At 72.1% G+C, this 114044-nt stretch carries 107 protein-coding genes, 3 tRNA genes and 1 pseudogene (2 of these 111 only partly in view); 62 read left to right on the plus strand and 49 right to left on the minus strand.

All coding sequences use genetic code 11. The annotated features are described in order from the left end of the window. On the plus strand, positions 1–1404 hold the 3' portion of the coding sequence (locus CK485_RS02000) for a D-alanyl-D-alanine carboxypeptidase (protein ID WP_342673447.1). The gene continues 519 nt to the left of window position 1, outside the view; 1404 of the gene's 1923 nt are visible here — the last part of the coding sequence; the start codon falls outside the window, past its left edge; it ends in the stop codon at positions 1402–1404. Positions 1405–1482: 78 nt separating this feature from the next. Here CK485_RS02000 and CK485_RS02005 read toward each other — a convergent pair whose 3' ends face one another. From CK485_RS02005 to CK485_RS02015, 3 genes are all read right to left on the minus strand, one after another. Further along, a complete protein-coding gene (locus tag CK485_RS02005) occupies positions 1483–2190 on the minus strand; it encodes a rhomboid-like protein (RefSeq protein WP_241968067.1) in 708 nt (235 codons plus the stop codon). A 94-nt stretch (positions 2191–2284) separates the two neighbouring features. Continuing rightward, a complete protein-coding gene (gene pgi / locus CK485_RS02010) occupies positions 2285–3943 on the minus strand; it encodes a glucose-6-phosphate isomerase (RefSeq protein ID WP_109446155.1) in 1659 nt (552 codons plus the stop codon). A 59-nt stretch (positions 3944–4002) separates the two neighbouring features. Next, positions 4003–6402, minus strand: coding sequence for a heavy metal translocating P-type ATPase (locus CK485_RS02015; protein ID WP_109446157.1), 2400 nt, complete (start codon positions 6400–6402; stop codon positions 4003–4005). Between the two features lie 404 nt (positions 6403–6806). Here CK485_RS02015 and CK485_RS02020 point away from each other — a divergent pair, with 404 nt between their 5' ends. Further along, a complete protein-coding gene (locus tag CK485_RS02020; RefSeq protein ID WP_109446159.1) occupies positions 6807–7250 on the plus strand; it encodes a lamin tail domain-containing protein in 444 nt (147 codons plus the stop codon). Here CK485_RS02020 and CK485_RS02025 read toward each other — a convergent pair. From CK485_RS02025 to CK485_RS02040, 4 genes are all read right to left on the minus strand, one after another. Continuing rightward, positions 7235–7819: a DNA-3-methyladenine glycosylase I gene (locus CK485_RS02025; RefSeq protein WP_109446161.1), complete on the minus strand. Its 585-nt coding sequence runs from the start codon at positions 7817–7819 to the stop codon at positions 7235–7237. The two genes, CK485_RS02020 and CK485_RS02025, sit on opposite strands and share 16 nt — an antisense overlap. After that, positions 7816–9933, minus strand: coding sequence for a DNA helicase RecQ (gene recQ / locus CK485_RS02030; RefSeq protein ID WP_241968068.1), 2118 nt, complete (start codon positions 9931–9933; stop codon positions 7816–7818). The genes CK485_RS02025 and recQ overlap by 4 nt, the downstream gene beginning before the upstream one ends. A gap of 107 nt (positions 9934–10040) precedes the next feature. Beyond that, positions 10041–10505: a nuclear transport factor 2 family protein gene (locus CK485_RS02035; RefSeq protein WP_109446163.1), complete on the minus strand. Its 465-nt coding sequence runs from the start codon at positions 10503–10505 to the stop codon at positions 10041–10043. Between the two features lie 176 nt (positions 10506–10681). After that, complete coding sequence (locus CK485_RS02040) at positions 10682–11665, minus strand: alpha/beta hydrolase (RefSeq protein WP_109446165.1); 984 nt, start codon at positions 11663–11665, stop codon at positions 10682–10684. 246 nt (positions 11666–11911) lie between these two features. Between CK485_RS02040 and CK485_RS02045 the strand changes: the two genes are divergently transcribed. Together CK485_RS02045 and CK485_RS02050 are read left to right on the plus strand one after the other, a co-directional pair. After that, on the plus strand, positions 11912–12484 hold the full coding sequence (locus tag CK485_RS02045; protein WP_109446574.1) for a TetR/AcrR family transcriptional regulator: 573 nt from the start codon (positions 11912–11914) through the stop codon (positions 12482–12484). 357 nt (positions 12485–12841) lie between these two features. Next, positions 12842–13627 (plus strand): ferritin-like domain-containing protein, encoded by a 786-nt coding sequence (locus tag CK485_RS02050; RefSeq protein ID WP_109446167.1) that lies wholly within the window; start codon positions 12842–12844, stop codon positions 13625–13627. Between the two features lie 27 nt (positions 13628–13654). Here CK485_RS02050 and CK485_RS02055 read toward each other — a convergent pair whose 3' ends face one another. After that, a complete protein-coding gene (locus CK485_RS02055; protein WP_109446169.1) occupies positions 13655–13987 on the minus strand; it encodes a putative quinol monooxygenase in 333 nt (110 codons plus the stop codon). 602 nt (positions 13988–14589) lie between these two features. On the opposite strand from CK485_RS02055, the gene CK485_RS02060 reads away from it, so the two are divergent. Further along, on the plus strand, positions 14590–16566 hold the full coding sequence (locus tag CK485_RS02060) for a S53 family peptidase (RefSeq protein WP_158288145.1): 1977 nt from the start codon (positions 14590–14592) through the stop codon (positions 16564–16566). Positions 16567–16707: 141 nt separating this feature from the next. Here the strand turns inward: CK485_RS02060 and CK485_RS29325 are convergent, their stop codons facing one another. Further along, on the minus strand, positions 16708–17175 hold the full coding sequence (locus tag CK485_RS29325; RefSeq protein ID WP_241968069.1) for a hypothetical protein: 468 nt from the start codon (positions 17173–17175) through the stop codon (positions 16708–16710). Positions 17176–17774: 599 nt separating this feature from the next. On the opposite strand from CK485_RS29325, the gene CK485_RS02075 reads away from it, so the two are divergent. The 6 genes from CK485_RS02075 (at position 17775) to CK485_RS02100 (ending at position 22709) form a co-directional block, all read left to right on the plus strand. After that, the gene (locus tag CK485_RS02075; protein ID WP_109446175.1) at positions 17775–18602 is read left to right on the plus strand and encodes a phage antirepressor KilAC domain-containing protein; all 828 of its coding nucleotides are present in this window, start codon (positions 17775–17777) and stop codon (positions 18600–18602) included. A 213-nt stretch (positions 18603–18815) separates the two neighbouring features. Next, positions 18816–19466, plus strand: a complete 651-nt coding sequence (locus CK485_RS02080) for an HAD family hydrolase (RefSeq protein ID WP_109446177.1) — start codon at positions 18816–18818, stop codon at positions 19464–19466. A gap of 45 nt (positions 19467–19511) precedes the next feature. Next, entirely contained in the window at positions 19512–20696 is a 1185-nt protein-coding gene (locus tag CK485_RS02085) for a helix-turn-helix transcriptional regulator (RefSeq protein WP_109446179.1), read from the plus strand. Between the two features lie 276 nt (positions 20697–20972). Continuing rightward, on the plus strand, positions 20973–21386 hold the full coding sequence (locus CK485_RS02090) for a hypothetical protein (RefSeq protein WP_109446181.1): 414 nt from the start codon (positions 20973–20975) through the stop codon (positions 21384–21386). 205 nt (positions 21387–21591) lie between these two features. Further along, the gene (locus CK485_RS02095; RefSeq protein WP_109446183.1) at positions 21592–21789 is read left to right on the plus strand and encodes a hypothetical protein; all 198 of its coding nucleotides are present in this window, start codon (positions 21592–21594) and stop codon (positions 21787–21789) included. 503 nt (positions 21790–22292) lie between these two features. Continuing rightward, on the plus strand, positions 22293–22709 hold the full coding sequence (locus CK485_RS02100) for a hypothetical protein (protein ID WP_109446185.1): 417 nt from the start codon (positions 22293–22295) through the stop codon (positions 22707–22709). Positions 22710–22712: 3 nt separating this feature from the next. Here the strand turns inward: CK485_RS02100 and CK485_RS02105 are convergent, their stop codons facing one another. From CK485_RS02105 to CK485_RS28400, 4 genes are all read right to left on the minus strand, one after another. Continuing rightward, a complete protein-coding gene (locus tag CK485_RS02105; RefSeq protein ID WP_109446187.1) occupies positions 22713–22949 on the minus strand; it encodes a helix-turn-helix transcriptional regulator in 237 nt (78 codons plus the stop codon). Between the two features lie 551 nt (positions 22950–23500). Further along, entirely contained in the window at positions 23501–23734 is a 234-nt protein-coding gene (locus CK485_RS02110) for a hypothetical protein (protein ID WP_109446189.1), read from the minus strand. A gap of 174 nt (positions 23735–23908) precedes the next feature. Further along, positions 23909–24490, minus strand: a complete 582-nt coding sequence (locus CK485_RS02115; RefSeq protein WP_109446191.1) for a PIN domain-containing protein — start codon at positions 24488–24490, stop codon at positions 23909–23911. Then, positions 24487–25140, minus strand: a complete 654-nt coding sequence (locus CK485_RS28400) for a hypothetical protein (protein WP_146214477.1) — start codon at positions 25138–25140, stop codon at positions 24487–24489. Before CK485_RS28400 ends, CK485_RS02115 begins: the two co-directional genes overlap by 4 nt. Before the next feature lie 594 nt (positions 25141–25734). Between CK485_RS28400 and CK485_RS02120 the strand changes: the two are divergent. Further along, a pseudogene (locus CK485_RS02120) lies at positions 25735–26714 on the plus strand (site-specific integrase); the annotation flags it as partial. Positions 26715–26783: 69 nt separating this feature from the next. On the opposite strand, the gene CK485_RS02125 reads toward CK485_RS02120, so the two are convergent. After that, positions 26784–26859 (minus strand) — tRNA-Arg (locus CK485_RS02125). Positions 26860–27332: 473 nt separating this feature from the next. Between CK485_RS02125 and CK485_RS02130 the strand changes: the two genes are divergently transcribed. The 3 genes from CK485_RS02130 to CK485_RS02140 all read left to right on the plus strand — a co-directional run bounded on the left by CK485_RS02130 (position 27333) and on the right by CK485_RS02140 (position 28588). Beyond that, on the plus strand, positions 27333–27806 hold the full coding sequence (locus CK485_RS02130; protein ID WP_109446193.1) for a flavodoxin family protein: 474 nt from the start codon (positions 27333–27335) through the stop codon (positions 27804–27806). Between the two features lie 57 nt (positions 27807–27863). Continuing rightward, the gene (locus CK485_RS02135; protein ID WP_109446195.1) at positions 27864–28043 is read left to right on the plus strand and encodes a hypothetical protein; all 180 of its coding nucleotides are present in this window, start codon (positions 27864–27866) and stop codon (positions 28041–28043) included. A gap of 146 nt (positions 28044–28189) precedes the next feature. Next, complete coding sequence (locus tag CK485_RS02140) at positions 28190–28588, plus strand: MauE/DoxX family redox-associated membrane protein (protein WP_109446197.1); 399 nt, start codon at positions 28190–28192, stop codon at positions 28586–28588. Here CK485_RS02140 and CK485_RS02145 read toward each other — a convergent pair. The 3 genes from CK485_RS02145 to CK485_RS02150 form a co-directional block, all read right to left on the minus strand. After that, positions 28569–29939, minus strand: coding sequence for an NAD(P)/FAD-dependent oxidoreductase (locus CK485_RS02145; RefSeq protein WP_109446199.1), 1371 nt, complete (start codon positions 29937–29939; stop codon positions 28569–28571). The genes CK485_RS02140 and CK485_RS02145 overlap by 20 nt on opposite strands. A gap of 197 nt (positions 29940–30136) precedes the next feature. Further along, positions 30137–30310, minus strand: coding sequence for a hypothetical protein (locus CK485_RS28940; RefSeq protein ID WP_199239201.1), 174 nt, complete (start codon positions 30308–30310; stop codon positions 30137–30139). A 148-nt stretch (positions 30311–30458) separates the two neighbouring features. Beyond that, positions 30459–32237, minus strand: a complete 1779-nt coding sequence (locus tag CK485_RS02150; protein WP_109446201.1) for an acyclic terpene utilization AtuA family protein — start codon at positions 32235–32237, stop codon at positions 30459–30461. 87 nt (positions 32238–32324) lie between these two features. Here CK485_RS02150 and CK485_RS02155 point away from each other — a divergent pair, with 87 nt between their 5' ends. The 5 genes from CK485_RS02155 (at position 32325) to CK485_RS02175 (ending at position 37170) form a co-directional block, all read left to right on the plus strand. Then, entirely contained in the window at positions 32325–32876 is a 552-nt protein-coding gene (locus CK485_RS02155) for a DoxX family protein (protein WP_109446203.1), read from the plus strand. 10 nt (positions 32877–32886) lie between these two features. Next, a complete protein-coding gene (locus tag CK485_RS02160; protein WP_109446576.1) occupies positions 32887–34014 on the plus strand; it encodes an ABC transporter permease in 1128 nt (375 codons plus the stop codon). Positions 34015–34174: 160 nt separating this feature from the next. After that, a complete protein-coding gene (locus tag CK485_RS02165) occupies positions 34175–34783 on the plus strand; it encodes a TetR/AcrR family transcriptional regulator (RefSeq protein ID WP_241968095.1) in 609 nt (202 codons plus the stop codon). 215 nt (positions 34784–34998) lie between these two features. Beyond that, positions 34999–36525, plus strand: a complete 1527-nt coding sequence (locus CK485_RS02170) for an MFS transporter (protein WP_109446207.1) — start codon at positions 34999–35001, stop codon at positions 36523–36525. A gap of 153 nt (positions 36526–36678) precedes the next feature. After that, positions 36679–37170, plus strand: a complete 492-nt coding sequence (locus CK485_RS02175; RefSeq protein WP_109446209.1) for a MarR family transcriptional regulator — start codon at positions 36679–36681, stop codon at positions 37168–37170. 25 nt (positions 37171–37195) lie between these two features. Here the strand turns inward: CK485_RS02175 and CK485_RS02180 are convergent, their stop codons facing one another. After that, positions 37196–37711 (minus strand): GNAT family N-acetyltransferase, encoded by a 516-nt coding sequence (locus CK485_RS02180; RefSeq protein WP_109446211.1) that lies wholly within the window; start codon positions 37709–37711, stop codon positions 37196–37198. A 179-nt stretch (positions 37712–37890) separates the two neighbouring features. Here CK485_RS02180 and CK485_RS02185 point away from each other — a divergent pair, with 179 nt between their 5' ends. After that, complete coding sequence (locus tag CK485_RS02185) at positions 37891–38871, plus strand: sigma-70 family RNA polymerase sigma factor (protein ID WP_109446578.1); 981 nt, start codon at positions 37891–37893, stop codon at positions 38869–38871. 53 nt (positions 38872–38924) lie between these two features. Here CK485_RS02185 and CK485_RS02190 read toward each other — a convergent pair whose 3' ends face one another. From CK485_RS02190 to CK485_RS02210, 5 genes are read right to left on the minus strand one after another with little or no spacing between them, the layout of a single operon-like run. Further along, positions 38925–39590: a hypothetical protein gene (locus CK485_RS02190; RefSeq protein WP_109446213.1), complete on the minus strand. Its 666-nt coding sequence runs from the start codon at positions 39588–39590 to the stop codon at positions 38925–38927. Then, positions 39590–40192 (minus strand): hypothetical protein, encoded by a 603-nt coding sequence (locus tag CK485_RS02195; RefSeq protein ID WP_109446215.1) that lies wholly within the window; start codon positions 40190–40192, stop codon positions 39590–39592. Before CK485_RS02195 ends, CK485_RS02190 begins: the two co-directional genes overlap by 1 nt. Then, entirely contained in the window at positions 40189–41202 is a 1014-nt protein-coding gene (locus CK485_RS02200; RefSeq protein ID WP_109446217.1) for a hypothetical protein, read from the minus strand. The genes CK485_RS02195 and CK485_RS02200 overlap by 4 nt, the downstream gene beginning before the upstream one ends. Before the next feature lie 56 nt (positions 41203–41258). After that, positions 41259–42680, minus strand: coding sequence for a putative T7SS-secreted protein (locus CK485_RS02205; RefSeq protein WP_109446219.1), 1422 nt, complete (start codon positions 42678–42680; stop codon positions 41259–41261). Beyond that, on the minus strand, positions 42677–43000 hold the full coding sequence (locus CK485_RS02210) for a hypothetical protein (RefSeq protein ID WP_146214478.1): 324 nt from the start codon (positions 42998–43000) through the stop codon (positions 42677–42679). Before CK485_RS02210 ends, CK485_RS02205 begins: the two co-directional genes overlap by 4 nt. 301 nt (positions 43001–43301) lie before the next feature. Here CK485_RS02210 and CK485_RS02215 point away from each other — a divergent pair, with 301 nt between their 5' ends. Next, a complete protein-coding gene (locus tag CK485_RS02215) occupies positions 43302–43484 on the plus strand; it encodes a hypothetical protein (RefSeq protein WP_109446223.1) in 183 nt (60 codons plus the stop codon). A gap of 14 nt (positions 43485–43498) precedes the next feature. Here CK485_RS02215 and mscL read toward each other — a convergent pair whose 3' ends face one another. The 5 genes from mscL to CK485_RS02240 all read right to left on the minus strand — a co-directional run bounded on the left by mscL (position 43499) and on the right by CK485_RS02240 (position 48561). Then, a complete protein-coding gene (gene mscL / locus CK485_RS02220) occupies positions 43499–43969 on the minus strand; it encodes a large conductance mechanosensitive channel protein MscL (RefSeq protein ID WP_109446225.1) in 471 nt (156 codons plus the stop codon). Positions 43970–44063: 94 nt separating this feature from the next. After that, entirely contained in the window at positions 44064–44921 is an 858-nt protein-coding gene (locus CK485_RS02225; protein WP_109446227.1) for an S-methyl-5'-thioadenosine phosphorylase, read from the minus strand. Positions 44922–45045: 124 nt separating this feature from the next. Continuing rightward, complete coding sequence (locus tag CK485_RS02230) at positions 45046–45369, minus strand: FmdB family zinc ribbon protein (RefSeq protein WP_109446229.1); 324 nt, start codon at positions 45367–45369, stop codon at positions 45046–45048. Positions 45370–45516: 147 nt separating this feature from the next. Next, entirely contained in the window at positions 45517–46749 is a 1233-nt protein-coding gene (locus CK485_RS02235) for an MFS transporter (RefSeq protein ID WP_241968096.1), read from the minus strand. A gap of 276 nt (positions 46750–47025) precedes the next feature. Beyond that, a complete protein-coding gene (locus tag CK485_RS02240) occupies positions 47026–48561 on the minus strand; it encodes a potassium/proton antiporter (RefSeq protein ID WP_342673448.1) in 1536 nt (511 codons plus the stop codon). Positions 48562–48827: 266 nt separating this feature from the next. Between CK485_RS02240 and CK485_RS02245 the strand changes: the two genes are divergently transcribed. Beyond that, on the plus strand, positions 48828–51617 hold the full coding sequence (locus CK485_RS02245; protein WP_109446233.1) for a penicillin acylase family protein: 2790 nt from the start codon (positions 48828–48830) through the stop codon (positions 51615–51617). Here CK485_RS02245 and CK485_RS02250 read toward each other — a convergent pair. Then, positions 51607–52233 carry a 5-formyltetrahydrofolate cyclo-ligase gene (locus tag CK485_RS02250; protein ID WP_241968071.1) on the minus strand — a complete coding sequence of 209 codons (627 nt, stop codon included), beginning with the start codon at positions 52231–52233 and terminating at the stop codon, positions 51607–51609. The genes CK485_RS02245 and CK485_RS02250 overlap by 11 nt on opposite strands. A 110-nt stretch (positions 52234–52343) precedes the next feature. Here CK485_RS02250 and galU point away from each other — a divergent pair, with 110 nt between their 5' ends. From galU to CK485_RS02285, 7 genes are all read left to right on the plus strand, one after another. Next, positions 52344–53255: a UTP--glucose-1-phosphate uridylyltransferase GalU gene (galU, locus tag CK485_RS02255; RefSeq protein ID WP_109446237.1), complete on the plus strand. Its 912-nt coding sequence runs from the start codon at positions 52344–52346 to the stop codon at positions 53253–53255. Further along, a complete protein-coding gene (gene glp, locus CK485_RS02260; RefSeq protein WP_109446239.1) occupies positions 53252–54556 on the plus strand; it encodes a gephyrin-like molybdotransferase Glp in 1305 nt (434 codons plus the stop codon). Before galU ends, glp begins: the two co-directional genes overlap by 4 nt. 52 nt (positions 54557–54608) lie before the next feature. After that, a complete protein-coding gene (gene moaC / locus CK485_RS02265) occupies positions 54609–55121 on the plus strand; it encodes a cyclic pyranopterin monophosphate synthase MoaC (protein WP_109446241.1) in 513 nt (170 codons plus the stop codon). Beyond that, complete coding sequence (locus tag CK485_RS02270) at positions 55118–55648, plus strand: MogA/MoaB family molybdenum cofactor biosynthesis protein (protein ID WP_109446243.1); 531 nt, start codon at positions 55118–55120, stop codon at positions 55646–55648. The genes moaC and CK485_RS02270 overlap by 4 nt, the downstream gene beginning before the upstream one ends. Beyond that, the gene (locus CK485_RS02275) at positions 55645–56256 is read left to right on the plus strand and encodes a GNAT family protein (RefSeq protein WP_109446245.1); all 612 of its coding nucleotides are present in this window, start codon (positions 55645–55647) and stop codon (positions 56254–56256) included. The genes CK485_RS02270 and CK485_RS02275 overlap by 4 nt, the downstream gene beginning before the upstream one ends. A 145-nt stretch (positions 56257–56401) precedes the next feature. After that, the gene (locus CK485_RS02280; RefSeq protein WP_109446247.1) at positions 56402–57310 is read left to right on the plus strand and encodes a hypothetical protein; all 909 of its coding nucleotides are present in this window, start codon (positions 56402–56404) and stop codon (positions 57308–57310) included. 49 nt (positions 57311–57359) lie between these two features. Then, positions 57360–57433: transfer RNA gene (locus CK485_RS02285), tRNA-Ala, on the plus strand. Positions 57434–57763: 330 nt separating this feature from the next. Here the strand turns inward: CK485_RS02285 and CK485_RS30000 are convergent. The 4 genes from CK485_RS30000 to CK485_RS02305 form a co-directional block, all read right to left on the minus strand. Then, a complete protein-coding gene (locus CK485_RS30000; RefSeq protein ID WP_275124584.1) occupies positions 57764–60331 on the minus strand; it encodes a transglycosylase domain-containing protein in 2568 nt (855 codons plus the stop codon). A gap of 390 nt (positions 60332–60721) precedes the next feature. Further along, positions 60722–60904, minus strand: a complete 183-nt coding sequence (locus CK485_RS02295) for a DUF397 domain-containing protein (RefSeq protein WP_241968072.1) — start codon at positions 60902–60904, stop codon at positions 60722–60724. 20 nt (positions 60905–60924) lie between these two features. Further along, positions 60925–61134: a DUF397 domain-containing protein gene (locus CK485_RS02300; protein ID WP_109446251.1), complete on the minus strand. Its 210-nt coding sequence runs from the start codon at positions 61132–61134 to the stop codon at positions 60925–60927. After that, positions 61131–61985, minus strand: coding sequence for a helix-turn-helix transcriptional regulator (locus CK485_RS02305; RefSeq protein ID WP_109446253.1), 855 nt, complete (start codon positions 61983–61985; stop codon positions 61131–61133). Before CK485_RS02305 ends, CK485_RS02300 begins: the two co-directional genes overlap by 4 nt. 159 nt (positions 61986–62144) lie before the next feature. Here CK485_RS02305 and CK485_RS02310 point away from each other — a divergent pair, with 159 nt between their 5' ends. Beyond that, entirely contained in the window at positions 62145–62612 is a 468-nt protein-coding gene (locus CK485_RS02310) for an ATP-binding protein (protein ID WP_109446255.1), read from the plus strand. A 157-nt stretch (positions 62613–62769) separates the two neighbouring features. Here CK485_RS02310 and CK485_RS02315 read toward each other — a convergent pair whose 3' ends face one another. Continuing rightward, positions 62770–63816, minus strand: coding sequence for an NAD-dependent epimerase/dehydratase family protein (locus CK485_RS02315; protein WP_109446257.1), 1047 nt, complete (start codon positions 63814–63816; stop codon positions 62770–62772). Between the two features lie 111 nt (positions 63817–63927). Next, positions 63928–64926: a ScbA/BarX family gamma-butyrolactone biosynthesis protein gene (locus CK485_RS02320; RefSeq protein WP_109446259.1), complete on the minus strand. Its 999-nt coding sequence runs from the start codon at positions 64924–64926 to the stop codon at positions 63928–63930. A 140-nt stretch (positions 64927–65066) separates the two neighbouring features. On the opposite strand from CK485_RS02320, the gene CK485_RS02325 reads away from it, so the two are divergent. Then, complete coding sequence (locus CK485_RS02325; protein WP_199239202.1) at positions 65067–65933, plus strand: ScbR family autoregulator-binding transcription factor; 867 nt, start codon at positions 65067–65069, stop codon at positions 65931–65933. 147 nt (positions 65934–66080) lie between these two features. On the opposite strand, the gene CK485_RS02330 is transcribed toward CK485_RS02325, so the two are convergent. Then, positions 66081–66995 carry a TetR/AcrR family transcriptional regulator gene (locus CK485_RS02330; RefSeq protein ID WP_109446261.1) on the minus strand — a complete coding sequence of 305 codons (915 nt, stop codon included), beginning with the start codon at positions 66993–66995 and terminating at the stop codon, positions 66081–66083. A gap of 367 nt (positions 66996–67362) precedes the next feature. Here CK485_RS02330 and CK485_RS02335 point away from each other — a divergent pair, with 367 nt between their 5' ends. Then, complete coding sequence (locus CK485_RS02335; protein WP_109446263.1) at positions 67363–67941, plus strand: TetR/AcrR family transcriptional regulator; 579 nt, start codon at positions 67363–67365, stop codon at positions 67939–67941. Between the two features lie 97 nt (positions 67942–68038). Here CK485_RS02335 and trxA read toward each other — a convergent pair whose 3' ends face one another. Next, positions 68039–68446 carry a thioredoxin gene (trxA, locus tag CK485_RS02340; RefSeq protein ID WP_109446265.1) on the minus strand — a complete coding sequence of 136 codons (408 nt, stop codon included), beginning with the start codon at positions 68444–68446 and terminating at the stop codon, positions 68039–68041. Positions 68447–68609: 163 nt separating this feature from the next. Between trxA and CK485_RS02345 the strand changes: the two genes are divergently transcribed. From CK485_RS02345 to CK485_RS02355, 3 genes are all read left to right on the plus strand, one after another. Then, positions 68610–69455, plus strand: a complete 846-nt coding sequence (locus tag CK485_RS02345; RefSeq protein ID WP_109446267.1) for an isocitrate lyase/phosphoenolpyruvate mutase family protein — start codon at positions 68610–68612, stop codon at positions 69453–69455. A 157-nt stretch (positions 69456–69612) separates the two neighbouring features. Beyond that, positions 69613–70809 carry a MarP family serine protease gene (locus CK485_RS02350; protein WP_109446269.1) on the plus strand — a complete coding sequence of 399 codons (1197 nt, stop codon included), beginning with the start codon at positions 69613–69615 and terminating at the stop codon, positions 70807–70809. 262 nt (positions 70810–71071) lie between these two features. After that, on the plus strand, positions 71072–72277 hold the full coding sequence (locus CK485_RS02355; RefSeq protein ID WP_241968073.1) for a glycosyltransferase family 87 protein: 1206 nt from the start codon (positions 71072–71074) through the stop codon (positions 72275–72277). A 44-nt stretch (positions 72278–72321) separates the two neighbouring features. On the opposite strand, the gene CK485_RS02360 is transcribed toward CK485_RS02355, so the two are convergent. Next, on the minus strand, positions 72322–72843 hold the full coding sequence (locus CK485_RS02360) for a GNAT family N-acetyltransferase (RefSeq protein ID WP_109446271.1): 522 nt from the start codon (positions 72841–72843) through the stop codon (positions 72322–72324). Further along, the gene (locus tag CK485_RS02365) at positions 72840–73610 is read right to left on the minus strand and encodes a MerR family transcriptional regulator (protein ID WP_109446273.1); all 771 of its coding nucleotides are present in this window, start codon (positions 73608–73610) and stop codon (positions 72840–72842) included. Before CK485_RS02365 ends, CK485_RS02360 begins: the two co-directional genes overlap by 4 nt. A gap of 218 nt (positions 73611–73828) precedes the next feature. Here CK485_RS02365 and CK485_RS02370 point away from each other — a divergent pair, with 218 nt between their 5' ends. From CK485_RS02370 to CK485_RS02390, 5 genes are all read left to right on the plus strand, one after another. Further along, complete coding sequence (locus CK485_RS02370; protein ID WP_109446275.1) at positions 73829–75346, plus strand: NAD(P)/FAD-dependent oxidoreductase; 1518 nt, start codon at positions 73829–73831, stop codon at positions 75344–75346. A 59-nt stretch (positions 75347–75405) separates the two neighbouring features. Next, positions 75406–76386 (plus strand): alpha/beta hydrolase, encoded by a 981-nt coding sequence (locus CK485_RS02375; RefSeq protein WP_199239211.1) that lies wholly within the window; start codon positions 75406–75408, stop codon positions 76384–76386. After that, entirely contained in the window at positions 76383–77282 is a 900-nt protein-coding gene (locus CK485_RS02380) for an SDR family oxidoreductase (protein WP_109446279.1), read from the plus strand. The genes CK485_RS02375 and CK485_RS02380 overlap by 4 nt, the downstream gene beginning before the upstream one ends. An 86-nt stretch (positions 77283–77368) precedes the next feature. Beyond that, positions 77369–77698 (plus strand): hypothetical protein, encoded by a 330-nt coding sequence (locus CK485_RS02385; RefSeq protein WP_109446281.1) that lies wholly within the window; start codon positions 77369–77371, stop codon positions 77696–77698. A gap of 543 nt (positions 77699–78241) precedes the next feature. Next, positions 78242–80308 (plus strand): AfsR/SARP family transcriptional regulator, encoded by a 2067-nt coding sequence (locus CK485_RS02390; RefSeq protein ID WP_158288146.1) that lies wholly within the window; start codon positions 78242–78244, stop codon positions 80306–80308. 32 nt (positions 80309–80340) lie between these two features. Here CK485_RS02390 and CK485_RS02395 read toward each other — a convergent pair whose 3' ends face one another. Further along, entirely contained in the window at positions 80341–83838 is a 3498-nt protein-coding gene (locus CK485_RS02395) for a S41 family peptidase (protein ID WP_109446588.1), read from the minus strand. Positions 83839–83968: 130 nt separating this feature from the next. Between CK485_RS02395 and CK485_RS02400 the strand changes: the two genes are divergently transcribed. Both CK485_RS02400 and CK485_RS02405 read left to right on the plus strand, forming a co-directional pair. Next, a complete protein-coding gene (locus CK485_RS02400) occupies positions 83969–85162 on the plus strand; it encodes a serine hydrolase domain-containing protein (protein WP_241968074.1) in 1194 nt (397 codons plus the stop codon). Between the two features lie 5 nt (positions 85163–85167). Continuing rightward, a complete protein-coding gene (locus tag CK485_RS02405) occupies positions 85168–85947 on the plus strand; it encodes an SDR family NAD(P)-dependent oxidoreductase (RefSeq protein WP_109446285.1) in 780 nt (259 codons plus the stop codon). 24 nt (positions 85948–85971) lie between these two features. Here the strand turns inward: CK485_RS02405 and CK485_RS02410 are convergent, their stop codons facing one another. The 3 genes from CK485_RS02410 to CK485_RS02420 are packed head-to-tail and all read right to left on the minus strand — an operon-like array spanning position 85972 to position 87494. Beyond that, positions 85972–86196, minus strand: coding sequence for a hypothetical protein (locus CK485_RS02410; RefSeq protein WP_109446287.1), 225 nt, complete (start codon positions 86194–86196; stop codon positions 85972–85974). A gap of 21 nt (positions 86197–86217) precedes the next feature. Continuing rightward, positions 86218–87072 (minus strand): NAD(P)H-binding protein, encoded by an 855-nt coding sequence (locus CK485_RS02415; RefSeq protein ID WP_109446289.1) that lies wholly within the window; start codon positions 87070–87072, stop codon positions 86218–86220. After that, positions 87072–87494, minus strand: coding sequence for a nuclear transport factor 2 family protein (locus CK485_RS02420; protein ID WP_109446291.1), 423 nt, complete (start codon positions 87492–87494; stop codon positions 87072–87074). The genes CK485_RS02415 and CK485_RS02420 overlap by 1 nt, the downstream gene beginning before the upstream one ends. Before the next feature lie 92 nt (positions 87495–87586). Between CK485_RS02420 and CK485_RS02425 the strand changes: the two genes are divergently transcribed. Continuing rightward, positions 87587–88213 (plus strand): TetR/AcrR family transcriptional regulator, encoded by a 627-nt coding sequence (locus CK485_RS02425; RefSeq protein WP_109446293.1) that lies wholly within the window; start codon positions 87587–87589, stop codon positions 88211–88213. A gap of 60 nt (positions 88214–88273) precedes the next feature. Here the strand turns inward: CK485_RS02425 and CK485_RS28645 are convergent, their stop codons facing one another. Both CK485_RS28645 and CK485_RS02430 read right to left on the minus strand, forming a co-directional pair. Beyond that, a complete protein-coding gene (locus CK485_RS28645; protein ID WP_158288147.1) occupies positions 88274–88411 on the minus strand; it encodes a hypothetical protein in 138 nt (45 codons plus the stop codon). 130 nt (positions 88412–88541) lie between these two features. Then, positions 88542–90206: a penicillin-binding transpeptidase domain-containing protein gene (locus tag CK485_RS02430; protein ID WP_109446295.1), complete on the minus strand. Its 1665-nt coding sequence runs from the start codon at positions 90204–90206 to the stop codon at positions 88542–88544. A 265-nt stretch (positions 90207–90471) separates the two neighbouring features. Between CK485_RS02430 and CK485_RS02435 the strand changes: the two genes are divergently transcribed. Then, positions 90472–91119 (plus strand): dihydrofolate reductase family protein, encoded by a 648-nt coding sequence (locus CK485_RS02435; RefSeq protein ID WP_109446297.1) that lies wholly within the window; start codon positions 90472–90474, stop codon positions 91117–91119. Positions 91120–91131: 12 nt separating this feature from the next. Here CK485_RS02435 and CK485_RS02440 read toward each other — a convergent pair whose 3' ends face one another. Next, a complete protein-coding gene (locus tag CK485_RS02440; RefSeq protein ID WP_109446299.1) occupies positions 91132–92913 on the minus strand; it encodes a phospholipid carrier-dependent glycosyltransferase in 1782 nt (593 codons plus the stop codon). A 70-nt stretch (positions 92914–92983) separates the two neighbouring features. Here CK485_RS02440 and rsmI point away from each other — a divergent pair, with 70 nt between their 5' ends. From rsmI to CK485_RS02500, 12 genes are all read left to right on the plus strand, one after another. Next, positions 92984–93826: a 16S rRNA (cytidine(1402)-2'-O)-methyltransferase gene (gene rsmI / locus CK485_RS02445; RefSeq protein ID WP_109446301.1), complete on the plus strand. Its 843-nt coding sequence runs from the start codon at positions 92984–92986 to the stop codon at positions 93824–93826. 304 nt (positions 93827–94130) lie between these two features. Then, positions 94131–94625, plus strand: coding sequence for a hypothetical protein (locus CK485_RS02450; RefSeq protein WP_109446302.1), 495 nt, complete (start codon positions 94131–94133; stop codon positions 94623–94625). 53 nt (positions 94626–94678) lie between these two features. After that, entirely contained in the window at positions 94679–95569 is an 891-nt protein-coding gene (locus tag CK485_RS02455; RefSeq protein ID WP_109446304.1) for a TatD family hydrolase, read from the plus strand. Between the two features lie 31 nt (positions 95570–95600). Next, on the plus strand, positions 95601–96491 hold the full coding sequence (gene rsmA, locus CK485_RS02460; RefSeq protein ID WP_109446306.1) for a 16S rRNA (adenine(1518)-N(6)/adenine(1519)-N(6))-dimethyltransferase RsmA: 891 nt from the start codon (positions 95601–95603) through the stop codon (positions 96489–96491). A 58-nt stretch (positions 96492–96549) separates the two neighbouring features. Beyond that, the gene (locus tag CK485_RS02465) at positions 96550–97476 is read left to right on the plus strand and encodes a 4-(cytidine 5'-diphospho)-2-C-methyl-D-erythritol kinase (protein ID WP_109446308.1); all 927 of its coding nucleotides are present in this window, start codon (positions 96550–96552) and stop codon (positions 97474–97476) included. A gap of 147 nt (positions 97477–97623) precedes the next feature. Beyond that, positions 97624–99426, plus strand: coding sequence for an ABC-F family ATP-binding cassette domain-containing protein (locus tag CK485_RS02470; protein ID WP_109446310.1), 1803 nt, complete (start codon positions 97624–97626; stop codon positions 99424–99426). Positions 99427–99626: 200 nt separating this feature from the next. Next, entirely contained in the window at positions 99627–101573 is a 1947-nt protein-coding gene (locus CK485_RS30005) for a PQQ-binding-like beta-propeller repeat protein (protein WP_275124585.1), read from the plus strand. A 348-nt stretch (positions 101574–101921) separates the two neighbouring features. After that, entirely contained in the window at positions 101922–102620 is a 699-nt protein-coding gene (locus tag CK485_RS02480; protein WP_109446312.1) for a LuxR C-terminal-related transcriptional regulator, read from the plus strand. Positions 102621–103307: 687 nt separating this feature from the next. Beyond that, positions 103308–104432, plus strand: coding sequence for a galactose-1-phosphate uridylyltransferase (gene galT / locus CK485_RS02485; protein ID WP_109446314.1), 1125 nt, complete (start codon positions 103308–103310; stop codon positions 104430–104432). A gap of 68 nt (positions 104433–104500) precedes the next feature. Beyond that, the gene (galE, locus tag CK485_RS02490; protein ID WP_109446316.1) at positions 104501–105541 is read left to right on the plus strand and encodes a UDP-glucose 4-epimerase GalE; all 1041 of its coding nucleotides are present in this window, start codon (positions 104501–104503) and stop codon (positions 105539–105541) included. After that, positions 105538–106692: a galactokinase gene (gene galK / locus CK485_RS02495; RefSeq protein ID WP_109446318.1), complete on the plus strand. Its 1155-nt coding sequence runs from the start codon at positions 105538–105540 to the stop codon at positions 106690–106692. The genes galE and galK overlap by 4 nt, the downstream gene beginning before the upstream one ends. Positions 106693–107306: 614 nt before the next feature. After that, positions 107307–108185 carry a response regulator transcription factor gene (locus CK485_RS02500; RefSeq protein WP_109446320.1) on the plus strand — a complete coding sequence of 293 codons (879 nt, stop codon included), beginning with the start codon at positions 107307–107309 and terminating at the stop codon, positions 108183–108185. Between the two features lie 94 nt (positions 108186–108279). Here CK485_RS02500 and CK485_RS02505 read toward each other — a convergent pair whose 3' ends face one another. Then, positions 108280–108777, minus strand: coding sequence for a MarR family transcriptional regulator (locus tag CK485_RS02505; protein ID WP_109446322.1), 498 nt, complete (start codon positions 108775–108777; stop codon positions 108280–108282). 151 nt (positions 108778–108928) lie between these two features. On the opposite strand from CK485_RS02505, the gene CK485_RS02510 reads away from it, so the two are divergent. Together CK485_RS02510 and CK485_RS02515 are read left to right on the plus strand one after the other, a co-directional pair. After that, the gene (locus CK485_RS02510) at positions 108929–109738 is read left to right on the plus strand and encodes a trans-aconitate 2-methyltransferase (protein WP_109446324.1); all 810 of its coding nucleotides are present in this window, start codon (positions 108929–108931) and stop codon (positions 109736–109738) included. 225 nt (positions 109739–109963) lie between these two features. Next, the gene (locus tag CK485_RS02515; protein ID WP_109446326.1) at positions 109964–110329 is read left to right on the plus strand and encodes a VOC family protein; all 366 of its coding nucleotides are present in this window, start codon (positions 109964–109966) and stop codon (positions 110327–110329) included. A 114-nt stretch (positions 110330–110443) separates the two neighbouring features. Here CK485_RS02515 and CK485_RS02520 read toward each other — a convergent pair whose 3' ends face one another. Further along, on the minus strand, positions 110444–111106 hold the full coding sequence (locus CK485_RS02520; protein ID WP_109446594.1) for a TetR/AcrR family transcriptional regulator: 663 nt from the start codon (positions 111104–111106) through the stop codon (positions 110444–110446). 143 nt (positions 111107–111249) lie between these two features. Beyond that, on the minus strand, positions 111250–112239 hold the full coding sequence (locus CK485_RS02525) for a fatty acid desaturase (RefSeq protein ID WP_109446328.1): 990 nt from the start codon (positions 112237–112239) through the stop codon (positions 111250–111252). Between the two features lie 121 nt (positions 112240–112360). On the opposite strand from CK485_RS02525, the gene CK485_RS02530 reads away from it, so the two are divergent. The 3 genes from CK485_RS02530 to glmU form a co-directional block, all read left to right on the plus strand. After that, positions 112361–113194 carry a hypothetical protein gene (locus tag CK485_RS02530; RefSeq protein WP_241968075.1) on the plus strand — a complete coding sequence of 278 codons (834 nt, stop codon included), beginning with the start codon at positions 112361–112363 and terminating at the stop codon, positions 113192–113194. 7 nt (positions 113195–113201) lie between these two features. Next, positions 113202–113274: transfer RNA gene (locus CK485_RS02535), tRNA-Gln, on the plus strand. 137 nt (positions 113275–113411) lie between these two features. Beyond that, positions 113412–114044 carry the start of a bifunctional UDP-N-acetylglucosamine diphosphorylase/glucosamine-1-phosphate N-acetyltransferase GlmU gene (glmU, locus tag CK485_RS02540; protein ID WP_109446332.1) on the plus strand. It continues 810 nt past the right edge of the window, so 633 of the gene's 1443 nt are visible here — the first part of the coding sequence; its start codon is at positions 113412–113414; its stop codon lies off the right edge, out of view.

Below are 114044 nucleotides of genomic sequence, written 5' to 3' on the forward strand. Positions count from 1 at the left end.
CGAGCCCCCGAACCCGCGTCCAAGGCGAAGCCCGCCGAGCCCCCCGCCCCGGCCGCACCCTCCGCCCCCGCCGAGCCGCCCCGCGTCGAGCGGACCAAGCAGCAGCCGCTGCCCCCGGACCCGGCGGAGCCGCTGAAGCTGCTGGCCGAGCTGACGAACACGCCGCCGCCCCCGCCGACCCTGGCCCGCACACTCGTGCGCCGGGTGAAGATCTGGACGCCGCTTGTCGTGCTGCTCGCGATCGTCTTCTGCGTGGTGCAGGCGGTGCGTCCGCTGCCCACGCCGACGCTGTCGCTGACGGCCGCCCCGTCGTACACCTTCAGCGGCGGCACGCTGACCCCGCCGTGGCCGGGTCAGGGGCAGGCGGCCGTCGAGGTCCAGGGCCTGGGCGCGGTCGGCACGTACGGCGACCAGACGCCCGCGCCGACCGCGAGCATGGCCAAGACCATGACCGCGTACCTCGTGCTGCGCGACCACCCGCTGGCCAAGGGCGCCAACGGGCCGACGATCCCCATCGACGCGGAGGCCGCGCAGCAGGCCAAGAACGTCGACGAGTCGACGGTGCCGGTGCAGAAGGGCCAGACCTACACCGAGCGCCAGATGCTCGAAATGCTGATGATCCCCTCGGGCAACAACATCGCGCGCCTGCTGGGACGTTGGGACGCGGGCACCGACGACGCGTTCGTCAAGAAGATGAACTCGGCCGCGCAGCAGCTCGGGATGACCCGCACCACGTACACGGACCCCAGCGGTCTGGAGGCGACCACCAAGAGCACGGCGACCGACCAGCTGAAGGTGGCGGCCGCGGCCATGGGCATCCAGGCCTTCCGTGACGTGGTCTCCATCCCGAACATCCAGATCCCCAACGTCGGCCGGATCTTCAACAACAACAACCTGCTGGTGAACCCGGGCGTCGTCGGCATCAAGACCGGCTCGTCCACCCCGGCGGGCGGCAACCTGATGTGGGCCGCGGAGAAGAACGTCAACGGCAGGACCCAGCTGATCCTGGGCGTCGTGATGGGCCAGCAGAGCGGCACCACGGTCGACGCCAGCCTCCAGAAGGCGCTTCAGGCCAGCGACAAGCTGATCACGACCATGCAGTCGACGCTGGAGTCGGCCACCGTCGTGAAGAAGGGCGAGGTCGTCGGCTACGTCGACAACGGCCTGGGCGGCAAGGACCCGGTGGTGGCGGCCGCCGACCTCCAGGCGATCGGCTGGCCGGGCATGAAGGCGCGGCTGTCGCTGTCGGTGGACGGCAAGAAGGTGCCGCACCAGGCCGCCGCGGGCACCGACGTGGGCACCCTCAGCTTCGGCAGCGGGACCGCGAAGACGCAGGTGCCGGTGGCGTTGCAGTCGGCGATGTCCGCGCCGGGCTTCGGCGACAAGCTGACGCGTCTCGGCTGACCGAAGGCCGAGCGAAGGCCGAGCGAAGGCCGATCGAGGACAGGGCGGAAGCCCCGTTCAGGCACCGGGAGCGGCGGTTCACCCCGAGGGGGGTGCGCCGCCGCTTCCGTCGTTTCCGCCGGCGCTCCCGTCGTTCCAGTGCGCCGTGGCCCCCGGCGTACCGTGCCGGGCCGCCCACCATCGCCCCGCCGGCCAGCAGGCCATGCCCAGCAGCACCGCCGTGAAGTGGCCGACGTCGGTGAAGGTGCGGCCTTGGACGAGCGCCGCGCCGTAGAACGCGAGCACGCACAAGCCGTAGGCCCAGCGCGTCCACCGCCACGGCATCCGGAAGGTCAGCACGCCCTGCACGCCCGCCAGCGCGTACGAGACGCCGATGTCGCGCACGAACACGTCATGGTGAGGCGCGTGGCCGAAGTGGATGGCCAGCAGCAGCACGCCCTCGCTGAGGTACGTGGCGCCCACGTGCGCGACCGCGCAGACGGCGAGCCAGCGTCCGGTGCCCAGCCAGCGTTCCGCGGGCACGTGGAAGAGGTTGTAGAGCACGAAGTAGAACAGCCAGCTGCCGCCGTCGAGGTACATCGCGCTGCCGATCAGGACGCGGACCGGGTCCTTCCACAGGTTGTGGATGTTGGTGGACCGCCGCTCCAGGAAGCGGTTCTCGAAGCCGGGCGACAGGTGGCGCACCACGTGGGTGGTGATCAGCAGGATCGCCAGCCACACGAAGGTGCCCGGAGCGCGCCGGACGTAATGCCCCACCGCTCGCGGCGCCGCGCGCAGGATGCCCATGCCGCGATTATGGGCGAGCGCCCGCGAGTCGACGGCGAACGGCCCGGCGGTGCGTCAACGCACCGCCGGGCCGTCCGGCGTCACCGCGGAGCGCTCAGCGGCCGCGCAGCTCGCGGTAGCGCTTGACCAGCGCCTGGGTGGAGGCGTCCAGGCCCGGGACCTCGGCGCCCTCGGTCAGCGCGGGCTCGACCCGCTTGGCCAGGACCTTGCCCAGCTCGACGCCCCACTGGTCGAAGGAGTCGATGTTCCAGATGGCGCCCTGGGTGAAGACCTTGTGCTCGTAGAGGGCGACCAGCTGGCCGAGGACCGAGGGGGTCAGCTCCTTGGCCAGGATGGTGGTGGTCGGGTGGTTGCCGCGGAAGGTCTTGTGCGCGACCAGCTCCTCCGGGACGCCCTCGGCCCGCACCTCCTGCGGGGTCTTGCCGAACGCCAGCGCCTGCGTCTGGGCGAAGAAGTTGGCCATCAGCAGGTCGTGCTGACCGGCGAACTCGCCCAGTTCCGCGATCGGGTTGGCGAAGCCGATGAAGTCGGCGGGGATCAGCTTCGTGCCCTGGTGGATCAACTGGTAGTACGCGTGCTGCCCGTTGGTGCCCGGCGTGCCCCACACCACGGGCCCGGTCTGCCAGCGCACGTGCTCGCCCCCGCGGTCCACCGACTTGCCGTTGGACTCCATGTCGAGCTGCTGGAGGTAGGCGGTGAAGCGGGACAGGTAGTGGCTGTAGGGGAGCACCGCGTGCGACTGCGCGTCGTGGAAGTTGCCGTACCACACGCCCAGCAGGCCCAGCAGCAGCGGCGCGTTCTCGGCGGCGGGGGCGGTGCGGAAGTGCTCGTCGACCAGGTGGAAACCGGCCAGCATCTCGCGGAAGTGGTCCGGGCCGATGGCGATCATCAGCGACAGGCCGATCGCCGAGTCGTACGAGTAGCGCCCGCCGACCCAGTCCCAGAACTCGAACATGTTGTCGGTGTCGATGCCGAAGTCGGCGACCTTCTCCGCGTTGGTGGACAGCGCCACGAAGTGCTTGGCGACCGCGGCCGTGTCGCCCCCGAGGCCGTCGAGCAGCCACCTGCGGGCGGACGTGGCGTTGGTGATGGTCTCGATGGTGGTGAAGGTCTTCGACGCGATGATGAACAGCGTCTCGGCCGGGTCGAGGTCGCGTACCGCCTCGTGCAGGTCGGCGCCGTCCACGTTGGAGACGAAACGGAACGTCAACTCCCGTGCGGTGTAGGGCCGCAGCACCTCGTAGGCCATCGCGGGGCCCAGGTCGGAGCCGCCGATGCCGATGTTGACCACGGTGCGGATGCGCTTGCCGGTGTGGCCGGTCCAGGCGCCGGAGCGGACGCGGTCGGCGAAGACGGACATCTTGTTGAGGACCGAGTGCACCCTGGGCACCACGTTCTCGCCGTCGACCTCGACCACCGTGTCGAGCGGCGCGCGCAGCGCGGTGTGCAGGACGGCGCGGTCCTCGGTGACGTTGATCTTCTCGCCGCGGAACATCGCCTCGCGCAGTTCCGCCACCCGGCGTACCTCGGCCAGCTCGCGCAGCAGGGCCAGCGTCTCGTCGGTGACCAGGTGCTTGGAGTAGTCGATGTGCAGATCGCCGACGGTCAGGGTGTAGCGCTCGGCGCGCCCGGGGTCGTCGGCGAACAGCTCGCGCAGCCCCACCTCCCCCCACTGCTCGCGGTGCTTGGCCAGCGCCTCCCACTGCGGCAGCCGGTCGAGCCGTACGGAGTGGTCTGCGGCGGACTCGGGCATCGTTCGCTCCTCATGACGGGTTACGTCGTGGTACGTGTCCGGTACGGGACCGTCCTCGTTCACCCTACGTCGGAGCGGAACCCGCGCAGCCGCAGGCTGTTGCCGACCACGAAGACCGAGGAGAACGCCATCGCCGCTCCCGCGATCATCGGGTTGAGCAGCCCGGCGGCGGCCAGCGGCAGCGCGGCGACGTTGTAGCCGAAGGCCCACCACAGATTGCCCTTGATGGTGCGCAGCGTGCGCCGGGCCAGCCGGATGGCGTCGGCGGCCACCCGCAGGTCGCCGCGGACCAGGGTGAGGTCGCCCGCCTCGATGGCGGCATCGGTGCCGGTGCCCATCGCCAGGCCCAGGTCGGCGCGGGCCAGGGCGGCCGCGTCGTTGACGCCGTCGCCGACCATCGCGACCGAGCGGCCCTCGGCCTGGAGGCGAGCGACGACGGCGGCCTTCTGCTCGGGCAGCACCTCCGCGATCACCTCGTCGATGCCGACCTCGGCGGCGACCGCGTGGGCGACGCCGGCGTTGTCACCGGTGAGCAGGACCGGGGTCAGGCCCAGGGCGCGCAGCGCGCGGACGGCTTCGGCGCTGGTCGGGCGCACCGCGTCGGCGACGGCGAGGACCGCGCGGGCCCGGCCGTCCCAGCCGACGACCACGGCGGTGGCGCCGCGGGTCTCGGCGTCGGCCTTGGCGGCGCGGAGGCCTTCGGGCAGCGAGCCCGCGTCTTGGGCCGCGGGTCGGGGGGCTGAGGTCTTCGGGGCTGCTGCCCCCTCGGCCGGGCCCTTCGGCGCGGCGGCTTCCTCGGCCTTCAGCGCGGCCCGCGACGCGTCCCGCTCGCCGGTGAACAGCCGCTCGCGGCCCGCCAGGACCGCGTGCCCGTCGACCTCGCCGCGTACGCCGAGACCCGGCACGGAGGCGAACCCCGTCACCGGGGGCAGCGTGCCGGTGCGCTCGGCCGCGGCGGCGGCGATCGCGCGGGCGATCGGGTGCTCCGAGGCGTGCTCCAGTGCCCCGGCGAGGCGCAGCACGGTCTCGGCCGACTCGCCCTCGGCGAGGTGCACGCCGGTCAGCGTCATCGTGCCGGTGGTCACGGTGCCGGTCTTGTCCAGGACGATCGTGTCCACGCCACGGGTGGTCTCCAGCACCTCGGGCCCCTTGATCAGGATGCCCAGCTGGGCACCGCGACCGGTGCCGACCATCAGCGCGGTCGGCGTGGCCAGGCCCAGCGCGCACGGGCAGGCGATGATCAGCACCGCGACGGCCGCGGTGAACGCCTGGGCCGCGCCGCCTCCGCCGAACACCAGCCACCCGGCGAGCGTCGCCAGCGACAACGCGATGACGACCGGCACGAAGACCGCCGAGACCCGGTCCGCGAGCCGCTGCGCCGCCGCCTTGCCGTTCTGCGCCTCCTCCACCAGGCGGGCCATCCGGGCGAGTTGGGTGTCGGCGCCGATCCGGGTGGCCTCGACGACCAGCCTGCCGCCCGCGTTGACGGTCGCCCCGGCCACCGCGTCGCCGGGACCCACCTCGACCGGCACGGACTCGCCGGTGAGCATCGAGGCGTCCACCGCCGAGGTGCCCTCGCGCACCACGCCGTCCGTCGCGATCTTCTCCCCGGGCCGCACCACGAACCGGTCGCCGACCGCCAACTCCGCCAAGGGGACCCGGACTTCGGCGCCGTCGCGCAGCACGGCCACGTCCTTGGCGCCCAGGTGCAGCAGGGCCCGCAGCGCGGCACCGGCCCGGCGCTTGGCCCGCGCCTCGAAGTACCGCCCGGCCAGGATGAACGCGGTCACGCCCGCGGCGGCCTCCAGGTAGATGTCGCGGCCCGGATCGCCGCGGGAGACCGACAGCTCGAAGGCGTGCTTCATCCCGGGCATGCCCGCGTCGCCGAAGAACAGGGCCCACACCGACCAGCCGAACGCGGCCAGCGTGCCGACCGAGACCAGTGTGTCCATGGTGGCCGCGCCGTGCCGCAGGTTGGTCCAGGCGGCGCGGTGGAACGGCCAGGCGGCGTAGGCCACGACCGGCCCGGCCAGCGCGAGCGAGAGCCACTGCCAGTTGCGGAACTGCAGGGCCGGGACCATGGCCATCGCGATCACCGGCACGGCCAGCACGACGGCGGTCACCAGCCGCTGGCGCAACGCGGTCAGCTCGGGGTCGGCGGCCCCCGCCGCGGCGTCCGCGTCGCCCTCGCCGTCCGGCGCGGTCCGGCTGCCGGGGGCGGGGCGCGGCGGCGCGGGCAGGGTGGCGGTGTAGCCGGTGGCCTCGACGGTGGCGATCAGGTCGGCGACGGCGACCTCGGCGGAGTGCTCGACGCGGGCGCGCTCGGTGGCGTAGTTGACGCTGGCGCTGACGCCGTCCATCCGGTTGAGCTTCTTCTCGATCCGGGCCGCGCAGGACGCGCACGTCATCCCGCCGATCTCCAGCTCGGTCGCGCCCTGCGCGGTGGTCGCCGTACTCATCCCCGCTCACTCCCGTCCACGCCGCCGTCCATCGTCCGTGCCAGCTGTAACCCTATACCCCTAGGGGGTATTCCCGGAGACGCCCTCACGCTGATCGGCGTCTCTGAGCGCCCACGGCCATGGGGTCCCGGGCACGGGAAGAACCGGTGTGAACCGGTGTGGCCCCCGCACCGGGTCGGGGAATCGCCGTCGCGTCGCGTCGCGGAACAGGCCGACGGGCGCGCGGAGTGGATCCACAGGCGCGCAGGGCGGTCATGGCCGGTCCGGCGGCCGACCGCCGCCGATGTCCCGAAAACGCTCCCCGCCACGGATACGTCTCCCTACGATGTGGATCCCTTTCGGCCACTCGGCCGGAAGCCCGGTCCTCCCTGTCGACGAACAGGGCCTCCCAGAAAGGCCCGCGCATGCGCGTACGCAGAATGTCCTCGATCGCGGCGGTGGGCGCCGCTGCGGTCATATGCGCGGCGGCACCCTCCACGGCGGCCACCCCGACCGTGCACTTCTCCCGGATCCAGTACGACGCCCCCGGCAAGGACACGTCCGCCAACGTCAACGGCGAGTACGTGAAGATCACGAACTCCAAGTCGTACACAGAGAACCTCAAGGGCTGGACGGTCCGCGACAAGGCCGGACACGTCTACACCTTCGGCTCCTACTCCCTGCCTGCCGGGCACAGCCTCTGGCTCTACTCCGGGAAGGGTCGCGACAGCGGGGCCAACCTCTACTGGGGCTCCGGCTGGCACATCTGGAACAACACCGGCGACACCGCCTATCTGCGCAACGGGCGCGGCACCTCCATCGACACCTGCTCCTGGCCCAAGGACGGCGCCGGCTACACCAACTGCTGACCCCGGTCGCCCGCCGGGCAGGCGGTCGTGTGGCCGTTGACGACGCCGACCGCCTGCAGGTACGCGTAGACGATCGTGGTGCCGACGAAGGTGAAGCCGCGCTTCTTGAGGTCCTTCGCGATCCGGTCCGACAACGGCGTGCTGGCGGGCGGCGCCTGCCCGGGCTCCGGGCGGTCGGCGACCGGCACGCCGTCCACCCAGCCCCACAGGTACGCGTCGAACGAGCCGTATTCGTCCTGCACGGCGAGGAAGGCCCGCGCGTTCTTCACCACGGACGCCACCTTGAGCCGGTTGCGCACGATGCCCGGGTCGGCGAGCAGGGCCTCCAGCTTCTCCGGCCCGTACTCGACGATCCGGCGCGGGTCGAAACCGTCCAGCGCGGCACGGTAGTTCTCCCGCTTGTTGAGCACCGTGTTCCACGACAGCCCGGCCTGCGCCCCTTCGAGCAGCAGCAGTTCGAAGAGGTAGCCCTCGTCGTGGGAGGGCACGCCCCACTCGGTGTCGTGGTACGCGGTCATCAGCTCGGAGCCGCCGGAGGCCCAGGGGCAGCGGTCGTCGTCGGCGGTCATGAGGTCTCCTCGGCGATCGGCTCGGCGGGGCCGGTCGGTGAAGCGGGGCCGGTCGCCGAGGCGGTGGCGGGCGGGCCGGCCGGGGCGGCCAGTTCGGACAGCGCGTCCAGGATGGGCTGCCCGTACTTGGCGAGCTTGTTCTCACCGACGCCGCTGATGCCGCCCAACTCGTCCAGCGTCGTCGGCCCGGTCACCGCGATCTCCCGCAGCGTCGCGTCGTGGAAGATCACGTAGGCCGGGACGCCCTGCTCCTTGGCGGTCGCCGCCCGCCAGACGCGCAGGTGCTCGAAGACGCCGACCGCCTCCTGCGGAAGGTCGACCGGGGCCCGCCTGGCCTTCGTGCCGCCGCCGGAGGACCTCGTCGCGCGCGCCGCCTTCTCCGGCTCGCGGCGCAGCGGCACCTCGCGGCGGCCGCCCAGCACCTCGGCGCTGGCGTCGGTCAGCACCAGCGTGCCGTAGTCGCCTTCCACCGCCAGCAGGCCCTGCGCGAGCAACTGCCGTATGACGCCGCGCCATTCGGCCTCGCGCAGTTCCGTGCCGATGCCGAAGACGCTGAGCGCGTCGTGGTCGAACTGGATGACCTTGGCGGTCTTCCTGCCCAGCAGGATGTCGATGATCTGGCCCGCGCCGAACTTCTGGTTGCGCTCCCGCTTGAGCCGCACCACCGTCGACAGCAGCTTCTGCGCCGCGATCGTGCCGTCCCAGGACTGCGGCGGGGTCAGGCAGGTGTCGCAGTTGCCGCACGAGGCGGCCTCGGCCTTCTGCCCGAAGTACGCGAGCAGCCGCGCCCGGCGGCACTCCACCGTCTCGCACAGCGCCAGCATCGCGTCCAGGTGGGCGGCGAGCCTGCGGCGGTGGGCGTCGTCCCCCTCCGAGGTGTCGATCATCTTGCGCTGCTGCACGACGTCCTGGAGCCCGTAGGCCAGCCAGGCCGTGGACGGCAGTCCGTCACGCCCGGCGCGGCCGGTCTCCTGGTAGTAGCCCTCGATGGACTTCGGCAGGTCGAGGTGGGCGACGAAGCGCACGTCCGGCTTGTCGATGCCCATGCCGAACGCGATGGTGGCGACCATGACCAGGCCGTCCTCGCGCAGGAACCGCGCCTGGTGCCGGGCGCGGGTCGACGCGTCCAGGCCCGCGTGGTACGGCAGCGCCTCGATGCCGTTCTCCACCAGGAACGCGGCGGTCTTCTCCACCGAGGCGCGCGAGAGGCAGTAGACGATGCCCGCGTCGCCCGGGTGCTCGGCGCGCAGCAGGTCCAGCAACTGCTTCTTCGGCTCGTTCTTGGGCACGATGCGGTACTGGATGTTGGGCCGGTCGAAGCTGGCCACGAAGTGCCGCGCGTCGCCGAGCTTGAGCCGCTGCGCGATCTCGGCGTGCGTGGCCTCGGTGGCCGTCGCGGTGAGCGCGATCCGGGGCACCGTCGGCCAGCGTTCGTGCAGCTGCGACAGCGCGAGGTAGTCGGGCCGGAAGTCGTGGCCCCACTGGGCGACGCAGTGCGCCTCGTCGATCGCGAACAGCGAGATCCGGCCGCGCTCCAGCAGCCGCAGCGTGGCGTCGACCCGCAGCCGCTCCGGCGCGAGGTAGAGCAGGTCCAGCTCCCCGGCGAGGAACTCGGCCTCCACCAACCGCCGTTCGTCCATGTCCTGCGTCGAGTTGAGGAACCCGGCGCGCACGCCCAGCGCGCGCAGGGCGTCCACCTGGTCCTGCATCAGCGCGATCAGCGGCGAGATGACGACGCCCACGCCGTCGCGCACCAGGGCCGGGATCTGGTAGCACAACGACTTGCCGCCGCCGGTCGGCATCAGCACGAGGGCGTCGCCGCCGCCGACCACGTGGTCGATGATCGCCTGCTGCTCACCCCGGAACGAGTCGTAACCGAAGACGCGGCGCAGCACGTCGGAGGCGTCGCCGTAGGCGGGCCGCGAGGCGGCCGGCGCCTCGTCGTCCGCCCCCGGCCACACGCGCGGCTCGTCCTCGTACGGCCCCTCCTCGTGCGGCGGCTCGTACGCGTCGGCACCGTCGAAGGGATCGAACGGCTCGTACGGCTCGCCCGGCTCGGAGGGCTCGTACGTCGGGTACGTCTCGTACTTCTCGTACGGTTCCGGGGAGGTCATGCCGCCACTCTAGGAGACCCGCGAGGGGCGCGGGACGGGCGCCGGACATCTGGGGACAGGACCGGGTCTGTGGACAACTCGGTCACCCTCCGGAGTGAGGGCGCGCGTCAGCTCAACGGAAGCGTCACGCCGCGCTCGGAGTTCGGCCGGGGCCCGCGGATCCGGCGGTCGGACTCCGCGATGCGGACGTCGTCGATGCTCGCCTCGCGGCGCGACATCAGGCCGCTCGCGGCGAACTCCCACAGCTCGTTGCCGTGGCTGCGCCACCACTGGCCGTCGCGGTCGCGGCACTCGTACTGGAAGCGGACGGCGATCCGGTCGCCGTCGAACGCCCACAGCTCCTTGCGCAGCGCGTAGTCCAGCTCCCGCTCCCACTTGGCGGTCAGCAGCTCGACGATGGCCGCGCGGCCGGTGACGAAGGTGTCGCGATTGCGCCAGACCGAGTCGGGCGTGTAGGCGAGCGCGACCTTCTCCGGATCGCGGGTGTTCCAGGCGTCCTCGGCCGCCTGGACCTTGAGCAGCGCGGTCTCGCGCGTGAACGGCGGAACGGGAGGACGGGCGGGGGAGGTCATGACGGGCAGCCTCTTCTCTTTCTCAGTGGGAACGCTTCCGGTGGAAACGCGGGGTGGGCGGGGCGCAGGGCGGAGTGGGGCGGACGGAGCGCGGGCGCCGCGGCCGCGCGCCCACCCCGCGACCTCGCACACCGCAGAACCCCGCCGCGACCCCTCAAGGCCCGGAGGGACCGCGCTCACGCCGCCAGCGCGGTCCGCAGTGTGGCGACGGCCTGGGCGATCGCGGCGCCCGCCGCGTGCGTCTCGCGCAGCGCGTCCAGCATCACGAAGTCGTGGATGACGCCCCCGTACCGCACCGACGTCACGGCGACACCCGCCTCGCGCAGCTTGCCCGCGTAGGCCTCGCCCTCGTCGCGCAGGACGTCCGCCTCGGCGGTGATCACCAGCGCCGGCGGCAGCCCGGCCAGCTGCTCGGTGGTGGCCCGCAGCGGCGAGGCGGTGATCTCGGCGCGCTGCGCGGGGTCGGTCGTGTACTGGTCCCAGAACCACTGCATCCCCTCGCGCCGCAGGAAGTACCCGGTGGCGAACTGCCGGTACGAGCCGGTGTCGAACGACGCGTCGGTGACCGGGTAGAACAGCACCTGCTGCCGGAACGCCGCGTCACCGCGGTCCTTGGCCAGCAGGGTGAGCGCGGTCGCCATGTTGCCGCCGACCGAGTCGCCGGCGACCGCGAGCCGGGTGCCGTCGAGACCCTTCGTGCCGCCTTCGGTGGTGATCCAGCGGGCGACCGCGTAGTTCTGCTCCAGCGCGACCGGGTAGCGCGCCTCGGGGGAGAGCGCGTACTCGGGGAAGACCACGGCCGCGCCGGTGCCGACGGCCAGTTCGCGCACCAGCCGGTCGTGGGTGCGGGCGTTGCCGAAGACCCAGCCCGCGCCGTGCACGTACAGCACGACGGGCAGCGGGCCCGAGGTGCCGAGCGGCTTGACGATCCTGACGTCGACCGAACCGGTGGGCCCGCCCTCGACGGTCGTCCACTCCTCGTCCACCTCGGGCTTGACGGTCAGGCCCGACTGCACGTCGTCGACGGCGGCGCGGCCCTCGGCGGGCGGGAGGTCGAAGAGGAACGGCGGCTTGGCGGTGGCCTCGGCGAAGGCCCGGGCGGCGGGCTCCAGCACCGGGACGGGCAGGGCGTGGGCGGCTGCGGAGGTCTGGTCGGACATGGCGGTCCCCTGTCGTCGGACGCGTGGCTCCACGCTGCGGCACTACGTGTCTCCACGCTGCGGCACGTGGCCCTGCCGCGCTGCGGCGGCGTCGGCCACGCTGCGGAGAACGGTCGTTCTCCGTCGTGTTTGCTAACGTAGAGAACGTTGGTTCTCCCGTCAAGCGGGACCCGCCGCCCGGGCCGCAGGGGCCGGGAGCGATCGGGTGGCGCCGACCGGGGCAGGAAGGGGCGATGAGTGGCCACGATGGATCAGCGGGCCGCGCGGACCGCGCTGCTGGACGCGGCGGAGGAGCTGTTCTACGGGCGCGGCGTGCAGGCGGTCGGCATGGACGACATACGAAGCGCCTCCGGTGTCTCGCTCAAGCGGCTCTACCAGCTCTTCCCGGCCAAGGAGCAGCTGGTCGAGGCGTATCTGGAACGCCGCGACGAACGTTGGCGGATCGCGCTCGCCGCGTACGTCGCCGAGCGCGACGATCCGTACGAGCGCGTGCTCGCCGTCTTCGACTGGCTCGGCACGTGGTTCGCCGACCCCGGCTTCCGGGGGTGCGCGTGGATCAACTGCTACGGGGAGCTGGGCGCGGTGTCGCCCGGTGTCGCCGAGCAGGCCCGGCGCCACAAGGAGGGCTTCCGGAGCGATCTGCGGCGCCTGGTGGAGGCGACCGGGCTGCCGGTGGACCCGCTCGCGGAGGAACTGCACCTGCTGGCGGAGGGCGCCATCGTCACCGCGGGCCTGCTGGACGACGCGGACGCGGGGGAGCGGGCCCGCAGCGCGGCGGCCCGGCTGCTGGCGGCACGGGGGGCGCCGGTGCGGGCGTGAGCCTTTCGGGCTGCCCCGGGATGGGGGTGGCTGCGGGGGTTGGACGGCTTTGGCCTGCTCCGGGGCGGGGTGGCTGCGGGGGTTGGACGCACTTGGCCTGCTCCGGGGCGGGGCGGCTGCGGCGGCTGGACGGCCTTTGGCCTGCTCCGGAAAGGAGCGGTGGCGGAGGGGGACGGGCCTTCGGGCTGCTCCGGGGCGGGGGCGACCGCCGGCGGGGGGCGTTCACCCGGCTGGGTGCGGCTCGTTGGCGGGGGTGGGGCCAGGCGCCTTGACTGGCTGATGGCAACGTCCGCGTCCGGCCCGCCCGCGTGCGGCCGCCGGGTCCCGGGCGGGACGGTTCGGAGAGGTGGTCACGCAATGCTGTCGCCGGGAAGCCTGTTTCGGGAGATCCACGACAACGACGAGTCGTTCGCGCTCTTCTGCAGCATCGCCGCCAAGGGCGAGTCCCAGGGCGGCTGGGAGAACGGCAGGATCTCCGCGCTGGTCGGCGACGCCGAACTCGCCCCCAAGGTCGCCCGGCACGGCGCCGACGAGGACAAGCACGGCCGCATCTTCAACGCGCTGCTGCGCAAGCGGGGACTGCGCCCGGTCGAGGTGCCCGACGACACCGACTACACGATGCGGCTGGAACGCCAGGGCATCGGCCTCGCCCACGCCCGGCTGCGCCGCGACGAGCCGCTGACCGAACGCGACGTCCTGCACTACCTCGCCCACAGCAGGGTCACCGAGCAGCGCGCGTCGGAGCAGATGCGGCTGCTGCGGCGGGTCTTCGGCGACCACCCCGAGGTGGGCCGCGCGGTCAAGATGATCTCCAACGACGAGGACAACCATCTCGCCTTCTGCCACGAGGAGTTGCTGCGGCTCGCCGCACGCGGTCACGGCCGGGAGATCCAGGCCACCCTGCGGCGCACCGCCCGCGCGGAGATCGTGGTCTACCGCGACGTCAGCCTCGCCGTCATGGCGCACATGGGCCGCATCCTCGGCTGGGGCGAGCCGAAGGCCAGGGTGCTCGCCGCCGGCATCCGCGCCACGTACGCGTACGAACTCGCGGGCGGTCGGCGGCGGATGACGACGCTGCGCATGCCCGCGCGCCGCAACGCCCTCGGCGGCCCGACCCCGGCGGTCGACCCGGAATTCGCCTGACGTGACGTAAGTCCGCCGCGTTGCGCGTCACCCGCGCCCCTCGACCGCCATCTCGCCCAGCTCCGACCAGTCGCCCTGGTCCAGCGTGGTGTTGACGATGCGCGGAGTCTCCGCGAGATGGGCGGGCAGCGTGCGCGTCGCCTCCTGGAAGTGCGCCGAGCGTACGTGCTCGCCGCCCGCCCGCTCGTCGCGGAACGCCTCCACCAGCACGTACTCCGTGGGCTCCTCGATGCTGCGCGACCACTCGAACCACAGGCAGCCCGGTTCGGCACGGGTGGCCCGGGTGAAGTCGCGGGTGATCTCGGGCCAGCGGTCGGCGTCCTGCGGCAGTACGCGGAACTTGGCGGTGATGAAGATCATGACGCTCCCAGGTCGTGGCGGGTCGGTCGTCGGCGGGCCGGTGGTGGGCGGCTCCGCGTGGGGTGGTCGCGCCCCCGGGGCCTCCGGGGCCTCCGGGGTCCGCCGCGCCCGTCCGGCCATGCTAGGTCGGCACGCCCCGCACCGCCCGCGACCGGGTCCGCGCCGCGCGTGTCCGCAGTGGGGCCGCGGCGAGTCAGCGGTACGCGACCGCCCGCCGCGTCACGTCGCGCCGTCGCCGCCACCCGGGGCCCTCCCCGTCTCGCGGCGCGGCGTCGCCACCAACCGGCCCCCGTCCAGGTCTGTGATTCGCGTCACGTTCACCCGTTCGATCCCCCAGGAACGCGCGTAGCACCCTGAGGCGGGGTGGCACCCGGCTGGGCACGGAGGTTCCCACTATTCACAGGGACCCCGGGTGACGTGCACACTACAGCGCGATGCCCGCGTGGGACGGTCCGCCGTCCGCCGCGGACGAACCTCTGTGCGCACGGCCGATCAGTTCCTCCGTACATCCCGCGTATCCCGTATACGCATCGCCAGTTGGAGTCGTCATTTCCGGCAGACATCACACCCTCGCCAAGCGGGCCCGCATAGCCACGGTCGCGGTGACCTCGCTGACCCTGGCCACCGGTTCCCTTTTGCTCGCGGTCCCCTCGCAGGCCGCCACCCCCGCCCCCGGAGCCAAGACCGTCACCGGCAGCCACCCCGCGTGGGCCACGCCCGCCGCGGACGCGGGCGCCGCGTCCGCCGCCACGCAGTACACCGGCACCGTCTACCTCGCCGGGCAGGACCCCGCGGGGCTCGCCGCGTACGCGAAGGCGGTCTCCCAGCCGGGCAGCGCCAGTTACGGCAAGTTCCTCACCCCGGCGCAGTACCAGGCGCGGTACGGCGCGACCAAGGCGCAGGTCGCCGCGGTGCGCAAGTGGCTGACCGGCGCGGGCCTGACCATCACGCAGGCCACCGACCACGCCCTCACCGTCAAGGGCGCCAACTCCGCGCTGAAGAAGGCGTTCGGCGCGGGCATCGACCAGTACCGGGTCAAGGGCTCGCTGCTGCACGCCCCCACCCGTGACGTGACCGTGCCGGCCGCCGTCTCCTCCGCGGTCCTCGGCGTCGTCGGCCTCGCCTCGCCGGCCGCCGCGCACGCCACCCCGGACTCCGTCCCGGTCACCCCGGCCACCGCGGGCACCACGGCCAAGCCGGCCGACGGCCTGCCCACCACGGCGACCTGCTCCGACTACTGGGGCCAGAAGACCGCGACCGGCGCGCCCAACGGCTACGTCAACAAGGCCGTCCCGTTCGACCAGTGCTCGTTCGTGCCGTCGCAGCTGCGCAAGGCGTACGGCATCAGCGGCACGGGCCTGACCGGCAAGGGCGTCAAGGTCGCGATCGTGGACGCCTACGCTTCGCCGACGATGCTGGCGGACGCGAACAAGTTCGCCACCAACCACGGCGACAAGGCGTTCCGCTCCGGCCAGTACACCGAGGTCGTCACGCCGAGCCAGTGGAACTCGCAGTCCGCTTGCGGTGACTGGAGCAGCGAGGAGTCGCTGGACGTCGACATGGTGCACGGGCTCGCCCCGGACGCCGACGTGGTCTACGTGGGCGCCAACTCCTGCAACGACCCCGATCTGCTGGGCGCGTTGAGCACCATCGTGGACAAGCACCTCGCCGACGTCGTCACCGACTCGTGGGGCGAGATCATGCACACCACGGACGCCGGTGACATGACGCAGGCGCAGATCCAGGCGTACGAGCAGGTCTTCGAGCAGGGCGCGGTCGAGGGCATCGGCTTCAACTTCTCGGCGGGCGACTGCGGCGACGACTCGCCGACCGCCGCAGCGACCGGCGTCAACTGCCAGGCCGACACCTCGCGCGCGCAGGACCAGTACCCGTCCAGCGACCCGTGGGTCACCTCGGTCGGCGGCACCGCGCTGGGGCTGGCGAGCAAGAGCGGCTCGTACGGCTTCGAGACCGACATGGGCACGCTGCGCTCCGCGCTGTCCTCGGACGGCAAGAGCTGGAGCCCGCTGCCGGGCAACTTCTACTTCGGCGGCGGTGGCGGCACCAGCGAGGACTTCACGCAGCCGTGGTACCAGGTCGGCACCGTGCCGAACTCGCTGTCGCACACCCTGATGACGGGCGCGAAGAGCAAGACCGCGCAGCGCGTCACGCCGGACGTGGCGATGAACGGTGACCTGTACACCTCGGTCCTGGTCGGCCAGACGGTCAATGGCGTCTACAGCGAGGGCGGTTACGGCGGCACGAGCGTCGCCTCGCCGGAGTTCGCCGCGGTCCAGGCCGACGCGATCCAGGCCCAGCACCACGCGATCGGCTTCGCCGACCCGGAGATCTACCTGCGCGACCACCTCGGCCTCTTCCGCGACGTGATCGACCAGCAGGCGGCCCACCACCGCACCCCGCTGAGCAACGTCGCCGACTTCGGCGTCGTCAACGGCACCCTGGCCGTCCGCCTGGTCGCCTTCGGCCAGGACACCACCCTCAACGCCGTCCGAGGCTACGACGACGCCACGGGCGTCGGCTCGCCGACGGGGGCGTACCTGAGGTCGTTCGGCTGGTAGCCGCCCTGACGGCCGCCCTTGGGCACCGCCATCCGTAGTACCGCAGGGGCCCGCCCACGCGCTGGCGTGGGCGGGCCCCGGTGCGTTGCGGCCCCGTTGGAACCAGGGCGGGCAGCCGTGCGGGTCGCCCGCGGGAGGCGGCTACGAATCCGAACGCAGGCCCAGGGCGTTGTGCTGCACGATCCCGGCGGGAACCTCCGCGTTCCCCGTGTTGCGGCGAGTCAACTCCACCAGTTTCGTGCGGAGTTCTCGGGCTGGTTCACCGAGCACGATCGCGCTGAGCACCAGTTCCAGCATCAGGCAGTCGTACGCGTCGTCCTCACCGCGGTAGCGCGCCGGATCGCGTTCCGCCCTCTTCTGCCAGCCGCTGCCTGCTGTCGTGGGGGTGCAGCTTCTTCTGCGGGCGATGCCGATGACCGGTTGGGGGGCGGTCCTGATCGCGGCGGGGGTGCTCGCGATCGGCTGTGCATCTCTGCGCCAAGGGAAGGACTGGCCCGGTTTCGCTGACCTGGTGGTCGTGTGGACCCCATGGTCTCTGTCGTATCTGACGTCGTGGTGGCTGGCCAGCAACCCGAGGGGTCGGATCAGCGCGCTGGTCTTCGCGGCCATGGCTGGTGTGCCAGCGGTTGCAGTGGGCTGGTCGGAGGTACCTCAGCCGCACGACGGAGGCGCGCATGAGCGTTGACTGGGCTGAGCGGGCTGGGGGTGTCGGTCGCGACGGCAGCCGGTGCGATCTACACCGCGCGTGCGGGGCGCCGGACACGGGGCCAGGAGCGTCGCGACGATTTCGCGGCGATCACGGACCGGTTGGACCTGGAGGTCCGGCGGCTGGAACGCCGGGTCGATGAGCAGGAGATCGAGGCGAGGCACAGCAGGCGCAGATCAAGACCCAGGAAGGAACGATTCGCTACCTGGTGGGGTGGGTGCGGGCGCTGGTCGCTGCGGCCCGCGAGGCAGGCCACGAGCCGCCAGCTGCACCACACCCGGTGCCGGACGAAGTAGGCCGTACCTGAACGACATCGGCGTGTGAGCCATCGCCCCGCCTGGCCTTCGGGCCGGGCGGGGCGTGTTCGTCGTCCTAACTCTCTGTCAGTGGCGACCGGTACGCTTGAAAGGCAATCGGATCGGCCTCGATCCGACGAAGACAAGTGCGCCCTCACGCGGGCTAGGGACCCGCGGAGGGCGAAGACCCAGGAGGTAGCAACTCCGTGGTACACGACTACTCTAACGTGCCCGCGTACGCGGGTGAAGGCGGGGGTGGCAGCCCCTTCGACAAGATCATGCTCTTGGACCACAACGGTCAGGAGCGATGGTCAGCCCGTGACCTGCAGCGGCTCATGGGCTACGACGAGTGGCGCTCCTTCGAGGAGACCATCAGCCGGGCCAAAGCGTCCGTGGCCGCCAGCGATCTGAATCCCCTTGATCACTTTGTGGGCGCCCACAAAGTGATCAAGGGCGGCCGTTGGGGGCAGCAGCAGGTCTCCGACTACCGCCTCACGCGGTACGCCTGCTACATGACCGCGCTGAGCGCCGACAGCCGCAAGCCGGAAGTGGCGGTGGCTAAGACGTACTTCGCGGTCAAGACCCGGGAGGCGGAAACCGCCGAGACCCAGCCGCTGGACGTTTCCAGCCCCGAGGGTGTCGTGCAGCTCGCCGAGCTGTACCTGAAGACCGCGAAGGCCGCGCTGGCCGCGCAGAAGGAGCTGGAGGTCGCCAAGCCCAAGGCTGGCAAGTGGGACACCTTCTGCGACTCCGATGGCCTGATCGACATGGGCGCCGCAGCACGAGCGTTCTATGGCGTTACGGGCGGACTCGGGCGGACGAAGTTCATGGCACGCCTGCGGGACGAGGACATCCACTTCCTCCAGATCCAGAACCCCCGTGTGCCGTACCAGATCCACGTGAACGCTGGCCGGGCGGTCATAAGGATCGTCCAAGCGCCGAACGGCCAATGGATGGAGCAGACCTTCCTCACCAGCAAGGGCCTCGACTGGCTCGCTGACCGCTTCGGGGTTGGTGCTCTTCCGGCCGCCTGACCGGCTGCCCGGGCGCTCCGTTCGATCTGGTCTCACGGACGGAGCGCTCGCCGGAGGAGGGGCATCGGGAGAACGTCGCCGTGTCCTCCTTCGAGTCGACGCGCACCTCCTTGTCAGTGGTGGCGTCTACCGTGGGTTGCGTCCCTTGCTGGCTGCTCGGGGCAGGCCCCGCCGGGTTGAGACGGCGGGGCGCAGCCACGTTAGGGTGCCGACGTGATCGAGGCAGTGGTGTTCGACGTCGGTGAGACGCTAGTCCGCGATGACCGGTACTGGGCAGCGTGGGCGGACTGGCTTGACGTCCCGCGACACACGCTCTCCGCGCTCGTTGGCGCTGTGGTCGCGCAAGGACGCGACAACGCCGACGCCCTGCGATTGCTGAAGCCGGGCATCGACCTGCCGGCCGAGTACGCGGCGCGTGAGGCAGCAGGTCGGGGCGAACAGATCGAAGAACGAGATCTCTACCCGGACGTTCGCGGCACCTTGGAGAATCTGCGGGGCCTCGGTGTGCGCGTGTTCATCGCTGGCAACCAGACTGCCCGGGCAGGCGAATTGCTGCGCGCCCTCGATCTGCCCGCGCAGGCGGTGGTCACCTCTGGCGAGTGGGGTGTCGCGAAGCCGCAGCGTGAGTTCTTCGCCAGGGTGATCGACCTCGCGGAGGCTGATCCTCACGCGATCGTGTACGTCGGAGACCACCCCGTCAACGACGTTGCTCCGGCACGCGCTGCAGGGCTGCGCACAGCTCATCTGAGGCGTGGCGCCTGGGGCCACCTGTGGGCCGACACCGACGAGGCGGCCGGGGCGGACTGGCGCATCAACTCGCTGTACGAGCTGGTCGAGATCGTCCGTACGGGGCGCCGCGGGTAGCGATGCCCGGTACGGTTCGGAGTGGGACCTGAACCAGGAGTAATCATGCCCGCGGCCGCATCCAGCGGGGTAGGCCGACGCATCGCCTACTACCGCCGTCTCAACCGGCTCACGCAGGAGGATTTGGCGCGCTCCGCCAACGTCCACGTGGGGACCGTACGGAAGATCGAGCGGGGTGTCCGAGGTGTCAGCGACGCTGTGCTGGACGCTCTCGCGGGGGCGTTGGAAGTGGACCCCTCGAGGCTGATCGCACCCGCTCAGATCGGGGACAGGTTGCAGGACTCTCTTCGAGCCCTTTCTGCAGCGATCGCCACCTACGACGTGCCGGAGGCGCCCCCGACACGCTCGCTTGCAGAAATGGGCGCTGCGGTCGACGCGGCGGTCAGCTGGCGCCTGCAGGCACAGTACGTGCGGCTTGCGCAGCACATCCCCGCGCTGGTCGCCGACCTGGCCGGCGCCCTGCACTCCGCCACGGGACAGGACCGGGCGCGCACCGCTCGCCTACTTGTCGCAGCCTATCGGGCTGCGGATGCGGTGGCCTACAAGCAAGGGGCACGCGACCTGTCCGCGCGACTGATCGAACTGATGCGCTGGGCCGCAACCCACGCCGACCACGGACTGCTCGATTCGGTGGTGGCGTACGTCCGGACGGAGACGTTCTTCGCGGCCCGCGCGCACGACGCCGGGCTTCGGGCACTGGAGACAGCCATCGACCAGGCCCCGCGCCCCACGACCTTCGACGCCATTGCTGCACGGGGGGCGCTGCACATGCGCGCGGCCGTCGTCGCCGGACGCGGGGGGTCAAAGGACAGCGCCTTCAGCCACCTTCAGGAGGCAACAGACCTGGCAGACCAGATCCCGGAGGGCGTCTACGAGGGCACCGCGTTCGGCCCCTCGTCCGTCCGGATCCATCACGTGAGCGTCTCGGTGAGCCTCGGCAACGAACACCTGGGACGTGCCCTGACGCTCGCTCGCGAGTGGAAGCCCCCGCGAGATGAGGTGCCAGCCGAGCGTCGATCGGGCTTTTACATCGAGCTGGCACGGGCGCAGTTGTGGGCCGGCCACCGCGATGACGCGTTCGAGTCGCTGAAGGTGGCACGACGTATCGCTCCACAGCACACCCGAGAGCACCCGTGGGTGCGTGAAGACGCAGCCGTGCTGCGGCGGTTGCTGCGAGCGGACCGCGAATCGCTGTCGCACTTCGCCGAGTGGTGCAACGCGACTGAGTGATGCGCCCTGACCCTCAGAGGGTTAGTTGCACCCTGTGGCGTCTTTCATCCTGTCTCTCACCTGCACGAGAGAGGGAGGGGCTGCCATGGCGCAGGCACCACCACCGGTCGCAGACGACCGAACCAGCATCGTCCGGCTGCACGGTGAAGCGTGTTTCTACTGCGGGGCCGTGCACACGAAGCTCTTCCCCGCTGGAAGTGTCCAGACGCCCGTCGAGGGGGGCGTCCGCGTGTGGCCGGTCGTGGCGTGCGCGCAGTGCAAGCCACGGAGTGACCAGTGAGCACCGTGGCGCTGCGGGACACCTACCCGTGGCTGCCCGGAGCCGGCCAGGTCTGGAACATCGAGGCAGGAGTGTACTGGGATGCGGTACGCGTGGCCGCCGTGTTCGGCCGGGGAACCTCCGCGGCGCTCGGCGGCGCTTGTGGAGCGGTCATCCTCGACGCATGGTCCCAGACCATGTACTTCCTGGTTGATCCCTCGGACAAGACGCCTCTGGACATCCCTGAGGCGCAACGGTTCGGGACCGCAACTTACGTCACCGTCCCGTCGCTTCGCTCCGCGAAGGCAGGCCCGCACTGGCTGAGGGGCCCCGACTTCGAGCGCCTGTGGACCCCGCTCGACGCCCTTCAGGCGGCTCTGCGTCGTGGGGTCACGGCGATCGCTGGGCCACGGGCGAAGGCCGGTCGATGACTACGTCCGTGCCCGTACTCCCGACGCTGCTGTGCACTTCCGGCGGCGCTCGTCAGGTGCGCGTGTGGCGTGCCCACCGGGAGGGGCTCCCTGAGTCGTTCAACGCCACCATCGTCGGCGAGGCCGTATCCGGGCCCGTCGACCTCAAGCGCCAGCACTGCGCCTGCCCACGGTGCGCGCCCACCCCCGAAGGGAGCGCGTCGTGATGGCGGGGCTGGCGCAGTGCTGGTATGGCACCCGCGACGACGAAACACAGCCGCACCTCGCCGTCGACCCCGTGCAACTCGCCGTCGTTCACGGCGACTCCGGCGCCGGCTACGCCCTGTGGGCCTGCCGGGCCTGCGTGGTCTCCGCGAACAGTCGCGACCTCTTGGCCGCGTTCGCACCGGGACACGCGCGGTGAGGGGCAGCTGCATCCGATGCGAAGGCGGAACCGCGATCGCAGGGGCTCCGGGGGCCGGATACCGCGTCGTGGCCATCGTCGAGCGCCAGTCGGGCCCAGGCGCGTCCCTGGTCGCCTGCGAGCCGTGTATCGCGACGGATCCGGTCCTGCGCCGCAGGGCGGCGGAGCTCAGCGGCGACGAGATGCCCGCGCTGGCGCCAGTGATTCCCCTACGGCGCACCTGAACCCCCGTCCCGACCGACGGACCTGGACAGTACGAGCGGTCGGGACGGGTCGCACGACGGCTGCGGGGACGAACCCCGCGCACCACGCACTGAGGAGTGATCCTATGCGTCATTTCGTGTCCCTGGACCCCGAAGAGGACGACGGCAAGGGCGGCAACGAGAACGGCGGCTGCGGCAGCGGCGACGGCTGCGGCCGCCAGTAGGCGGCCGACCGGTAGGTTCTGAATCGAGGCGCCCCGTCGAGCAGGGCGGGGCGCCTCCCCTGAAGGAGAGCGAGCGATGGCCGATCACCACCACGCGTACATGTGGCTCGGAGCAGGGAGCGCGTTGGGGAAGGACGGCCCGCGGCGGCCGATGCACGCAGAGTTCCGGTCAACGCAGGTCGTACCGCTTGAGATCGCCGACTGGCTGCTGAAGCCGGCGAGCGCGATCGTCGACACCTTCTTCGACGCGCAGGCCGGCGCGGACTGGCTCGCCAAGCAGATCGAGCAGCACGTCGACGCGATCGAGTCGGAGCACGACCGCGAGGCCGCAGTCATCGTGCACCGCGTGAAGGCTGCGCGCGACACGCTGCAGCGCGGTGAGGACGTGGCCATGGGGTGGTACCTGCGCGGGCAGCGGTTCTTGTCGCTCTGCCTGGTGGGCTGCTCTCCGAACAGCTTTCGGCCGGACCGGAGCTGTCCGCAGCGGTCGTGAAGGTCAGCCGGCGAGGTCGGCCAGGTGCACGCCGAGGGCCCGGGCCATCATCACGAGGTGATCGAGCGGCATCGAGTAGCGGCCGTTCTCGGCGCGGCTCACCGTCTTACGGTCGAGGCCGCTGCGTTCCGCGAGCTGCTCCTGCGTCAGGCCGCGTTCGCGGCGCAGGAGTCGGATCCGATCGCCCACCGCCTGCCGTTGACGGAGTACCAAGTCGTCGGGTGGCGGGGCAGCAGGCACGTCCCCACGTTGATCAACTCATGATCGAATGTCTGTACCACATGTGGTATATCGAGTTCACGTCTGCCTGACGGGCAGGCGACCAGAAGCGGTGTCTCGGCGTGCGCGTCTCCGCCGGGCGCCGTTAGAGGCCGCGGGCCGCGTGTGGCCACAGAGTCTCTCGCGACATATATGGCAGCAGATGCTTCATCATCTGTCAGTAGAGTTCTAAGGTCTTTGTCGATTCCATCTCGGTCATGCTTCCAGAGCGTCTGTCCCGAAACTGCACGCGTCCAGTCTCTCGTGATATCGCACGAGAAGTCGAATCGCTTGCGCCCGGATTCTTTGCAGGCGAAGAGCTTTGCGTTTGACGACTCTTCCATGATGTTGAGCGCCGTCTCGGACAGAAAAGTATGTTCGACGGATTCGGCCATTCTCTCTCCCTGAAGGCCTCGCGTTAAACAGTGGCCGTGAAGGCATCAGCCAGCTCTAGGGGCGGTAGCTGATTTTGGGCGGTTGCAGTAACGAGCAGGTCCGCGGATCCAGCTACACGCTGTGGGAATCGAGCCGTATCACTCGTCTGGCTCGTCGTCGTCCTCAGACCACTCAACGTCGATATCTGTGTATTGAGCCGACGTCTCAGCCCACCTGTAGTCCCATGTCATACGACTGCGTACGGTTGTCACGCTACCGTCAAGGAGTTCCTTCTTTGCTGCCTCTATGGCGGCGCTTACTGCAGCCTCGTAAGCCGCCTTGATTCTCGCAGCATGGATCTTACGGTCGCCCATCTCGAACTCGAGAGTCACAGTCAGAACTTTAGGCGTGCTCATGATTCTTGCCTCCCGTAGGTGTGGCACCTTCCTATGCTCGGAACCTGACGATGCTGGCATCGTCTGCCCTGGCGGAATGGAGAGCGGCCAGGGGGTATCCGCGCGTGAAGACGACGTAGCGGTAATCGAAGACTGCGGCTGCAAGGCCCATTAGGAGGGCTCAAGCGGCGACAGTTTCTCTCCGCGGAGTGCCTGGCCTGGGATAGTCAGTTGTCCCATGGCGACGGGGAGGAGCAATTGGAGATTGGGAATACCGCCCCCGCCTTCGATACGGCTGATCAGACGTCGATCAAGCGTGTAGAAGATCCCGCACTCTTCGTCAACTGCTGTCGCCAGGTGCACCGCGTCCTGTGAGTCGAGATGAAACTTCCTCGCCATCTCTCGTGCGTCTTCGGCTATGTCTTGGTGGACCTCAACCCAGGAAATTGGGGAGGACTTGAACCATGAGTCAATGATGGCAGACGCTGCGGCTTGAGTCTTTCCTGCGGCAAGCTGGCTCTTTCGCTTGTCGTGGAGTTTGGCTTCCCCTTTTCCGAACACTTCGACGTAGACCATGGTTGATGCCGTCACGTCGAGATTGCCGTTCTCGAACTGGGCTAACACTTGAAGGCAGCGGTCATAGTCCTGCTCATCGTGGTCGATCCCGACGCCTGTGCGTCCCTTGATGACTTCAATGTAAACGCAGGAGTCTATATAGCAACGTTGCGCGACTCCCCCCCTACGTCGGCTCACTCTTGCCCCTCGCCCCCCTCAACCGCTTCATTTGACGACCGGCGCTGCATCCTGACGAACTCTACGGAACTCAAGCCGTCAGTCCAGTCCGGTGCAATTCCTGCAATGCTATGCAATGTTAGCTGTGCTGATGCCTCTTCGATCACTCGAAGGCGATCCACTCGCATATGGATTGGTTGCCCCAGTGAGTTTCTTTTAAGGTCCCCCCGAGCACTCACGACAGCCCCTACGTTAGATTTGACCTGTTCCAGTAGGTCGGCATCGTCGCGGTTCCCCAAGTGGCACCGTAGTCCGAGTCCGCGATTCTCGTCGAAGAGTGAAAACTCTGGTGACCGCGCACGAAGATTGATTTTATCCAGGCGGCCACGAAACGAGCTCCGAGTGCGCGAGACTTCCTTGATTGCCTCACGTGCATGCGCGGCCACCAGGGCGTTAATCGGAGTCACCCGGGCCAGCTTGTCGCCGACCTCGCTGAGTTCAATGCCAGTAACTCCGCGCTTCCCCGCCAATTGGTGCAGCTTGATTACCTTACGGACGGCAAATTCGTTGGCTCCGAGCGGAATTGCTGGCCTCTCGTGGAGCTCACGGACTGCTTCCAACGCCCGTGGCAACGCCAACTCCCCCTCTGAGTGGGCTGCGGCAATCGCCACGCAGGCGCTTCCCTCAGCTAGCCCAGTGACAACCCAGTCTCGGTGGAGGTCGGAACGTCCAGCGCTTGGGTCTAACTCGTTGAGCAGCGAAACTGTGCTCGACAGCACGTCTCGTAGCGCCAGAACTGAGATCGCCCCAAGATCACCAGTCAGCCGTACCTGCATACGCATCACAGTTCCCCCTCTCGGCTGCGATCTCATCAGGATGCCCTATCTTGCTGTCTACCCGGTAGGTGTGGAAGCGATTCAACTACACGAGGGTGTCAGAGTAGGTCGGCGGAGCGGCTTTGGGCTGGAGCTGCTTTGGCGCGAGTGATCATGGCCCCGTAAGCTTCCGGCGCGTCGGGCAGTCTGTGGACCTGCCCGGTAAAGCACGACGTTGGGGCCATGATCTTCGAGGCTCGCGCCAAAGTGGCTGCGTAAAGCCGTGGAGCCGACCGCCCCAGCCACGACGTACTCCTTCTCTGGCATCAGGCAACTGCATGCCATCAGCGCGGCACGGGCGCCGGCCGGGCTGGAGCGGGGCGCAGACAGGAGCGCAGGCCCGGCCGGGGGCCGGGCCTGCGCGCGGTGAGCGTAGCGAGCCGCCTTGACAAGGTCGACCAGGGCGTGCCCGTACCCACCAAGTCGGCCAAGCTCTCCGAATGGCTGCCGTACTGGCTGGACAACGTCATCAAGCCCCGGCGGAAGCTCAGCACGTACGACAAGTACGAGGCGCACGTACGGCTTTACCTGGTGCCCCTGCTCGGTGCCAAGCGGCTGGAGTCCCTCGGCGTCGCTGACGTGCGCCGGTTCCTCGTCCGCCTGGAGAAGGAGACCACCGCCGCAACCGCCAAGGAGTCGCACCGAGTTCTGCGGTCGGCGCTGTCCTCTGCCTGCCGCGAAGAACTGATCACCCGCAACGTCGCCAAGCTCGTCGAGCCGCCCCGCACCGACAACCGTGAACTGAAGCCCTGGACCCTCGACGAGACGCTCGACTTCCTCGCGGCCTCCCGCAAGGATCCGCTCTAGGCGGCCTTCGTGCTCGCTATCGCCATGGGCCTCCGCCGGGGCGAGATCGTCGGCCTTCGCTGGTCTGACCTCGACCTCGACAACCGCGTCCTTTACGTCCGCCAGCAGATGCAGCGCCGCCGTGGCGTCCTCTACGACGACGACCCCAAGAGCCGCCGTCGCGTGCGGTCCCGCTTCCCGCGCTCTGCATCGCGCCCCTGCGCTGGCACCGGATGTGGCAGGTGGCTGCCCGTGCCAAGGCGGGGGAGAGCTGGCAGGAGTCCACCTACGTATTCACCACCCGCACCGGCCGCCCGGTCGAGCCGCGCAACCTCTACCGCTCCTTCACCCGCGTCGCCCAGTCCGCCGGCCTCCGCGTCATCCGGCTGCATGACGCTCGCCATGGCACGGCCACGCTCCTCACGGCGGCCGGAGTCGCGCCCCGCGTCGTGATGAAGATTCTCGGTCACTCCCAGATCAGCATCACCATGGACGTCTACACCCACGTCGTCCAGGACACCCAGCGCGAAGCCATGAGTCACATGGATCGGCTACTGCGAAAGCGGCGCCCTGGTCGCGGCTGACCGCTCGCGTTGATGCCAAAAGTGGATGTCAAACGCCCCGGACCATGATCGGTCCGGGGGCGTTTCGCCTGGTGCCCCCGGCAGGATTCGAACCTGCGACACCCGCTTTAGGAGAGCGGTGCTCTATCCCCTGAGCTACGGAGGCGGGGCTTGCTCGCGTCACTGACGTCAGCACCAAGTGTGATCGTCTCGTTACGCGGCAACGTCCTCGGTCGCCGTCACAGGCGGCCGAGGACAGGTTAGCGGATAGGGGAGGGTGCTGCGCGAGGCGAGGGGCGGAGAAGGGGTCGGGCCCGGGGCCCGGGGGCTCGCTCCGGCGGCGCCGCGCCCGATCCGCCTGCGGGCCTCGCGCACGGGATCGTTCCGATCCCGCTTCACAGCGCGATGCCTTCGGCGCCGACTTCTGGGCCGGCCTCCACGCCAACCCGCCGCTGACGATGCTGCGTTGCCGCGCCTGACGATCGACGGGAGGCTGCGGACGCGCTCACCTCGATGTGGTCGGGGTCACACTCCAGGGGTGTCACGGTTGCCGGTCGGGCGGTGTCCTCACGGTGTCGGGCCGATCTCCCGACCCGGGTCCGAACGGACTCCCATCCGGACAACCGCAGGAGCACCATCGTGAAGACGCTCATCGTGTGCACTTCCGTGTCGCACGGCAACACCAGGCGGATCGCCGACGCCATGGGCCAGGTCCTCGACGCCCGCGTCCTCGACCCCGACCAGGTCGACGTGGGGGGGCTGTTCACCTACGACCTCGTGGGATTCGGCTCGGGGATCTTCTCGATGAACTTCCACCCCCGCCTGCGCCAGTTCGTCCGGTCGCTCCCGCGCGGCGAACGACGTGGGGCGTTCGTCTTCTCCTCCAGCGGGTTGCCCGAACCCGGGTTCCGGCCCTACACCCGCGGTCTCGTGCGGCTCCTGGAGGACAAGGGATTCCAGGTCGCCGACACCTTCGCCTGCCGGGGGTACGACACCTGGCCTCCGTTCAAGCTCGTCGGCGGCATCAACAAGACGCGGCCCGACGCCGACGACCTGCACGCGGCACGCGCCTTCGCCGAAGGACTGCTGACCCGGACCCGCACGGGGTCCTGACTCAACGCGGTCCGCCTGGGCGACTTCCCGGTCAACGGCTGCGGGTACGAGGCGAAGGTGACGTCCACGCAGGACCAGGGCAGCCGCACCGACGTGGGCACCGCGAACCTCGTCGGCCCCAACCCGGGCTCCTGCTACTCGACGCTCGACCCGTCCTACTCCACCGTCAACGGCAACGGCATCCAGCACAATGTGGGCCCGGCCAACGGCGACGGGTACTACTACCGGCCGGCCTGAGACACACACGGTTCGCCCCCCCGACCGCCCGCGGCGGGTCGGCGCGACGGCGGTCGGCCGGAGCCGCGACAGCTGGGGCTACCGCCGGTAACATGGCGGCGTCGCGGGCGCCCGGCCCGTGCGTACCCCCTCACCGGAGGTCGACGATGGCGCGTGCGCCGCGTTCCGCACGACTGCTCGCCGGACTGTTCGCCACGGCGGGCGTGAGCCACTTCGCGGCGCCCCGGCAGTTCGACGCGATCGTGCCCCGTTCGCTGCCGGGCAGCGCGCGCACCTGGACGTACCTGAGCGGCGCCGCCGAACTCGGGCTCGCCGCCGCCGTCGCGCTGCCCGCCACCCGGCGCCTCGGCGGGCTCGCCGCCGCCGCGTTCCTCACCGCCGTCTTCCCGGCCAACGTCAAGATGGCCCGCGACTGGCGGGGGCGGCCCGCCCCGCTCAAGGCCGCCGCCTACGCCCGGCTGCCGCTCCAGGCGCCGCTGGTCGGCTGGGCCCTGAAGGTCGCGGCGGACGCGCCCTGGGCGGCGCTCAGCCCTGCCGGGCGATGACCGAGGCCGTGTGCTCGCGGACCTGCTCCGGCGACAGGTAGACGTCCATGTACTCGAAGTCGACCAGCGAGGCCCGCTTCTGCGCCTGGAAGCCGGTGCGCACGAAGTCGTCCCCGGCGAACGCGTTCAGCAGCCAGCTGGTCATCACGCGCGTCTTGGCGGGGCCGGTGCGCAGCGCCGACCAGTGGTAGCCGCGGGCCACCGCCTGCGCGGGCACCCCGCGCAGCTCGATGCCGAGCGGCTTGGAGACCGCGTCGCGCCCGCCGAGGTCCACCACCAGGCCGAGGTCCTTGTGGACGTACGGTTGCAGCGGCAGGCCGCGCAGCGAGGCGATGACGTTCTCGGCGGCCCGGCGGCCCTGGCGCATGGAGTGCTGCGCGGTGGGCGGGCAGACCGCCCCGTCGCCCTTGGCCAGGTCCGGCACGGCGGCCGCGTCGCCCAGCGCGAAGACGCCGTCGTAGCCCGATCCCGGCACCGTCATCTCCGGGGTGACCGCGAGCCGGCCGCGCACCGTCTCCGCGCCGAGGGTGCCCACCAGCGGGCTCGCGGCGACGCCCGCTGTCCAGATCAGGGTGCGGCAGGGCAGCACCCTGCCGTCGGTGAACGTCACCTTGTCCGGCCCGGCCTCCGCGATCGACACCCCGAGGGAGACCTCGATGCCGCGGTTGCGCAGGATCTCCAGCGCGCTGGCGCCCAGTTTGTCGCCCAGCTCCGGCATGAGCTTGGGCGCGATGTCGATCAGGTGCCACTTGATGAGCCGGGGGTCCAGCCGCGGGTACTTCTTGACCGCGTGGGTGGTCAGCCGTTGCAGGCAGGCGGCCGTCTCGGTGCCCGCGTAACCGCCGCCGACCACCACGAACTGAAGGCGCGAGGCGCGCTCGGCCTCGTCCTGGCTGGCGTCGGCCAGGTCCAGCTGCGCGATGACGTGGTCGCGGATGTAGGCGGCCTCGGCCAGCGTCTTCATGCCGCGCGCGTTCTCGATCAGGCCGGGGATGTCGAACGTGCGGGTGATGCTGCCGGGGGCCAGCACGATGTAGTCGTACGGCTCGTCGAGGATCTCACCGCTGATCTTGCGGATGACGCAGATCTTGGCCTTGGTGTCCACGCCGATCGCCCCGCCCGGGATGATCTGGGTGCGGAACTTCCCGCTGCGGCGCAACGAGACCGCCACCGACTGCGGGGACAGGACGCCGGAGGCCACCTGGGGGAGCAGGGGCAGATACAGCTGGTAGGAGAACGGCGTGACGAGCACCAGGTCGGCCTCGCCCGGCGAGAGCCTTCGCTCCAGCCGGCGTACGCACTCGACCCCGGCGAAGCCGGCGCCCACTACCAGAATCCTGGGTCGTGCCACGGTGTCCGTCCCTTCTCGGGCCTGGCTGGTCTCGTCCTCGCGCCTGCCCCGCGTCGGTGTGGTCACCGCCCATCTTTGTGCGCCGATCGGCGGTCCGCCCGCCGAACGCCGCGAGCCGTGCGACGAAGAACGAGAAACCGGTGGTGGGGCACGTATGCCCCACCACCGGTTCCGTTACGCGTTCCGGCTCGCGGCCGTCAGATCTCGGCGTGCTTGCCGTGCACCATGTCCCACGCCTCGCTGGTGTACCGCTCGCGCTCGCCCAGCGACATCTCGGGGAAGTAGTCCTTGAGGCGGGCCACGACCTGCTGCTCGGACTCGTGGCAGTCGCGCAGCAGGAAAATCGCCTTGTGCAGGATGGTGTTGTCCACGGTCCGGGTTCCCCTCGTGCTGTCCGTCGCGTACCGCTCGGTGCTTGGTGCGCCCGGCCGCTCACGGCGGGCGGGGCGGGTTCACCCTAAGCAGGCGGGGGCGCCGCGACGGCCGGGAAACCCGGTGGTGTGGGCCGTTCCACAGCGATCAGGCGCGGTCTTGCCCGCCGCTTTGCCCTTCCGTGGGCAAAGCGTGGTCCTCGGCCCTCGCGCCCGCCGCCGCCAGCCCCGCCGGTACCTCCACCCGGACCGCGCGCAGCCGTTCGCCGAGCGCCTTGGCCTGCGGATCGGCCAGGGTGGAGGCGGCGACCCCGTCGCCCAGCAGGCCGCGCACCACGAAGTTGACCGCCCGCAGGTTCGGCAGCCAGTGGCGTTCGACGTCGAGCCCTGCGGTCTCCGGCAGCAGCTCCCGCAGGCGGTCGGTGGTCAGGTACCAGCCCAGCCACCGCCACGTCCGCTCGTCGCGTGCCCAGACCCCGAGGTTGGCGTCGCCGCCCTTGTCGCCCGAGCGGGCCCCGACGAGGGCGCCGAGCGGAACGCGGACCAGCGGTTCGTCGTGCACCGCCGCGATCGCGTGTCCGCGCCCGTCGCGGCGCAACGGTTCGCGCGGCGGCTCCGGCACCGCGAGCCGGGTGCCGTCCTCGAGCACCACCTCGGGCCGTACGGCGGACGCCGCGACCAGCGCGGGCCAGTGGACGCCGTACTCCGTGGCGCGCGGCGAGGCGTGCTCCAGGTGCAGGCCCGGGTAGCTGGACAGGCCCGTCTCGGCGACCGCGGCGAAGAACGCCCGGCCCACCGCGTCCCGGTCGGCGTCCTTGACGGTCACCGTCAGCCGGTCGCCCGTGGGGGAGCGCCGCGCGTCGAACTGCGCGAACCGCCCCGGGCCGCCCACCGCGTCCAGCAGCGACGCCTCGGCGAACCGCGCTTTGGCCTCGGTCTCCAGTCCTTCCAGCGCGAAGGTGGCGCTGTTGCGGTAGCCGCCGCGGTAGTTGACGCAGACCTTCAGCCGCTCCGGGGCCGGCTCGCCGGTCGCCCCCGCGATCCGCACCCGGTCCGGGCCCTCCTGGGTGAGGGTGAGGGTGTCGAAGCGGGTGACGACGTCGGGGCCGAGGTACTGCGGCCCCTCGATCTCGTAGAGCAGCTGGGCGGTGACGGTCTCCGTGGTGACGGCGCCGCCGGTGCCGGGGTGCTTGGTGATGACGCTGCTGCCGTCCTCGTGCAGCTCGGCGATGGGGAAGCCGGGCCGGACGGGGTCGGGTATCTCGGTGAAGAAGCTGAAGTTGCCGCCGGTGGCCTGGGCGCCGCACTCGATGACGTGACCCGCGGCGACCGCGCCGGCCAGCCGGTCCCAGTCGTCGAGCGCCCAGTCGTACGCCCACGCCGCCGGGCCGACGACCAGCGAGGCGTCGGTGACCCGACCGCAGATCACCACGTCCGCCCCGGCGCGCAGCGCGGTCGTGATGCCCCAGGCGCCCAGGTAGGCGTTGGCGGTCACCGGCTCGACGCCCGCGCCGGCCAGCGGGCGGCCGGTGCCCAGGTGCGCGAGGTCCTCGCCCGCCGCGCGCAGTTCGGTCAGACGGGGCATCAGGTCGTCGCCCTCCAGGTGGGCGACGCGGGGGGCGAGCCCGGCGGCCGAGGCCAGTTCGCGCAAGGTCCGGGCGAGGCCCGCGGGGTTGAGGCCGCCTGCGTTGACCACCACCTTGACGCCCCGCTCCAGGCAGGTGCCGAGCACGTCGCGCATCTGGGCGAGGAAGGAGAGCGCGTACCCGGCGTCCGGGTCGCGCTGCCTGGCCTTCCACAGCAGGAGCATGGTGAGTTCGGCGAGGTAGTCGCCGGTGAGCACGTCGAGGGGGCCGCCTTCGACCATTTCGCGGGCGGCGGAGAGCCGGTCTCCGTAGAAGCCTGAGCAGTTGGCGATACGCAGCATGGCGTAACACTAGGAGCGCGACGGCCCGGGCAGGCGCACAGTGGAACAACTGGCCCCTTTCGAACCTCACTCGGGGAAGGACCCGCCATGTCGCACCGCAAGGACCTCGGACTGCTCGCCCTGCGTCTGGCCGTGGGCGGCGTGCTGTTCGCGCACGGGACGCAGAAGCTCTTCGGCTGGTTCGGCGGTCCGGGGATCGAGGGCACCGCCCAGGGCATGGAGCAGATGGGCTTCAAGCCGGGCCGCCCCAGCGCGGTCGCCGCCGGACTCGGCGAGACGGGCGGCGGCACCCTGCTGGCGCTGGGCCTGGCGACGCCCGCGGCGGGCGCGGCGGCGGCCGGGACGATGGCCTCCGCGATCTCCTTCCACCTGCCCAACGGTTTCTTCGCGGCCAACGGAGGGTTCGAGATGCCGGGCCTGGTCGGCACGGTGGCCGCCGGCATCGGTATCGCCGGGCCCGGCCGCTACTCCCTCGACCACGCCACCTGCCACGTGCTGGACCGGCCGTGGGTCGCGGCGGCGGCGTTCGCGGCCAGCGCGGCGGCGGCCTCGGTCGTCATCGGCAGGCGGCAGGCCGCGCTCGCGGCGGGCGGCGACGCGCAGGGCGGCGCCTCCGGCGACGACACCGCGGAGTCCTGACGTGGCGCACATGGCGGACGGCGCAGGCGGCGAGGGCCCGGACGGCGGCGAGGCCCGCGCCTCCCGTGACTCCCGCGCCCCCTATGACCCGGGGGGCTCCTCGCGGGGCTTCCTCGGGGAACTGAAGGACGCCGTCAGCGGACGTGCCGCGCTGCTGCTGATCGGCATCTTCGTCATCGAGATGGCGTTCATCGTCTCCTACCTGGGCGCCTTCCACTCGCCCACCCCGCAGCGCATCCCGGTCGCCGTCGTGGCGCCCGCCCAGGCGGAGAGCCAGGTGGTGAACGGGCTCAACGCGCTCCAGGGCGAGCCGGTACGGGCCACGGCGGCGGCGGACATGCGGGCGGCACGCCAGATGATCCTGCACCGGAACGTGGACGCCGCGTTCGTCGTCAACCCGCGCACCACGACCGACCGCCTGCTGCTGGCCTCCGCGGGCGGCCCCTCGGTCGCGCAGACCGTCACCCAGATCCTCCAGAAGACCGACCAGGCCAACCGGCGCACCGTCGCGATCACCGACATCCGCCCGCCGAACGCGGCGGACGGCCGCGGCCTCAGCTCGTTCTACCTGGTCGTCGGCCTGGTCATCGGCGGGTACCTGGCCTCCGCCGCGCTCGCGATGTCCTTCGGCGCGCGGCCCTCCAACGTGCACCGGGTCGGCATCCGGCTGGGCTCGCTCGCGGTGGTCTCGCTGCTGTCCGGGCTCGGCGGGGCGATCATCGTCGATCCGCTGTTCTCCGCGCTGACCGGCCACTTCGTGGCGCTGTGGTGGATCGGGGTGCTCACCACGTTCGCGGCGGCGGCCACCGGCATGGCGTTCCAGGTACTGCTGGGGCAGCTGGGCATCGGCCTGTCGCTGCTGGTCTTCGTGGTCTTCGGCAACCCCAGCTCCGGCGGCGTCTACCCCTCGACGCTGCTGCCGCCGTTCTGGCGGGCGATCGGGCAGGCGCTGCCGTCCGGCGCGGCGACCACGCTGGTGCGCAACTACGCCTACTTCGGCGGTTACGGCACCTCGACCGCGTGGTGGGTGCTGTCCGCCTGGGCGGCGGGCGGGGTGCTGGTCAGCTACGCCGCGTCGCTGCCCGCGGTGCGCAAGCACGCGCTCTTCGCGGCCCCCTCGGCTCCCGCTAGAATGTGACGCAGGTCACATCGCGCCCGTGAAATATCCGGGGATGCCTTCCCCGTTTACACCGTACGTAAGCGAAATGGGGATGCGTTCCCCGGATCGCACCGCATACGGTTCACGGGAAAGGAGCGCCATCGTGGGCAGTGTCGCCGTCAAGGCCAAGCCGTCGCGGATGCGGGCGGACGCGTCGCGCAACCGCGAGCGGATCGTCACCGCCGCCCGCGAGGCGCTGGTCGAGCACGGCCCCGACATGCCGCTGGACGAGATCGCCCGCCGCGCCGGGGTCGGCAACGCCACCCTCTACCGCAACTTCGCGGACCGGCGCGACCTGATCCGCACCGTCACGCTGTCGGTGATGGGCCGCGTCGCCGCGCGGGCCGAGGGTCTGCTCGACGAGGAGCCGGACGCCTTCGAGGCGCTGCGGCACTTCACCCACCAGGCCGCCGACGAACGCGTCGGCGCGCTGTGTTCCCTGCTGTCCGGCGCGTTCGACCGCGACGAACCCGAACTGCTCGCCGTGCGCGACCGGTTGACCCGTGCCGTCGAGGCGCTGGTGGACCGGGCGCAGGCCGCGGGCCAGGTCCGTCCCGACGTCGCCGCCGGAGACCTGATGCTGGCGCTCTCCCAGCTGACCCGGCCCCTGCCGGGAACGGCCTGCGTCGACATCGACCACTTCGTCCACCGCCACCTTCAGGTGTTCCTCGACGGACTGCGGGCCCCGGCCGCGTCCGTGCTGCCGGGGAGCGCCGCGACGCTGGAGGCCCTACGACGGTCCTCGTGACCCGCCGATGACACGGGCGCCGCACGCGCCCGGTCCCCGCTGACGCGACCGGCCCGCCGCAGACGCCGGGCCCGGGATCGCGTACGCCCTGATTCGTCCCCGCACGACCTGTTGTTTACGTAGCACCTGCCGAACCCCATGCCGCAGCACGCGCGCTGCCGCAGCCGACTTCGCACGTCATTTCCCGACTTCTCCGCACTTAGGTGGTTCCACCCATGCCCGGCTCCCTGACCCTGCCCGATCCCCGGCGCTGGAAAGCGCTCATATTCATCGCCCTCGCCCAGCTGATGGTGGTCCTCGACGCGACCATCGTGAACATCGCGCTGCCCTCGGCGCAGAAGGCCCTCGGCATCTCCGACGGCAACCGGCAATGGGTGATCACCGCTTACACGCTCGCGTTCGGCGGCCTGCTGCTCTTCGGCGGCCGCATCGCCGACCTCGTCGGCCGCAAGCGCACCTTCGTCATCGGCCTGCTCGGCTTCGCCGGCGCGTCCGCGCTGGGCGGCGCCGCGGTGAACACCGGCATGCTGCTGGGTGCCCGCGCCCTGCAGGGCGCCTTCGGCGCGCTGCTCGCGCCGTCCGCCCTGTCGCTGCTGTCGGTGATGTTCACCGAGGCCAGGGAACGCGCCAAGGCGTTCGGCATCTACGGCGCCATCGCCGGTGGCGGCGGCGCGGTCGGCCTGATCCTGGGCGGCCTGCTCACCGAGCACCTCAACTGGCGCTGGACCCTCTTCGTCAACGTCGCGTTCGCCATCATCGCGGTGGCCGGCGCGCTCGTGGTGATCCGGGAGCCCGAGGGCGCCCGCAACCGCAACCGCCTCGACATCCCCGGCGTCCTGCTGGCCACCGCGGGCCTGGTCTCCCTGGTCTACGGGTTCACCCGGGCCGAGACCAACGGCTGGAGCGCGGGCTCGACCATCGCGCTGTTCGTCGCCTCGGTCGTGCTGCTCGCCGCCTTCGCCCTCGTCGAGGGCCGCACGGCCGCACCGCTGCTGCCGCTGCGCGTGGTCACCAACCGCAACCGCGGCGGTGTCTACCTCTCGCTCGGCCTCGCCGTGATCGGCATGTTCGGGCTGTTCCTCTTCCTCACCTACTACCTCCAGGTGGTCAAGGGCTACGACCCGGTCAAGACCGGACTCGCGTTCCTGCCGATGATCGCGGGCATGATCACCGGCTCCACCCAGATCGGCGCCCGGCTGATGACCCGGGTCGCACCGCGCTGGCTGATGGGCCCGGGCTTCCTGGTCGCCGCGGCCGGCATGCTGATCCTCACCCAGATCTCGGTCACCAGCTCCTACGCGAGCCTGGTGCTGCCCGGCCAGATCCTGCTGGGCCTGGGCATGGGCACCGCGTTCATGCCGGCGATGAGCCTGGCCACCTACGGGGTCGAGCCGCGTGACGCGGGTGTCGCCTCCGCGATGGTCAACACCTCGCAGCAGGTGGGCGGCTCGATCGGCACCGCGCTGCTCAACACGATCGCGGCCAGCGCCACCACCGCCTACGCCGCCTCGCACCTGGCGGGCGCCCGTACCGCCGCGGCCGCCCAGCAGGTCAAGCTCCAGGCCATGGTGCACGGCTACTCCTCCGCGATCTGGTGGGCGGTGGCGATCCTGCTGGTCTCCTCGACGATCGCCTTCACCTTCATCAACACCGGGCACCAGGGCGGCACGCCCGTCGCCTCCGGCGGCGACAAGGCCCTCCAGGACGCGGAGGACCTGCCGATCCCGGTCATCGCGCACTGATCCGTTTCCGGTCACGGCGCACCGGTCCGTCCCCGCCCCGGCGCGCCGGTCGCGCCGCAGGGGTACGGATCACCGGGCCCCGCTTCCCCGTCTCCTCGGGGAAGCGGGGCCCACCTGCGTCTTTGAAGCTTCAAGCGGTCGTACGCTGGAGACATGGCGACCACCGAACCGCGCTGGCTGGACAAGGAGCAGCAGCGGACCTGGCGGGCCTACATGGCCGCGACACAGCTGCTGTCCGACCACGTCGACCGGCAGCTCCAGCGCGACGCCGGCATGCCGCACACCTACTACAGCCTGCTGGTATGGCTCTCGGAGTCGCCCGGCCGCCGGATGCGGATGACCGAGCTGGCCGAACGCTCCAAGATCACCCGAAGCCGTCTGTCGCACGCCGTCGCCCGGCTGGAAGAGGACGGCTGGGTGCGCCGCGAGGACTGCGCCACCGACCGCAGGGGCCAGGTCGCGGTCCTCACCGAGGAAGGCATGCGGGCACTGGAGAAGGCGGCCCCCGGCCACGTCGAGGCGGTGCGCGGCGCGCTCTTCGACCGCCTCACCCCGGAACAGACGGCCGCCCTCGGCGAGATCATGCGCACGGTCGCCGAGAACCTGGCCCCCCGGAGCGGCGCGGACCTGCCCTGGCGACGCTGAGGACGGCCCAGGGGACGGATTCCGGTCAGTCCAGCGGTTTCTCGTAGAAGGCCACGTCCCAGTAGCGGCCGAACTTGCGGCCGGTCTGCCCGAAGACGCCGCAGCGGCGGAAGCCGAAGCGCTCGTGCAGCCGCACCGACGCCTCGTTCGGCAGCGTGACGCCCGCGTAGGCGCGGTGCACGTCCTCCCCGGCCAGCGCGGCGAACAGCGCCTCGTACAGCAGCGTGCCGACGCCCTGCCCGCCCGCGCCGGGGGCGACGTAGACCGTGGTCTCGACCGACGTCGCGTAGGCGGGCTTGGGGCGGAACGGGCTGGAGGTCGCGTACCCCAGCAGGCCGCCGCCGCCGTCCTGCGCCACGAACAACCGGTGCGGACCGTGCTCCGCGTAGTGCGACAGCCATGCCTGCCGCTGTTCGGGGGAGAAGGCAACCGTGTCGAAGGTGGCGGGCGTCTGAGTGACGTAGTGGTTGTACAGCGCGGTCAGCTGCGGCAGGTCGTCCGCCGTGCCGGGCCTGAGCTGGGGATTCGTGGTGCCGGGCATCGTTTCTCCGGGGCGGCGTCGGGGGGCTGGGCGCCGGAGGATACTGCAAGATCCGGAAAATCAGACCTCGACTTGGGAATTCTGTCCTGATTCCAGTCGTTGTTTCCAACTGAGTGGGCACCCGGATTCCCAAGGACCCACAAGGGATGTACGCGACCGAACCACGCAAGGGAGCACGCATGGCAACCCGTGCCGTCGCCCGCCGTCGCAACGACGGGCCCAGCAGTGTTCGCGCCACCGGCGGTGAGGTGGCCGACCGCGATCTGGTCGGCATGTACCTCGACGAGATCGCGCGGACCCCGCTCCTGGACGCGGCGCAGGAAGTGGAACTCTCCCGGGCCGTCGAGGCCGGTGTCTTCGCCGAGCAGCTGCTCGACGCGGGCGAGACGGCGGACGGCGCGAGCGAGGAGGAGCTGCGCGCGATAGCCGAGGCCGGGGCGCGGGCCAAGGACGTCTTCATCCGCTCCAACCTGAGGCTGGTCGTCGCCGTCGCCCGCCGCTACCCGCGCAGCGGTCTGCCGCTGCTCGACCTCATCCAGGAGGGCAACGCCGGCCTGGTCCGCGCGGTCGAGAAGTTCGACTACACCAAGGGCTTCAAGTTCTCGACGTACGCGACCTGGTGGATACGCCAGGCCATCACCCGCTCGATCGCCGACCAGTCGCGCACCATCCGGCTGCCGGTCCACCTGGTCGAGGAGCTGGGCCGCATCCGCCGGGTGCAGCGGGAGTTCAACCGCGAACACGGTCGTGAGCCGGAGCCCGGGGAGATCGCCGCCGAGCTGGGCGCCTCCCCGGAGCGCGTCGCCGACGTGCTGGACTGGGCCCGAGACCCGGTCAGCCTCAACATGTCGGTGGACGACGAGGGCGAGACGCAGTTCGGCGACCTGGTGGAGGACACCTCGGCCGCCTCGCCGGAGGACTCCGTGCTGGTGATGCTGCGCCGCGAGGAGCTGGAGGAGCTGATCGGCCGCCTCGACGGCCGCACCGCGTCGATCATCCGTGCCCGCTACGGCATGGAGGACGGCAAGGAGCGCACGCTGACCGAGGTCGGCAAGCAGCACGGCCTGACCCGCGAGCGCATCCGCCAGATCGAGAAGCACGCGCTGCTCGAACTCAAGCGGATGGCCGAGGACACCGGCTTCGCCTACGAGGCGGCGTAAGGGCCAGGAGGCCGGGGTGAGGCCCGCCCGGGTGCGCCGCGCCCGCCGGACGGTCAGCCGTCGGCGGGCTCCAGGCGCAGCGTCGTCGCCAGCCGGTCCACCAGGTCGCTGAGCCGCTCGTCCAGCGCGAGCGCCTGCCAGCTGCCGAACAGCAGCACCGCCTTGCGGCTGCCCGGCGGCAGCGCCGCGTACGCCACGGTCTGCACGATGACGCCCTCCCCCGGCTCGTCGTCGCCGTCCGGTTGCCCCGTGCCGCCCGCGTCGTCGCCGGCTCCCGCGTTTCGCGTGGGCTGCCGGTCCACGACGTACTGGTGCCGCACCCGCACGGCCGGGCCGATCGGCAGGTCGCCGTAGTCCACCGTGGCAGGGTGCATCGAGCGCTCCGTCGGCGTCGCGAGGAAGTCGGCGAGCGCCCTGACGGTCAGCTCGGGCCGCTCGGCGTCCGGTGCCACCAGGGAGATCTCGAACCGGGCGGTCTCGCCCAGCGCCGGGTCGGGGCAGAACGACAGCGCCGTCACCGGTCCGCGCCGGCGCGCGTCCAAGGTCGCCTCGTGCAACGCGTTCGCCAGCTCGGCGACGGCCTCCGCCCCGCCCTCGGGGCCGAGGCGCTCGCGCGCGGTCTCCTCGGACCAGGCCGCGAGTTCGTCCGTCGGCAGGGCCAGCGGCAGTTCGACCGCGCCGCCCGGAACGCCGACCGAGACGGTGAGTGAGCCGGGCATCAGGCCATCCATTGCAGGGTCATCGCTATCGAGTCGAAGAGCTTCACCAGTGCTTCGGCCAGCGGCTCCATCGGGGTGGAGAAGGACAGCAGCAGGTGCGCCTCGGTGTCCGGGACCGCGACCTGGAAGTCGACGTGGGTGACGGGGAGTTTGTTGCCGTCCGGGTCGTCGGCCTCCGGTACGCGGCGGTGGCGGGTGCGCAACGCGGGCCCGGCGAGCGGCAGTTCGACCATCCGCACGTCCTCGCCCGCCGCCCCCTTCGCGACGCCGAGCCGCTCCAGGTCCGCGCCGCCGGCCGGGGCGGGCAGCAGGGTGACGACGAGCCCGGCGGACAGCGGGACGCCGTCCACCGACAGCATCGACAGGTACATCTCGACGCCGCCGCGCGCGTGCGCGGCCCTGGCCTGCTCGCACAGCCGCTCGGCCACGTTCATGCGCAGCTGCGGGGTGCCCGCGGTGCCCCGGAAGGCCCGGTTGACCAGCTTGTCGATCCGGTGCGGCCAGCGCTCCGGGTCCAAGGCGATCCGCTCCCAGCCCTCGGGCACGGCGAGCCTGAAGTCGGTTGGCGGGGCGGGGGGCCCGGCGGAGTCGTGCGTGATCACTTTGTGTGGGTCTTCCTTCTGCGCGCGGCGGCGATGGCCCACACCGGGGCCGCCAGGAGCGCCACGAGGGCGGCGACGGCGACACCGCCGCTGATGTCGACGTTGTTGCCGGACGACGTCCCGAAGCGGGGACCGTACCAGCCGGACGGGTCGTAGACGACGGTCGCGGTCGTGCCGATCGCGGTGGTGCAGGTGCTGTCGTTGCTCTCGGTCCGCTGGACCGACCCGTTGGGCAGGCGCACCTTGCAGTACTGGACCTTGTGCCCGTGCGACCAGGTCGTCATCGGCGCGACGACGGTGGCCTGCGCCTGCACGCCGCGAGCGGCGAGGTACCAGTCCTGAGTGCGGAACGGCACCATGGCGGCGATGACCACGAAGGAGATCAGGAGCATCGCTCTGGCCGCTCCCGATCCCGGCGAGGAACGGATCTTCCTGTTCGCCCACGAGAGGACGATGGCGAAGTAGAGCAGTGCCACGATGATCGCCAACGCGCCGATCCACACGGTCAGTACCGCACACAGCACGAGCCCGACGAGCGCGGTGGCCAGCGTGATCAGCCATCCGGACACGATCGCGCGGGCTCCGGGGCCGTCCGGATGGCCTTCGGTCAGGTAACGGATCCGCTTGGCCTCGCGCCGCCTGGGCGACTGTCCCGGTGCCCCCAGCACATCGGTGTGCTCGACCAGCAGCCTGCGTAGATAACTCATGCCGTATCCGGTTTCACACAACGTGCGCAACTTGTCGATGCTGAAGCCGGTGGCGGCGGCCAGCCGTTCGCGGTTTTCCTCCGACAGCGAGTCCAGCAACGCGGCTGTGGTCCCGTCGTCGGGCGCTTCCTCCTCTGGGAACATCGTGAGCATGTTCCGCGCGTGCTGAGCGCCATCCCTGGAGGCTCCCATCTCGCGCAGCTTGTCTGCCGAGTAACCGCCCATCTCAAGCATCTTGAGGTGGACCTCGGAGGTCGAAGCGAGAAGCTCGTCGATCGAGGGGAGAGGGGTCTTCTTACGCACGGGTGCGCTCCACTTCGGAGGCCGGGAGTCTCTGATCACGTCGGTCTGCGATCCGGTCAGCCGTCCTGGGGGACCCAGTGGCCGTTGAGCCCGGGGATGCCGTTCGCCCCGACCCCGGGTATGGACTTGACACCGAGATCGCCGAACACGTTGGGGCCAGTGATCCAGTTGGACGGCTCGTTGGTCGCCTGCAGGTTGGCCCAGCCCGCCAGCAGAGGGCCGGCCTGGCTTGAGAAGTAGGCGATGCCACCCTTGATGGCAGCGGTCTTGAACGGCGAGCTGGCGACCTCCGGGAGCGTTCGTGCGGGGTTCAGTGTCTTGAAGTACGTGGACACCGCCTCCGCCGACTCCCCACGGGCAGCCTTGATCGCGTCGATGTAGACCTTCGGGTTGAGCGCCTTGCCGGCCATGGACTTGAGATTGGGCAGCAGCTTGACCGGGTTCTCCTTCAGCGAGTTCATTGCGTCGAGGGCCTTGTCCATCTCCGCTCCCTTGACGGAACGGACGACATCCCAGGCTTCCTCGCTGCTGATGCCAAGGCTCTTCAGCGATTCGACCGTCCGGCCGGCTTCCTGCATCGTGTCGATGCCACGTGCCGCGACCTCAGCTGTCTTGGCGCCCTCGCCGAGTATGCGTCCCGCGCCGAACGACAGCACACCCACCACGTCGATCGCCACGTCGAGCCAGGTCCCCTTGCCGTCCAGCGCGGAGACCGTGTCGCAGACCAGGGCGACCACCGACGCGATCGCGGCGAGCGCGCCCAGCACCTCGCCCAACACCGGCACCCACGACAGCAGCAGCGCGGCCACGCCGAGGAACGCGGCGGCCACGCCCGCCCAGTGGCCGATGTCGGCCACCAGGTCCTGCCAGCCGTCCCACCAGTGGTGCGGCGGGTTCTTCAGCCCGTCGTTGTCGATGGCGTCGCGGATCGCCTGGGCGGCGTTGTGCGCCTGGGTGTCGCGGGAGTCGAGGACGCCGCCGAGCTTGTTCTGCCAGGTGGTCAGGTCGCCCTCGGACTGCTGCTTCTGGCTGTGCAGCTGCTTCAGGTCCGCAGCGCTGGTGTGGGACGGCGCGTTGGTGATCTTCTTCTGGTTGGCGTTGTCCTCGTCGTAGGCGGTCTTGAGCTTGCCCAGGATGCTCTTGGCCTCGGCCTGGAGGCTCTCCAGCTCCCCGGCCCAGCCCTTGCCCGAGATCGAGGTGCCCAGGGCCGAGGCGGCGGCCGCGTACCGCTTCTGGGACTTGGCCAGCAGGTCGGCGGTGTCACCCACCTTCTTCTGGAACGCGCGTCCGGCGTCGGAGTCCCAGCCGGTGCCGTCGACCAGGTTGCGCAGGTTGCCCGCCTGCGTCTCGATCATGGAGGCGATGTCCTGCATCTTCTTGCCGAGGATCGCCACCTCGTAAGGGTCGCCGGGGACGAGCTTCGGGTCGTCGTAGCGGACGGTGTCCCAGTCGATGCCGGAGAAGTCGTGGTGGCTCACTTCGCGGCTCCGCCCTTGCCCTCGGCGCTCTTCTCGGCCTTCAGCAGCGCGCTCGCCAGGTGGCTGTCGACACCGTCGTAGGTCTCGGCGGCCTTGGTCACGCAGGTGCCGAGGTCCTGGAGGTTCTTGCACAGCTCGTCGCGCTTCTTGGACCAGTCGGTGCTGAAGTCGCCGAGCGCGTCGGACAGTTCGCCCGAACCGAGGTAGCCGCTGAAGGAGTTCACCAGGTCGCTGCCGTGCTCGAAGTCGGACCGCAGCGTGGCCATCGTGCTGCCCATCGTCCGCAGTTCGTTCGTATCGACCTTGATATGACCGCCCATGCGCGTCCCCCGTTGTCTCGTCCGACCGGTTCAAGCCCCCCGATCCTGGCAAGCGGGCCGTGGGGCGAGCAACCTGGGGGTCGGCTCGACGTGTGAGGATGATGTGTTTTTACGAAGGCTTTGTCGTCCCGGCGGTGCGGGCGGCGCTCCCGACGACGCGGCGGCGCTCACGGCGGCCCCGAGGCGGCGGCGGGACCACGGCGGCCTTGTCGGTCCCGAGGCGGCCGCGAGACCACGGCGGCCTGTCGGCCCTGTTGTGTACGCTTGAGGCATGAGCACGCCTGTTGCGTACGCTTGAGGCATGAGCACGCCTCCGACCCCCGCCGAGCCCTCGGAACCGGGTCCCTCCGCGCTGGTCTTCGACGATCCGCTGGACCGGCCCGCCGCCGACGACACCGATCAGGCGTGGGGCGAGCGGCCGGGCGGCGACGCGGCGGCCGATCTCGCCCGTTTCCTGGACGAGAAGCCGCCGCACCACCTGTGAGCCCGTGCGCCCGGCTAGGCGTCCTGCCCGCCGCGCGGCTCCACCAGCGTCTCGCGCCCGTCGCGCTGGCGTACCACCAGCGCGTCGCGGATCTCCCGCAGCAGCACGATCTCGGCGGCCTCGGACTCCGCCTGGCTCTGCGCCTGCTCCTGCTCGGCCTTGGCGTTGCGCGCCGCGCGCATGGCGAGGAAGCGGGCCATCGGCGCGACCATCAGGAAGTACACGACGCCCGCGGTGATCAGGAAGTTCAGCGCCGAGCCCAGCACCGAGCCCCAGGCCAGGGTGACGCCGTGTCCCGCGATGCACGGACCCTTCAGACAGGACTTGTAGTTGTCCAGGTCGGTGGTGCCGAACGCGCCCACCACCGGGTTGATGATCCCCTTGACGACGGAGTTCACCACCCCGGTGAACGCGGCGCCGATCACCACCGCGACCGCCAGGTCCACGACGTTGCCCCGCATCAGGAACGCCTTGAACCCGGCCATCAGCCCGGGCGGCCTGCCGCTTCCGTTCTCCGTACTCACTGCTGAGAAATCCCTCGTGTCCGCTGGTGTCGTGGGTGCCGGCCGCCCCGGCGGCTCACGCCACGGGCAGACCGGTGTCAAGACCGTCCAACGCGTGAGCGCACAAACAGTCGCGGTCGGCGGCGGACGGAAGCGCGCCCACCACGTCGAACAGTACGGTCCGCAGCCTTCCCACGTTGTCCGCGAACACCCGCAGGACCTCCTCGTGGGAGACCCCCTCGCCGGTCTCGGCCCCCGCGTCCAGGTCGGTGACCAGCGTCAACGACGTGTAGCACAGGCCGAGTTCGCGGGCGAGCACCGCCTCGGGATGCCCCGTCATGCCGACCACCGACCAGCCCTGTGACGCGTGCCACACCGACTCGGCGCGGGTCGAGAAGCGCGGCCCCTCGACCACCACCAGCGTCCCGCCGTCCACCGCGTCCCAGCCGCCCGCCCGCGCGGTGCGCACCGCGATCCGGCGCCCGACCGGGCAGTACGGGTCGGCGAAGGCCACGTGCACGACATTGGGCACCGTGCCGTCCGGCAGCGCCTCGCCGTCGTAGTAGGTCTGCCGGCGCTGCTTGGTGCGGTCCACCAGCTGGTCGGGGACGAGCAGCGTGCCGGGCCCGAACTCGGGGCGCAGGCCGCCGACCGCGCACGGCCCGAGGACCTGGGTGACGCCGAGCGAGCGCAGCGCCCAGAGGTTGGCGCGGTAGTTGATGCGGTGCGGCGGCAGGTGGTGCTTGCGGCCGTGCCGGGGCAGGAAGGCCACCTGGCGTCCGGCGACCTCGCCGACGAAGACCGAGTCGCTGGGCGGGCCGTAGGGCGTCTCGACGACGACCTCGGTCACGTCGTCCAGGAAGGAGTAGAAGCCGGAGCCGCCGATGACCCCGATCCCGGCCAGCGGGGCCGGTGCGCTGCTGCGTGACGTCATGCCGTCACCCTAACGGCGGCCCGGGCACGCCGAGGACCCCGCGGGGTCTGTCCCGCGGGGTCCGTCACCAGGCCGTAAGACCCGGGGTGCGCGTGCGTGCGGTCGGGCGCGGCCGGCCCTCGGCTCAGGCCGCCGAGCTGCCGGAGGCGGCCGGGGCGGCGGGCTTCGACTCGCTCTTGGCGGAGGAGCTGTCCGAGGACTTGCTCTCCGAGGACTTGCTCTCCGACGAGCCCGAGCCGGCGGACTTCGCCGGGCTGCCGCTGGACGACGAGCCGCGGCTGTCGGTCCGGTAGAAGCCGGAGCCCTTGAAGACGACGCCCACCGCGGAGAACACCTTGCGCAGGCGCCCGTCGCAGCTCGGGCACACGGTCAGTGCCTCGTCGGTGAACTTCTGCACCGCCTCGAGGCCCTCGCCGCACTCGGTGCACTGGTACTGGTAGGTCGGCACTTGCTCCTCCTGGCACTCTCACTCAATGAGTGCTAACGACGCTCAATAGTGCAGCATTCCGGCCCGTCAGTCCACTGCGGCGGGCGCACGGTGACCGAGACCACCGTCGGTGTACGGGCCGGTCCGTCCGCGGCGTCCGCGTACGGGTCAGAGCGCGCGCGGCGCCAGGCGGCCGCGCAGCGCCGTCAGCACGGCCAGCGCCAGCGCGGTGCCCGCCAGCGGTACCAGGAACCCGGCGCTCGCCCCGAAGCCGTCCGCCAGCCGCCCGGCGACGGTGGCCGCCGCGGCCTGGCCCAGCGCGACCGCCCCGGTCAGCCAGGTGAACGCCTCGGTGCGCGCGCCGGGCGCGACCAGGGACTCCACCAGCGTGTAGCCGGTGATCAGGGAGGGCGCGATGCACAGCCCGACCAGCAGCCCGATCGCCCCCAGCAGCGGCACGGCGTGCGCCGCCCACAGGCCCGAGCAGGCCAGCGTCAGCAGCGGATAGGCGATCAGCAGCCGCCGCCGGGGCGCCGTCTTCCAGCGGACCGCGCCGCAGGCCACGCCGGAGAGCATGTTCCCGGCCGCGAAGATCCCGTAGAGCACGCCGTTGATGCCGGGGCGCCCGATGGACTCGGTGAACGCGGTCAGCGAGACCTGCATGCCGCCGAAGACCGCGCCGATGCCCAGGAAGACCGCGATCAGCACGCGCACGCCCGGCACCGCGAGCGCCGAGCCGTGCGTGCGACCGTCGCTGTGCCCGGCCGAGCGCCGCGGGACCGGCGCGGTGCGGCGCTGGGCGGCGAACAGCAGGCCGCCCACCAGCGTCAGCGCCGCCTCCGCCAGGAGTCCCGCGGCCGGGTGGACGGAGGTGCACAGCGCGGTCGCCAGCACCGGGCCGATCACGAAGGTGAACTCGTCGGTGACCGACTCGAACGCGGCGGCCGTCGCCATCAGCGGCGAGCCCTCCAGTTTCGCGCCCCACCGGGCCCTGACCATCGGGCCGACCTGCGGCACCGAGGCACCGGCCGGGACCGCGGCCAGCAGCAGCGCCCACAGCGGGGCGTGCCCCAGCGCCAGCACGGTCAGCAGGATCACCGAGGCGGCGTGCGTGATCACGCCGGGCACCAGCACCGCGGTCTGCCCGAAGCGGTCGGCCAGCTTGCCGCTCTGCGGGGCGAACAGCGCCATGGCGACGCCGGTGACCGCCGAGACGGTGCCGGCCGAGCCGTAGGAGCCGGTGGTGTGCTGGACCAGCAGCACGATGCCGATGGTCAGCATGGCGAACGGCTGCCGGGCCGCGAAGCCGGGCAGCAGGAAGCTCAGGGCATGCGGGGTGCGCAGCAGCCGCCCGTATCCGGCGCGCGCCGTGCTGTCGTCCGCACCGGGGCCGTTCGGCAGCGCGGACAGCGCCGTCGCGCCCGGGGCCGTACCGGAGCCGTTCCGCTCGGTGTGGTTCTTCGTGACCGTGGATCCCACGGCCGGGCCTTTCCGCCGCCTGGTAGCGCCTCCCGGCTGTGTCCGGGAGCGCCGAGAGCTGTCCTCTCGCGCATGGTCCGCGGTAGATACCGGGTCCACGCCCTGAGAGACGATGCGGGGACCGGCCGCCGTGCGGTCGCGCCAGCTCTGCGTCAGGCAGAGTTGGTGGGTTTACACAACCCCGCCATGATATCGGTCTCAGCGGCGCCCGCCCGGCGATATGCGGTGTGACCTCGGTGACCGCGGCGCCCGCCCGCGTCCCGCCCGGCCCAGCGGCGACGATCCGCCCGCGGCCGGGCTGTCCGGATCCCCTGTGGCGCCCAGCCAGCCCGCCAGCTTGCCGCCCGCGCCGACCGCCCGCAGGCGGCGCTCGGCGTGGTCGCGCACCGGGTCGGTCGCCACGACCAGCAGTTCGTCGCCGCGCCGCAGCACGGTCGCCGGTCCGGGGACGAAGCTCTTGCCGTCCCGCACGACCAGGGTGACCGCGGCGCCGGTGGGCAGCCGCAGCTCCGCCACCTCCACGCCGTGCATACGGGAGCGCTCGGGTATCGACACCGACAGCAGGTGGCCGCGCAGACGCTCCAGCGGGGCGGACTCTATGCCCAGGTCGGAGGCGGCCTGCGGTTCGCCCAGCCGCAGCCGCCGGGCCAGCCACGGCAGCGTCGGGCCCTGCACCAGGGTGTAGATGACCACCAGCACGAAGACGATGTTGAAGATCTGCCGTGAGTGCGGCACGTCGTGCACCATCGGGATGGTCGCCAGCACGATGGGCACCGCGCCGCGCAGCCCGGCCCACGACAGCAGCGCCTGCTCGCGCCATGGCGTGCGGAACGGCGTCAGCGTGGCCACCACCGACACCGGTCGCGCCACCACGGTCAGCGCCGCGCCTATCACCAGCGCGGGCACGATGTCCTCGCCCAGCTCGCGCGGGTTGACCAGCAGGCCCAGCAGCACGAACATGCCGATCTGCGCCAGCCACGCCACGCCCTCGGCGAACCCGCGGGTGGCCGGCCGGTGCGGCAGCGCCGCGTTGCCCAGCACCAGCGCCGCCAGGTAGACCGCGAGGAAGCCGCTGCCGTGCGCGAGGGCCCCGCCCGCGTACGCCAGCACCGCCAGCGCCATCACCGCGATCGGGTACAGGCCGGAGGCGGGCAGCGCGACCTGGCGCAGCGCGAGCGCCCCCAGCTTGCCTATGGCGACGCCGACCGCGGCGCCGATGGCCAGCTCCGCGGCGATCTCGCCCACCAGCACGTACCAGTGGTCGACCGGGCCCGCGGTGCAGAAGGCGACGACCAGGATGACGACGGGTGCGTCGTTGAAGCCCGACTCCGCCTCCAGCACACCGGTCAGCCGGGCCGGCAGCGGCACCCTGCGCAGCACCGAGAAGACCGCGGCGGCGTCCGTGGAGGAGACCACGGCGCCGATGATGAACGCCTGCCGCCAGTCCAGGCCGACCAGCAAGTGGGCGGCGCACGCGGTGACGCCCACGCTGATGGCGACGCCCGCGGTGGACAGCACGGCCGCCGCGGGCACCGCGGGCTTGATCTCCCGCCACTTCGTGCCGAGCCCGCCCTCGGCGAGGATCACGACCAGCGCCGCGTACCCGAGCACCTGCGTCAACGCGGCGTCGTCGAACCTGAGACCGATGCCGTCCTGCCCGATCGCGACGCCGAGGCCGAGATAGATGAGCAGGCTCGGCAGGCCGCTGCGGGAGGAGATCCGCACCGCCGCCACGGCGACGAGCAGGACGAGAGCGGAGACCAGCAGGACTTCGTTGAGGTGCTCGACAGACAGAGTGCGGTCCTTCCACGACAGGGCGGGCCGTTAACAGGGCGGGCCGGGCGGCCAGTTGATTGCCTACCTCAACATTTTACCTGCCCTTGGCAATTCGGCTCGCGGGCGTCCGTCCTTCGGGACGGGACCGCGTTCCCCCGCTCCCAGCCGGGCCCCATATGGTGGCTGCCAGTACTTCGGTCCACCCTGCCCCGCGAAGGACAGCGATGCCCGCCAACACCTCCGCCCCGCCGGTGAAGAAGAAGGGGCGCCGCGCACGTCTGCTCGTGCTCGTGCTGGTGCTGCTGCTCGTGGCCGGGATCGGCTACGGCTCGTACTGGAGCGTCAGTACGGTCCGCGCCTCCTTCCCGCAGACCACCGGAACCCTCCAGCTCAAGGGCTTGTCCGGCACGGTGCAGGTGATGCGCGACGCCCAGGGCGTCCCGCAGATCTACGCCGACACCCCGCAGGACCTCTTCCGCGCCCAGGGCTACGTGCAGGCGCAGGACCGCTTCTACGAGATGGACGTACGGCGGCACTTCACCGAGGGCAAGTTGTCCGAGATGTTCGGCGCGAGCCAGGTGAGCAACGACGCCTTCATCCGCACCCTCGGCTGGCAGCAGGTCGCCCAGCAGGAGTGGGACACCCAGCTGTCGGCGTCCACCAAGTCGTACCTGCTGGCCTATACCGCCGGCGTCAACGCCTACCTGGCCGACCACCACGGCTCCGCGCTGTCGGTGGAGTACGCGGTGCTGGGGCTGAAGAACAACTACCAGCCGCAGCCGTGGACCCCGGTGGACTCGATCGCCTGGCTCAAGGCGATGGCCTGGGACCTGCGCGGCAACATGCAGGACGAGATCGACCGGGCGCTGATGACCTCGCGCCTGACCCCGGCGCAGATCCAGCAGCTCTACCCGTCCTACCCCTACAGCCGCAACAGCCCGATCATCCAGGGCGGTTCGGTCACCGACGACGGCCAGAAGTTCGTGCCGCCGTCCGGCACCGGCTCCTCCGGCGGCGCCACCACCGACTCGACGCCGCCCGCGGGCACTCGGACCGCGCTGGAGCAGACCAGCGGTCAGCTCGCCCAGCTCGCCGACACCATCAACAAGCTGCCCGCCCTGCTCGGCCCGTCCGGCAGCGGCATCGGCTCCAACTCCTGGGTGGTGTCCGGCCAGTACACGACCACCGGCAAGCCGCTGCTGGCCAACGACCCCCATCTCGCCCCGCAGATGCCGTCGTTGTGGTACCAGATGGGCCTGCACTGCCGCACGGTCAGCGCCGCCTGCCCCTACGACGTCACCGGCTTCACCTTCTCCGGCATGCCCGGCGTGGTCATCGGCCACAACCAGGACATCTCCTGGGGCATGACCAACCTGGGCGCCGACGTGACCGACCTGTACCTGGAGAAGGTCACCCCGACCACGTACCTGTACGACGGCAGGCAGGTCCCGTTCACCACCCGCGAGGAGACCATCGACGTCGCGGGCGGCAAGCCGCGCACCATCACGGTGCGCACCACCAACAACGGCCCGCTCGTGTCCGACTACAGCGACCAGCTCGCCGATGTCGGCAAGACCGCGCCGGTGGGCAACTCCGCGCCCGACCGGGCCGGCGGTTACGCGGTCGCCCTGAAGTGGACCGCGCTGACCCCGGGCAAGACCATGGACGCGGTCTTCGAGATCGACCGCGCCACGGACTTCCAGCAGTTCCGGGACGCGGCACGGGACTTCGACGTGCCGTCGCAGAACCTCATCTACGCCGACACCAAGGGCAACATCGGCTACCAGGCGCCCGGCGAGATCCCGATCCGCCCCAAGGGCGACGACGGCACCTACCCGGCGCCCGGCTGGGACCCCGCGTACACCTGGACCGGCCGCTACGTCCCGTTCTCCGCGATGCCCTGGGAGGAGAACCCCAAGCAGGGCTACATCGTCACCGCCAACCAGCCGGTGGTCGGCAAGGACTACCCGTACCTGATCACGAACGACTGGGAGTACGGCACCCGCAGCCAGCGGATCAACGACCTGATCGCCTCCAAGCTCCAGGGCGGCGGCAAGATCTCCATGGACGACATGCAGTCCATGCAGATGGACGACAGCAGCGAGATCGCCAAGCTGCTGGTGCCCTACCTGCTGAAGGCGAACGTCACCGACCCGTACGTGCGCGAGGCGCAGCAGCTGCTCCAGGGCTGGGACTACGACCAGGACGGCGACTCGGCCGCCGCCGCGTACTTCAACGCGGTCTGGCGCAACGTGCTCAAGCTCGCGTTCGGCAACAAGATGCCGAAGGAACTGCGGCCCCAGGGCCAGTGCCTGAGGGTGCCGCCGGCCAACAACTCAGGGCCGGTGGACAACCTCAACGGCACCCAGACCCTGGTGACCGAGTGCGGCACCGCCGACCCGGCCGACGCCCAGCCGGACGGCGGCGACCGGTGGTTCGAGGTGGTACGCAACATCCTCCCCGACGCCAACAACGCGTGGTGGAACATGTCGACCATCAACACCACGACCCCCACCCCGCCCGGCGCCACGTCCACCTCCACGGGCACGGCCTCGGACAACCGCGACAAGCTGCTGCTCCAGGCCATGCACGACGCCCGCTACGAGCTGACCTCCAAGCTCGGCAAGGACATCGACACCTGGAGCTGGAGCCGCCTGCACCAGATGACGCTGCGCAACCAGACGCTGGGCACCGACGGCCCCGACATCGTCAAGTGGCTGCTCAACCGCGGCCCGTGGGACCTGGCGGGCGGTGAGGAGGCGGTCGACGCCACCGGCTGGAACGCCGCGTCCGGCTACGACGTCACCTGGGTGCCGTCGATGCGCATGGTGGTCAACCTCGCCGACTTCGACAAGTCGCGCTGGATCAACCTCACCGGCGCCTCGGGCCATGCCTACGACGCCCACTACTCGGACCAGACCAAGCTGTGGGCCGAGGGCAAGCTGCTGCCGTGGGACTTCTCGGACAGCGCGGTCGGCTCGGCGACCAAGGACACCCTGACGCTCAAGCCGTAGGCGCCGCGAAGCGCCTGACCCCCTCGGGGGTGAGCACCGCGTGCACGGGGTGGTCGTGCGGTTCCCTCGGAACCGCCGCGACCACCTCGTGCGCGTACAGCAGCACCATCAGCACCGGGTGCGCCCCGGCCAGCGCCAGCCGCTCCAGCACCCGGTCGTAGCTGCCGCCGCCGCGGCCCAGCCGGGTGCCGGACGCGTCCACCGCTACTCCCGGCAGCAGCACCGTCCCCGCCGCCAGCACCGCCCGCCGCCCCAGCCGGGGCCCGAACGGCTCCAGCAGCCCGCGCGGCCCGGCCACCAGGCTCCCCGGGCCTTCGTAGCGCGCCCAGTCCAGGTCGTTGTCGTCCCGCAGCACCGGCAGCAGCACCCGCACGCCCCGCTCGCGCAGCGTCTCCAGCAGCTCACGCGTCCCCGGCTCGCCGCCGACCGACACGTACCCGGCGACGGTCCCCGTTCCGGCCAGCTCCGGCAGCGCCGCCGCGTGCCGGGCCAGCGCCCGCGCGGCCTCCTCGCGCTCCCCGGCCGCCAGGGTCCTTCGCGCCGCGAGCAGCCGCGCGCGCAGCGCCGCCTTGCCGTTCGCGCCGCCGATGCCGTCCGTGTCGCCGATGCCCTTCACCCTCGTCCACCCCGCGCGTTCCGCCAACCGACTGTGACCTGCGAATACGCACAGGCTATTCATACCCGTGCGTTCATCCGCGGCACATCCGCAGCGGTTATGGTCGGCCCATGACTCAGGTACGTCCCCGTATCACCAAGGCCGTCATCCCCGCGGCGGGTCTCGGCACCAGGTTCCTGCCGGCCACCAAGGCCACGCCGAAGGAGATGCTGCCGGTCGTCGACAAGCCCGCCATCCAGTACGTGGTGGAGGAGGCCGTGGCCGCCGGGCTCTCGGACGTCCTGATGGTCACCGGACGCAACAAGCGCCCGCTGGAGGACCACTTCGACCGCAACTACGAGCTGGAGGAGGCGCTGACCCGCAAGGGCGACTCCTCCCGGCTGGCCCGGGTCCGCGAGTCCAGCGACCTGGCGACCATGCACTACGTGCGCCAGGGCGACCCCAAGGGTCTGGGCCACGCGGTGCTGTGCGCCGAGCCGCACGTCGCCGACCAGCCGTTCGCCGTGCTGCTCGGCGACGACCTGATCGACCCGCGCGACCCGCTGCTGACCCGCATGATCGACACCAGCGAGCGCTTCGGCGGCAGCGTCGTGGCGCTGATGGAGGTGCCGCCGGAGCAGATCCACCTCTACGGCTGCGCGGCCGTGGAGAAGACCGGCGACGAGTCCGACATCGTGCGCGTCACCGACCTCGTCGAGAAGCCGTCCGCCGCCGAGGCCCCCTCGGCGTACGCGGTCATCGGCCGCTACGTGCTCGACCCGGCCGTCTTCGACGTGCTCAAGCAGACCCCTCCGGGACGCTCCGGGGAGATCCAGCTCACCGACGCGCTGCGCGAACTCGCCCGCGACGAGACCCCGGGCGGCCCGGTGCACGGCGTGCTCTTCGACGGGCGGCGCTACGACACCGGCGATCGGGGCGACTATCTTCGTGCGATCGTCAGGCTCGCGTGCGAACGTGAGGACCTGGGGCCGGACTTCCGTGCCTGGCTCCGCCGTTTCGTCTCGGAGGACATGCAAGCGTGAGCAGTGGCAGCGGCGACCGTACGTGGTCGGTGGACGAGCATCTGGCCGACGTCCTGCGGCAGTTGACGCCGCTGGAACCCATCGAACTGCACCTGCTCGACGCCCAGGGCTGCGTCCTGGTGGACGACGTGACCGTCCCCGTCGCCCTGCCGCCCTTCGACAACAGCTCGATGGACGGCTACGCGGTCCGCTCCGCCGACGTCGCCCGCGCCGACGACGCCTCGCCCCGCGTGCTGAAGGTCATCGGCGACGTGGCCGCGGGCGACGGCACGCCGCCCACCGTCCACCCCGGCCAGGCCGCCCGCATCATGACCGGCGCCCCCCTGCCGCCCGGCGCCGACGCCGTGGTGCCCGTCGAGTGGACCGACGGCGGCACCGGCGGCGGCCCCGCGGCCGGGATGCGCGCGCACAGCGCCGACCCCTCCGGCGCCACCGGCCAGGTCCGCGTCCACCGCCCCGCACGGCCCGGCGCCCACGTGCGCGCCCGCGGAAGCGACGCCCCGGCGGGCGAGCTGGCGCTGACGGCCGGCACCCGGCTGGGCCCCTCCCAGATCGCGCTGCTGGCCGCCGTGGGCCGGGCCCGGGTGCGGGTGCGGCCCCGGCCCCGGGTGGTGGTGATCTCCACCGGCAGCGAGCTGATCGCGCCCGGTGAGAGCCTCGGCCACGGCCAGATCCACGACTCCAACAGCTACGCGCTGGCCGCAGCCGCGCGCGACGCGGGCGCCATCGCCTACCGGGTCGGCGCGGTCGCCGACGACGCCGACTCGCTGCGGGACGCGCTGGAGGACCAGTTGGTGCGCGCCGACGTCATCGTCACCAGCGGCGGCGTCAGCGTCGGCGCGTACGACGTGGTCAAGGAGACCCTCGGTGAGGGGGCCGGACTCGGCGGCCGGGGAGTGGAGTTCCGCAAGCTCGCCATGCAGCCGGGCAAGCCGCAGGGCTTCGGCCTGGTCGGCGCCGAGCACGTGCCGCTGCTGGCGCTGCCCGGCAACCCGGTGAGCGCCTACGTCTCCTTCGAGTTGTTCGCGCGCCCGGTGATCCGCACCCTGATGGGCCTGGAGCCGGCGCACCGCGAGACGGTGACCGCCCGCTGCACCGCCGCGATCGAGGGATCGCCCAAGGGACGGCGGCAGTTCCTGCGCGGCTGGTACGAGGCGGCGGAAGGCACCGTGCGGCCGGTCGGCGGCTCCGGGTCGCACCTGATCGCGGCCCTGGCGCGGGCCAACGCGCTGATCGTGGTGCCGGAGGACGTCACGGAGGTCGCCGCGGACGCGGACGTCGACGTGGTCCTGCTCACGTGACGCCGGATGGCCGAGGGTACGGTGGCGGTCACAGGACCGCACCGGGAGAACGATGAACAGCCCCCAGACGCCACCTGAACACCTGACCCACCTCGACGAGGCCGGCGCCGCCCGCATGGTCGACGTGACCGCCAAGGACGTCACCGCCCGCACCGCGCGCGCCACGGGCCGGGTGCTGGTGGCGCCCCGCGTGGTGGAACTGCTGCGCGGGGAGGGCGTGCCGAAGGGGGACGCGCTGGCCACCGCGCGGATCGCCGGGATCATGGGCGCCAAGCGCACCCCCGACCTGGTGCCGCTGTGCCACCCCATCGCGCTGTCCGGCGTCACGCTGGACCTGTCGGTGGCCGACGACGCCGTCGAGATCGCCGCGACCGTGCGCACGGCCGACCGCACCGGTGTCGAGATGGAGGCGCTCACCGCGGTCAGCGTCGCCGCGCTGACCGTGATCGACATGGTCAAGGCGGTCGACAAGGGCGCGACCATCACGGACGTGCGCGTGGAGTCGAAGACGGGCGGCAAGTCGGGCGACTGGGCGCGGGAGGCGGGCGCGGGGGAGCTGAGGTGAGCGGGACCGCGGCGCCGTCGCCGCACCGCTCGTCGCCGTACCGCGCCCTCGTGGTGACCGCCTCCAACCGGGCGTCCGCGGGCGTCTACCCGGACCGCGGCGGCCCGCTGGTCGTCGCCGCCCTCGGCGAGCTGGGCTTCGCGGCGGACGGCCCCCGGGTCGTACCGGACGGCCCGCCCGTCGAACGGGAGCTGCGCGAGGCGGTCGCCGCCGGGTACGACGTCGTCGTGACGACCGGCGGCACCGGTCTGTCGCCCACCGACCGCACCCCGGAGGCGACCCGGGCGGTCATCGACCGCGAGGTCCCCGGCATCGCCGAGGCGATCCGCGCCGCAGGCCGGGAGAAGGTGCCGACCGCGGCGCTCTCCCGTGGCCTCGCGGGCGTCGCCGGGAGCACCCTGGTGGTGAACCTTCCCGGGTCCACCGGAGGCGTCAGGGACGGGCTGGCCGTCCTGGCCCCGCTGCTGTCCCACGCCGTCGACCAGATCCGCGGCGGCGACCACCCTTCCCCCGGGAGACCGAGCTGAACGGATCCTGGCCCATCGAACTGACGGACGGTGACGTCCGGCTGCGCCCGATAAGGATGCGCGACCAGCGCGTCTGGCGTGAGGTCAACCGCCGCAACCGCGACTGGCTGCGCCCGTGGGAGGCCACCGTCCCGCCCGCCCCGCCCGGCCACTTCGTCCAGCGGCCAACGTACCGGCAGATGGTCAGGCACCTGCGGCGGGAGGCCAGCCGGGGCCGCATGCTGCCGTTCGTCATCGAGTACCAGGGCCGCCTGGTCGGCCAGTTGACGGTCGCGGGCATCACGTGGGGCTCGATGTGCTCGGGCCACGTCGGGTACTGGGTGGACCAGTCGGTGGCGGGCCGGGGCGTGATGCCGACCGCCGTCGCCCTCGCGGTCGACCACTGCTTTCGCCGGGTGGGCCTGCACCGGCTGGAGGTGTGCATCCGCCCGGAGAACCGCCCGAGCCGCCGGGTGGTGGAGAAGCTCGGTTTCCGCGAGGAGGGCCTGCGCCCGCGCTATCTGCACATCGACGGTGCCTGGCGGGACCACCTGGTCTACGCGCTGACGGCCGAAGAGGTGACCGAGAGCCTGCTGGAGCGGTGGCACCGTTCCGCGAAAATAAAATAAACGTTCGAATAATTGCTCTGAATGGCCGCATTCGGCGCCGTCGCCGGGCAACAGTCACAAAAAATGCTCGACTTATCAGCCAGATCGTGCGACACACCGCGTGAAATTGCTGTTGGGTCACGCGGAAGGCCCCTACCGTGTTGCCGTGAGCAGTAGCGGCCTCATCTACGCAGTCATCGTCGGGGCCTGGGCTGCCTACTTGGTGCCGATGTGGCTCCGTAGGCAGGACGAACTGAACGAGGCGCGCCCGACGGAACGCTTCTCCACGGCCATCCGGCTGCTGTCCGGACGCGCCGCGATGGAGCGCCGGTACGCGAGATCGCGCGGTCCGCACGACGACGCCGGACCCGACGCGGAAGCCGTCGAGGACGTCGACGACGATGGCGCCGTCGACGTCGACGTGCGCGCGAAGGCGGTCCCGGTGACCGAGATCGGCCCGGCGCCGGTGGCGGCGTCCCCGTCCCCGGGCGATCCCAAGGCGCGCCGGCTGCCCATGACGGCCGCCCGGGCCCGGGTGATGGCGCGGCGCCGCCGCACCACCATCGTGCTGTTCCTGGCCTTCACCGCCGGCGCGATCGCCGCCGGGGTGGGCGGCCTGGGCTGGCTGTGGGCACCGGCCGCCCCGGGCGTCCTGCTCACCTTCTACATCGCGCACCTGCGCCGGGCGGAGCGGCGGCGCTTCGAGTTCACCATGGACCAGCGCCGTGCCGCCGAGGCCGCCCGACGCCTGCGCGACCGGCAGCCGTCGGCCCCCGCCCCGCAGCCGGAGCCCGCCCCCGCCGCGCACCCGCACACGCCGTCGCACAGCGCGGTCGTCGAGCAGACGGACCACGCCGAGTGGGTCGACCAGCAGCACGCCCAGGTCGCCCCCGACGACAGCTGGGAGCCGGTCCCGGTCCCGCTGCCCACGTACGTCACCGCCCCCGTCGCCCCGCGTACCCCGGCGCCCGCCGCCCGCCCGGCGGCCCCCGAGGCGGCCCGCCCCCGTCCCGGCCGCGACCGCACCCCGCTCTTCGACCAGTACGCGGACCGCCCCCGAGCGGCCAACGAGTGACCTGGTCACGACCACCGGCGCGGAGCTGGTAGAGTTTTCCTCGTTGCAAGGGCCTGTAGCGCAGTCCGGTAGCGCACCTCGTTCGCATCGAGGGGGTCAGGGGTTCAAATCCCCTCAGGTCCACACACAGTCGATAGGCGGCGTGTGCTCGCGGAAAACGCGAGCCGCGTCGCCTGTGTCGTTTTCCGCGGCTTCGCCGCGGGCGGGGGCTTCGCCACCCGCACCCCCCCTGTCGGGCCGACCGGGGGCGCCCTTTTCGGGTCGGCGGGGGCGGGTCGGGGGATGAGCATGCCCGCCGCGTGAGAAGTCCCGCCGGACCACGGGTTCGGCGGGACTTCCGTGTTTCCGGGCCGGCCGGCGCCGCTCGGCCGGCCAGGACGCCGCCGTGGTGGGGAAAAGGCCCCGGCCCCCGTCCATCGTCTGGAGCGGGGGCCGGGGCCTTTTCGCGCGGGGTCAGCCGGTGCCGCCTCCGGCGCCGTTGCCCTTGCCGCCTCCCGCGCCGCCGCCCGGGGTCTGGGACTGCGACGGGCTCGGGCCTGTGCCGCCGTCCTGGCCGCCCAGGAGGCCGCCGTCGCCCCAACCGCCGTTGTCACCACCGGGGGTGTGTGACGGCGGCGGGCTGCTGCAGCCGCCGGGTCGCTGGCTGCACGGGGTCGTGGACGGCGAGGGGTTGCTCTGGCCGGGGTTCGGGGTGTGCGACGGCGTGTTGCTCGGGGTGATCGAGGTGCTCGGCGTCGGCAGCGGAGCGCCGTTCTCGTCGTCGCCCTTGGGCAGTTGGGCCGGGGGCGGGAAGTTCTCCACCGGCTGTCCGGCCAGCGCCGCGCCCATGTAGTCCGTCCACACCTGCGTCGGCATGTCCGCGCCGAACACCTTGCTGTAGCCGCCCACGCCCTCCATCGACAGCAGCGTGCCGCTGGTCGGGTTCTCCTTGAACATCGCGATCGACGTCGACAACTGCGGCGTGTAGCCGATGAACCAGGCCGACTTGTAGTCGTCCGTCGTACCGGTCTTGCCCGCCGCCGGGCGCCCGATCGCCTGGGCGTTGGTGCCCGTGCCGTACTTGACCACGTCCTGCAGGACGTCGCTGACGTTGCTCGCGGTCGACGCGGGCATCGCCTGCGTGCCCGCCGGAGGCGTGAAGCCCGGCAGCTGCTGCCCGCCGGAGAGCACCTTCGTCACCGAGTACGGCTCGTGGTGCATGCCGTTGTCGTCGAACGTGGCGTACGCGTCCGCCATGCGGATCGGCGACGGCGTCGAGGTGCCGATGTAGAAGCCCGCCGTGTCGTACTGGAGGCTGGAGCGCAGCAGACCCGCCGCCAGCGCCTCGTTCTCCACGGTGTCGTACCCGGTGTACTCGCCCAGCTGCACGTACGGGGTGTTGACGGACTGCTCCATTGCCTTCCGCAGCGTGATGTAACCCCACTTCGTGTTCACGTCGTTGTGCTGGTGCAGCAGGCCGGTCGGGTCGGTGCTGTCCTGGATGTACTGGCCCTGCTGGTTCTTGATCTCGATGCCGTCGTTGCCCAGGAACTTGCTGTCCGGGCTGATCGGCGACGGGGCCGCGCCCGGTGAGAGCACCGCGCCGTGGTCGATGGCCGCCGCCAGGTCGAACGGCTTGAACGTCGAACCGACCGGCACACCCGTGCTGTTGGCGTTGTCGACGTAGTACCCCTTGTCGTACCCCGCGCCGCCGTAGATCGCCTCGATCGCGCCGGTGGTGGGATCGACCGAGGCCGCGCCCACCTGGACGTCCTTGTCGGCGGAACGGACCTTCGGGTTGAGGTTCTTCTTCTCCATCGCGGCGACCGCCGAGCTCAGCTCGTTGACCTTCTTCTTGTCGAAGGTCGTGGTGATCGTGTAGCCGCCCTGGTTGAACTGCTGGTCGGTGATGTGGGCGTGCTGCTCCACGTAGCTCTCGGCCAGCTGCACCAGGTAACCCACCTGCCCGCTCATCCCGTTGGCCACCGGCGCGGGCTTCGGCGTCGGGAAACCGGCCGCCAGGATCTGCTGCTCCTCGGAGGACGAGATCTTGCCGATCTTCTGCATCCGCTGGATCACGTACTTCCAGCGGGCCGTCGCCGCGGCCTTGGCGGCCGGGTCGGAGTCCGCGTTCATCATCACGCTGGGCTCGTTGACCGTGGCGGTCAGGAACGCGCCCTGGCTCACGGTGAGGTTCTTGACGTCCTCGCGGTAGTACGCCTGCGCCGCGGCCTGGATGCCGTAGGCGCCGCGTCCGTAGTAGTTGGAGTTCAGATAGCCCTGGAGGATGTCGTCCTTCGACAGCTTGTGGCTGACCCCGATCTTCAGGGAGATCATGATCTCCTTGAGCTTGCGGGTGGCCGTCTGGTTCTGGTTCAGGTACGCGTTCTTCACGAACTGCTGGGTGATCGTCGAACCGGACTGCACGTCGCCGCCCTTGGCCATGTCGACCACCGCGCGCGCCATGCCCCTCAGGTCCACGCCCGAGTCGCTGTAGAACGTGGAGTTCTCCGCCGCGAGGAAGTCCCACTGCACCTTCAGCGGAACCTGCGACAGTTCGACGTTCTGCCGGTTGACCTGGCCGACGCTCGCCATCTGCGAGCCGTCCGCCCACTGGAAGATGTTGTTCTGCAACTGCGTGCTGGGATTCACCGGCGGGATGGACACCATCATGTAGGCGATACCGAACGCGGCCACCAGGCAGCCGAAGAACGTGACCGTCATGCCGAGCATCTGCTTCCACGACGGCACCCAGCGCCGGAAGCCCTGCTTGCCCCAGCGCGGGTAGTCGATGAACCGCTTCTTGCCCGGCGGTGTCCGGCCCGGCCCGGTCGCCCCGCCGGCGCCGCCACCGCTGCCCGCCTTGCGGCGCCCACCGCGCCGGTTGGCGGCCTGCGCGGCCCTGCGCATCTCCGCGCGGGTCGGCCTCGGACCCTCCGCTCCCATGCTGCTGCGCCCGTCACCCGCGTGCCCGCCGTGGCGGCCGCCCTCGAAGCCACGCGGGTCGTTGCCGCGGGGGGCGTTTCTGCGGCGCTCACTCATGTTCTGTACTACCTTCGGTCGAGCGGGAAGCACCGGCCGTGTTCACCCTGAACACCTGCCCGGGCTCCCGGCTGTCTCGTACGCGACGTCGGCTCGTCACCGGGGGCATGCTCAGGAAGGCCCGCTACGGGCCTGCTCGATGCGCTGCTGCGGTGGCGGCATGTCGGTCTCCCTCCGGGTCTTCGCAGGGGGACTCTAGCCCCGCATGCTGTACGCGGTCCGTGCGCCCCTTGCTCACCCCGGCCCGCCGAACCTCCGGAACCTACCCGAAACCGCGTCCCGCGTGGGAGCGAACAAGGCGCTTACGCGTATACGTAACGGACCGCGCAAACCGTGCATACGTGCCGAAGGCGCGCGACGAGGGCGGCGGCGCCTGGCGCCGCCGCCTCCTCAGCCCCGTTCGGCCGCGAACGCGATGAAGGCGTTCCATTCGGTGGGGGTGAAGGTGAGGTGGGGGCCTTGCTTGTCCTTGGAGTCGCGGACGTGGATGGCGTCGGGGGCGGTGGCTACCTCGACGCAGTCAGGGCCGTCGTTGCTGCTGTAGCTGCTCTTGAACCATTCCAGGTCGGTCATGGCTCCTCCGGTGGGTGTGGTCAGCCCTGCTCGGCCGCGAACGCGATGAAGGCGTTCCATTCGGTGGGGGTGAAGGTGAGGTGGGGGCCTTGCTTGTCCTTGGAGTCGCGGACGTGGATGGCGTCGGGGGCGGTGGCTACCTCGACACAGGCGGGGCCATCGTTGCTGCTGTGGCTGCTCTTGAACCACGCCAGGCCAGTAATCTCGGCGGCGGAGGGCTTCATGGTCATGTCTCTCCCAGCAGTTTCTCGATGAACGCAAGTGACTCGCGTGGCGTGAGCGCCTGCGCCCGGATGATCCCATACCGCAGTTCCAGGATGCGGACCTCTTTGCGGTCGGCCGCCGCCCGGCTGAACAGCTGGCCTTCTACGTGGCCCACCTTGGGGCCGTTCGCGGATTCCAGTAGCAGGATCTCACCGCCCATGCCCGCGTGGTCCTCGCGGTCCGTCGGCATCACCTGGATCTCCACGTTGCGCAACTGGCCGATCTCCAGGATGTGTTCGAGTTGCCTGCGCAGCACCATCTTCCCACCCAGCGGGCGGCGTAGCGTCACCTCTTCCTGGACGAAGCTGAGGATGGGCGCGGGCCAGCGCTGGAAGATCTCCTTGCGAGCCATGCGGGCGGCCACCTGGCGTTCGATCATGTCCTCCGGCAGTGACGGCCTGCGCATCTGGAACAGCGCCCGCGCGTAGTCCTCCGTCTGCAACAGGCCCTGGATGTTGTGGTTGCTGTAGGCGCCGATCTCGACCGCCTCCGCCTCCAGCTTGGCCAGGTCGCGGACCTTCTTCGGGTACCGCGCCTCCTTGATGTCCTCCGTCATCGCCTTGAGGAAGCCGCCCGCGCCGAGAACGTCGTCGGCCGCCTCAAGGAACTCCGGTTTCGGCACGCGGCGGCCGCGTTCGACCGAGGAGACCTGGTCCTCGCCGTAGCCGATGCGCGCGCCCAGTTCCGCCTGGGTCAGGCCCGCGCGTTCACGCCAGAGCTTGATCTGCTTGCCGACCGTCCTGAGAACCTCCAACGTGCCCTCGTCCACGCCCTGTTCCTCCGTGCCGCTGCTCGATCGCCCGGCTCCGGTCGCCATGTGACGCCTCCCGTAATGCCCGATTCATCTCCAACGCCGGTCTCCCCGCGACAGGTACGCCCGCCCGCCCGTACAACCGCCCGCAGCGGCTGTACAGATCACGCCACGTACCACCCTCATCACTGGTCAGAGTAGATCCGTGCGGACACGCTGAGTGACATGAATACCGAGATCGCCCACGCACGAGACACGACCCCGGCGGCCGAAGGAGCCGCCGGGGTACGCGGGTTCGCCGTTCAGCTGAGTCCGACCCGGCGGGGCGCCCGGCTGGCCCGGCAGATGGCGGCCGAGCGACTCGCCGCGTGGGGCTGGCCGTACGACAGCGTGGTCTCGCGGGACTGCGCGCTGCTGGTGGCGGAGCTGGCGACGAACGCCGTGCTGCACGGACGGGTGCCGGGGCGGGACTTCTTGCTGCGTCTGACGGTGGGTGGCGGGACGGTACGGGTGGAAGTCACGGACGCGCGGGCGGAGTTGAGGCCCGCGCCCGCTCACGGGCCGGACACGGTGCCGCCCGAGGCGGAGGGCGGCCGGGGGCTGCTGCTCGTCGCCGCGCTGGCGAGCCGCTGGGGCGTCACGGACGAGCCGCCGGGGAAGACCGTGTGGTGCGAACTGGCGGCGGACACCTGACCCGGCGCACCGGGCACGGGAAGGCGTACGGGCCGAGTGCGCGGGCCTGCCCCGCCGGCCGCCCCCGCTGCCTTCCGCGTTCGCTGAACGAGGGCCGGGCGGGCAGCAGTCGGGGGGCCGGGAGCGCAGACCTGGAGGCGAACGCGGCGCGCGGGCCTCAGTCGCGGCGCAGTGCCCGGGCGTACCACTGCGCGTGCGGCGCGAAGGCCTGCGGGAAGCCGGGGCCGGGGGCACAGCCGGTGTCCCGCCACAGCGGCTCGCTGTCGAACCAGTGGTCCACCGCGACCATGTCCAGGTGGTGCGCGCCTCCGCCTCGCTCCTGGAGCCGCTCCAGCGCCCGCGCGTACGGCAGGTCCGTCGCCGGCCACTCCTGCCCGGTCACCGCCGTCACCTCGCGCAGCAGCGCCTCCACGGTGACCGGCTCGGGGTGGTTGGCGTAGTAGACGCGGGAGGTCAGGCGCTCGGCGGGGGCGGTGGCGACGGCGAGCAGGGCGCGGGCCAGGTCGCCGGCCTCGACCAGCGACAGCCGGGCGCGCCAGCCGTCCACGGTGGCGCCGAGCGCGCGTGAGAGCGTCGCCAGGCCCGGCCCGACCCAGCGGTCCCCGGTGCCGTACACCAGGTGCGGGCGCAGCACGATGCCGCCCGCGTCCAGCACCGCCCGCTCCGCCTCGGCCCGGGTGCGGGAGGTGACGGAATCCGGTGCGTACGGCAGGTCGCCGGGGCGCGCGGCCTGGAAGGGGCCGCGGCCGTGGACGGAGGCGGTGCTGAGGTAGACGACGCGGCCTACGCCCGCCCGCGCGGCCTCGGCCAGCAGGGCGCGGGTTCCCTCGGTGTTGACCGCCTCGGACTCCTCGGCGCCGCCGCCGATCAGCGAGGCGCAGTGGATCAGGACGTCGGTGCCGTCGCACAGCCCGCGCAACGACGCCGGGTCGGTGAGGTCGCCCCGGACGACCGTGTGGTCGCGGGGGGAGGGATCGGGGGTGTCGGCTCCGGTGGGGTGGGCGGCGACGGGGGCGCGGTGCGCCAGCAGGCGCAGGCGGCGCGGTCCTCCCGCCACGGCGAGCCGGGCGACGTGGCCGCCGATGAAGCCGCCCGCTCCGGTGACGGTGATCGCGGTGCCGTCGAGGAGGGGGGCGTCGGATGCGGCGTGCTGGATGGCGTGCTGGGCGGCCCGCGAGGTGCCGCCGGTGGTCGTGCCGGGCATGGGTCCCCGTTCTGATGAGCGTACGAGTGTGCCGGTCCGGACCGGTCCCCGTGGACCGTACGCCTGCCTGTCCTCCAGGTCGTACGGCCTCGCTTTCCGGGTCCGGGCGGATCAGGTCAGCGGCTGGGCGGTGACGCGGGCGGTGAAAACGGTTCTACCCTCTTGGTGTCCGGTGACCAGGACCGGGGTGGAGCCGTCTGCGGCGGTCCCGCCCGGTTCGGCCTCCACCCAGCAGGGCGCGTTCAGTTCCGCGTACCGCGCGAAGTCGATGGACAACGCGACGGCCTGCACCGGTACCGGCCACAGCGCGGCCTGGGTCGCCTGCCGGGCGGCCTCCAGCAGCACCATGCCGGGGATGTGGTCGGTGGGGTGGTCGAAGAAGACCGGGTGCCCGGTGTCGGCGCGCACCTGCCAGCGGTGCGGCGCGCCGGCGTTGCGCGCGGACAGCACGACATCGGCCGGGTCGACCCTGCCGACGACGGCCGGATCCACCCCGGGTGGCGGCGGCTCGCTGGCCGTGACCGGTCGGTCGCCACGTATTCGCTGGTAGACGGCGGGCGACGTGCTTTTGAAACTGGAGTTCCCGGTCGCCACCCGGCGTCCGCCCATCCACAGTTCGGCGTGATAGCGCATGGAGGACAACTGCTTGCCGCGTCGCACCAGGTCCCGGTACGTGAAGCGAACGTCGACCTCGCTCGGTACCGGCTCGACGGCGAGGGCGCCGGGTATGGAGGTGTACGTCAAATCGCGCAAAAGGAACTGGTATCCGAGCGGTACACCGAATGCGGCGTGTGTCAGCAGCATTCCGCCTTGCCGGATCGTTTCGGCGATGAGGAGGGGATCCTGCTGTCCGAACCTTGGCCGAAAAAGAGCGTGTCCTCGGGGCCATTGGGCAGTGACGAGAAATCCGGCCTCCCCGTCGTGTTCCCAGTCGGTGAGAAGGACTTCACTGACCGCCGCCCGGTGCACGTATTGTCGGGGGACGGTGGTCGTCAGCCGTGCCGGGTGGGGAGAATCGGACTGCGTCCCTCCGCCGGGGGGCTCGGTGTCGTCTGCGTGCGGCTCGCGCGGCAAAGGTATTCCGACCGTGGTAACGCCCGATGGCTGCATGCTTGGATTTACCTGTCTCTGCGGGGGTGAGAAACAACCAGCACGTTCGCTGACCGTGGCGTTTCCTCACTGATCAGCGACGGATGCCATCGTTAAGATACAGACAAGCCAGTTTTGTTATCAAAGGTTCAGGAGCTCACATGGCGCGGCAGGCGCGGGCGGTCAGGACCCGGCGCATGATCCTGGAGGCGGCAGCCGCCGTCTTCGACGAGCTCGGGTACGAGGGGGCGAGCACCACCGAGATTCTGGCCCGCAGTGGACTGACCCGTGGCGCGCTCTACTTCCACTTCCCGTCGAAGGAAGCCATCGCCGACGCCGTCGTGGACCTGCAGAACGAGGCCCTCGTACCGCCGGAGAACAAGGTCAGACTCCAGTCGCTGATCGACGTCTCCCTGGCCTTCGCCGAACGGCTGCGCAGCGACGTCGTGGTGCGCGCCGCGGTACGCCTGAGTGTCGAGCAGGTCTCCTACAAGGCGTCGTCCGCCGCATACCGGGGCCCGGCCGACATCATCGAGAACCTGCTGCTGCGCGCCCGGGACGAGGGCGAACTGCTGTCCACCGTGGATCCGCAGGAGGTCACCCAGCTGATCCAGGGCGCGTTCATCGGCACCCAACTGCTGTCCCAGGTCTACGACCCGGACCGGCTCGACCTGCCCGAGCGGATCGCGACGCTGTGGAAGTACCTGCTGCCCTCACTGGCGATCCCGGGGCTGCTTCCGCATCTGTCGGCGGACCCCGGTCGCGGGCGGCTGGTGCTGGAGCGGCAGGCCGCCCGGGCCGCGGACGACGACCCGGACGAGGCGGACGACAGCGACGAGGGCGACGCCCCCCGCGTCGCGGCGGCGCGGGAGCACAGCGCCTACGGCGGCGGGCTCGCGGGGCCTGCCACCGGTGACGAGGTCCAGGGCGTCGAGGGCGCCGCGACGAACCGCGAGGTCAGGCGGCGCACCGGTCACCGGACCGCGCGGGCCGGGGCGCTCGCGGCGCCCGCCGCCGGGATGCGCTGACCCCGGCGGCTGCACCGACTCGCCCGCCCGGCCACCCAGTTGGGGCGCGCCTCCCGGCTCGTACGGCAACGGCTCCTACGGCAATGGCTCGCACGGGAAAGGGCCGTACGGCAACGGCTCGTACGACGGCCGGTCCTCGTGCGGTGCTCAGTGCCGGTCGTACGACGAAGAGGACGCTCCCGCCAGGGCCGCGACGCGCTCGGTGGCCGGCATCGTGGGCACCGGCGCCGAGGGCGGCATGCGCAGCCCCGACTCGTCACCGAAGGGCGCCGTCGCCGGTCGGCCGGAAGCCGCCGGGGCCTCGTGGCGCACGTCACCCGGGGCGGTATCACTCAAGTGGTCCGGGCCGGACGCGTCCGCGTCGTCATCGCTTTCCCTCCCGGCTCCGTCCCGCGTCCCCTGCGCGTCCGCCGAGCCGCTCTCGCCGCGGGCCATCGCCCGCAGTTCGGACAGGATCTCGGCCATGTCGTCCTCCGCGGCCTCGCCCGGTCCGGCCAGGCGCAGCAGCAACTCCCATATGCCGGTGGTGACGTCAGGGTCCCACCAGGACTCGTCCTCGCGTCCCAGCGCCTCCAGGCCCACGGTGACCGCGGCCAGCAGGTTGGCGGTGCTGCGGGCGCACGCGTCGTCGCGCAGCCTTCCCGCTTCGGCGTCGGCGGCCAGCCGCTCGCGCAGGGCCGTCAGCCAGCCCTGACGCAGCGAGTCGCCGCCGAGGCGGTCGCCCACCGCGCCCTCGGCCTCCAGGCGCAGCCCGGCGCGCAGCACCGGGTCCTCCCGCATGTGCCGGGACATGGCGGTGGTGAACAGCGCCGCTCCGGCGAGCGTGGAGGTGCGGCCGTCGAGGCACTCGTCGGCCAGGGCCATGACGGAGCCGCGGGCCTCCTGGCGCACGGCGGCGATCAGGTCGTCCTTCGAGGCGAAGTGGAAGTACAGGGCTCCCTTGCTCACTCCGGCCGAGCGGCTGATGTCGAGCAGGCCTGTGCCCTTCATCCCCCGGTCGTCGATCAGCTCGGCGGCGGCGTGGATGAGGGCCTGACGGGTTCGTGCGGCGCGCACCTGCATTGGCCGGTACCTGTCCCTTCTCGAATCGGTGACCCACGTCCCGTCTGCGTCGCACGTAACGGGTGGGCAGTGCGGTTTTCGTTGCCATCCTGCCACCGATCGGCGGCAAAACAAACAGTGCTGTCGGGTTGGTTTGGTCACCCCATGACGCGATCCGGCCAGCGCCGGCGCCTGGAGAGGGCGTTTGGCCGTGCCGCTGGCCGATATGGCTCGCGCGGTGTTCGAGTGCGGACCGGCAAACAGGCAAACCGGTTTGCCGGGCATCACTCTCCGCGACATGGCCTGCCACCTGTACTTACTTGCCGCACGGCTAGCTGAGTAGAGTGGTCGGTACAGGCATCGTGGGGACGAGTGCGGGAGAGCGACCGTGAGCACACCGGGCACATCAACGGCGCGTCGGGGCGACACCCGGCAGCGCATCCAGGACGTCGCCCTGGAGCTGTTCGTGGAACGCGGGTACGAGGGCACCTCGCTGCGGGAGATCGCCGAGCGGCTCGACGTCACCAAGGCCGCGCTGTACTACCACTTCAAGACCAAGGAGGACATCCTGCGCGGTCTGGTCGAGTCCTACGCGCGGCCGCTGGACGACGTAATCGCGTGGGGCCGGGAGCAGCCGCGCACCCTCGCCACCAAGCTCGAACTCCTCGACCGCTACAGCGCCGCGCTGGCGACGGCCGAGCCGCTGTTCCACTTCATGTACGAGAACCAGGCGGCGCTGCGGGAGTTGAAGGTCGGTCAGGGCATGCGTGAGCAACTGCGGGCGTTGTGGGGCCTGGTGATCGACCCGGACGCCGACCTGACCGCGCAGGCGCGCAGCGTCGGGGCGCTGTTCACCGTGCACTTCGGCGGTTTCGCGATGCGTGAGACGGCGGGAACGGCGGAGGCGAAGCGGCAGGCGCTGCTGGAGGTGGCGACCGAACTGGTCGAGCGGGCCGCCCGGGCGTGACCGGCGCCGGGGCCTGACCGCCGCTCCGGCCTGACCGACGCCCCCGGGGGCCAGGTCGGATGTTCAGGTCTGCCTGCCCCCGAGACGGTGGCTCCGGTCAGCCCTCGGGCTGCTCACCGGTGTCGGGGGACTGCTCGGTCCGCGCCGCCGCCTGCTCCGCCACCGAGGCCCTGACCTGGTCCATGTCCAGACCCCTGGCCTGCTCGATCACGTCCTCCAGGGCCGGTGCGGGCAGGGCGCCGGGCTCGCCGAACACCGCGATCCGCTCCCGGATCACCATCAGCGTCGGGATGGAGCTGATGCCGAACGCCGCCGCCAGCTCCGGCTGCGCCTCGGTGTCCACCTTGCCGAAGACCAGATCGTCGTGGTGCTCGGACGCCTTGTCGTAGACCGGGGCGAAGGAGCGGCACGGGCCGCACCACTCGGCCCAGAAGTCGATCAGCACGAAGTCGTTCGAGGACACGACCTCGTTGAAGTTCTCCTTGGTCAGCTCGACCGTGCTCATGCCGGTCCACCCGCTTTCCGTTGGGCCCGAGACGCGCGTACAGCCTGGTACAACGAACCCGGTGGCCGGGGTGTTCCCCCGGCGCTGCGTCCGGGCCGCGGAAACCGGCACGGCCGTCGGAAACCGGGGGACGGATCGCGGGGCCGGATGATGAACTCCCGGTATGACGAACGCCGAGACCCAACGTGTCGCGGAGCGCGCCCGTCGCTTCCGTGAGCTGCACACCGCCGACGGCCCCCTGGTGCTGCCCAACGCCTGGGACGCGGCCAGCGCCCGGGTGATCGAGCGCGCCGGGGCCCGGGCGATCGCCACCACCAGTTCCGGCGTCGCCTGGGGGCTGGGCGCGCCGGACGGCGAGGGCCTTCCGCTCGACACCCTGCTCGGGCTGTGCGAACGCGTGGTGGCCGCCGTGGACGTGCCGGTCAGCGCCGACCTCGTCGCCGGCTACGGCGCGGACCCGGCGGGCGTCGCCCGGACCGTCGAGCGGGCGCTGGCCGCCGGGGTGGTGGGCGTCAACCTGGAGGACTCCGGCACCGGGCCGCAACCGCTGCGGCCTGCCGCCGAGCAGGCCGAACGCATCGCCGCCGCCCGCGCCGCCGCCGACGACGCGGGCGTGCCGCTCTACGTCAACGCCCGCGTCGACACCTACCTGCGCGCGGTCGGCCCGGCCGCGGAGCGGCTGGACGCGACGCTGGAGCGGGCCGCCGCCTACGTCGCCGCCGGGGCGGACGGGGTCTTCGTGCCGGGCACCTGCGACCCGGACACGGTGGCCGCGCTGGCCAAGGGCGTCGACGCGCCGCTGGCCCTGCTCGCCGGCCCCGGCGCGCCCCCGGTGGCCGAGCTGGCGCGGGCGGGCGCCGCCCGGATCAGCGTCGGCGGGGGCATCGCGGCGGCCGCGTACGCGCTGGCCTCGCGCGCGGCGAGCGAACTGCTGACGTCCGGCACCTACGGCGCGATCGAGGACCAGATCGCCTACGGGACGTTCAACGAGCTGTTCCAGCGGGGGTGAGCGGCCGGGGCGCCGCGCCGCTTCGCGGAGCCTGTGCCGCATGGCCTGATATGCCCGTTGTACGGTCAACATCTCGTATTCGTACCTGATCGGTCACAATCGCCGTGACGGCGCCCGTCGGTGGAACCGGCGGGCGCCGCGTCGCGTTCTGAAGCGTATGAACCTGCTCGACCTGCTGCTCGTGCTGGCGGCGATCGGTTACGCCGTCTCCGGATACCGCCGCGGCCTGGTCGCGAGCGTGATCCTGCTCGCGGGGTTCCTCGGCGGCGCGGTGCTGGGCGTGTGGCTGCTGCCCTTCGCCCTGCGGCCGTTCAGCGCGGGCACGGTGACCGCGGGCGTCGTGGCCGCCGCCGTCGTGCTGGTCCCGGCCGGGATCGGGCACGCGCTCGCCGGGCATCTGGCCTGGAAGGTCCGCGAGGGCCTGGAGTGGGGCCCGGTGCGCTGGGTGGACGGGATCGGCGGCGCCGCCGCCGGCGCGCTCTCGCTGCTGGCGGTGGCGTGGCTGATGGCCTCCGTCCTGGTGACCGCCCCGATGCCCGCCCTCAGCCGGGAGATCCGCGGGTCGGCGGTGCTGGGCGCGGTGGACGGCGCGATGCCCGCGCAGACGCCGGAGTGGTTCAGCCGGGCCACCAACGCGCTGTCGGGGGCGGGCTTCCCGCAGGTCTTCAACCCGTTCGAGAACGAGCCGACGGCCGGGGTGCCCGCGCCTTCCGGTGACGACGTGACGCCCGCCGCCACCACGGCCGCCAAGCGCAGCGTCGTCAAGATCGAGGGCGTCGCCGACGTCGACGGGGGAGAGCGCGGCCAGGAGGGCAGCGGCTTCGTCTACGCGCCGCAGCACGTGATGACCAACGCCCACGTGGTCGCGGGTGTCGCCCACCCGACCGTGCAGATCGACGGCGCCGGGTGGCCCTACCCGGCGAAGGTCGTGCTGTTCGACCCGCGCACCGACGTCGCCGTGCTGGACGTGCCCGGGCTGTCGGCGCCCACCCTGAGCTTCGCGGGCACCGCCTCGCGCGGCACGCCCGCGGTCGTCGCCGGATACCCGGAGAACGGCGGCCTCGACCTGCGCGCCGCCACCGTCGCCGGGCGGATCACCGCCACCGGGCAGGACATCTACGGCGACTCCTCCACCACCCGCGACATCTACCAGCTGCGCTCCGACGTGCGGCACGGCAACTCCGGCGGCCCGCTGCTGACCACCGACGGGCGGGTCTACGGCGTCGTCTTCGCCAAGTCCACCTCCGACGCGAGCACCGGCTACGCGCTCACCGCGGGCCAGGTCGCCGCCGACGCCCAGCGGGGCGCGGACGCGACGGCGCAGGTCTCCACGGGGAACCGCGCGGCGCTGTAGAGGGCGGGCGCTGGACGGCGCGGGTCCCGCCCCGGCGCCGACTGGGGGCTTTCCCAGGTCTGTTCGGCTTCGTCTTGACGCCGGGTCACCGTGTCGTCACCGTGTCGCGGGCCCGCCGGGGCACTCTGGCGTTCGGCAGCGAGGCGGACGGCGGCTGGCGGAGGCCTGAACGGTGTGGTGGCTGGGATCGACAGGTGGACCGGGCCGCCCTGGCCCGGGGCGGCCACGGGGTGCGGGGCGCCGCGTCGGGCCCGAGGCGCTGGTGCTGCTCGGCTGGGCGCTGACCCGGGCGGCGCTGCTGACGGCGGTGCTGGGCTGGTGGCGCTTCCCCGGCCAGGACGTCACGCCTGACGTCGCGGTCGCCTACCACCAGTGGTTCGAGCGGCTGCGCACCGGCGCCTTCCCCGCGCACGACGTCACCTGGCAGTACCCGCCGGGCTCCGCCGGCGCCTTCCTCGCGCCCGCGTTGCTGCCCTGCCTGTCCTACGCCCACGCCTTCTTCCTGCTGGCCTGCGCGGCGGACGCGGTCGTGCTGGGGCTGCTGACGCGCGCGGCGCGGGAGGGCGGCCCGGGGCGGATGGCCGGGCCCTGGCTGTGGGTCACCGGGATCGCGCTGCTCGGCCCGACCGTGCTGGCGCGCTACGACGTGATGGTGGCCGCGCTCGCGGTGGCCGCGCTGGTGGCGGTGGCCCGGCACCCCCGGTTGGCGGGCGTGCTGGCCGGGGCCGGCGCGCTGGTGAAGGTCTGGCCGGTGCTGGTGCTGGCCGGGGTCACGCCGGGGCGCGGCACACGCCGGGCGTGGGCGAGCGCGGTGGGCGCGGCGGTGGCGCTGGCGGCCGGGTTCCACCTGCTGACCCGGAACTCGTTCGCGTTCCTGGGCACGCAGAGCCGTCGCGGGGTGGAGGTCGAGTCGGTGGCCGCGCTGCCGTTCCAGTTGGCCCGGTGGCTGGGGATGTGGCACGGCGTGGTGCGCTACCACTACGGCAGCTACGAGTTCCTCGGCCCGCACGTCGGGGTGGCCGGTCCCGTGGCGCTGGCGGCGAGCGCGGCGGGGCTCGGCTGGCTGCTGTGGTGGCGGCTGCGGGCGCGGACCTTCAACGACGCGCTGGTCTACGACGCGGCGTTCACGGCGGTGCTGGTCTTCGTGGTGACCAGCCGGGTGATCAGCCCGCAGTACATGATCTGGCTGGTCGGGCTGGGCGCGTTGTGCCTGACGTGCCGCTCCACGACGCAGCGGCGGCCGGTGCTGCTGGTGCTGGCGGCGTGCGCGCTGACGGTGCTGGAGTTCCCTGTGGACTTCCACGCGGTGACCGGCTCCACCACGGAGGGGGTGGCGTTGCTGCTGGGGCGCGACGGGCTGCTGCTGGTGGCGACGGTCGCCGCCTGCCGGGGGGTGTGGCGCGGTACGACGCCGAGTCCGGACCCGTCCACGCTGACCAACCGCCCCGCGTTGCCGGCCAGCGCCTAGGCGCCGCCCGTTGGCGGGGCCCCGGCGGGGCGGCGGGCCGGACCTCAACGGGGGAGCAGGTAGACGGAGTTGAGGCCCGCGTCGGCCGGGTCGGGGGAGGGGACGTCGCGGTCCTCGACGTGGGTGAAACCGGCCTTCTCCAGGGCGCGGCAGGAGGCGCGGTTGGCGGTGAGCGGGACGGCGACGACACCGGTGACGTCGGGGTAGCGGTCGAGGGTGGCGGCGGCGAAGGCGCGGATCGCGGCGGAGCCCACGCCACGCCCGCAGGCGCTCGGTTCGCCGATCAGGTAGTCGATTCCGGCCACGTCCGGGATGCCGACCGCCCGGTCCCATTCGGGGTCGTCGGCGTGCCGGTAGCACTGGATGAGGCCGACGGGGACGCCGTCCAGCTCGATGAGGTGGACGTGGGTGGAGTCGCCGCCCTCGCGCCGGCCGCGGTAGTGCTCGGCGACGGCCGCCGCGGTGGGGGCCGGCGACCGCCACCACTGGCTGACGTGCGGCGCGGCCAGCCAGCGGGCGACGAAGGGGTAGTGCGCGGGGGTCAGCGGCGGGAAGGCGAGCTTCATGGCCCGGCCTCCTCCGTGCCCGGGTCCGTGGCGGGGTCCGTTCCTGCGCCCGCCTCGGCGCGTTCCTTCAGCCAGGCGTCGAGTTCGGCGCGGACCCTGCGGTCCATGGCCATCGACAGCTCGGCGTCCACCACGTTCTTCGCCAGTGGGCGCAGCCGGTCCAGGGCCTCGGCCATCCGGGCCGCGTCGCCGCGGGTGAGGTCGCGGGCGACCGGGTCGATGACGTGGGTGCGGATGAGCACGGTGAACAGGTCGGCGAGCGCGTCCACGTGGGTGCGTACCGCCCGCCCGGCGGCCAGCACCTCCGACAGCGGCACGCCCTCGCGTACCAGCGCGGCGGAGGCGTCCAGCAGCCGCCTGCTGACGTGCACGACCGTCTCCGGGTGCTCGCCGTCCACCGCGATGTAGCCGATGTCGAGGGCGGCGGCGAGGTTCTCGGCGGTGACGTCCGAGCCGAAGGAGTCGGCGAGTTCCTCGGGGGCGAGGCGGACCGGGGTCTCCTGCGACCAGGGCGTGGCGATGGCGTTCTCCAGGCCCAGCAGCTCGCCCACGTCGCGGCCGGACTCCCAGGCGCCGATCAGCTCGGCGATGCCGCCGAGGGTGTGGCCGCGTTCCAGCAGCGCGGCGATGGTCCGCAGCCGCGCGAGGTGCGCGTCGCCGTACCAGGCGATCCGCCCCTCCCGGCGCGGCGGCGGAAGCAGCTTGCGCTCCCGGTAGAACCGCAGCGTCCGCACGGTGATCCCGGCCTCCTTGGCCAGCTCCGCCATCCGGTACTCACGCCGCGGTGTCTCCTCCACGCAGGTCAGCTTACGGTCCGTCCCGCCCGGCACGGCCCCGCCCAACCGGCCGCCGCCCCGGCCGTGGGCGGCGCGGCGGGCGGGGATTTTGCCGGTCGACCCCTACCGCTGGTAACGGGTGTGTTCTACAGTCCGAACCGTGCCAGTGATTGCTGGCATGGTCCGGTGGAGCGCTGGGAGGCGGCGGCATGGCGACGCGCGAGCACTTTCGGGTGGCGGTGATCGGTACGGGGTTCGGCGGGCTGGGGGCCGGGGTGCGGCTGCGGCGGGAAGGGGTCACCGACTTCGTGATCCTGGAACGCGCCGACTCCGTCGGCGGGACCTGGCGGGACAACAGCTACCCGGGGTGCGCCTGCGACGTCCCCTCCCACCTGTACTCCTTCTCCTTCGCGCCCAACCCCGACTGGCCGCGCGCCTTCTCCGGCCAGCCGCACATCCGCGCCTACCTGGAGCGGGTCACCGACATCTTCGGCCTGCGCCCGCACATCCGCTTCAACTCCGAGGTGGAGGAGGCGCGTTGGGACGAGGACGCCCGGCACTGGCGGTTGCGCACCGCGCGCGGCGAGCTGACCGCCGACGTCGTGGTGTCCGCCACCGGACCGCTGTCCGACCCCAGGATCCCCGACATCAAGGGCCTGGACACCTTCCCCGGCAAGGTCTTCCACTCCTCGCGCTGGGACCACGACTACGACCTGAGGGGCAAGCGTGTCGCCATGGTCGGCACCGGCGCCTCCGCCATCCAGATCGTGCCGGCCATCCAGCCCCAGGTCGAGCGCCTCACCGTCGTGCAGCGCACCCCCCCGTGGGTGATGCCCCGCATGGACCGGGGCATCAACGCCGCCGAGAAGTGGCTGCACGCCAAGGTGCCCGCCAGCCACAAGGCGCGCCGCGGACTGCTGTGGCTGATCCGGGAGTTCCAGGTCGGCGCGTTCGTTCGCCGCCCGCAGCTGATGAAGGCCACCGAGCAGATCGCCCGCGCCCACATCCGCCGCGCCGTCAAGGACCCGGTCCTGCGCGCGAAGGTGACCCCCGACTACACCATCGGCTGCAAGCGCATCCTGCTGTCCAACGACTACTATCCGGCGCTCGCCGCCCCCAACACCGAGGTCGTCGACGGCGCCCTCACCGAGGTGCGCGGCTCGACGATCGTCACCGCCGACGGCGCCGAACGCGAGGTCGACGCCATCGTCTTCGGCACCGGCTTCCACGTCACCGACATGCCCATCGGCGACCGCATCCACGGCGTCGGCGGCCGCACCCTCGCCGAGCACTGGAAGGACGGGATGGCCGCGCTGCGCGGCTCCACCATCGACGGCTTCCCCAACCTCGTGATGATCATCGGCCCCAACACCGGCCTGGGCAACAGCTCGATGATCCTCATGATCGAGTCCTCCCTCAACTACCTGGCCGACTACCTCGCCACCCTGGAGCGCACCGGCGCCGCCGCGCTCAACGCCCGCCCCGAGGCGGTGCGTTCGTGGAACGCCGAGCTGCAACGCCGCATGCAGCGCACCGTGTGGAACACCGGCGGCTGCGTCAGCTGGTACCTGGACGCCTCCGGCCGCAACACCACGCTGTGGCCCGGCACCACCGCCGAATTCCGCCGCGCCACCCAACGTCTGAAGCCGCAGGAGTACGAGGTACTTCGGGGACGGGCCGAGCGGTCGGGCACCACCTCCGGCGCGTCCGAGGAGGTGGCCGCGTGACCACGGCCACCGGAGCGGGCACCGCCCGCGTCCCGCACCCCCGCCGGGCCGAACGCTACCTGCCGCCGGCGCCGCGCCGCACCGCGTACGTCACCTCCGCCGACGGCACCCGCGTGTACTACGAGGAGCACGGGGACGCCGACGCGCCCACCGTCGTCCTGGCGCACGGCTGGACCTGCTCGACCCTCTTCTGGGCCGCCGTCATCCGCGAACTCACCCCCGCCCTGCGGGTGATCGTGTACGACCAGCGCGGTCACGGGCGCAGCGAGATCCCCCGCGGCCGGGCCCGCTACAGCACCGACGCGCTCGCCGACGACCTGACCTCGGTGCTGGAGGACGCGCTGCCGGACGGCCGCAAGGCGGTGCTCGCCGGGCACTCGATGGGCGGGATGACGCTGATGGCGTCGGCGGGGCGGCCCGCCGTGCGCGCCCGCGCCGCGGCCGTACTGCTGGCGAGCACCGGCAGCGGCCGGCTGCTGCCGCAGACCCGCGTGCTGCCGCCGCGCGTGCGCGACCAGCGGCTGCGCGACCGCTTCCACCGGCAGCTTCTGGTCTCCGCCGCGCCGCTCGGGCCCGACGGGCCGCTGCTGCGCGCCGCCCTCAAGTACGGGGTGCTGGGCGCCGGTTCGACGCCCGAGCAGGTGGCGTTCACCACCCGGATCGTCACCGCCTGCCGCCGCAAGCCCCGCGCGGCATGGGGGCGGGTGCTGGCCGCGCTCGACCTGGACGCCGGGCTCGCCGACCTCGCCGTGCCCACCGCGGTCCTGGTCGGCACCGACGACAAGCTGACGCCTCCGGCGCACGCGCACCGCATGCTGGAGCGGCTGCGCGTCCCGGTGGGACTGACCGAACTGCCGGGGCTGGGCCACATGACGCCCATCGAGGCCCCGGACGCGGTGGCGGGCGTCATCCGCGAACTGGTCCGCGACCACCTGGCGACGCCAGACCCCACGGCGTCCGGCGGCGCCCCCGCCGCCGGGGCCGGCACGAGCGAACCGGCGAAGGACGAACAGACCGCACGGGAAGGCGGGACGGTATGAGCAAGCCCCTGCACGGCCAGGTCGTGGTGATCACCGGGGCCGCGCGCGGCGTCGGCGCCCTGCTGGCCCGCAAACTGAGCGCGCGCGGCGCCAGGCTGGCGCTGGTCGGCCTCGAGCCCGACGAACTGGCCCAGGTGGCAGCCGAACTGGGCGGCCGCTCCTGGGAGGCGGACGTCACCGACCGGGACGCGATGGCCCGGGTCGCCGACGAGGTGGTCGCCGCGTACGGGCGGGTGGACGTGGTGGTCGCCAACGCGGGCATCGCCACCGGCGGTCCGTTCCTGGATTCCGAGGCGCGCACCTTCGACCGGGTCATCGAGGTCAACCTGCTGGGCAGCGTGGCGACCGCCCGCGCGTTCCTGCCCGCGCTGGTCGCCTCGCGCGGCTACTACCTCCAGATCGCCTCGCTCGCCGCGCTGACCCCGGCGCCGATGATGGCCGCGTACTGCGCCAGCAAGGCGGGCGTCGAGGCGTTCGCGCACAGCCTGCGGGCCGAGGTCGGCCACCAGGGCGTGAAGGTGGGCGTCGGCTACCTCAGCTGGACCGACACCGACATGGTGCGCGGCGCCGACCAGGACGACGTACTGCGGGAGTTGCGGGCCCGGCTGCCGTGGCCGACCAACCGCACCTATCCGCTGGACCCGGCCGTCGAACGCATCGCGGACGGCGTCGCCCGCCGCTCCGCGCACGTCTACGCGCAGTGGTGGCTGCGCGGCATGCAGTCGGTGCGCGGCTACCTGCCGTCGCTGGTGGGCACCGTGGGACAGCGCGAGATGCGCCGCGCGGAGCCGAGGCTGCGGGCGACGGCGGAGCGGCGACGGGGTCTCGTGGGTGCCGGAGGAGCCGCGGACGAGACCGCTCGCAAGGACCTGAGCAGCGGTAACTCCGCTCCGTAACGGATGGTTACGCTCCAAGATGCGGGGGGTGGGAGGGCGTGTTTCTCTGAGGGAGGCCCATCCCCCACACCCCCCTAGGAGTGATCATGGGCATGCGAGACACCTCCGGTGCCGACGACCGCGCCCGCCGCGGCGGCCGGGACGACCAGAGCCGTTCCCGCGGCAGGAGCGACCGGGACGACATGGGCGGTCGCGGCATGGACGACCCGGACCTGGGCCGCGACGACCGCGGCATGGGCGGTGACATGAGCGGCCAGGGCATGCGCCGTGACGACCGCGACATGGGCGGCCGCGACATGGGCGGCCGTGGCGCCGGCGGCGACCGGCAGCGCTCGTCGCGGCCGCGTGACAACGAACCGGACGACATGCAGGACACGTTGGAGCAGAGCCGGCTCGACGACGACGGCCGCTTCTGACGGCTCCCGCCCCCTCCCCGGCGACCGCCCCGGTCACCGGGGACGGCACCGCGCGGGTGAACTTCTCGCGAACATCCGGGATACCCGGGCATACGGAAAAGGGCGCGTCCCCCCACGGGCGCGCCCTTCTCCCTGATTCCGCCCTGCCGGAATCAGCCGGAACACCGGGCCGGCAGCCCCCGGCCCAGCGTGTGATACGTGACGCGACCGCCCACTCACCTACCCGGCGATCCGTCAACTTCCGTAGGAACTGGGAGGCTTCGTCCCCTACGGAATCCCGGCGACACGCACTCTGCCCTACGGCCATGACGTGCCGCTGACTGCTCGCTGACGCCACTGTGACACGGTGCGTAGTCGCCGGAAGGCGCCACAACACGGGCGCCGCACGGGGGGAGGGGTGCTCGTCGGAGGACGGCTCGCCCGAGCCTGTGCCGTGTCCCGATCGCATCCTGGACCACGCATGGCGCAAAACACGCGGTTTTCACCGCATCCCCGCAAGGCAGGATGGAGCCGGATGTCGACTTCATCCGGTGGGGAACTCACATGACGACGGACGACGTGACCTTCGGCCTGCTCGGGCCGCTGGAGATCCGGCACGCCACGCGGCGGATCCCGCTCGGGGCCGGACGTCAGCGCTCGGTGCTCGCCCTGATGCTGCTTCAGACGAACCAGGAGGTGACCGTTGAGAGTTTAATCAAGCGACTGTGGGACGGGGAAGCCCCCGGCGGAGCGCGCAACACCGTGCAGGCCTATGTCGCCCGGCTGCGCAGGATCCTGCGCGAGGCCTGCGGATCCGACCACCTGATCCGCACCGGGCCGTGCGGCTACGCGCTGAGCGTGCCGGACGACGCGCTGGACCTGACCCGCTTCCGGGCGCTGGCCGCGGCAGGCGAAAGGTATCTCTCCCGGGGTGAACTGCGCTGCGCGCAACGGGACTTCGCCGAGTCCCTCACCCTGTGGCGCGGCGCCGCGTTCCAGGACGTGCCGTGCGACACGCTGCAACGCGACGAGGCGCCGGCGCTGGAGGACGAGCGGCTGCACGTCGTGGAGCGGCTGTGCGACCTGGACCTGATCCAGGGCGCGCCCGCCTCCGCGCTCACCATGCTCCGCCCGGTGATCGCCGACCGGCCGCTGCGCGAACGCCCCTGGTGCCAGCTGATCACCGCCCTGTACCGGTGCGGGCGGCGCGCCGAGGCGCTCACCGCGTACCAGGAGATCGCCCAGCTCCTCTACAGCGAACTCGGCGTCGAACCGGGCCCCGACCTGCGGGCGCTGCACCACGCGCTGCTGGACGACGTGGACATGGCCTGGCCGCCGCCGCGCGAACGCATCCCGGGCCCGCGCCCCGCCCCGCACACCACCTGGGCCGAGCCCCGGCAACTCCCGAGCGGTCCACCCGAGTTGGCGGGGCGCGAAGGCGAGGAAGGGGAGGCGGTACGGCTGCTGGGCACCCAGCCCGCGGCCGGCACCGTGCCCGTCGTCGTGCTCAGCGGCGCCCCCGGCTGCGGCAAGACCGCGCTCGCGGTGCGGGTGGCCCACCGCTCGGCGGCCCGCTATCCCGACGGCCAGATCTTCCTGCCGCTGGCCCGGCCGGACGGCGCGCCGCGCGACACCGCGAGCCTGCTGCACGACGCGCTGCACGCCACCGGCGCCGCCTGCGACGCCATCCCGCCCGGCGCCGAGGCGCGCTCCGCGCTGCTGCGGGCCCGGCTGGCGGGGCGCAGGGTGCTTCTGGTGCTGGACGACGCGGCCGACCCGGCGCAGGTCATGCCGCTGCTGCCGGGCGAGCCGGGCTGCGCGGTGCTGGTGACCGCGCGCACCGAACTGCCCGAGCTGACCGCCTTCCACGGCGCGCACCCGCTCACCCTCGGCGCGCTGCCCACGGACGCCGCGGTCGAACTCCTCGGCCAGATACTCGGCCCCGACCGGGTCGCCGCCGAGCCGGACGCCGCCGCCGAACTCGCCCGGCACTGCGGCCACCTGCCGATCGCCCTGTGCGCGGCCGCCGGCAACCTCACCGGGCCCCGGGTCGTCTCGCTCCAGGCGTACGCCGACCGGCTGCGCACCGGGGACCGGCTCGACCTGCTCTCCCTCGGCTGCGGCAGCGGCTCCGCCGTGCGCGACGCCTTCGACCGCTCCTACCGCGCGCTGCCCCCGGCCGCCCGCGGGCTCTTCAGGCTCCTGGGCGACGCGGGCCTGCCACACACCACGCCGCAGGCCGCGGCGGCGCTGGCCGGGCAGCCGGTGGAGCAGACGCAGCCGCTCGCCCGCCACCTGGTCGCCGCCCACCTCGCCGAGGAACCTGAACCCGGACGGCTGCGGCTGCCCGGCCTGCTCGCGGGCTACGCGGCCGAACGCGCCCGCGCCGAGGACGACCCCGCCGCGCTGCGTGCCGCCAGGGCCCGGCTGCTGGGCTGGTACGCCGCCCGCGCCGCGACCGCGGTGCGGGCCTGCATGCCGCAACCCGGCCGCGCCCGCCGGGACTTCGGCACGCCCGCGAAGGCCCGCGCGTGGCTGGAGGCCGAGGCGGACAACCTCACGGCGCTGACCCGGTGGGGGCGGGGGGCGGAACGCGACGCGCTGGTGGTGTTCCCCGAGGGGGTCGCGTAACGCCTTTAACAGGGACGGATTATGACGGCGCGTCAGGTGCGGGGTGGGAGAGGTGGACGGCTGCGGTCCGGGCGGCCCGACAGGTCCGGCGGCGACGCGGCCGGATGGCGTTCGAGGAGGTCGAGCGCGGTGCGCACCGCCACCGCGAGTTGCAGGCTGCGGCCCTCCGCCCAGTCCACGGGGGTGCGCAGCGCGTCGATGTCGGGCTCCACGCCCTCGTTCTCCACGCTCCACCCGTACGCGTCGAACCAGGCCGCGTTCATCGGCACCGTGATCACCGTGCCGTCGATCAGCCGGTGGCGCCCGGTCATGCCGACCACCCCGCCCCACGTCCGCGTGCCCACCACCGGGCCCAGGCCCAGCAACCGGAACGCCGCGGTGATCATGTCGCCGTCCGACGCGGTCGCCTCGTCGGCCAGCGCCACCACCGGTCCGCGCGGCGCGTTGCTCGCGTAGCTCACCGGCTCGGCGTTGCGCGTCAGGTCCCAGCCCAGGATGGTCCGGGTCAGCTTCTCGATGACCAGCTCGCTGATGTGCCCGCCCGCGTTGCCGCGCACGTCCACGATGAGCGCGGGCCGCGCAACCTCCAGCCGCAGATCGCGGTTGAACTGCGCCCAGCCGGAGCCGCCCATGTCCGGGATGTGCAGGTAGCCGCACCGCCCGCCGCTCAACTCCCGTACCACCGCACGCCGTTTGGCCACCCAGTCCTGGTAGCGCAGCGGCCGCTCGTCGATCAGCGGGGCGACCGCCACCCGCCGTGCGTGCCCGTTGGCCCGGGACGCCTCGCCCGGCGGCGCGAACGTCAGCTCCACCGTCGTGCCGCCCGCCCCCGCCAGCAGCGGTGAAGGGCCCGCCACCGGGTCCACCGCGCGCCCGTCCACGTGCGTGAGCACCGCGCCCTCGCGCACCCCCGTCCCGGCCAGCGGGGAGCGCGCCTTGGAGTCCGACGACTCACCGGGCAGGATGCGGCTGACCGCCCACGAACCGTCCTTCTCCCGGCGGAAGTTGACCCCCAGCAGCCCGATCGGCCGCTGGTAGTGCGGCGGTCCCTCGCTGCGCCGGGCCCCCGTGCAGTACGCGTGCGAGGTGCCCAGCTCGCCCAGCAGCTCCCGCATCAGGTCCGCGAACTCCTCGGGAGAGGCGACCCGTTCGACCAGTGGGCGGTACTGCTCCAGCACCGCGTCCCAGTCGATGCCGCACATGTCCGGCGACCAGAAGTAGTCCCGGATGATCCGGCCGGCCTCCGCGTACGCCTGGCGCCACTCGGCGGCCGGATCGACCTCGTGCAGGATGCGGCGCATGTCGAGCAGCACCGTCGAGTCGTCGTCCCCGCGCTCGTAGGCCGGGACGACGGCCAGGTCGCCGTCGTCGTACACCACGAGCCTGCTGCCGTCGCCGCTGACCGCGTACCAGTCCATGTGCCGCAGCAACTCCGTGCGGCGCGACTTCGCCAGGTCGTAGAACTCCAGTGTCGGGCGCGGCGAGGGGTCGGCCGGGTTGGCGAACGTCTCGCCCAGCGCGCCTGAGATCGGCCAGCGCAGCCAGACCAGCCCGCCGCGCACCGGCGCGAGGGAGGAGTACTTCGAGGCGGGCACCGGGAACGGCGTGACGCGGTTGGGCAGCCCCTCGGCCTCGACCACGACCGGGGCGCCGTCCCCGCCGCCGCCCACCGGGTCCAGGCCACCGCTCGCGGGACGGCCCTCGACGGGCAGCGCGAACGGGGAGGGGGTCGCGGAGTTCAGCGGCACCAGGTGCGGACGGCAGCCCAGCGGGAACGACAGGTCGCCGGTGTGCACGTCGTAGACCGGGTCGAAGCCGCGCCACGACAGGAACGCCAGATAGCGGCCGTCCCGGGTGAAGACCGGCTGCTCGTCCTCGAAGCGCCCGTTGGTGACGTCGACGACCGTGCCGTCGGCCAGCCGGGCGATCCGGATCATGCGCAGCGAGCGCCCGATGCCCGGGTGCGACCACGCCAGCCACGCGGAGTCCGGCGAGAACGCGAGGTCGCGCACGGGCCCGTTGGCGGAACGGATCAGCTCCCGCACGGTGCCCGCGGGTGGCCGCGCTCCGCCGCCGTCCTGAGGCAGGTCGTCGTCCTCGTCGGTGGGGAGCGCCTCCTCGCCCTCCCCGGTGGAGACCAGCAGCAGGCGGCCGTCGTGCGCGGCGACGGCGAGGGTGGTGCCGTCGGGGGAGGCGACGAGCTGGAGGACGCGGCCGAGGCGGCCGTGCGCGAGGCGGTCGCCGCCGGGGGTGACGGGGGGTGTGCGGGGGGTGCTCGCGGAGGCGTCTTCCGGGGTGGGGGAGGGGGTGCCGGAGGCGTCTTCGGGGGTGGGGGAGGGGCTGTCGGAGGCGTCGTCCAGGGCCTCGTCGCCGGTGCCGTCCGGCTCCTCGGGCGCGTACAGCCGCAGCCTCGTCCGCGGTCGCGCCGTCGTACGCCCCGGCAGGTCCACGATCTCGATCGCGTCCTCCCCGTCCGCGTCCGTCACGAACGCGATCCGCCCGGTCCCGCCCAGCATCACCGGCAACCGCACCCGCGCCCCCGGCTGGTCGGCGATGGTCCGCGCCGGGCCGTCCCGGTGGGTCAGCCAGTACAGGCTTCCGCGCACGCACACCGCACTGGCCCGCCCGGTCGTGTCGCACGCCAGCCCCGTCACGTTCGACGCCGCGGGCACCTGGTACGGCCGCCTGCCGTTGCGCGGCCCGCCCAGCCGCACGTCCAGCCGCCGGGGCACCGCCGCCGGGTCGGCCAGATCCTCCGCCAGCCACAGCTCGCCCGCGCACTGGTAGACCACCCTGCGCCCGTCCGTTGCGGCCGCCCGCGCGTAGAACGCGTCGTGATCCGTGTGCCGCCGCAGGCCGGAGCCGTCCGGCAGGCAGGAGTAGAGGTTGCCGATGCCCTCGTGGTCGGACAGGAACGCGATCCGGCCCGCCACGAACATCGGGCACTCCAGGTGCCCGCGCACCCGTGCCAGCAGCCGCTCGCCGTGCAGCCACAGCCGCCCGGTCGCGCCGCCCCGGTACCGCTTCCAGCTCGCCGGCTCGTGCGGCGGCGTCCCGTTGAGGATCAACGTGCGGTGCTCGCCGTCCTCGTCGGCGACCGCGATGTCCGAGACCCGCCCCCACGGCAGCATGCTCCCCGGCGAACCGTCCGGCGTGATCGCGTACGCCATCGAGTAGTGCGCGAACGGCTGCCCGTGCGAGGAGACCGCCAGGATCCGCCCGTCCGGCGTCCACGAGCACACCCGCGCGTCCGGGCTGCCCCAGTACGTCAGCCGCCGCGCCGGGCCGCCCTCCACCGGCACGACGTGCACCTCCGGGTCGAGGCTGCGCCAGTTGGTGAACGCGATGACCGCGCCGTCCGGCGAGAAGCGCGGCGGACCCAGCCGGGTGCGGTCGGCGGTCACCCGCCAGGCCCGGCCCGGCTCGGCCCCGGGGACGGGCAGCGGCGCGAGCCACAGGTCGTCCTCGGCGACGAAGCAGAGCAGGTCGCCGTGCAGGTGCGGGAACCTCAGATACGCGCCCTCTGTCACGGTTCCCATGGTTTCGGGCGGGATCGCGCCGGGCAACTTTTCCGCCCCCGCCGCCGGCCCGCACCCGGCCCCGTGCACCATGGAAGAGGACTTTGGCATCGGGCGGGAGCGAGCGGAAACAGTGGTGGACGTGGAGGTCCAGGACGCGGCGCCGGTGAGCGTCCAGGGAACCGTGGCGGACGGCTTCGAGCCGGTGCGCGACGCCTTCGCGGCAAACTTCGCCCGGCGCGGCGAACGCGGCGCGGCGCTCGCCGTCCACCGCCACGGCCGCCTCGTCGTCGACCTGTGGGCGGGCGATGCCCACGCCGACCGCCCCGGCACCCCGTGGCGTTCCGGCACCGCCCAGGTCGTCCGCTCCGCCGGCAAGGGCCCGGCCGCCGCCGTCCTGCTCCTGCTGCACCAGCGCGGCCTGCTCGACCTGGATGCCCCGGTCTCCGCGTACTGGCCGGCGTTCAAGGCGGCGGGCAAGGAGGCCGCCCGGGTGCGCCAGCTGCTCACCCACCGGGTCGGCGTGCCCGCGCTGGAGGTCCCGCTCACCGTCGCCCAGGCCCTGGACGGCGTCAGCGGCCCGCGCGCGGTCGCCGCGCAGCCGCCCGCCTGGGAGCCCGGCACCGACCACGGCTACCACGCGCAGACCTACAGCTGGCTGCTGGGCGAACTCGTGCTGCGGGTGACCGGGCGCACCCTCGGCCAGTGGTTCGCCCGGGAGGTCGCCGGGCCGCTCGGCCTCGACCTGTGGTTCGGCGTGCCGGAGGCCGAGGCGCACCGGGTCGGCCGGGTCGCCGTCGCGCGGGAGGCCCCCGTCGTCGCCTCCGCGGGCCTGCGCACCCGCCCCAAGCAGTCCGTGGTCGACGCCCACGCCGACCCCGCGTCCCTCACCAACCGGGCTTTCGGCGCCATCGAGTTGCCGTACGACGAGAACGACGCGGCGTACCTGCGCGGCGAGTTGCCCGCCTCCAACGCGGTCGCCACCGCACGTTCCCTCTCGCGCTGCTACGCCGCCCTGGCCACCGGCGTGGACGGCCGCGCGCCGCTGTTCGCCCCGGCGACGCTGGCGATGGCGCGCAGCGCGGAGTCCGAGGGCCCGGACCGCGTGCTGGTCGTCAACACCCGCTTCGGACACGGCTTCATGCTGCACGGCCCGTCCTGCCCGCTGCTCGCCCCCGGCTCCTTCGGCCACCCCGGCCGCGGCGGATCGCTGGGCTTCGCCGACCCCGAGTCGGGCGTCGGTTTCGGCTACGTCACCAACACCCTCTACAAGTCCGTCACCGCGGACGCGCGCGCCCAGGCTCTTCTGCGCGCGCTGCGAACCTGCCTACGCTGACCCGCATGAGGCGATTCGAGGACCACGCGGTCCTGATCACGGGGGCGGGCCGGGGCATCGGCGCGGCGACGGCGGCCCGTTTCGCGTCGGAGGGCGCGAGGGTCCTGGTCACGGACGCCGTACGAGAACGTGCCGAGCGGGTCGCCGAGGAGATCGGCGCGCTCGCCCACGCCTGCGACGTGACGGACACAGCGTCCGTCGAGGCGGCCGTGGACCACGCCGTCGCGTCCTTCGGCGGCCTGACCGTCCTGGTCAACAACGCCTACGCCTGCCACCCCGACCCGCCCCGCTTCGAGGACCACGCCGACGAGCCGTGGTACGCGGACTTCGAGGCCACGCTGCACGGTGTCTACCGCTGCTGCCGGGCGGCGCTGCCGCACCTGGCCCGGGCGGACGGCTCGGGCGCGATCGTCACCGTCGGCTCGGTCAACGCGGAGTCGGCCTTCGGCAACCACGCCTACAGCGCGGCGAAGGCGGCCCTGGTCAGCCTGACGAGAACGCTGGCGGCCGAATCGGCCCCCCGAGGCGTCCGCGTCAACCTCGTGGAACCCGGCACCATCCGCACCCCCGCCTGGTCCGACCGCCCCGAGGCCCTGGCCCGGCTGGCGGCCTGCTACCCCCTGGGCCGAGCCGGCGAACCGGAGGACATCGCCGCGGCCATCGCCTTCCTGGCCTCGGCGGACGCCGCGTGGATCACGGGCGTCACCCTCCCGGTGGACGGAGGCATCTTGACGACGAACGCGGCGACGGCGGTTCTGCCTTCGTGGGCGGGGGAGCGGGCCTGAGGCCTCGGACGGGCAGCGGCCACATCAGCGAAGCGCCTCCGCGATCCGGCGGCGGAGGCGGTCGTCGCTGATGGTGCCGACATCGCGCCAGGCCGCGTCGGAGGCCTCCTCGGTCTGCAACTCCCCGATGACGGCAGTGGTGCGGAACAGGAACCGGAAGTCGAAGTGCTGGTGCGCGGACTCGTCCCTGGCGCCGGTTGGCGTCGATGGAGTGGATGTGCCGGGACGCGCCAGTTGGAACTTGGTCACGCATGTGGGAACTGGCGGATGTCAGCTCCGGATTCGGACCATCTCCCGTTCCGCGAAAGCGCGGAAGCTGCGCGGCGGGCGGCCAGTGAGGCGCTGGACAGTGTCGGTGGTGCGGTCCTCGGCACCTTCGGCTATGGCGTGGTCCATGCCGGCGAGAAGCGCGGCGAACTCGGCGGGCATGTCGGCCGCCAGGCGGTCGCGCATCTGCTCGTAGGTCAGCCGGCGGTGGGTGACGGCCCGGCCGGTGACCTGGGTGAGGACGGCGGCGATGTCGCCGTAGCTCAGGGCTTGGGGCCCGGTGATGATCAGGTCGGTGTTCGGAGCCTGCGCCTCGGTCAGCACACGCACGGCGACGGCAGCGATGTCGTCGGCGTCGACGAACCCGACGCGGCCCTCGCCGGTTGCCGTTCGGATGGTCCCGTCCGCTCGGATGGTCCGGGCGTGCGCATGGTCGGCGGTGAAGTTCTGCATGAACCATGAGGGCCGCAGGACCGCCCACTGGGAGAACAGGGCGGGCAGGGCCTGGTGAACCTGTCCCACGGCAGGTCCTCCGGCGGGGATCGCCGACGAGCTGAGCAGGACAGCGCGGTGGACTCCTGCGGTGCGGGCCTGCCGGAGGAAGGGCAGCATGACGGCTGCCGGATCCGGAGAGCCGATCGGCGGGATGAGATAGACCCGGTCCGCGCCTTCGAGCGCACCCTCGAAGGACGCGGGGTCGTCCCAGTCGAACCGCACGGGACTGGCCCCGTCGACGGGGGTGGCGCGTCGGCTGGCGGCCTTGACGCGCCGGCCCGTGGCGCCCAGTCGGGCGGCGACGCGGCTCCCGGTGGTGCCGGTGGCCCCGATGACCAGGGTGAACCTCTGGGCTTCGTTCATCAGTTGCTCCCGGCGAAGTGAGCGGCGGGGTTCTGGACGGCGAGCGGGTTCCAGTAGTCGCGGTAGTGGGCGATGAGGCCGTTCTTGACAGTGACCACGGCGATGTAGGCCATGTCGAAGGGGCTGTCGGTGTCCACCAGACGGCCGACACCCCGCATCTCGACCACGATGGTCTCGGGGGCGGTGGTCTGATGGATCTCCACGTAGGGGAAGTCGTGAAGGTCTATGTGGTCGGGGTAGTCACGCATGTACCCGGCGACGGCCGCCTTGCCCTCCAGCCGCTTCGGCCAGCCTTCCGGCGCGAAAGGAAACTCGAAGATCCCGTTCTCGTCCCACAGGTCGACCCAGGCGGGGATGTCCTTGTCCAGCAGCGCTTGCAGGCCGTGGCGGTACAGGTCCACCGGTGCGGTGTTCGTGCTCATGGGGTGCTCCGTCCCGTACGATACGGACCCTGAGTCCGTTTCATACGTTCGACGATACGGACCCAGGGTCCGTTTTGCAATGGAGGAACCGCATGCCCGAACGCAAGCCACGCGCGGACGCCACTCGCAACCGGGAGGCCGTCCTCGCTGCTGCCGACACGCTCTTCGCCCGTTGTGAGAGCCCTGAGGCGGTCACCATGGCTGACATCGCGGCAGCGGCCGGCGTCGGCAAGGCAACGCTCTTCCGCGGCTTCGGTGACCGCACCGGCCTGATCCACGCGCTCTACGAGATGCGGCTCGCACCGATCAAGCTCGCCGTCGAGGGGGGGCCACCACCTCTGGGGCCCACCACCCCACCACTGGAGCGCGTACCCGCCCTCCTCGACGCCGTGCTGTGCTTCAAGATCGACAACCGCCACCTCGCCCTGGCACTGGAGGGAACCGGCGGCGACAGCCCTTACGTGGCAGAACACTACGAGCGGTGGCACAGCACGCTCCAGGCCGCACTGGAGCAGATTCCCGGGTTTGCCGACAGCGATTTCACCGCACACGCTCTGCTTGCTGCCACCCGCGCCGACCTCGTCGAACACCTCGTCGGCCGACAGCGGATGACTCGTGAGCAGATGCGGACTCAGCTGGCGGCCTTCACCGTCAGAGCCCTGGAAGCCCGTGTACCACTGGATCGAACAACCTGGACCGACGTCGAATCCCACCAGTGAAGGCGTTCATGCCGTAGCGGGCTCCGGCTGATCAATGGAACCTGGTCACGAATGTTGGAACTACCGTTCCGGTCGTGAGGTGTCGATCTCGCGCGCCAGGTCGTCGCCGACCCCGATGAGGAGCGTCCGCAGTGCCGCATGGTGTGAGGTGCTCGCGGCGCCGATGTGGAACGCCTTGAAGAGGACCGTGCCGACCACCGCGCCCACGCGGCCGGACGCGTGGCAGACGGCCCGGGGTCGTCGTGGCGTCGGGCTCGCCGACGAAGACCGCCGCCAGCACCGCCACGACGACGTACGGCGTCACGGATCCCCCCTCGGCCCACCGGCCTCAGCTCACCGACAGGACCGCCGTCACGATCTTGCCCGCGTACTTGTACCCCTCACCGGTGTTGGGCACGACCGCCGCCGCGGCGACGTCGCCACGGTAGGCGATGAACCAGCTGTTGGGCTTGGTCTGGCCGTCCACCTCCGCGGTGCCGGTCTTCGCGCCCACGTCACCGCTGAGCGAGCCGATCGTGGGTTCCGCGGTGCCCTCGCGGGCGGTCAGCACCATCATCGAACGGATCTCGGCGGACACCGTCGAGCCCAACTGGCGCGGCGCCTGCGCCAGTTGGCGGTGGTCGACGGAGTCGGGGACGATCACCGGCTGGTGGAAGACACCGGTCTTCGCGGTCGCCGCGACCGACGCCATGTTGAGCGGGTTGACCTGCACCTCGCCCTGCCCGATGTACGTGGACGCCTTCAGCGAACCGGTGCCCGCAGGGACCTTGCCGTCCCAGCTGGACACCCCGGTGTTCCAGGTCAGGCCGAGGCCGAAGACGTCCTTCGCCTCGTTCTCCACCGCTCCGTCGGGCAGCACGCTCGCCGTCGAGATGAACGCGGTGTTGCAGGAGGCGGCGAAGTCGGTCGCCACGGTGGTGGCGTTGGCGAAGTCCTCGCCCTCCACGTTGTGGAAGCTGCGCCCGCCGTACGTGATGGTCTTCGGGCACGCCAGCTTCGACGTCGGGGTGTACTTGCCGGTCGACAGCAGCGTCGAGGCGGTGATCACCTTGAACGTGGAGCCCGAGGCGTACTGCCCCAGCATCGCCTTGTCGTAGCCGTACGCCGGGTTGTCCGCGACCGCCAGGATGTCGCCGGTGCTCGGCTGCACGGCGACGAACGACGCGTCCGGGCCCTCCGTTTTGATCGCCTTCTCGGCCTCCGCCTGAAGGCGCGAGTCGATGGTGGTCGGCAGCGGGCTGCCCGCCTTGCCCTGCGACAGCGTGTGCAGCACCGGCCCGGCTGTGCCGTTGGCCTCGCGGACCCGCACCGCCATGCCCGGAGTGCCGTGCACCTTCGTGCCGTACCGGGCGGCGAGTTGCTGGAGGATCCCGGACAGCGACGGGTACGCGGTGGCCGACAGCGGCTTGCCGGTGCGGTCGACCGCGGTCAGCGGCGGCGCCCCGGTCGGCGCGGCCTCCAGCGACTGCCCCGCGGCGAGCCGCGGACTGACCACCGACGGCGCCCACTTGACGACGGGCTTGCCGGTGGTGGTGTCCCGTACGACGGTCAGCGCCGAGTCGTAGGCCCAACTCGACTGCTGGCCCGCGTAGTCGAACGTCGCCTTCGCGGAGAACGGGACGCGGGTCGGGGCGGCAGCGGTGCCGGGACCCGTGCTGGGGGCTGCTTGCGTCTGCTGCGGGGTCAACGTCAACGCGGTGGCGTGCAGATTCGTCCGGAAGGAGCCGAGCGCGGCGGACGCCTGCGACGGATCGTCGGTCAGCGCCGCGGCCTTCGCGGTGTCGCCCGCGGCCCAGGCGGTCAGGAACCCGTTCGCCGCCGAGTCGACCTCCGTCGCCGACAACGGCCCGGTCGCCACCTTGCCGTCGGACCCGTCGGCCCCGTCGTGCCCGGTCAGGCCCCCGTGGTACAGGTCGTAGCCGCCGTAGGCGACCCCGCCGACCACCACCGCGATCAGCCCGCCGATGACGGCACTCTTGGTCCCTCGTTGCATTGCGCCCCTCCTGGACTCCGACGGCTCCGGCGCCGCACGACCACCGCCGAACGCGTGACGGGCAGGCACTCTAGGCCACCGGTGAGGACGCGGCGACGGAAGGGGCGGTTCCACAGCGTTGCCGGATCGTCACCTCAACGATCGGATCCGGAGCCTCGGGAGAACCTCGGCGCCGTTTGTCGATCCGGACCCGTCCCGTTCGACATCCTGGTGTGGGGCACATCGCCGCCGCACGAGGAGGCGACCGGACCTGATGAGGGAAGACATGGACCAGCTGTTGCGCGTGCAGAACTTCACGGTCTCCAGCGACGGCGTCGCCGCGCGCGAGGAGCAGAGCCTGGAGCGGCCCTTCGGCCCCGGCATCGATCCGGGAGAACTCTTCGCCTGGGCCGGCGCCACGGCGAGCTGGCCGGGCCGCACCGAGCCCGGGGGAAGCCGGGGCCTGGACGACTACTTCACCCGGGACTTCAGCCACGGCATCGGCGCCGAGATCATGGGCCGCAACAAGTTCGGGCCCCAGCGCGGCCCGTGGCGCGACCACGAGTGGCGCGGCTGGTGGGGCGACGAGCCGCCCTTTCACACGCCGGTGTTCGTCCTGACCCACCACGAGCGCCCGTCGTTCACGCTCTCCGACACCACGTTCCACTTCGTGGACGACGACCCCGCCACCGTTCTCGCGCGGGCGCGGCAGGCCGCGCGGGGCAAGGACGTCCGGCTCGGCGGCGGCGTCACCACCATCAGGGAGTTCCTCGACGCCGACCTCGTCGACACCCTGCACGTGGCCGTCGCGCCGGTGAAGCTCGGGAACGGCCTGCGCCTGTGGGACTCGCCCGACCAGCTGCGGGACCGCTTCCACCTGGAGGTCGTCCCCAGCCCGAGCGGCGTGACCCACCACCTCTTCTGGCGCAAGTGACGTCCGGCCTGCCTAGATCCAGGTCTCCAGCCACATCCGGTTCAGCCAGTCGTGGTACGGGATCGTCATGCCGGTGTAGATCGGGAAGAAGTAGACGAAGTTCCAGACGATCAGCAGCACCAGCGTGCCGGCGCCCACCGCGCCCCACATTCTGCGGCGTTCCGTCGCGCCTGAGGGGCCGAGGGCCGCGCCCAGCATCTGGGCCACCGCCAGGCACAGGAACGGCACGAAGACCACCGCGTAGAACAGGAAGATCGTGCGCTGCTGGTAGTTGAACCACGGAAGGTAGCCCGCCGCCACCCCGCACAGGATCGCGCCGGAGCGCCAGTCGCGGCGGAACGCCCAGCGGTAGAGCAGGTACAGCAGCGCGAAGCACGCCGCCCACCACAGCAGCGGCGTGCCCAGCGCCAGCACCTCGCGCGAACAGCCGCCCACCGCCGTGCAGCCGTCCTGGCCGTACTTCGGCGACTCGTAGAAGTACGACACGGGCCGCCCCAGCACGAGCCAGCTCCACGGGTTGGACTGGTAGGTGTGCGGCTGGGTGAGGTGGATGTTGAACTGGTAGACCTGGTACTCGTAGTGCCACAGGCTGCGCAGCGGCGCCGGGATCCACGACCAGGTGCCGCCCCGGCCGTCCGCCCAGTGCCGGAAGTAGCCGTTGCCGGTCACGAACCAGCCCGTCCACGAGACCAGGTAGGTCACCACCGCCACCGGCACGATCGAGAGAAACGCCGGCAGCGCGTCGCGGCGCAGCATCGCCCGGTACGGGCGCGGCGCACCGGCCACCCGGCGCGCGGCGGCGTCCCACAGCACCGCCATCACCCCGAACGCGGCCACGTACGGGAAGCCGTTCCACTTCGTGGCGCAGGCCAGGCCCAGCAGCACACCGGCCGCCAGCCGCCACGGCCGCAGGCCCAGCTTCACCGCCGCCCCGGTCAGGGCGTCGGGCCGGCTCCCGTCGCCGGGCAGCGCGGCGGCCAGCCGGGCGCGCGCCTTGTCCCGGTCGATCAGGAGCGCGCCGAACGCGGCCAGCACCCAGAACATCACGATGAGGTCCAGCAGCGAGGTGCGGCTCATCACGAACTCCAGGCCGTCCACCGCCATCAGCCCGCCGGCCAGGCACCCCAGCGCGGTCGAGCGCAGCAGCCGCCGCCCGATCCGGCAGAGCATCAGCACCGCCAGCGTGCCGAGCAGCGCGGTCATGAACCGCCAGCCGAACGGGTTGAGCCCGAACAGCCACTCGCCGAACCCGATCACCCACTTGCCCATCGGCGGATGCACCACGTACGACGGGTCCGCGCTGAGCGGGATCTTCTGCGGGTGCTGGAGGATCAGGGAGTTGGCGTTGTCCGGCCAGGTGCCCTCGTAGCCCAGGTGCCACAGCGCCCAGGCGTCCTTGGCGTAGTAGGTCTCGTCGAATATCACCGCGCGCGGGCTGCCCAGGCGCCAGAAGCGCAGCCCCCCGGCGAGCAGCGCGACGAGCAGCGGGCCGCCCCAGCCTGACCAGCGGGCCAGCCGGGCGGCCGCGGCCGGGCCGAGGCCCAGCGTGCGCCACGGCCTCGTGCCGGGCTCCGGGAACGGCGCCACCAGACGCTCACGGGTCGAGGCGTGCGGCCGCTCGACGTACCCGAAGCGGCTCAGCCGCCGCCCCCAGGCCGTCCGCGGCGCCACCTCATCCGGCGCGCCGGAGGCGGTCGAACCGTGCGCGGCGTCGGTCGCGGTCTCACTCGTCACCGGGCCATCGTAAGGAAGGGCCCGCTCGGACGACTGTGGTGCGTCGGCTTCACAGGGCATTTTCAGGGGACGGCACCCATTTGTCCGGGCCTGGTCCGGACGGACGTCCCGGGTCGGGGAGACTGGGCGGGTGACTGGAGTACTCGTACTGGCCGGAACGCCCATCGGCGACCCCGCCGACGCCCCGCCCCGCCTGTCCACCGAACTGGCGGCGGCCGACATCGTCGCCGCCGAGGACACCCGCCGGCTGCGGCGGCTCGCGGCGACGCTGGAGGTGACGCCCGCCGGCCGGATCGTGTCGTACTTCGAGGGCAACGAGAGCGCCCGCACCCCGGAACTGGTCGAGGCGCTGGCGGGCGGCGCGCGGGTGCTGCTGGTCACCGACGCGGGCATGCCGTCGGTGTCCGACCCGGGCTACCGGCTGGTGGCCGCCTGCGTGGAGCGCGACATCACGGTCACCGCTGTGCCCGGTCCGTCGGCGGTGCTGACCGCGCTGGCGCTGTCCGGGCTGCCGGTGGACCGCTTCTGCTTCGAGGGCTTCCTGCCGCGCAAGCAGGGCGAACGGCTCTCCCGGCTGCGCGAGGTCGCCGCCGACCGCCGCACCCTCGTCTACTTCGAGTCCACCCACCGCATCGCCGAGGCGCTCGCCGCGATGGCCGAGGTCTTCGGCCCTGACCGCAGGGCGGCGGTGTGCCGGGAGCTGACCAAGACGTACGAGGAGGTCAGACGCGGCGCGCTCGGCGACCTGGCGGAGTGGTCGCGCGACGGCGTGCGCGGCGAGATCACGGTGGTCGTCGAGGGAGCGGGCGAGCCATCGCCGGAGGAACTGGACGACGCGGAGCTGGCCCGCAGGGTCGCCGCCAGGGAGTCCGCGGGCGAGCCCCGCAAGGCGGCGATCGCGAGCGTGGCGGGCGAGGCGGGGGTGCCGAAGCGGCGGGTCTTCGACGCGGTGGTGGCGGCGAAGCGGGCCTGAACGGCGGGTGGGGGTTCCGGGTCGTGTTTGCGGAGTGCCGCGCAGCGGCGCAGACGTGACACTCCGCGAACCAGGCCCCCGTACAAGAACGCCCCCGCCTCCCTGACCTGCGTTGACCCCCGTTCCGCAAAGCCCGGTAAAGGCATACGGTGGAAGTTCGGGGAGAAATAAAGACCCAGACCACAAAACCCCCAAATCTGGCTCAAGACGAGACCGCCCCTGCTGCGTCGCGCCGGAATGAGGCGTTCGCTGTAGGTGGGAAGTCCCGCTCCGGACACCCGTCCGGAGGGCACCAGGAGCTGCGATGAGCGAGACCGTCGGCACCCCGTACCAGTCCACCACCGGCCCCCACGACGCGACCGTCCACGAGGCGTACTCGTTCGCCTGCATGAACTGCGGAGCCGGCTGGGAGGAGTCGTACGACATAGCGCACCACACCGATGAGCACGGCCACCTCTCCGTCGTCTACTACACCGCCGGGCACAAGCGCGTCCCCTCGCCGCTGACCCGGCCGAGCTGCACCAACTGCGGTGGCCACCTCGTACGGATCATGCGTTCCGGCCGCGTCTCCAGCGCCCGGTGGGAGCACCTCGCCCACTCCCCGCACCCGCCGCGCGGCCACAGCTCGGCCGCCGTGCCCATCCTCATGGCCGACCGCGACGATGACGACGATGACGGCACCCGGCCGAAGGCGGCGAAGGAACCGAAGGCCGGGCGCGAGCACCACTGGCTCGCCGACCTGCTCGCCTTCCTCCACCTCAGGCACCGCGAGGGCCACGAGCACCACCGCGCCGCCTGACGCGGGCGCCCGCCCCGAACGGCGTCGGCCGCGGCTTCGTAGACTGGCCGACCATGGCGGCAACTCGATCCCCGGCACCCGACAAGAACGCGGCACCACCGCTCCCCGAGCCGTTGGCCGTGCCGGTGGCGGACTCGCACACCCACCTCGACATGCAGTCCGGAACGGTCGACGAGGCGCTGGCCAAGGCAGCCTCCGTCGGAGTGACGACGGTCGTGCAGGTGGGCTGCGACCTCGCCGGATCGCGCTGGGCCGCCGAGACCGCGGAACAGTACGAGAACGTGCACGCCGCCGTCGCCCTGCACCCCAACGAGGCTCCGAGAGTCGTGCACGGAGACCCTGACGGCTGGTCGCGGCAGGACGCGCGGCAGGCCGGGGGGATGGCGGCGCTGGACGCCGCGCTGGAACAGATCGCCGCGCTCGCCGCGTTGCCCCAGGTCAGGGGCGTGGGCGAGACCGGGCTCGACTACTTCCGCACCGGTGAGGAAGGCGTCGAGGCGCAGACGTACTCCTTCCGCCGGCACATCGAGATCGCCAAGCGGTACGACAAGGCGCTGGTCATCCACGACCGCGACGCGCACGACGACGTGCTGCGGGTGCTGGCCGAGGAGGGCGCGCCGCGCACCGTGGTCTTCCACTGCTACTCGGGGGACGCGGCGATGGCCAAGGTGTGCGCGGACGCCGGCTACCACATGTCGTTCGCGGGCAACGTCACGTTCAAGAACGCCCAGCCGCTGCGGGACGCCCTCGCCGTCGCACCGGCCGAGTTGCTGCTGGTGGAGACCGACGCGCCGTTCCTGACGCCCGCGCCGTACCGGGGCCGGCCGAACGCGCCGTACCTGATCCCGCTCACGCTGCGGGCGATGGCGCAGGTCAAGGGCGTGGACGAGGACACGCTCGCGGCGGCGGTCGCGGCCAACACCGCTCGCGTCTTCGGGTACTGAGGCGCGCCGGGCGGCACGTAGGCTTGAGCGCGTGAGCAGCACCTCCTCCACCGCATCCGGCGCCACCGACTCGGGGCCGCTCCTGGGCCCCGCCGACATCCGCGAACTCGCGGCGGCGCTCGGCGTGCGCCCGACCAAGCAGCTCGGCCAGAACTTCGTGATCGACGCCAACACCGTGCGGCGGATCGTGCGCACCGCCGAGGTGCGGCCCGACGACGTGGTGGTGGAGGTCGGGCCGGGGCTGGGGTCGCTGACGCTGGCGCTGCTGGAGACCGCCGACCGGATGGTCGCGGTGGAGATCGACCCGGTCCTCGCCGGTGCGCTGCCCACCACCGTGCGGGCCAGGATGCCCGAGCGCGCCGACCGGTTCTCGCTGGTGCACTCCGACGCGATGAAGGTCACCGAGCTGCCGGGCCCGGCGCCCACCGCGATGGTCGCCAACCTCCCGTACAACGTCGCCGTGCCGGTGCTGCTGCACATGCTGGCGACGTTCCCCAGCATCGAACGCACCCTGGTGATGGTGCAGTCGGAGGTCGCCGACCGGCTGGCGGCGGCGCCCGGCTCCAAGGTCTACGGCGTCCCGTCGGTCAAGGCCGCCTGGTACGCGCAGGTCAAGCGGGCGGGCGCGATCGGCCGCAACGTCTTCTGGCCCGCGCCCAACGTCGACTCGGGCCTGGTCTCCCTGGTGCGCCGCGCCGAGCCGCCGAACACCACCGCGAGCCGCGAGGAGGTCTTCGCGGTCGTCGACGCCGCCTTCGCCCAGCGCCGCAAGACGCTGCGGGCCGCGCTGGCCGGGTGGGCCGGGTCGGCGGCGGCAGCGGAGACCGCCCTGGTCGCGGCGGGTGTCTCGCCGCAGGCCCGGGGGGAGGCGCTGACCGTCACCGAGTTCGCCCGCATCGCAGAGAACCGCCCGGCCCGCTGAGCCTCAGCCCGCCGCCCCGGCGGCCAGACCCCCGTACCGTCCGAGGAGCCACCCCGCCGTGACCGCCGCCCCCGTCACCGTCCGCGTGCCCGCCAAGGTCAACGTGCAGCTCGCCGTGGGCGGACTGCGCCCGGACGGGTTCCACGACCTGGCCAACGTGTTCCTCGCCGTCGGACTGTACGACGAGATCACCGCGACCCCGTCCGACCGACTGCGCATCACCGTCTCCGGCCCCGACGCCCACCAGGTGCCGCTGGACGAGAGCAACCTCGCCGCCCGCGCCGCGCTGGCGCTGGCCGCACGGCACGGCGTCGCCCCCCACGTCCACCTGCACATCGCCAAGGACATCCCCGTCGCCGGCGGCATGGCGGGCGGCAGCGCGGACGGCGCGGGGGCGCTGCTGGCGTGCGAGACGCTGTGGGACACCGGCACGACGCGCGACGAACTGCTCGCGATCTGCGCCGAGTTGGGCAGCGACGTGCCGTTCAGCCTGGTCGGGGGCGCCGCACTCGGCCGCGGGAGGGGCGAGCTGCTGGAACCGCTGGAGACCGGCGGCGTCTTCCACTGGGTCTTCGCCGTAGCCGACGGCGGACTGTCCACCCCGGCCGTCTACCGCGAGTGCGACCGGTTGCGGGAGGCCGCGGGCACCGGCTCCTCGGCGGCCGACGTCCCCGAGCCGGAGCCCTCCGGCGGCCTGCTGCGCGCGCTGGCCACAGGAGACCCCGGCGCCCTCGCCGCCGCCCTCGCCAACGACCTCCAGCCCGCCGCCCTCTCGCTGCGGCCCTCGCTGGCGGACACCCTGCGGGCCGGGACCGAGGGCGGCGCGCTGGCCGCCCTGGTCTCCGGCTCCGGGCCCACCTGCGCGTTCCTCGCCAAGGACCCCGAGGCCGCCGAGGGCGTCGCCGAGGCCCTGCTGCGGTCCGCCACCTGCCGCGCGGTGCGGGTGACCTCCGGCCCGGTGCCGGGAGCGACGGTGCTGCGCTAGCGGCCGCGGACCGGGGCCCGCCGCGCGGCGACTACGCTGGGAGTTCGCCCCGACCCGCGCCGCCTGCCACGTCGATCGGCATGTCGATCAGCACGACGATCAGCACGACGATCGGCACGGGGACCATTACGTCGATCATGGAGTGAAATGGCCGTCAACCTCGTCAACGCCGAGTCCATCGGCAAGGTCTACGGCACCCGTACCCTGCTCGACGGCGTCTCCCTCGGTGTCTCGGAAGGCGACCGCATCGGTGTCGTCGGCCGCAACGGCGACGGCAAGACCACCCTGATCCGCGTCCTGGCCAAGCTGGAGGCCCCGGACACCGGCCGCGTCACCCACGTCGGCGACCTGCGCTACGGCGTGCTGACGCAAGGCGACTCCCTCGACCCGGCCGCCACCATCCGGCACGAGGTCGTCGGCGACCGCGCCGACCACGAGTGGGCGGGCGACGCCAAGGTCCGCGACGTGCTGACCGGCCTGTTCGGCGGGCTGGACCTGCCCGGCTTCGGCCAGGGCCTGGACACCGTCATCGGCCCGCTGTCCGGTGGGGAGCGGCGCCGCATCGCGCTGGCCAAGCTGCTCATCGCCGAACAGGACCTGCTGGTCCTGGACGAGCCCACCAACCACCTCGACGTCGAGGGCATCGCCTGGCTCGCCGCCCACCTGAAGGCCCGGCGCTCGGCGCTGGTCTGCGTCACCCACGACCGCTGGTTCCTCGACCAGGTCTGCACCCGCATGTGGGACGTGCAGCGCGCCGAGGTCTACGAGTACGAGGGCGGCTACTCCGACTACGTCTTCGCCCGGGCCGAACGCGAACGCCGCGCCGCCACCGAGGAGACCAAGCGGCAGAACCTCGCCCGCAAGGAACTCGCCTGGCTGCGCCGCGGCGCCCCGGCCCGCACCTCCAAGCCCCGCTTCCGCATCGAGGCCGCCAACGAGCTGATCGCCGACGTGCCGCCGCCGCGCGACACCGCCGAGCTGATGAAGTTCGCCAATTCCCGCCTGGGCAGGACCGTCTTCGACCTGGAGGACGTGACGATCACCGCCGGGCCCAAGGTGCTGCTGCGCCACCTGACCTGGCAGCTCGGCCCCGGCGAGCGCGTCGGCGTGCTCGGCGTCAACGGCGCGGGCAAGACCTCGCTGCTGCGCGCGCTCGCCGACGCCGCCCGCACCGGCGGCGAACAGCAGCCGCAGGCCGGCCGCGTCGTCGTCGGCAAGACCGTCAAGCTCGCCTACCTCTCCCAGGAGGTCGCGGAACTCGACCCCGACTGGCGGGTGCTGGAGTCGGTGGAACGCGTACGGCAGCGCGTCGACCTGGGCAAGGGCCGCGAGATGACCGCCTCGCAGCTGTGCGAGCGGTTCGGCTTCGGCAAGGAGAAGCAGTGGACGCCGGTCGGCGACCTGTCCGGCGGTGAGCGCAGGCGGCTGCAGATCCTGCGGCTGCTGATGGACGAACCCAACGTGCTCTTCCTCGACGAGCCCACCAACGACCTCGACATCGAGACCCTGACCCAGCTGGAGGACCTGCTCGACGGCTGGCCCGGCTCGATGGTCGTCATCAGCCACGACCGCTACTTCATCGAGCGCACCACCGACCGCGTCTTCGCCCTCCTCGGCGACCAGACCCTGCGGATGCTGCCGCGCGGCGTGGACGAGTACCTGGAGCGCCGCCGGGCCGCGATCGAGGCCGCGCCCAAGCCGCAGGCGGTGGCCGCGGCGGCCGAGCGGCCCAGGTCGTCGGCGGCCGACCAGCGCGCCGCGCAGAAGGAACTCCAGCGCATCGAGCGGCAGTTGGACCGCATCGGCGAGAAGGAGGCGAAGCTGCACGCCCGTATCGCCGACAATCCCACCGACTTCGAGGCGGTGGCCAAGCTCGACGCCGAACTGCGCACGCTGCGCGACGAGCGCGAGGACCTGGAGACGCGGTGGCTGGAACTGGCCGAGGACTGACCCGCGGTCGCGCGCGCCGCCCCGGCGCGCGGACGGCGGTAGCGCTCGCGTAACGGTCGGGTAGCGGGCCGGTCTCACCCCCGGACCGGGGCGGACCGGCCCCATTCGCCGTGCCGGGGCGGTGATACAAAGAGTTCCGTTTGGCGCCGGAGGTTCCCGGCGCCGCCACGGAAATTCGAGGATCACACGGGGGATCGCAGATGTCGCAACCACCGCCGCCGCAGCCACCGGACGGCCCGGGCGAAGCGGCCGACCCGCAGCAGCCGGCCCCCGAGCGGCCCTCCGCCGGCTCCGAACAGCAGCCGCCGTCGGCGGGGCCCGAGCAGCGGCAGCCCGCCGGTCCCGGGCAACCGCCCGCCGCACGGCACGAGATGCCGACCCAGCTCGCCCACGGCAACCCACCCCCGTCCGCGGCCCCGCAGGGCCCGCCGCCCCCGCCGCCCCCGCCCGGAGGCGCGCCGCAGAGCCCGTTCGGCCCGCCCGCGCAGGCCCCGCAGCCGGGCTACGGCTACCCCCAGCAAGCCCCGCAGCCCGGTTACGGCTACCCGCAGCAGCCCCCGGGCGCGCCCAACCCGTACGAGCAGAGCGGCGGTTACGGTCAGCCCGCGCCGTACGGCCAGAACCCGTACGCCGCCCAGCAGCCGGGCTACGGATACCCGCAGCAGCCCGCGACCCAGCCGATGCAGCAGGGCGGCTGGGGCGGCGGCGGGCAGAGCCCGTACGGCTACGGCTATCCGCAGCAGCCCCAGCCGCCGCAGCCCGGTGGCGGCAAGAGGCTGTCCGGCGGCAGGCTCTACGGGCTGATCGCGGCGATCGTGGCCGGCGTCCTCGTGATCGGCGGCGGCGCGTACGCGCTGACCTCCGGCGGCGGCTCCAAGCCGCACCCCGACGTCTCCGCCTCCGGCACCACGCAGGACGACAAGCCGCACAACTCCGAGGGCAAGGTGGCCTGGACGGTCGCCGCGCCCGAGGTGTCCAAGGCCCAGTTGGTCGCGCCGACCGCCGGGCAGTGGTTCGACGGCGGCGACGTCATCAAGCAGTCGACGACCGCGGTGACCGCGTACGACCTCACCTCGGGGCAGCAGCGCTGGAGCGTGCCGTCCCCGGAGGGCGACACCTGCGCCTCGGCGAGCGACCTGGTCAGCCACCGGATCGCGGTGCAGTACGGCACCGACTGCGAGAACGTCATGGTCATCGACACGTCCGCGGGCAAGATGACCTGGCACAAGCCGTTGACCTCCTCCTCCGGTTCCGCGGGCGAGTCCGGCAAGTACGAGTTCATGTACACCGACATGGCGATCAGCGGTGACACCCTCGCGGTGACCTGGGACTCCAACACGGTCTCCTTCCAGGTCTCCACCGCCAAGCCGCTGTGGCACTCCAACGCGGGCGACAACTGCAGCGACGCCGGGTTCGCCGGGGGCGCGCGGATGGTCGAGGTCTACAAGTGCGGCCTCGACAGCGACCCGCCGTTCCACGTGTCGCTGATCAACCCGGCCACCGGCAAGCCCACCTGGACCTGGGACGCCCCGGCCGGCACGTCGGTCACCAACGTCATCTCCGTCAACCCGGTCGTCGTCGGCATCAGCGCGGGCAACGACCTGATCACCGACGTGTGGGACGTCGACGGCGGCCGTCTTCAGGGCAAGATCTCGCTGGGCAAGGGCGGCGACGGGCAGAGCAAGTACGCCATCCAGTGCCCGTCGAACAACATGACCCCGTGCCGGAACGTCGCGGTCGACGGCACCACCCTCTACATGGCCACCGGCGTCCAGAGCAGCGGCTCGGCCGCGGGCGGCGAGACCAACCAGGTCGCCGCCTTCGACCTGACCACCGGCAACCCCAAGTGGCTGTCGAAGAACTCCGGTACGCCGCTGGACGTGGTGGGGACGCAGGGGCACGCGGTCGTCGCGTACCAGGAGGTCGCCTACGAGCACGGCGGCGCGATCGTCACGCTCGACCCGTCGACCGGCGCGATCAGCCCGTACCTGAAGTTCTCCGACGACACCCGCGAGCAGGAGTACGACGCGTACATGCCGGGCATCAACGATCTGGACGAGGGCTGGTACGACAACACGTTCGTGCTCTCGCTCACCGAGGTCACCGACAACGGCGACTACAAGTACCTGATGGCGGGCCTGCGCTGAGCGACCCCGCGCACCGCGGTCCCACGACGGCCGCCCGGCCACCCCGCCCCGCGCGGGCGGAACCGGGCGGCCGTCGCCGTACACCGGTCGCCACTCGGACGGATCCGGACGGATTGCGGCCTGAACTCGCCGGGAAGGTAGGGATTTTCGGTATTGGGGCACGCTTCTTCCCGGTAAGGGGGGCAGGACGTCGAACAAGCGTGTAGCTTCCGGGACTGGACCCGGGTCCCCGAGGGGTGGGGCCGCGGCGGGACGCCGGGTGAGCCGCGCTACGTCGGGAGAGGGGCACGCGTGGACCAGGTGAGGCCGAGGGTCACACCGCTGAGGGGGGAATGGGGGACTGAGCGGATGGGCGTACGGCTCGTGGTGGTCGACGACCACAGACTGCTCGCGGAGGCGCTGGCCTCGGCGCTGAAACTGCGCGGGCACCGGGTGCTGGCGGCGGGCGCGCCGAGCGCCGGAGCGGCCGACCTGGTGATCGCCCGCGCCCCCGAGGTGTGCCTGCTGGGCACCGCCTCCCCGGCCGAGCCGGGCGCCTTCGACCCGGTGGCCCGCATCAAGCGCGAACGGCCCGGGGTCGCCGTCGTGGTGCTCGGACCCGTGCCCAACCCGCGCGGCATAGCGGCGGCGTTCGCGGCCGGGGCGTCCGGCTACGTACGGCACGACGAGCGCATCGAGGGCGTCGAGCGGGCGATGGCCAAGGCCCGGGCGGGCGAGGTCGCGGTCGCACCGCCGCTGTTGCAGGGCGCGTTCGCGGAACTGCTGCACCCGGCGGCCGAACCGGACGACGAGGGCAGCAGGCTGTTGCAGATGCTCACGCCGCGCGAGCTGGAGGTGCTGGTACGGGTCGCCGAGGGCGAGGACACCCGGCTGATCGCGGCCGGGATGCGCATCGCCCCGAGCACCGCCCGCACCCACGTCCAGCGCGTCCTGATGAAGCTCGGCGTCGGCTCCCGCCTGGAGGCCGCCGCGCTGGCCGCCCGAACGGGCCTGCTGGACCGGGCAGCGGCAGAGGGCATCCCGTCGGGCGTGCGCAGGGGGGAGTAGCGCGCGGGCGGCGCTGCCCGGCGCGCCGCCATCCGTGGCGCCCCGGCGAACAGGGCTTTCCGGTAAGCCACCAGGGCGTGCCGCCTGACGCGGCCGCGCAGCGCGCCGTCCTCCGGGGCGGGGCGGCGCGCCCCTGGCATTTGTTGTGGCGAAGGCGATCGTCGAGCGTGCCGTCTTCCGGGGGAGCGGCGAGCCGCCCCGCAGCAGGCGTGGCGGACGCGATGATCCAGCGTGTCGTCTTCCCTGGCGGGGCGGGGCGGCGCGCCCCCGGCAGCAGCCGTGGCGAACGCGGTCGTCCAGCGTGCCGCATTGCGGGGCGGGGCGACGGCGGTCGGCCCCGGCAGCCTCGGCGAACGCGATGATCCAGCGTGTCGTCTTCCGGGGGCGGGGCGGGGCGGCGCGCCCCCGGCAGCAGCCGTGGCGAACGCGGTCGTCCAGCGTGCCGTCTTCCGGAACGAGGGCGGCACGCCCTCCCCCCTCACCTCCGCTATCCGCACGATTCCTGATGCTATTTGTTGGATTGCGCCGCAGACCCCCGCCCCATCCCGCCCCCATCCCGCTCGGCCCTGCACCCCACGCGCGCGGCGCCCAGCCGCGCGCGTGATCGCGGGCATTGACGCCACTGTTGGCTTGTGGTTCATTGTGTTCGGTTATGTTTGGGGCTGAACGCTGTGAGGAGCCTCCTGGGTGAAGAAGACGACGACCCGGCTCGCCGACGGCCGGGAACTGGTCCACTACGACTCCCGCGACGACGCGGTTCGCGACGCCGTCGACCAGCGCCCGCTCGACGCCACCAGGACCGCCTCCGAGATCCGCCGCGACCCCCTGCGCGGCGACTGGGTCGCCATCGCCTCGCACCGGCAGGGCCGCACCTACCATCCGCCCGCCGACGAGTGCCCGCTGTGCCCCTCGCGTGACGGCCGGCTCAGCGAGATCCCCGCCGCCGACTACGACGTCGTCGTCTTCGAGAACCGCTTCCCCTCACTCATCGGCGCCCCGGGACCGCAGGCCGCCGAGGACGCGCAGGGGCTGTTCGCACGCCGCCCCGGCGCCGGGCGCTGCGAGGTGGTCTGCTTCACCTCCGACCACGACGCCTCGTTCGCCGACCTCACCCCGGAACAGGCCGCGCTCGTCCTGGAGGTCTGGACCGACCGCACCGCGGAACTCTCCCAACTCCCGGGCGTGGAACAGGTCTTCTGCTTCGAGAACCGCGGCCGCGAGATCGGCGTCACCCTCAGCCACTCCCACGGCCAGATCTACGCCTACCCCTTCGTCACCCCGCGCACCGAGAGCACCCTGCGCGAACTCGCCGCCCACCGCGACGAGACGGAAGGCCGCAATCTCTTCGACGACGTCCTCGCCGCCGAACGCGCCGACGCCGCCCGGCTGGTCATCGAGGGCAGGCACTGGACCGCCTTCGTCCCGCACGCCGCCCACTGGCCGTACGAGGTCCACCTCTACCCCAACCGCCGCGTCCCCGACCTGCCGGCGCTCGACGACGCCGCCCGCGACGAGTTCCCGCACGTCTACCTCGAACTGCTGCGCCGCTTCGACCGCCTCTTCGGCCCCGGCGAACCGCCCACGCCGTACATCTCCGCCTGGCACCAGGCCCCGACGCGCCACCCCGACCGCCGCGACTTCGGGCTGCACCTGGAGCTGTTCACCGTCCGCCGCTCCCGAGGCAAGCTGAAGTTCCTCGCCGGTTCGGAATCCGGCATGAACGTCTTCGTCAACGACGTGCCGCCCGAGACCGCCGCCGCCCGGCTGCGCGAGGTCGCCACCCCCGGCTTCCGCCCCACAGCGCACCGATAGCGACGACGGCTAGGTTGCGGCACGGGGCAGCCGCAGGCCCTCAGCACACCCAGGAAGGCGACACCCACGTGAGCAGCACCACCAAGAGGTACCTCGTCACCGGCGGCGCCGGCTACGTCGGCAGCGTCGTGGCAGCCCACCTGCTGGAGGCCGGGCACCGGGTCACCGTGCTGGACGACCTGTCCACCGGCCACCGCGCCGGCGTGCCCGCGGCGGCGGACTTCGTGGAGGGCCGCATCCAGGACGCCGCCCGCGTCCTGGACCCCTCCTACGACGCCGTGCTCCACTTCGCCGCCTGCTCACAGGTCGGCGAATCCGTCGCACGGCCCGAGAAGTACTGGCGCAACAACGTCGGCGGCACCATCGAACTGCTCACCGCCATGCGCGACGCCGGCGTGCGCACCCTCGTCTTCTCCTCCACCGCCGCCACCTACGGCGAACCGGCCATCGTCCCCATCACCGAGGACCTGCCGACGCTGCCCACCAACCCGTACGGCGCGACCAAGCTCGCCGTCGACCAGATGATCAGCGGTGAATGCGCCGCCCATGGACTGGCCGCGGTCTCACTGCGCTACTTCAACGTCGCCGGTGCGTATACCGCGCAGGACGGCACCACCTACGGCGAGCGCCACGAACCCGAGTCGCATCTCATCCCCCTCGTCCTCCAAGTCGCCCGCGGCGAGCGCGAGTCGATCTCCGTCTACGGCGACGACTACCCCACCCCGGACGGCACCTGCGTCCGGGACTACATCCACGTCGCCGACCTGGCCGACGCCCACCTCCTCTCCCTCGCCCACGCACGCGCGGGCGAGCACCTGATCTGCAACCTCGGCAACGGCAACGGCTTCTCCGTGCGCGAGGTCGTCGACACCGTCCGGCGGGTCACCGGTCACCCGATCCCGGAGACCCCCGCGCCCCGGCGGGCAGGGGACCCCGCGGTCCTGGTGGCCTCCGCCGAGCGCGCCCGCACCCGACTCGGCTGGAAGCCGACCCGTACCGACCTGGCGTCGATCGTCCGCGACGCGTGGGAGTTCGAGCCGGGCGGGGACCGCCGCGACCCCTCGCCCGCCGCGCCCTCCAGCGCGTCACACAAGGAGAACGAGGCGTGACCGCCGAGGCGTTCCAACGGGCGTTCGGATTCACCCCAGAGGGTGAATGGGCGGCCCCGGGGCGGGTCAACCTCATCGGGGAGCACACCGACTACAACGACGGCTTCGTCATGCCGTTCGCCCTCCCGCGCACCATCCGAGCCACCGTCGCCCGCCGCGACGACGGCCTGCTGCGCCTGCACTCCAGCGACGACCCCACCGGCGCCGTCACCGAACTGCGCCTCGCCGACCTCGCCCCCGGGCGCATCACCGGCTGGACCGCCTACCCCGCCGGAGTCCTGTGGGCCCTGCGCGAAGCCGGCCACCACCCCGGCGGAGCCGACATCCACTACGACTCCACCGTTCCCACCGGCGCGGGGCTGTCCTCCTCCGCCGCCCTGGAGGTCGTCACCGCGCTCGCGCTGTCCGACCTCTACGAACTCGGCCTGGAGCGCGGCCCGTTGGCCCGGCTGTGCCAGCGCGCCGAGAACGACTTCGTCGGCGCGCCCACCGGGATCATGGACCAGACCGCCTCCGCCTGCTGCGCGGAGGGCCATGCCCTGCACCTCGACACCCGAGACCTGACACAGCGTCAGATCCCGTTCGACCTGGCCGCCGCGGGCCTGCGGCTGCTGGTCGTCGACACCCGCGTCAAGCACGCCCACAGCGACGGCGCATACGGCGACCGCCGCCGCGGCTGCGAGGCGGGCGCCGCCGCCCTCGGCGTACCCGCGCTGCGTGACGTCCCCTTCGGCGAACTCGACGCCGCGCTGCGGCGGTTGCGGGCCGACGGCACCGGCGAGGAGGTACGGCGGCTGGTGCGGCACGTCGTCACCGAGAACCGCCGCGTCGCCCGCGTCGCCGCGCTCCTCGAAGCGGGCGACCCCCGCGCCGTCGGCCCCCTCCTGACCGAGGGACACGCCTCGCTGCGCGACGACTTCCGGGTCTCCTGCGCGGAGTTGGACCTCGTGGTCGACACCGCCCTCGACACCGGCGCGCTCGGGGCCCGGATGACCGGGGGCGGCTTCGGCGGCTCCGCGATCGTCCTGACGGAGACCGCGAGCGCGGAGGCGGTCACCGAAGCGATCACCGGGGCGTTCACCACGAAGGGGTGGGCCGCGCCGCGAGTCTTCACCGCCACGCCCGGCGCGGGGGCCGGACGGATCGGGTGAACGGCGGCGAAGGCGTGAGGCGCCGTCCCGCGTGAGGCGCCGTCTCGCGTGAGGGCGTGAGCGGCCCCCTCTGAAGGCGTGGAGGGGCGGCTGGGCGGGCGCGGGGTCGCGTGGAGGGCGGCGGTGGGGTCGCGTGGCGGGCGGTCGCCACTCCTCGCGCGCCGGGCGTGTGCGGTGTGACTGCCGTTGCGTACGAGAACGGCGTGCGCGGCGTGCGGAGTGGCCGACCGGCGCGCACGGACGCTCCGCGCGACCGTTCCCGCGTACGACGCCAACCACGTCGTCACCCGAAGGCGACGGACGCCCTCGCCCCGGCCCGTACCGCCTCTGCCTGGGGTGTCGACCCGCCGTCACCTCCCGTACGGCCCCCGTACGCGCCACAGCCGCGATCCCGCCGCCAGCCGTTCCTTTCGCGCCGAACACCCGCCCCGCGCGCCCGAGTTCGCCGTTCCGGCCCCCGTTGTCAGCGCTCCGGCCTACGCTTTTCGGAAAGGTTCCGGTGTGTACGGGACCGGTCGCAGGGAGTGGTACGCCGGGGCCGAGGACCGGTCCGCCTCGCCCCGCGTGCCGAGCAGCAGTCGTCCGTCGTCCGCGGCGAGGGGGAGTGTGATCGCGTGGCCCGGATCCGCGTACTGGTGGTCGACGACCACCGCATATTCGCCGAGTCGCTGGCCGCCGCCCTCGCGGCGGAACCGGACGTCGAGGTCATGGCGGCCGGAAGCGGCCCCGCGGCCCAACGCGCCCTGGACCGCGCCGCGGGCGACGGCAGGCGCTTCGACGTGCTGCTGGTCGACGCCGACCTGGGCACCGTCACCCACCTGCCCGCGCCGCGCGCGCCCGAGCCCCGGCCCGCGGAGACCCGTGCGGCAGAGAATCGCGCCGCCGATCCCCGCGCCGCGGAGATCCGCGCCACCGAACCGGGTCCCTCCGCCCTGCCGCCGCGCCTGCCGGCCGCGCCTTCCCAGACCGGGGGCGACGCGCCGCTGGACGGCATAGCCCTGGTGGAGCGGGTCCGCGCCGGCCACCCCGCCACCCGCACCGTCGTCCTGGCCGAACGCGACGACCCGCGCCGCGCCGCGCGCGCCCTACAGGCCGGAGCGGCCGGCTGGGTCGCCAAGGACAGCTCCCTGTCCCGGCTGCTCGCCGTCATCCGCGGAGTGCTGCGCGACGAGACGCACCTGCCGCCCGCGCTGCTCACCGGGGTGCTGCGCGAGCTGACGGCCGCCCGCAGGCACCGCACGGAGAGCGAACGGCTGGTGGAGTCGCTGACGCCGCGCGAGCGGGAAGTGCTGCGCTGCATGGTCGCCGGTCTCGGGCGCAAGGCGGTCGCGGAGCGGCTCTACCTCTCCCCGCACACCGTCCGCACCCACATGCAGAACGTGCTGGGCAAGCTCGGAGTGCACTCCACCCTGGCCGCCGTCGCGCTGGCCCGGCGCGCGGGCGTCGGCCCGGCCGACCTCGCGATACCGGCGGGCAGCGGCACTTCCGCGTGACGCCGACGCCCCGCTGCCACGGCCGGCGGCGCCATCCGCCTGACACCGACGACCCGCTGCCCCATGGCCGTACGACCCCCGGAAGGCGCGTCGGTCAGCCCGGCACGTTGTCGAACGGCGCCGTCAACTGTCGCAGCAGCGAGGCGAGTTCCGTGCGCTGGCGGGGGGACAGCTCGGCCAGGATCGCCCGCTCCTGGTCCAGCAGCCCGGCCAGCGACTCGTCGGCCCGGTGCTGACCCTCGACGGTGAGGCGCACCAGCACCCCACGCCGGTCGTTGGGGTCGGGCAGCCGCTCGACCAGGCCGCGCTTGGCCAGCCGGTCGATGCGGTTGGTCATCGTGCCCGAGGTCACCAGTGTCTGGGTGAGCAACTGCCCCGGTGACAGCTGGTAGGGGGCGCCGGCCCGCCGCAGTGACGTCAGCACGTCGAACTCCCACGGTTCCAGGCTGTGCTCGGCGAACGCGAGCCGTCGCGCACGGTCCAGGTGCCGGGCGAGCCTGCTGACCCGGCTCAGCACCTCCAGCGGCTCCACGTCGAGGTCCGGGCGCTCACGGCGCCACGCAGCCACCAGCCTGTCGACCTCGTCCTCCATGCGATCAGTGTAGTGGTTCTGTCGACATGAAGTCTCTTGACATCAAGAGATTGGAAAGAGGATTGTATGGGCAATGTCGGCGACGGGAGACAAGGCGCAAGCCGGCCACGCCTCCCACCAAGGACACGCACCTCATGAGGGGGCCCCGCCCATGCACCAGGCGACCTGGGATCCGCAGCAGTACCTCCGCCACGCCGGACACCGCACCCGGCCCTTCCACGACCTTCTCCACCGCATCCCCGCCATCCCCGGCAACCCCCCGCGCATCGCCGACCTCGGCTGCGGCCCCGGCAACGTCACCACCCTGCTCGCCGACCGCTGGCCCGACGCCCGCGTCACCGGCCTCGACAGCTCCGCCGAGATGCTCGCCACCGCCGAGCAGTACGCCGGACTCACCCCCGGCGGCGGCAGGCTCTCCTTCCGCTGGGCCGACGCCGCCACCTGGATCCCCGACCGCCCCTACGACCTCATCGTCTCCAGCGCCGCCCTCCAGTGGGTCCCCAACCACCCCGACATGATCCCCACCTGGATCGACAGCCTCGCCCCCGGCGGCACCTTCGCCCTCCAGGTCCCCGGCAACTTCACCTCACCCAGCCACGCCCTCCTCGACGACCTGTGCGACGCCCCCCAGTGGCGCGACCGCCTCGGCGGCCACGGACGCCGCTACACCCACATCCTCGACGCCGCCGGATACCTCGAACTCCTCAGCGGCCTCGACTGCGTCGTCGACGCCTGGGAGACCACCTACGTCCAGCTCCTCACCGGAGAGGACCCGGTGCTCGACTGGACCAAGGGCACCGCCCTGCGCCCCGTCCTCACCGCCCTCGCAGGCGACGAGGAAGCCCAGCACGAGTTCGTCGCCCAGTACCGCGACCTGCTCCGCAAGGCCTACCCGCCGGGACCGCGCGGCACGGTCTTCCCGTTCCGCCGCATCTTCGCGATCGCGACCCGGCGGGACTGACCCCGGAGCGCGGCCGGAGGCCCCCCGGAGGGGGAGGGGCCGCGGTCGTACGGGGCGCCGCAGCCGGTGCGGACCGTCGGGGGGCGGCCCGCACCGGCTCCCGGCCGGCACCCCGCCCTGGCCTCCGGCCGCGGCCCGGCCCACCGTCCCGCGCCCGCTGGTCGGCGCCCCGACCGACCTCACCCGGCCCTCACCCGGCCCCACGAACTCCAGGAAGCCGACACCGTGATCACCGCACTCGACCACGTCCAACTCGCCGCCCCGCCCGGAAGCGAGGACAACCTGCGCGCCTACTACCGCGACGTCCTCGGCATGACCGAGATCCCCAAACCGCCCGCACTCGCCGCCCGGGGCGGATGCTGGTTCACCGCCGGCACCGTCCAACTCCACATCGGCATCGAGCACGACTTCACACCCGCCAGGAAAGCCCACCCGGGACTGCGCGTCACCGGCATCCACGCCTACGCGCGCCGCCTCACCGAACGCGGAGCGACCGTCACCTGGGACGACAACCTCCCCGGCCACCACCGCTTCTACGCGCACGACCCGTACGGCAACCGCATCGAGTTCCTCGAACCGATCGACGCGTGAGCGGGCGGGAACGGCCGCACGCCGGCCCACGGCCCCGTGCCGGCCGGCGCGCTCGCGCGTTCAGTAGAGGGCGGGGCGCCCACGCGTTCAGGAAGGCGGGCCGCCGCCCGCCACTCACGCCTTCCGGTGCCCTATCAGCCGCGGCTTCGGCTCCAGACCCGACAGCCCGTTCCACGCCAGGTTCACCAGATGCGCCGCCACGTCCGCCTTCTTCGGACGCCGCACGTCAAGCCACCACTGACCCGTCAACGCCACCATGCCGACCAGCGCCTGCGCGTACATCGGCGCCAGCTTCGGCTCGAAACCCCGCTGCTTGAACTCCTCGCCGAGGATGTCCTCCACCCGCGTCGCGATGTCACTGATCAACGACGCGAACGTCCCCGTCGACTGCGCCACCGGCGAATCGCGCACCAGGATGCGGAAACCGTCCGTCGACTGCTCGATGTAGTCCAGCAGCGCGAACGCCGCCTGCTCCAGCAACTCCCGGGGATGACCCCCGGTCAGCGCGCTCGTCACCATGTCCAGCAGCAACCGCATCTCACGGTCCACCACCACCGCGTACAAGCCTTCCTTGCCACCGAAGTGCTCGTACACCACCGGCTTGGAGACCCCCGCCTTGTGCGCGATCTCCTCCACCGACGTGCCCTCGAAACCGCGCTCCGCGAACAACTGCCGCCCTACGTCGAGCAGTTGCTCACGCCGCTGCGCCCCCGTCATCCGCACCCGGCGCGTCCTGCGACCACCCGGCGACGAAGCCGGCGACGACCCGACCGGCACCCCCGTACCCGCCGACGACACCCCCGACGACGAGCCGCGACCCGCGGAACCCCTCGCTCCGGAGGAACCCCGCGACGACGCCGCCCTGCGCGTCCCGCCGCCCGCCGCCCTGCCCGTCGTCCCGTCCGTCGCCACGGGCACCATCATGCCGCTTCGGCGACGTCTTCCTTACGCCGGGAGGCGATCCGCTCCGCGGTCGGCCAGCGCACGTCCGACGCCCAGCCGAGCTTCTCGAACCAGCGGATGATCCGCGCGCTGGAGTCGATCTGGCCACGCATCACCCCGTGCCGCGCGCACGTCGGGTCGGCGTGGTGCAGGTTGTGCCACGACTCACCGCACGACAGCACCGCCAGCCACCACACGTTCCCCGAACGGTCCCGCGACCTGAACGGGCGCTTGCCCACCGCGTGGCAGATCGAGTTGATCGACCACGTCACGTGGTGCAGCAACGCCACCCGTACCAGCGAACCCCAGAAGAACGCCGACGCGGCGCCCCACCACGACATCGTCACCAGACCACCCACCAGCGGCGGGATCAGCAACGACACCGTCGTCCACAGCACGAACTGCCGCGACACCATCCGGATCGCCGGGTCCTTGATCAGATCCGGCGCGTACTTGTGCTGCGGCGTCTGCTCCTCGTCGAACATCCAGCCCATGTGCGCCCACCACAACCCCTTGAGCAGGGCCGGAACGGTCTCGCCGTAACGCCACGGCGAGTGCGGGTCGCCCTCGGCGTCGGAGAACTTGTGGTGCCTGCGGTGGTCCGCCACCCAGCGCACGACCGGCCCCTCGACCGCCATCGACCCGGCGATCGCCAGCGCGACGCGCAACGGGCGCTTCGCCTTGAAGGAGCCATGGGTGAAGTAGCGGTGGAAGCCCACGGTGATGCCGTGGCAGCCCAGGAAGTACATGAACACCATCAGGCCCAGGTCGAGCCAGCTCATGCCCCAGCCCCAGGCGATCGGGATCGCCGCGACGAGCGCGACGAACGGGACGCCGATGAACAGCGCCAAGGTGATCTGCTCGACGGAGCCCTTGCTGTCGGCGCCCAGGGTCGCGCTCGGCAGCGCCTGCTGCGCCGCGGGCGCGGGATCCCGGGGCTCGGTGATCACGTCCGGCTGTGTGGTCATGTATGTCCCTCGGGGGTGCGGGAATGTCTTACGGACCTACGGGACCGTAACCTACGTCGCCGTAAGTATGGCAGGGCCCGGCCCGCCCGGCCCAGCACCGCGCATGCGGCGCCTCGGGCATATGTGCCCGCTCCTCAAGGTCATCAAGGCTGAGGCCGCGAACTTCCGCACGACTTCCATCCGTGCAGGTCACGCCCGGGCGGGTGAAGCCACTCGATCGTGTGGTCGATCGCCGAACGCCTGGCGTGTCGGCGAGGGCGGGGTGAACGCTTGTTCAAAGACCGCCGCGAAGACCGAACTGCGCGCGAGAGCGCGGGAGTTGCGAGGAGAGGGGAAGACGTATGACGAGATCGTTGAGGCGTTGGGGGTGTCGAGGAGTTCGGTGTCGCTGTGGGTGAGGGATCTGGCTCCGCCTGCCCGGCCCAGGCGCAAGCCGGACTGGGGTCCGTACCGCGAACGGACCCGCCTCGCCAGGGAGGAGGCGAAGGCGGCGGCCAGGGCCGAGGTCGGTTGCCTGACGGACCGGGAACTGTTCATCGCGGGGGTGGCGCTCTATTGGGCCGAGGGGAGCAAGAGCAAGCCTTACCGGATCGATGAGTCGGTGATCTTTGTCAATAGTGACCCGGACGTGATCGAGGTCTACCTGGCGTGGCTCCAGTTGCTTGGTGTCGACCCTGGCAGGCTGCGCTTCCGACTGATGATCCACGAGTCCGCCGACGTAGCCGCCGCAGAGCGGTATTGGGCCGAACTTGTCGGCGACGGCTCGGCTGCGTTCGGCAAGACGACGCTCAAGCGCCACAATCCTGCGACGGTCCGGAAGAGCGTCGGTGAGGGGTATCGGGGCTGCCTCGCGGTCAAAGTGCTCAACGGCGCCGACCTATACCGTCGCATCGAAGGCTGGTGGTGCGGCATAGTAGGTGTCGGCAAGCGGCGCCAAAGAGAATCGCCCGCTTGACAAGCGTTCCGCCGTAGTGTAATTGGCAGCACGGGAGCTTTTGGTGCTCTTCGGTCCGGGTTCGAGTCCTGGCGGCGGAGCTTAAGGTTCGAATGAGGGCCCCGGTCGGCTGACCGGGGCCCTTCGCTTGGCCCGTCGGCCCCCTCCCGTATGGGCGCCTCCGTAACCCCTCGGTATCCTGCGGGTATCCACCCCCCGAACGCCGAGGAGCCTCCCCGTGAGCCCCATCCGACCGGCTGCCGTCGTCGTCCTTGCCGCGGGTGAGGGCACCCGCATGAAGTCGGCGACCCCCAAGGTGCTGCACGAGATCTGCGGCCGCTCCCTGGTGGGCCACGTGGCCGCCGCGGCCCGTGAGCTGGACCCCGAGCACCTGGTCGTCGTCGTCGGCCACGCCCGCGAGCAGGTCGCCGCGCACCTCGCCGAGATCGACCCCGCCGCCCGCACCGCCGTCCAGGCGGAGCAGAACGGCACCGGTCACGCCGTCCGCACCGCCCTGGACGCGCTGGCCGCCGACGGCGTGGCGCTCGACGGCACCGTGGTGATCACCTGCGGCGACACCCCGCTGCTGACCGCGGCCACGTTGCGCGAGCTGGCCGGAGCCCACGAGCGCGACGGCAACGCGGTGACCGTGCTGACCGCCGAGGTGCCGGACGCCACCGGCTACGGCCGCATCGTGCGCGAGGCCGACGGCTCGGTCGCCGGCATCGTCGAGCAGAAGGACGCCGACGCCGCGCAGCGCGCGATCCGGGAGATCAACTCGGGTGTGTTCGCCTTCGACGCGAAGCTGCTGGCGGAGGCGCTGTCGAAGATCACCACGGACAACGCGCAGGGCGAGGAGTACCTGACCGAC

The sequence above is a fragment of the Streptomyces sp. ICBB 8177 genome, from assembly GCF_003144095.1.
Classification (GTDB): domain Bacteria; phylum Actinomycetota; class Actinomycetes; order Streptomycetales; family Streptomycetaceae; genus Streptantibioticus_D.

Excerpts from the sequence above, each read along its gene's own strand:
- CK485_RS02005 (WP_241968067.1), bottom strand. The coding sequence starts at position 2,190 with ATGGGCATCCTGCGCGCGGCGCCGCGAGCGGTGGGGCATTACGTCCGG.
- pgi (WP_109446155.1), bottom strand. The coding sequence starts at position 3,943 with ATGCCCGAGTCCGCCGCAGACCACTCCGTACGGCTCGACCGGCTGCCG.
- CK485_RS02015 (WP_109446157.1), bottom strand. The coding sequence starts at position 6,402 with ATGAGTACGGCGACCACCGCGCAGGGCGCGACCGAGCTGGAGATCGGC.
- CK485_RS02020 (WP_109446159.1), top strand. The coding sequence starts at position 6,807 with ATGCGCGTACGCAGAATGTCCTCGATCGCGGCGGTGGGCGCCGCTGCG.
- CK485_RS02025 (WP_109446161.1), bottom strand. The coding sequence starts at position 7,819 with ATGACCGCCGACGACGACCGCTGCCCCTGGGCCTCCGGCGGCTCCGAG.
- recQ (WP_241968068.1), bottom strand. The coding sequence starts at position 9,933 with ATGACCTCCCCGGAACCGTACGAGAAGTACGAGACGTACCCGACGTAC.
- CK485_RS02035 (WP_109446163.1), bottom strand. The coding sequence starts at position 10,505 with ATGACCTCCCCCGCCCGTCCTCCCGTTCCGCCGTTCACGCGCGAGACC.
- CK485_RS02040 (WP_109446165.1), bottom strand. The coding sequence starts at position 11,665 with ATGTCCGACCAGACCTCCGCAGCCGCCCACGCCCTGCCCGTCCCGGTG.
- CK485_RS02045 (WP_109446574.1), top strand. The coding sequence starts at position 11,912 with ATGGATCAGCGGGCCGCGCGGACCGCGCTGCTGGACGCGGCGGAGGAG.
- CK485_RS02050 (WP_109446167.1), top strand. The coding sequence starts at position 12,842 with ATGCTGTCGCCGGGAAGCCTGTTTCGGGAGATCCACGACAACGACGAG.
- CK485_RS02055 (WP_109446169.1), bottom strand. The coding sequence starts at position 13,987 with ATGATCTTCATCACCGCCAAGTTCCGCGTACTGCCGCAGGACGCCGAC.
- CK485_RS29325 (WP_241968069.1), bottom strand. The coding sequence starts at position 17,175 with ATGGCCGCGAAGACCAGCGCGCTGATCCGACCCCTCGGGTTGCTGGCC.
- CK485_RS02085 (WP_109446179.1), top strand. The coding sequence starts at position 19,512 with ATGCCCGCGGCCGCATCCAGCGGGGTAGGCCGACGCATCGCCTACTAC.
- CK485_RS02095 (WP_109446183.1), top strand. The coding sequence starts at position 21,592 with ATGGCGGGGCTGGCGCAGTGCTGGTATGGCACCCGCGACGACGAAACA.
- CK485_RS02100 (WP_109446185.1), top strand. The coding sequence starts at position 22,293 with ATGGCCGATCACCACCACGCGTACATGTGGCTCGGAGCAGGGAGCGCG.
- CK485_RS02140 (WP_109446197.1), top strand. The coding sequence starts at position 28,190 with ATGGCGCGTGCGCCGCGTTCCGCACGACTGCTCGCCGGACTGTTCGCC.
- CK485_RS02150 (WP_109446201.1), bottom strand. The coding sequence starts at position 32,237 with ATGCTGCGTATCGCCAACTGCTCAGGCTTCTACGGAGACCGGCTCTCC.
- CK485_RS02155 (WP_109446203.1), top strand. The coding sequence starts at position 32,325 with ATGTCGCACCGCAAGGACCTCGGACTGCTCGCCCTGCGTCTGGCCGTG.
- CK485_RS02160 (WP_109446576.1), top strand. The coding sequence starts at position 32,887 with ATGGCGGACGGCGCAGGCGGCGAGGGCCCGGACGGCGGCGAGGCCCGC.
- CK485_RS02165 (WP_241968095.1), top strand. The coding sequence starts at position 34,175 with ATGCGGGCGGACGCGTCGCGCAACCGCGAGCGGATCGTCACCGCCGCC.
- CK485_RS02170 (WP_109446207.1), top strand. The coding sequence starts at position 34,999 with ATGCCCGGCTCCCTGACCCTGCCCGATCCCCGGCGCTGGAAAGCGCTC.
- CK485_RS02175 (WP_109446209.1), top strand. The coding sequence starts at position 36,679 with ATGGCGACCACCGAACCGCGCTGGCTGGACAAGGAGCAGCAGCGGACC.
- CK485_RS02180 (WP_109446211.1), bottom strand. The coding sequence starts at position 37,711 with ATGCCCGGCACCACGAATCCCCAGCTCAGGCCCGGCACGGCGGACGAC.
- CK485_RS02185 (WP_109446578.1), top strand. The coding sequence starts at position 37,891 with ATGGCAACCCGTGCCGTCGCCCGCCGTCGCAACGACGGGCCCAGCAGT.
- CK485_RS02190 (WP_109446213.1), bottom strand. The coding sequence starts at position 39,590 with ATGCCCGGCTCACTCACCGTCTCGGTCGGCGTTCCGGGCGGCGCGGTC.
- CK485_RS02210 (WP_146214478.1), bottom strand. The coding sequence starts at position 43,000 with ATGGGCGGTCATATCAAGGTCGATACGAACGAACTGCGGACGATGGGC.
- CK485_RS02215 (WP_109446223.1), top strand. The coding sequence starts at position 43,302 with ATGAGCACGCCTCCGACCCCCGCCGAGCCCTCGGAACCGGGTCCCTCC.
- mscL (WP_109446225.1), bottom strand. The coding sequence starts at position 43,969 with ATGGCCGGGTTCAAGGCGTTCCTGATGCGGGGCAACGTCGTGGACCTG.
- CK485_RS02225 (WP_109446227.1), bottom strand. The coding sequence starts at position 44,921 with ATGACGTCACGCAGCAGCGCACCGGCCCCGCTGGCCGGGATCGGGGTC.
- CK485_RS02245 (WP_109446233.1), top strand. The coding sequence starts at position 48,828 with ATGCCCGCCAACACCTCCGCCCCGCCGGTGAAGAAGAAGGGGCGCCGC.
- galU (WP_109446237.1), top strand. The coding sequence starts at position 52,344 with ATGACTCAGGTACGTCCCCGTATCACCAAGGCCGTCATCCCCGCGGCG.
- moaC (WP_109446241.1), top strand. The coding sequence starts at position 54,609 with ATGAACAGCCCCCAGACGCCACCTGAACACCTGACCCACCTCGACGAG.
- CK485_RS30000 (WP_275124584.1), bottom strand. The coding sequence starts at position 60,331 with ATGAGTGAGCGCCGCAGAAACGCCCCCCGCGGCAACGACCCGCGTGGC.
- CK485_RS02295 (WP_241968072.1), bottom strand. The coding sequence starts at position 60,904 with ATGACCGACCTGGAATGGTTCAAGAGCAGCTACAGCAGCAACGACGGC.
- CK485_RS02300 (WP_109446251.1), bottom strand. The coding sequence starts at position 61,134 with ATGACCATGAAGCCCTCCGCCGCCGAGATTACTGGCCTGGCGTGGTTC.
- CK485_RS02305 (WP_109446253.1), bottom strand. The coding sequence starts at position 61,985 with ATGGCGACCGGAGCCGGGCGATCGAGCAGCGGCACGGAGGAACAGGGC.
- CK485_RS02310 (WP_109446255.1), top strand. The coding sequence starts at position 62,145 with ATGAATACCGAGATCGCCCACGCACGAGACACGACCCCGGCGGCCGAA.
- CK485_RS02315 (WP_109446257.1), bottom strand. The coding sequence starts at position 63,816 with ATGCCCGGCACGACCACCGGCGGCACCTCGCGGGCCGCCCAGCACGCC.
- CK485_RS02320 (WP_109446259.1), bottom strand. The coding sequence starts at position 64,926 with ATGCAGCCATCGGGCGTTACCACGGTCGGAATACCTTTGCCGCGCGAG.
- CK485_RS02325 (WP_199239202.1), top strand. The coding sequence starts at position 65,067 with ATGGCGCGGCAGGCGCGGGCGGTCAGGACCCGGCGCATGATCCTGGAG.
- CK485_RS02330 (WP_109446261.1), bottom strand. The coding sequence starts at position 66,995 with ATGCAGGTGCGCGCCGCACGAACCCGTCAGGCCCTCATCCACGCCGCC.
- trxA (WP_109446265.1), bottom strand. The coding sequence starts at position 68,446 with ATGAGCACGGTCGAGCTGACCAAGGAGAACTTCAACGAGGTCGTGTCC.
- CK485_RS02345 (WP_109446267.1), top strand. The coding sequence starts at position 68,610 with ATGACGAACGCCGAGACCCAACGTGTCGCGGAGCGCGCCCGTCGCTTC.
- CK485_RS02350 (WP_109446269.1), top strand. The coding sequence starts at position 69,613 with ATGAACCTGCTCGACCTGCTGCTCGTGCTGGCGGCGATCGGTTACGCC.
- CK485_RS02360 (WP_109446271.1), bottom strand. The coding sequence starts at position 72,843 with ATGAAGCTCGCCTTCCCGCCGCTGACCCCCGCGCACTACCCCTTCGTC.
- CK485_RS02365 (WP_109446273.1), bottom strand. The coding sequence starts at position 73,610 with ATGGCGGAGCTGGCCAAGGAGGCCGGGATCACCGTGCGGACGCTGCGG.
- CK485_RS02370 (WP_109446275.1), top strand. The coding sequence starts at position 73,829 with ATGGCGACGCGCGAGCACTTTCGGGTGGCGGTGATCGGTACGGGGTTC.
- CK485_RS02380 (WP_109446279.1), top strand. The coding sequence starts at position 76,383 with ATGAGCAAGCCCCTGCACGGCCAGGTCGTGGTGATCACCGGGGCCGCG.
- CK485_RS02385 (WP_109446281.1), top strand. The coding sequence starts at position 77,369 with ATGGGCATGCGAGACACCTCCGGTGCCGACGACCGCGCCCGCCGCGGC.
- CK485_RS02390 (WP_158288146.1), top strand. The coding sequence starts at position 78,242 with ATGACGACGGACGACGTGACCTTCGGCCTGCTCGGGCCGCTGGAGATC.
- CK485_RS02405 (WP_109446285.1), top strand. The coding sequence starts at position 85,168 with ATGAGGCGATTCGAGGACCACGCGGTCCTGATCACGGGGGCGGGCCGG.
- CK485_RS02415 (WP_109446289.1), bottom strand. The coding sequence starts at position 87,072 with ATGAACGAAGCCCAGAGGTTCACCCTGGTCATCGGGGCCACCGGCACC.
- CK485_RS02420 (WP_109446291.1), bottom strand. The coding sequence starts at position 87,494 with ATGAGCACGAACACCGCACCGGTGGACCTGTACCGCCACGGCCTGCAA.
- CK485_RS02425 (WP_109446293.1), top strand. The coding sequence starts at position 87,587 with ATGCCCGAACGCAAGCCACGCGCGGACGCCACTCGCAACCGGGAGGCC.
- CK485_RS02430 (WP_109446295.1), bottom strand. The coding sequence starts at position 90,206 with ATGCAACGAGGGACCAAGAGTGCCGTCATCGGCGGGCTGATCGCGGTG.
- CK485_RS02435 (WP_109446297.1), top strand. The coding sequence starts at position 90,472 with ATGGACCAGCTGTTGCGCGTGCAGAACTTCACGGTCTCCAGCGACGGC.
- CK485_RS02440 (WP_109446299.1), bottom strand. The coding sequence starts at position 92,913 with ATGCCCTGTGAAGCCGACGCACCACAGTCGTCCGAGCGGGCCCTTCCT.
- CK485_RS02450 (WP_109446302.1), top strand. The coding sequence starts at position 94,131 with ATGAGCGAGACCGTCGGCACCCCGTACCAGTCCACCACCGGCCCCCAC.
- CK485_RS02455 (WP_109446304.1), top strand. The coding sequence starts at position 94,679 with ATGGCGGCAACTCGATCCCCGGCACCCGACAAGAACGCGGCACCACCG.
- CK485_RS02470 (WP_109446310.1), top strand. The coding sequence starts at position 97,624 with ATGGCCGTCAACCTCGTCAACGCCGAGTCCATCGGCAAGGTCTACGGC.
- CK485_RS30005 (WP_275124585.1), top strand. The coding sequence starts at position 99,627 with ATGTCGCAACCACCGCCGCCGCAGCCACCGGACGGCCCGGGCGAAGCG.
- CK485_RS02480 (WP_109446312.1), top strand. The coding sequence starts at position 101,922 with ATGGGCGTACGGCTCGTGGTGGTCGACGACCACAGACTGCTCGCGGAG.
- CK485_RS02505 (WP_109446322.1), bottom strand. The coding sequence starts at position 108,777 with ATGGAGGACGAGGTCGACAGGCTGGTGGCTGCGTGGCGCCGTGAGCGC.
- CK485_RS02510 (WP_109446324.1), top strand. The coding sequence starts at position 108,929 with ATGCACCAGGCGACCTGGGATCCGCAGCAGTACCTCCGCCACGCCGGA.
- CK485_RS02525 (WP_109446328.1), bottom strand. The coding sequence starts at position 112,239 with ATGACCACACAGCCGGACGTGATCACCGAGCCCCGGGATCCCGCGCCC.
- CK485_RS02530 (WP_241968075.1), top strand. The coding sequence starts at position 112,361 with ATGTGCCCGCTCCTCAAGGTCATCAAGGCTGAGGCCGCGAACTTCCGC.